The organism is Streptomyces sp. NPDC001903, assembly GCF_042891345.1.
Taxonomy (GTDB): domain Bacteria; phylum Actinomycetota; class Actinomycetes; order Streptomycetales; family Streptomycetaceae; genus Streptomyces.
Window position 1 is genome coordinate 230,018 of record NZ_JBIASZ010000007.1, and the last position, 115,343, is coordinate 345,360.

The 115,343-nt window shown below is 73.0% G+C and carries 87 protein-coding genes and 1 riboswitch (2 of these 88 running past the window's edge); of the genes, 32 read left to right on the top strand and 55 right to left on the bottom strand.

Translation table 11 applies throughout. The features are described from left to right. The 4 genes from ACFYZS_RS18415 to ACFYZS_RS18430 form a co-directional block, all read right to left on the bottom strand. Positions 1 to 841: the 5' portion of a hypothetical protein gene (locus tag ACFYZS_RS18415; protein WP_389013164.1), read on the bottom strand. The gene continues 80 nt to the left of window position 1, outside the view; the window shows 841 of its 921 coding nt (coding positions 1-841); the start codon lies at positions 839 to 841; its stop codon lies beyond the left edge, outside the window. Positions 842 to 853: 12 nt separating this feature from the next. After that, positions 854 to 1,150: a DUF4193 domain-containing protein gene (locus tag ACFYZS_RS18420; RefSeq protein WP_030154344.1), complete on the bottom strand. Its 297-nt coding sequence runs from the start codon at positions 1,148 to 1,150 to the stop codon at positions 854 to 856. A 383-nt stretch (positions 1,151 to 1,533) separates the two neighbouring features. Beyond that, a complete protein-coding gene (locus ACFYZS_RS18425) occupies positions 1,534 to 2,778 on the bottom strand; it encodes a sensor histidine kinase (protein WP_389013167.1) in 1,245 nt (414 codons plus the stop codon). A gap of 5 nt (positions 2,779 to 2,783) precedes the next feature. Then, complete coding sequence (locus tag ACFYZS_RS18430) at positions 2,784 to 3,437, bottom strand: response regulator transcription factor (protein WP_030154340.1); 654 nt, start codon at positions 3,435 to 3,437, stop codon at positions 2,784 to 2,786. A 244-nt stretch (positions 3,438 to 3,681) separates the two neighbouring features. Between ACFYZS_RS18430 and ACFYZS_RS18435 the strand changes: the two genes are divergently transcribed. Beyond that, positions 3,682 to 3,855: a hypothetical protein gene (locus tag ACFYZS_RS18435; protein ID WP_389013171.1), complete on the top strand. Its 174-nt coding sequence runs from the start codon at positions 3,682 to 3,684 to the stop codon at positions 3,853 to 3,855. A 91-nt stretch (positions 3,856 to 3,946) separates the two neighbouring features. Here the strand turns inward: ACFYZS_RS18435 and ACFYZS_RS18440 are convergent, their stop codons facing one another. Continuing rightward, positions 3,947 to 4,747: an inositol monophosphatase family protein gene (locus ACFYZS_RS18440; RefSeq protein ID WP_389013465.1), complete on the bottom strand. Its 801-nt coding sequence runs from the start codon at positions 4,745 to 4,747 to the stop codon at positions 3,947 to 3,949. After that, the gene (locus tag ACFYZS_RS18445; protein ID WP_389013173.1) at positions 4,747 to 5,931 is read right to left on the bottom strand and encodes a ferrochelatase; all 1,185 of its coding nucleotides are present in this window, start codon (positions 5,929 to 5,931) and stop codon (positions 4,747 to 4,749) included. The genes ACFYZS_RS18440 and ACFYZS_RS18445 overlap by 1 nt, the downstream gene beginning before the upstream one ends. Positions 5,932 to 6,115: 184 nt before the next feature. Here ACFYZS_RS18445 and ACFYZS_RS18450 point away from each other — a divergent pair, with 184 nt between their 5' ends. Together ACFYZS_RS18450 and ACFYZS_RS18455 are read left to right on the top strand one after the other, a co-directional pair. Further along, positions 6,116 to 7,372 carry an MFS transporter gene (locus ACFYZS_RS18450; RefSeq protein ID WP_389013176.1) on the top strand — a complete coding sequence of 419 codons (1,257 nt, stop codon included), beginning with the start codon at positions 6,116 to 6,118 and terminating at the stop codon, positions 7,370 to 7,372. Then, entirely contained in the window at positions 7,323 to 8,651 is a 1,329-nt protein-coding gene (locus ACFYZS_RS18455) for a D-arabinono-1,4-lactone oxidase (protein WP_389013178.1), read from the top strand. The genes ACFYZS_RS18450 and ACFYZS_RS18455 overlap by 50 nt, the downstream gene beginning before the upstream one ends. A gap of 6 nt (positions 8,652 to 8,657) precedes the next feature. On the opposite strand, the gene ACFYZS_RS18460 is transcribed toward ACFYZS_RS18455, so the two are convergent. Then, entirely contained in the window at positions 8,658 to 9,536 is an 879-nt protein-coding gene (locus tag ACFYZS_RS18460) for a hypothetical protein (protein ID WP_389013181.1), read from the bottom strand. Between the two features lie 537 nt (positions 9,537 to 10,073). Between ACFYZS_RS18460 and sepH the strand changes: the two genes are divergently transcribed. Continuing rightward, entirely contained in the window at positions 10,074 to 11,093 is a 1,020-nt protein-coding gene (gene sepH, locus ACFYZS_RS18465) for a septation protein SepH (protein ID WP_389013184.1), read from the top strand. Between the two features lie 72 nt (positions 11,094 to 11,165). On the opposite strand, the gene ACFYZS_RS18470 is transcribed toward sepH, so the two are convergent. Beyond that, a complete protein-coding gene (locus ACFYZS_RS18470) occupies positions 11,166 to 12,020 on the bottom strand; it encodes a sulfurtransferase (RefSeq protein WP_389013187.1) in 855 nt (284 codons plus the stop codon). A 175-nt stretch (positions 12,021 to 12,195) separates the two neighbouring features. Here ACFYZS_RS18470 and ACFYZS_RS18475 point away from each other — a divergent pair, with 175 nt between their 5' ends. Then, complete coding sequence (locus tag ACFYZS_RS18475) at positions 12,196 to 12,993, top strand: VOC family protein (protein ID WP_389013190.1); 798 nt, start codon at positions 12,196 to 12,198, stop codon at positions 12,991 to 12,993. 12 nt (positions 12,994 to 13,005) lie between these two features. Here ACFYZS_RS18475 and ACFYZS_RS18480 read toward each other — a convergent pair whose 3' ends face one another. The 4 genes from ACFYZS_RS18480 to ACFYZS_RS18495 all read right to left on the bottom strand — a co-directional run bounded on the left by ACFYZS_RS18480 (position 13,006) and on the right by ACFYZS_RS18495 (position 18,382). Next, positions 13,006 to 13,656: a thymidine kinase gene (locus ACFYZS_RS18480; RefSeq protein WP_389013193.1), complete on the bottom strand. Its 651-nt coding sequence runs from the start codon at positions 13,654 to 13,656 to the stop codon at positions 13,006 to 13,008. Positions 13,657 to 13,741: 85 nt separating this feature from the next. Beyond that, entirely contained in the window at positions 13,742 to 14,944 is a 1,203-nt protein-coding gene (locus ACFYZS_RS18485) for an alkaline phosphatase family protein (protein WP_389013196.1), read from the bottom strand. Beyond that, the gene (locus tag ACFYZS_RS18490; RefSeq protein WP_229336106.1) at positions 14,944 to 15,549 is read right to left on the bottom strand and encodes a DUF5998 family protein; all 606 of its coding nucleotides are present in this window, start codon (positions 15,547 to 15,549) and stop codon (positions 14,944 to 14,946) included. The genes ACFYZS_RS18485 and ACFYZS_RS18490 overlap by 1 nt, the downstream gene beginning before the upstream one ends. A 55-nt stretch (positions 15,550 to 15,604) precedes the next feature. Beyond that, positions 15,605 to 18,382: a GNAT family N-acetyltransferase gene (locus tag ACFYZS_RS18495; RefSeq protein ID WP_389013199.1), complete on the bottom strand. Its 2,778-nt coding sequence runs from the start codon at positions 18,380 to 18,382 to the stop codon at positions 15,605 to 15,607. 184 nt (positions 18,383 to 18,566) lie between these two features. Between ACFYZS_RS18495 and ACFYZS_RS18500 the strand changes: the two genes are divergently transcribed. Next, positions 18,567 to 18,848 carry an HPr family phosphocarrier protein gene (locus tag ACFYZS_RS18500; protein ID WP_053691473.1) on the top strand — a complete coding sequence of 94 codons (282 nt, stop codon included), beginning with the start codon at positions 18,567 to 18,569 and terminating at the stop codon, positions 18,846 to 18,848. A gap of 170 nt (positions 18,849 to 19,018) precedes the next feature. On the opposite strand, the gene ACFYZS_RS18505 is transcribed toward ACFYZS_RS18500, so the two are convergent. From ACFYZS_RS18505 to ACFYZS_RS18520, 4 genes are all read right to left on the bottom strand, one after another. Beyond that, positions 19,019 to 19,684: a GntR family transcriptional regulator gene (locus ACFYZS_RS18505; protein ID WP_389013203.1), complete on the bottom strand. Its 666-nt coding sequence runs from the start codon at positions 19,682 to 19,684 to the stop codon at positions 19,019 to 19,021. Between the two features lie 178 nt (positions 19,685 to 19,862). Then, on the bottom strand, positions 19,863 to 20,657 hold the full coding sequence (locus tag ACFYZS_RS18510) for a M23 family metallopeptidase (RefSeq protein ID WP_389013206.1): 795 nt from the start codon (positions 20,655 to 20,657) through the stop codon (positions 19,863 to 19,865). 12 nt (positions 20,658 to 20,669) lie between these two features. Beyond that, a riboswitch (cyclic di-AMP (ydaO/yuaA leader) is annotated at positions 20,670 to 20,829 on the bottom strand. A 184-nt stretch (positions 20,830 to 21,013) separates the two neighbouring features. Next, positions 21,014 to 22,381, bottom strand: a complete 1,368-nt coding sequence (locus ACFYZS_RS18515; protein ID WP_389013468.1) for a M16 family metallopeptidase — start codon at positions 22,379 to 22,381, stop codon at positions 21,014 to 21,016. 20 nt (positions 22,382 to 22,401) lie between these two features. After that, positions 22,402 to 23,751, bottom strand: a complete 1,350-nt coding sequence (locus tag ACFYZS_RS18520) for a M16 family metallopeptidase (RefSeq protein ID WP_389013209.1) — start codon at positions 23,749 to 23,751, stop codon at positions 22,402 to 22,404. A gap of 250 nt (positions 23,752 to 24,001) precedes the next feature. On the opposite strand from ACFYZS_RS18520, the gene ACFYZS_RS18525 reads away from it, so the two are divergent. Then, positions 24,002 to 26,458: a DNA topoisomerase (ATP-hydrolyzing) subunit A gene (locus tag ACFYZS_RS18525; protein ID WP_389013212.1), complete on the top strand. Its 2,457-nt coding sequence runs from the start codon at positions 24,002 to 24,004 to the stop codon at positions 26,456 to 26,458. Between the two features lie 100 nt (positions 26,459 to 26,558). Next, positions 26,559 to 28,649 carry a restriction endonuclease gene (locus tag ACFYZS_RS18530; protein ID WP_389013215.1) on the top strand — a complete coding sequence of 697 codons (2,091 nt, stop codon included), beginning with the start codon at positions 26,559 to 26,561 and terminating at the stop codon, positions 28,647 to 28,649. On the opposite strand, the gene ACFYZS_RS18535 is transcribed toward ACFYZS_RS18530, so the two are convergent. Together ACFYZS_RS18535 and ACFYZS_RS18540 are read right to left on the bottom strand one after the other, a co-directional pair. After that, entirely contained in the window at positions 28,650 to 29,858 is a 1,209-nt protein-coding gene (locus ACFYZS_RS18535) for a CobW family GTP-binding protein (protein WP_389013218.1), read from the bottom strand. Between the two features lie 14 nt (positions 29,859 to 29,872). Continuing rightward, positions 29,873 to 31,039 (bottom strand): citrate synthase/methylcitrate synthase, encoded by a 1,167-nt coding sequence (locus ACFYZS_RS18540; protein WP_389013471.1) that lies wholly within the window; start codon positions 31,037 to 31,039, stop codon positions 29,873 to 29,875. Between the two features lie 55 nt (positions 31,040 to 31,094). On the opposite strand from ACFYZS_RS18540, the gene ACFYZS_RS18545 reads away from it, so the two are divergent. Next, positions 31,095 to 32,336, top strand: coding sequence for a citrate/2-methylcitrate synthase (locus ACFYZS_RS18545; protein ID WP_389013221.1), 1,242 nt, complete (start codon positions 31,095 to 31,097; stop codon positions 32,334 to 32,336). Between the two features lie 40 nt (positions 32,337 to 32,376). Here the strand turns inward: ACFYZS_RS18545 and ACFYZS_RS18550 are convergent, their stop codons facing one another. The 6 genes from ACFYZS_RS18550 to ACFYZS_RS18575 all read right to left on the bottom strand — a co-directional run bounded on the left by ACFYZS_RS18550 (position 32,377) and on the right by ACFYZS_RS18575 (position 42,901). Further along, positions 32,377 to 33,993 carry a glycoside hydrolase family 13 protein gene (locus ACFYZS_RS18550; RefSeq protein ID WP_389013223.1) on the bottom strand — a complete coding sequence of 539 codons (1,617 nt, stop codon included), beginning with the start codon at positions 33,991 to 33,993 and terminating at the stop codon, positions 32,377 to 32,379. Positions 33,994 to 34,059: 66 nt separating this feature from the next. Beyond that, on the bottom strand, positions 34,060 to 34,935 hold the full coding sequence (locus tag ACFYZS_RS18555; RefSeq protein WP_389013226.1) for a carbohydrate ABC transporter permease: 876 nt from the start codon (positions 34,933 to 34,935) through the stop codon (positions 34,060 to 34,062). 14 nt (positions 34,936 to 34,949) lie between these two features. Beyond that, a complete protein-coding gene (locus tag ACFYZS_RS18560; protein ID WP_389013229.1) occupies positions 34,950 to 35,879 on the bottom strand; it encodes a carbohydrate ABC transporter permease in 930 nt (309 codons plus the stop codon). A gap of 12 nt (positions 35,880 to 35,891) precedes the next feature. Continuing rightward, positions 35,892 to 37,295 carry an ABC transporter substrate-binding protein gene (locus tag ACFYZS_RS18565; protein ID WP_389013233.1) on the bottom strand — a complete coding sequence of 468 codons (1,404 nt, stop codon included), beginning with the start codon at positions 37,293 to 37,295 and terminating at the stop codon, positions 35,892 to 35,894. 202 nt (positions 37,296 to 37,497) lie between these two features. Continuing rightward, the gene (locus tag ACFYZS_RS18570; RefSeq protein ID WP_389013236.1) at positions 37,498 to 38,508 is read right to left on the bottom strand and encodes a LacI family DNA-binding transcriptional regulator; all 1,011 of its coding nucleotides are present in this window, start codon (positions 38,506 to 38,508) and stop codon (positions 37,498 to 37,500) included. Positions 38,509 to 38,608: 100 nt separating this feature from the next. Then, positions 38,609 to 42,901 (bottom strand): discoidin domain-containing protein, encoded by a 4,293-nt coding sequence (locus tag ACFYZS_RS18575; protein WP_389013239.1) that lies wholly within the window; start codon positions 42,899 to 42,901, stop codon positions 38,609 to 38,611. A 230-nt stretch (positions 42,902 to 43,131) separates the two neighbouring features. Between ACFYZS_RS18575 and ACFYZS_RS18580 the strand changes: the two genes are divergently transcribed. Continuing rightward, positions 43,132 to 44,733: an ATP-binding protein gene (locus tag ACFYZS_RS18580; RefSeq protein ID WP_389013242.1), complete on the top strand. Its 1,602-nt coding sequence runs from the start codon at positions 43,132 to 43,134 to the stop codon at positions 44,731 to 44,733. Then, entirely contained in the window at positions 44,730 to 45,437 is a 708-nt protein-coding gene (locus ACFYZS_RS18585; protein ID WP_389013244.1) for a response regulator, read from the top strand. The genes ACFYZS_RS18580 and ACFYZS_RS18585 overlap by 4 nt, the downstream gene beginning before the upstream one ends. Positions 45,438 to 45,464: 27 nt before the next feature. Here the strand turns inward: ACFYZS_RS18585 and ACFYZS_RS18590 are convergent, their stop codons facing one another. The 3 genes from ACFYZS_RS18590 to ACFYZS_RS18600 form a co-directional block, all read right to left on the bottom strand. Continuing rightward, on the bottom strand, positions 45,465 to 47,057 hold the full coding sequence (locus ACFYZS_RS18590; protein ID WP_389013246.1) for a cation acetate symporter: 1,593 nt from the start codon (positions 47,055 to 47,057) through the stop codon (positions 45,465 to 45,467). Further along, positions 47,054 to 47,551 carry a DUF485 domain-containing protein gene (locus tag ACFYZS_RS18595; RefSeq protein WP_389013248.1) on the bottom strand — a complete coding sequence of 166 codons (498 nt, stop codon included), beginning with the start codon at positions 47,549 to 47,551 and terminating at the stop codon, positions 47,054 to 47,056. The genes ACFYZS_RS18590 and ACFYZS_RS18595 overlap by 4 nt, the downstream gene beginning before the upstream one ends. Before the next feature lie 150 nt (positions 47,552 to 47,701). Further along, a complete protein-coding gene (locus ACFYZS_RS18600; RefSeq protein WP_389013250.1) occupies positions 47,702 to 49,822 on the bottom strand; it encodes a type IIA DNA topoisomerase subunit B in 2,121 nt (706 codons plus the stop codon). 444 nt (positions 49,823 to 50,266) lie between these two features. On the opposite strand from ACFYZS_RS18600, the gene ACFYZS_RS18605 reads away from it, so the two are divergent. After that, complete coding sequence (locus ACFYZS_RS18605) at positions 50,267 to 50,500, top strand: hypothetical protein (RefSeq protein WP_030154305.1); 234 nt, start codon at positions 50,267 to 50,269, stop codon at positions 50,498 to 50,500. Positions 50,501 to 50,609: 109 nt separating this feature from the next. Here the strand turns inward: ACFYZS_RS18605 and ACFYZS_RS18610 are convergent, their stop codons facing one another. The 8 genes from ACFYZS_RS18610 to ACFYZS_RS18645 all read right to left on the bottom strand — a co-directional run bounded on the left by ACFYZS_RS18610 (position 50,610) and on the right by ACFYZS_RS18645 (position 63,860). Continuing rightward, the gene (locus ACFYZS_RS18610) at positions 50,610 to 51,590 is read right to left on the bottom strand and encodes a serine protease (RefSeq protein ID WP_389013252.1); all 981 of its coding nucleotides are present in this window, start codon (positions 51,588 to 51,590) and stop codon (positions 50,610 to 50,612) included. 127 nt (positions 51,591 to 51,717) lie between these two features. Further along, positions 51,718 to 53,298 (bottom strand): RNA polymerase sigma factor, encoded by a 1,581-nt coding sequence (locus tag ACFYZS_RS18615; RefSeq protein ID WP_389013255.1) that lies wholly within the window; start codon positions 53,296 to 53,298, stop codon positions 51,718 to 51,720. 267 nt (positions 53,299 to 53,565) lie between these two features. Further along, complete coding sequence (locus ACFYZS_RS18620) at positions 53,566 to 54,507, bottom strand: FadR/GntR family transcriptional regulator (RefSeq protein WP_389013258.1); 942 nt, start codon at positions 54,505 to 54,507, stop codon at positions 53,566 to 53,568. A gap of 151 nt (positions 54,508 to 54,658) precedes the next feature. Further along, the gene (locus ACFYZS_RS18625) at positions 54,659 to 56,431 is read right to left on the bottom strand and encodes an ATP-binding cassette domain-containing protein (protein WP_389013261.1); all 1,773 of its coding nucleotides are present in this window, start codon (positions 56,429 to 56,431) and stop codon (positions 54,659 to 54,661) included. 116 nt (positions 56,432 to 56,547) lie between these two features. Then, positions 56,548 to 57,294: an NUDIX domain-containing protein gene (locus ACFYZS_RS18630; protein ID WP_389013264.1), complete on the bottom strand. Its 747-nt coding sequence runs from the start codon at positions 57,292 to 57,294 to the stop codon at positions 56,548 to 56,550. Between the two features lie 69 nt (positions 57,295 to 57,363). Next, a complete protein-coding gene (locus tag ACFYZS_RS18635; RefSeq protein WP_389013267.1) occupies positions 57,364 to 59,331 on the bottom strand; it encodes a glycogen debranching N-terminal domain-containing protein in 1,968 nt (655 codons plus the stop codon). Positions 59,332 to 59,564: 233 nt separating this feature from the next. Further along, a complete protein-coding gene (locus ACFYZS_RS18640) occupies positions 59,565 to 60,821 on the bottom strand; it encodes a DUF4192 domain-containing protein (protein ID WP_389013270.1) in 1,257 nt (418 codons plus the stop codon). A gap of 162 nt (positions 60,822 to 60,983) precedes the next feature. Continuing rightward, positions 60,984 to 63,860: an AAA family ATPase gene (locus ACFYZS_RS18645; protein ID WP_389013273.1), complete on the bottom strand. Its 2,877-nt coding sequence runs from the start codon at positions 63,858 to 63,860 to the stop codon at positions 60,984 to 60,986. Positions 63,861 to 64,222: 362 nt separating this feature from the next. Here ACFYZS_RS18645 and ACFYZS_RS18650 point away from each other — a divergent pair, with 362 nt between their 5' ends. The 3 genes from ACFYZS_RS18650 to ACFYZS_RS18660 all read left to right on the top strand — a co-directional run bounded on the left by ACFYZS_RS18650 (position 64,223) and on the right by ACFYZS_RS18660 (position 67,719). Further along, the gene (locus ACFYZS_RS18650) at positions 64,223 to 64,837 is read left to right on the top strand and encodes a response regulator transcription factor (protein WP_389013474.1); all 615 of its coding nucleotides are present in this window, start codon (positions 64,223 to 64,225) and stop codon (positions 64,835 to 64,837) included. A gap of 171 nt (positions 64,838 to 65,008) precedes the next feature. Further along, positions 65,009 to 65,683 carry a DUF4255 domain-containing protein gene (locus ACFYZS_RS18655; RefSeq protein ID WP_389013275.1) on the top strand — a complete coding sequence of 225 codons (675 nt, stop codon included), beginning with the start codon at positions 65,009 to 65,011 and terminating at the stop codon, positions 65,681 to 65,683. Beyond that, on the top strand, positions 65,680 to 67,719 hold the full coding sequence (locus ACFYZS_RS18660; RefSeq protein WP_389013278.1) for an AAA family ATPase: 2,040 nt from the start codon (positions 65,680 to 65,682) through the stop codon (positions 67,717 to 67,719). The genes ACFYZS_RS18655 and ACFYZS_RS18660 overlap by 4 nt, the downstream gene beginning before the upstream one ends. A gap of 105 nt (positions 67,720 to 67,824) precedes the next feature. On the opposite strand, the gene ACFYZS_RS18665 is transcribed toward ACFYZS_RS18660, so the two are convergent. Continuing rightward, a complete protein-coding gene (locus ACFYZS_RS18665; RefSeq protein ID WP_389013282.1) occupies positions 67,825 to 69,279 on the bottom strand; it encodes an RICIN domain-containing protein in 1,455 nt (484 codons plus the stop codon). Between the two features lie 169 nt (positions 69,280 to 69,448). Between ACFYZS_RS18665 and ACFYZS_RS18670 the strand changes: the two genes are divergently transcribed. The 4 genes from ACFYZS_RS18670 to ACFYZS_RS18685 all read left to right on the top strand — a co-directional run bounded on the left by ACFYZS_RS18670 (position 69,449) and on the right by ACFYZS_RS18685 (position 72,234). Next, on the top strand, positions 69,449 to 71,035 hold the full coding sequence (locus ACFYZS_RS18670) for a phage tail sheath subtilisin-like domain-containing protein (RefSeq protein WP_389013285.1): 1,587 nt from the start codon (positions 69,449 to 69,451) through the stop codon (positions 71,033 to 71,035). Between the two features lie 73 nt (positions 71,036 to 71,108). Continuing rightward, positions 71,109 to 71,552 (top strand): phage tail protein, encoded by a 444-nt coding sequence (locus ACFYZS_RS18675; protein WP_376011565.1) that lies wholly within the window; start codon positions 71,109 to 71,111, stop codon positions 71,550 to 71,552. Beyond that, the gene (locus ACFYZS_RS18680) at positions 71,552 to 72,079 is read left to right on the top strand and encodes a hypothetical protein (protein ID WP_389013288.1); all 528 of its coding nucleotides are present in this window, start codon (positions 71,552 to 71,554) and stop codon (positions 72,077 to 72,079) included. The genes ACFYZS_RS18675 and ACFYZS_RS18680 overlap by 1 nt, the downstream gene beginning before the upstream one ends. After that, entirely contained in the window at positions 72,076 to 72,234 is a 159-nt protein-coding gene (locus ACFYZS_RS18685; RefSeq protein WP_376011571.1) for a DUF6760 family protein, read from the top strand. The genes ACFYZS_RS18680 and ACFYZS_RS18685 overlap by 4 nt, the downstream gene beginning before the upstream one ends. A gap of 55 nt (positions 72,235 to 72,289) precedes the next feature. Here ACFYZS_RS18685 and ACFYZS_RS18690 read toward each other — a convergent pair whose 3' ends face one another. Continuing rightward, positions 72,290 to 72,832 (bottom strand): hypothetical protein, encoded by a 543-nt coding sequence (locus ACFYZS_RS18690; protein WP_389013291.1) that lies wholly within the window; start codon positions 72,830 to 72,832, stop codon positions 72,290 to 72,292. A gap of 597 nt (positions 72,833 to 73,429) precedes the next feature. Further along, the gene (locus ACFYZS_RS18695) at positions 73,430 to 73,597 is read right to left on the bottom strand and encodes a hypothetical protein (RefSeq protein ID WP_389013294.1); all 168 of its coding nucleotides are present in this window, start codon (positions 73,595 to 73,597) and stop codon (positions 73,430 to 73,432) included. A 982-nt stretch (positions 73,598 to 74,579) separates the two neighbouring features. On the opposite strand from ACFYZS_RS18695, the gene ACFYZS_RS18700 reads away from it, so the two are divergent. The 9 genes from ACFYZS_RS18700 to ACFYZS_RS18740 all read left to right on the top strand — a co-directional run bounded on the left by ACFYZS_RS18700 (position 74,580) and on the right by ACFYZS_RS18740 (position 87,949). Further along, positions 74,580 to 75,407 (top strand): hypothetical protein, encoded by an 828-nt coding sequence (locus ACFYZS_RS18700; RefSeq protein ID WP_389013297.1) that lies wholly within the window; start codon positions 74,580 to 74,582, stop codon positions 75,405 to 75,407. A gap of 59 nt (positions 75,408 to 75,466) precedes the next feature. After that, positions 75,467 to 75,892 carry a phage tail protein gene (locus ACFYZS_RS18705; RefSeq protein WP_389013299.1) on the top strand — a complete coding sequence of 142 codons (426 nt, stop codon included), beginning with the start codon at positions 75,467 to 75,469 and terminating at the stop codon, positions 75,890 to 75,892. A gap of 16 nt (positions 75,893 to 75,908) precedes the next feature. Beyond that, the gene (locus ACFYZS_RS18710) at positions 75,909 to 76,640 is read left to right on the top strand and encodes a LysM peptidoglycan-binding domain-containing protein (protein WP_389013302.1); all 732 of its coding nucleotides are present in this window, start codon (positions 75,909 to 75,911) and stop codon (positions 76,638 to 76,640) included. After that, the gene (locus ACFYZS_RS18715; protein ID WP_389013304.1) at positions 76,640 to 78,544 is read left to right on the top strand and encodes a VgrG-related protein; all 1,905 of its coding nucleotides are present in this window, start codon (positions 76,640 to 76,642) and stop codon (positions 78,542 to 78,544) included. Before ACFYZS_RS18710 ends, ACFYZS_RS18715 begins: the two co-directional genes overlap by 1 nt. A 91-nt stretch (positions 78,545 to 78,635) precedes the next feature. Continuing rightward, positions 78,636 to 79,112: a GPW/gp25 family protein gene (locus ACFYZS_RS18720; RefSeq protein WP_389013307.1), complete on the top strand. Its 477-nt coding sequence runs from the start codon at positions 78,636 to 78,638 to the stop codon at positions 79,110 to 79,112. Next, entirely contained in the window at positions 79,112 to 81,070 is a 1,959-nt protein-coding gene (locus tag ACFYZS_RS18725) for a putative baseplate assembly protein (RefSeq protein WP_389013310.1), read from the top strand. The genes ACFYZS_RS18720 and ACFYZS_RS18725 overlap by 1 nt, the downstream gene beginning before the upstream one ends. Continuing rightward, positions 81,067 to 81,630, top strand: coding sequence for a phage tail protein (locus tag ACFYZS_RS18730; RefSeq protein WP_389013313.1), 564 nt, complete (start codon positions 81,067 to 81,069; stop codon positions 81,628 to 81,630). The genes ACFYZS_RS18725 and ACFYZS_RS18730 overlap by 4 nt, the downstream gene beginning before the upstream one ends. Next, positions 81,627 to 82,904 carry an NADase-type glycan-binding domain-containing protein gene (locus tag ACFYZS_RS18735; protein ID WP_389013316.1) on the top strand — a complete coding sequence of 426 codons (1,278 nt, stop codon included), beginning with the start codon at positions 81,627 to 81,629 and terminating at the stop codon, positions 82,902 to 82,904. The genes ACFYZS_RS18730 and ACFYZS_RS18735 overlap by 4 nt, the downstream gene beginning before the upstream one ends. 14 nt (positions 82,905 to 82,918) lie before the next feature. Then, positions 82,919 to 87,949 carry a hypothetical protein gene (locus tag ACFYZS_RS18740; protein WP_389013319.1) on the top strand — a complete coding sequence of 1,677 codons (5,031 nt, stop codon included), beginning with the start codon at positions 82,919 to 82,921 and terminating at the stop codon, positions 87,947 to 87,949. 4 nt (positions 87,950 to 87,953) lie between these two features. Here ACFYZS_RS18740 and ACFYZS_RS18745 read toward each other — a convergent pair whose 3' ends face one another. Further along, the gene (locus ACFYZS_RS18745) at positions 87,954 to 90,113 is read right to left on the bottom strand and encodes a RecQ family ATP-dependent DNA helicase (protein ID WP_389013322.1); all 2,160 of its coding nucleotides are present in this window, start codon (positions 90,111 to 90,113) and stop codon (positions 87,954 to 87,956) included. 368 nt (positions 90,114 to 90,481) lie between these two features. On the opposite strand from ACFYZS_RS18745, the gene ACFYZS_RS18750 reads away from it, so the two are divergent. Next, positions 90,482 to 91,114 carry a hypothetical protein gene (locus tag ACFYZS_RS18750; RefSeq protein WP_389013324.1) on the top strand — a complete coding sequence of 211 codons (633 nt, stop codon included), beginning with the start codon at positions 90,482 to 90,484 and terminating at the stop codon, positions 91,112 to 91,114. Between the two features lie 174 nt (positions 91,115 to 91,288). Here the strand turns inward: ACFYZS_RS18750 and ACFYZS_RS18755 are convergent, their stop codons facing one another. The 3 genes from ACFYZS_RS18755 to ACFYZS_RS18765 form a co-directional block, all read right to left on the bottom strand. Beyond that, a complete protein-coding gene (locus ACFYZS_RS18755; RefSeq protein WP_389013327.1) occupies positions 91,289 to 91,942 on the bottom strand; it encodes a hypothetical protein in 654 nt (217 codons plus the stop codon). 59 nt (positions 91,943 to 92,001) lie between these two features. Beyond that, positions 92,002 to 92,712 carry a ribonuclease HII gene (locus ACFYZS_RS18760; protein ID WP_389013329.1) on the bottom strand — a complete coding sequence of 237 codons (711 nt, stop codon included), beginning with the start codon at positions 92,710 to 92,712 and terminating at the stop codon, positions 92,002 to 92,004. A gap of 69 nt (positions 92,713 to 92,781) precedes the next feature. Continuing rightward, positions 92,782 to 93,384, bottom strand: a complete 603-nt coding sequence (locus ACFYZS_RS18765) for a TetR/AcrR family transcriptional regulator (RefSeq protein WP_389013332.1) — start codon at positions 93,382 to 93,384, stop codon at positions 92,782 to 92,784. Between the two features lie 141 nt (positions 93,385 to 93,525). On the opposite strand from ACFYZS_RS18765, the gene ACFYZS_RS18770 reads away from it, so the two are divergent. Then, a complete protein-coding gene (locus ACFYZS_RS18770) occupies positions 93,526 to 95,079 on the top strand; it encodes an MFS transporter (protein ID WP_389013335.1) in 1,554 nt (517 codons plus the stop codon). A gap of 107 nt (positions 95,080 to 95,186) precedes the next feature. Here the strand turns inward: ACFYZS_RS18770 and ACFYZS_RS18775 are convergent, their stop codons facing one another. The 8 genes from ACFYZS_RS18775 to nrdR all read right to left on the bottom strand — a co-directional run bounded on the left by ACFYZS_RS18775 (position 95,187) and on the right by nrdR (position 105,241). Then, positions 95,187 to 96,806, bottom strand: coding sequence for a DUF4173 domain-containing protein (locus ACFYZS_RS18775; RefSeq protein ID WP_389013338.1), 1,620 nt, complete (start codon positions 96,804 to 96,806; stop codon positions 95,187 to 95,189). Between the two features lie 216 nt (positions 96,807 to 97,022). Then, complete coding sequence (locus ACFYZS_RS18780) at positions 97,023 to 97,940, bottom strand: ADP-ribosylglycohydrolase family protein (protein ID WP_389013341.1); 918 nt, start codon at positions 97,938 to 97,940, stop codon at positions 97,023 to 97,025. A gap of 11 nt (positions 97,941 to 97,951) precedes the next feature. Next, positions 97,952 to 98,611: a histidine phosphatase family protein gene (locus tag ACFYZS_RS18785; RefSeq protein WP_389013344.1), complete on the bottom strand. Its 660-nt coding sequence runs from the start codon at positions 98,609 to 98,611 to the stop codon at positions 97,952 to 97,954. Positions 98,612 to 98,683: 72 nt separating this feature from the next. Beyond that, positions 98,684 to 99,289 carry a YdbC family protein gene (locus tag ACFYZS_RS18790; RefSeq protein WP_383337320.1) on the bottom strand — a complete coding sequence of 202 codons (606 nt, stop codon included), beginning with the start codon at positions 99,287 to 99,289 and terminating at the stop codon, positions 98,684 to 98,686. Between the two features lie 32 nt (positions 99,290 to 99,321). Further along, positions 99,322 to 100,173, bottom strand: a complete 852-nt coding sequence (locus tag ACFYZS_RS18795; protein ID WP_389013347.1) for an arylamine N-acetyltransferase — start codon at positions 100,171 to 100,173, stop codon at positions 99,322 to 99,324. A gap of 80 nt (positions 100,174 to 100,253) precedes the next feature. Continuing rightward, the gene (locus ACFYZS_RS18800) at positions 100,254 to 101,429 is read right to left on the bottom strand and encodes a hypothetical protein (RefSeq protein WP_389013350.1); all 1,176 of its coding nucleotides are present in this window, start codon (positions 101,427 to 101,429) and stop codon (positions 100,254 to 100,256) included. Positions 101,430 to 101,707: 278 nt separating this feature from the next. Then, positions 101,708 to 104,596, bottom strand: coding sequence for a vitamin B12-dependent ribonucleotide reductase (locus ACFYZS_RS18805; RefSeq protein ID WP_389013352.1), 2,889 nt, complete (start codon positions 104,594 to 104,596; stop codon positions 101,708 to 101,710). A gap of 132 nt (positions 104,597 to 104,728) precedes the next feature. Further along, the gene (gene nrdR, locus ACFYZS_RS18810; protein ID WP_389013355.1) at positions 104,729 to 105,241 is read right to left on the bottom strand and encodes a transcriptional regulator NrdR; all 513 of its coding nucleotides are present in this window, start codon (positions 105,239 to 105,241) and stop codon (positions 104,729 to 104,731) included. Positions 105,242 to 105,713: 472 nt separating this feature from the next. Between nrdR and lexA the strand changes: the two genes are divergently transcribed. Next, on the top strand, positions 105,714 to 106,505 hold the full coding sequence (lexA, locus tag ACFYZS_RS18815; RefSeq protein WP_030154280.1) for a transcriptional repressor LexA: 792 nt from the start codon (positions 105,714 to 105,716) through the stop codon (positions 106,503 to 106,505). A gap of 98 nt (positions 106,506 to 106,603) precedes the next feature. Here the strand turns inward: lexA and ACFYZS_RS18820 are convergent, their stop codons facing one another. The 5 genes from ACFYZS_RS18820 to ACFYZS_RS18840 form a co-directional block, all read right to left on the bottom strand. Beyond that, positions 106,604 to 108,574: an ATP-dependent DNA helicase gene (locus ACFYZS_RS18820; protein ID WP_389013358.1), complete on the bottom strand. Its 1,971-nt coding sequence runs from the start codon at positions 108,572 to 108,574 to the stop codon at positions 106,604 to 106,606. A gap of 52 nt (positions 108,575 to 108,626) precedes the next feature. Beyond that, positions 108,627 to 110,507 (bottom strand): IucA/IucC family protein, encoded by a 1,881-nt coding sequence (locus ACFYZS_RS18825; RefSeq protein ID WP_389013360.1) that lies wholly within the window; start codon positions 110,505 to 110,507, stop codon positions 108,627 to 108,629. A gap of 80 nt (positions 110,508 to 110,587) precedes the next feature. Then, positions 110,588 to 111,307: a GNAT family N-acetyltransferase gene (locus tag ACFYZS_RS18830; protein ID WP_389013363.1), complete on the bottom strand. Its 720-nt coding sequence runs from the start codon at positions 111,305 to 111,307 to the stop codon at positions 110,588 to 110,590. A 6-nt stretch (positions 111,308 to 111,313) separates the two neighbouring features. Continuing rightward, on the bottom strand, positions 111,314 to 113,329 hold the full coding sequence (locus tag ACFYZS_RS18835; RefSeq protein ID WP_389013366.1) for an IucA/IucC family protein: 2,016 nt from the start codon (positions 113,327 to 113,329) through the stop codon (positions 111,314 to 111,316). A 17-nt stretch (positions 113,330 to 113,346) separates the two neighbouring features. Beyond that, positions 113,347 to 114,711, bottom strand: a complete 1,365-nt coding sequence (locus ACFYZS_RS18840; protein WP_389013369.1) for a diaminobutyrate--2-oxoglutarate transaminase family protein — start codon at positions 114,709 to 114,711, stop codon at positions 113,347 to 113,349. A 321-nt stretch (positions 114,712 to 115,032) separates the two neighbouring features. Here ACFYZS_RS18840 and ACFYZS_RS18845 point away from each other — a divergent pair, with 321 nt between their 5' ends. Further along, positions 115,033 to 115,343, top strand: partial view of a trypsin-like serine peptidase gene (locus ACFYZS_RS18845; protein ID WP_389013372.1) — the 5' portion only. It continues 865 nt past the right edge of the window; only the first 311 of its 1,176 coding nucleotides appear in the window; it begins with the start codon at positions 115,033 to 115,035; the stop codon falls past the right edge of the window.

Sequence of the window (115,343 nt, forward strand, 5' to 3'; positions counted from 1 at the left end):
GGGGCGGGAGCTGCGGCAGGGAGTCCCACGCCACGGCACGGCTCCGCAGGTCGGCACGGACCTTCTCGGCGAGTTTGCGGGTGTCGCGGTGGTTCATGACCGCGCCGACGGTGGCGCCGACCATGAACGGCAGCAGGTTGGGCAGGTTGCGGAAGGTCCGCTTCATGATCTGTTGGCGCAGTTCGCGCTTCATCTGACCGCCGAGCGCGATGTTCAGCGTCGTCGGCTTGGTCAGGTCCACCCCGCGCTCCTCCGTCCACGCGGTCAGGTAGGCGAGGCTGCGTTCCTTGAGGTTCCCGGCCGGGCGCTGGCCGTACACCTCGTGGAGCTCCGCGACGAGCTTCAGCTCGATGGCGGCGACCCCGGTGATCTCCGCGGCCAGTTCGGCGGGCATCGCGGGCGGGACCGGCAGCATGGCCGCGGCTCCGATGCCCGCGCCGACCGTGGAGGTGCCGTACGCGGCGCCCGCGATCAGCTTGTCGGCAAGCTGATCGGGACCGAGGCCCGGGAACTGCGCGCGCAGGGTCGCGAGGTCCCGAACCGGAACGCGCGGTGCGTTCTCGATGATGCGGTCAGTGATGTGCTGGACGGCGGCCCTGACATGTTCGCCGCCCTTGCGCACACCGCTTTTGACGGCTTGCAGCCGACGAGCCCCGGACCTGCGCCGGGCTCCCTCGCCGGACTCTGCGGCCGACGGCACCGCCTCGGCGGTGCCGGACGACACGGCGGGTACGCCGGAGGCTGCGGGGCCCGTTTCCGGGCCCGTGGCCGCCTCTTGCGCCTCCGCCGGATCACCAGCTTTTCGGAAGCGGCGCTTCCGAAACGGTGTCGAGCCGGTCACGGCCGACGCCTCTCAGTCGCAGTCGCGGCAGATCGGCTGACCGTTCTTCTCGCGCGCCAGCTGGCTGCGGTGGTGAACCAGGAAGCAGCTCATGCAGGTGAACTCATCGGCCTGCTTGGGCAGCACCCGGACGGCCAGTTCCTCGTTGGAGAGGTCCGCGCCGGGGAGCTCCATGCCCTCCGCCGCGTCGAAGTCGTCGACGTCGACGCTCGAAGACGACTTCTCGTTGCGCCGGGCCTTCAGCTCTTCAATGCTGTCGTTGTCGACGTCGTCGTCGGTCTTGCGTGGGGTGTCGTAGTCCGTTGCCATTTTTCGCTCTCCCCCTCTGGGATTTAGCGGTGTCTCAGCGCACGTAACGCGCGAGAGGCCGGACTTGTGCCCGACCTGAGGCGGAGATTTTGCCTCACATCAAGGTCTGTTACTCAATCGACACCCAGCCGCACACCTGAAGGAGCGATTGGCTGGGATGACGACCGGGACCGTACACGGTCCGGGGGCCGTCTTGCACAAACGCCACCCCGTGTATTTCCCGCCGTTCGAGGGGCGGGAAACCCGGACTTCCCGGGCTTTCCGGCCCCCTGTGGGGTCACTGAACGCACATGACCCGACACTCGACAATGTGATCGATCACACAGGCGCCACCTTCGCCACCTCCTCGTCATTCAGCCAAGAGCGAACAAGCGGGCGGGGACTCACAGGGGCAAAGTGACACGCATCACGAGGCCACCGCCCTCGCGCGGGGTCGCGGAGATCCGCCCGCCGTGTGCGCGGGCCACAGAGCGCGCGATGGACAGACCGAGCCCCACACCCTTGTCGCTGCCCGTGCGCTCCGTACGCAGCCGCCTGAAGGGCTCGAAGAGGTTGTCCACCTCGTACGCGGGAACCACGGGACCCGTGTTCGAGACGATGAGGATCGCCTGGCCGTGCTGGGACTCGGTGGTGACCTCCACCCAGCCGTCCTCCGGCACGTTGTACCGGACGGCGTTCTGCACCAGGTTGAGCGCGATCCGCTCCAGGAGGACGCCGTTGCCCTGGACCACGGCCAGTGCCCGCTCGCCGCGGATCTCCACGCCCTTCACCGCGGCCTCCCCGCGCGCCTGGTCGATGGCGCGCGAGGCGACCTCCGCCAGGTCCACGGGTTTGCGCTCGACTATCTGGTTGTCGCTGCGGGCCAGCAGCAGCAGGCCCTCGACCAGCTGCTCGCTGCGCTCGTTGGTCGCCAGCAGCGTCTTGCCCAGCTGCTGGAGCTCCACCGGCGCACCCGGGTCGGACAGGTGCACCTCCAGCAGCGTCCGGTTGATCGCCAGCGGCGTGCGCAGCTCGTGCGAGGCGTTCGCGACGAACCGCTGTTGGGCGGTGAAGGCCCGCTCCAGCCGGTCGAGCATCTCGTCGAAGGTATCGGCGAGCTCCTTGAGCTCGTCGTCCGGCCCGTCCAGCTCGATCCGCCGGGTCAGGTCGGAGCCGACCACCCGGCGGGCGGTCCGGGTGATCTTGCCGAGCGGCGAGAGCACCCGGCCGGCCATCGCGTAGCCGAAGGCGAAGGCGATGATGCTGAGGCCGAGCAGGGCCATCAGCGACCGGCTGAGCAGGTCGTCCAGCGCGTGCCGGCGCTGCTCCAGGATGCAGGTGTTGATCACCGAGTTGAACTGGTCGGGTGACTGGATCTTGCCGACCACGCCGGGGCAGGTGCTGGTGACCTGGATGTCCGTGCCGCCCAGGATCTTGTACGGCAGCCCGTTCCCCTCGCGCAGGGCCTGCGCCGCCAGCAGGTAGATGATCGACAGCAGCAGGATGCCGGCGATCAGGAACATCCCGCCGTAGAGCAGCGTGAGGCGTATGCGGATGGTGGGCCGCAGCCAAGGGAAGGGACCCTCGGGCTGGCCGGGGTCCCAGGTCGGTCTCGGCGGCACCGTTGGCGGTGCCGGGGTCGCCGCCACGCGCGTCAGATCCGGTAGCCGGAGCCAGGCACGGTCACGATGACCGGCGGCTCCCCCAGCTTGCGCCGCAGGGTCATGACCGTCACCCGCACCACGTTCGTGAAGGGATCGGTGTTCTCGTCCCATGCCTTCTCCAGCAGCTGCTCGGCGGAGACGACGGTCCCCTCGCTCCGCATGAGAACCTCCAGCACCGCGAACTCCTTGGGCGCCAGCTGCACCTCCCGGCCCTCACGGAACACCTCGCGCCGGTTCGGGTCCAGCTTGATGCCGGCCCGCTCCAGTACGGGGGGCAGGGCGACGGTGGTACGCCGCCCCAGGGCGCGCACGCGGGCGGTCAGCTCGCTGAACGCGAAGGGCTTGGGCAGGTAGTCGTCCGCGCCCAGCTCCAGGCCCTCCACCCGGTCGCTCACGTCCCCGGACGCCGTCAGCATCAGCACGCGGGTGGGCATGCCGAGCTCGACGATCTTCCGGCAGACGTCGTCACCGTGCACGAGCGGGAGGTCCCGGTCGAGCACGACCACGTCGTAGTCGTTCACCCCGACGCGCTCCAGGGCCGCGGCGCCGTCGTACACGACGTCCACGGCCATGGCCTCCCGGCGCAGCCCGGTGGCCACCGCATCGGCGAGCAGCTGCTCGTCCTCGACGACGAGTACGCGCACGTCGTTTCCTTCCATCGAGCCCTGAGGGCACACGTGTATTGCGTCGTCCATCCTGCCCGTTTCAGCCGTAAACCGGCTGTAAGGCGCCCCTCCGGGGCCCTCGGGGGCCGGAAGTGAGGATTCCCTCGCCTCCCGAGGTTTCTGGGCCCAGGGTGCCGGGGAGGACGACAGCACACCCCAACCACTCCCTGACGGCGGACTGCCACGTGCCGCCGCCGACCCACGAAGAGGGGGCGAACCCACCATGGACGCATTCACCGCGGGTCTCCTGCAGCGCATCCGGGCCACGCAGTCGGACCTCAAGCAGGCCCGCGAGACGGGCGACGACTTCCTCGTGGAAGTGGAGCAGGCGGAACTGGAAGATCTCCAGCGCCTCGCAGCCGAACACGGCGTTCCCGTATCCGTATCCGCCTGCTGAAGACCTCCAGACCCAGCCGGAACCCCGGTGGCCGCACCACGGCCGCCGGGGTTCCCTCATGCCGGGGTTCCCTCATGCCGGGGCGCGGCGCTCAGTCGTGCCAGGCCCCGGCCTCCTCCAGCAGCGGCTGGAGCGAGGCGAACACCGCGGGCGTGGCGGCCAGCGCCAGCTCCCCCGAGGCCGGCCGTCCCGGCCGGCCGCCCGTGAGCGCCCCGGCCTCCCGGGCGATCAGCTCGCCCGCGGCCAGGTCCCAGGGGTTCAGCCCGCGCTCGTAGTACGCGTCCAGCCGTCCGGCGGCCACGTCGCTGAGGTCCAGCGCCGCCGACCCGCCCCGCCGGATGTCCCGCACCCGGGGGATCACCCGCCGGGCCACCTCCGCCTGCTGCTCCTTGCGCGCCTGCAGGTACGCGAAACCGGTCCCGACCAGCGCCTGGTCCAGCGGCGCCGGCGCCCGGCAGGCGAGACGCACCCCGTCCAGCCAGGCCCCGCCCCCGAGCACCGCCGTGTACGTCTCGCGCCGCATCGGAGCCGCCACGACCCCGATCACGGTCTCGCCCCGGTACTCGGCGGCGACCGACACGCTCCAGCTCGGCAGCCCGTACAGGTAGTTGACGGTGCCGTCCAGCGGGTCCACGACCCACCGCACCCCGCTGGTCCCGGGGACGTCCGCGCCCTCCTCGCCGAGCAGCCCGTCCTCGGGCCGCCGGCGCGCGAGGATCCCGGTGATCAGCTTCTCCGCCGCGATGTCCATCTCGGTCACCACGTCGATCGGGCTGCTCTTGGTCGCCGCCACCGCGAGATCGGCCGGCCGGCCGTCCCGCAGCAGCTCCCCGGCCTGCCGGGCGGCGTCCAGTCCCACGTCCAGCAGTTCGGCCTTCAGCTCTTCGGAGATCACGCTCGCCCTTCCCCGGCGTAGGGGCTGTCGGCGCCCGCGGCCGCCGGCCGGGGCCCGCGCGCCGGGCAGCAGCCCACCGCGCACAGATCGTGGCTGGGCCCGAGCAGCCCCAGCGCGCACCGCTCCACCGGCTCGCCCCGCTCCGCGGCGGCGCGCTCCAGCACCAGCTCCCGGACCGCGGCCGCGAACCGCGGATCGGCCCCGACGGTCGCCGACCGGGCGACCGGCAGCCCGAGTTCGGCCGCCTTCGCCGTCGCCTCCGTGTCGAGGTCGTACAGGACCTCCATGTGGTCCGAGACGAAGCCGATCGGCACCATCACCACCGCCGGCGCCCCGGCCCCGTGGAGGGCCTCCAGGTGGTCGCAGATGTCCGGCTCCAGCCACGGGATGTGCGGGGCGCCGCTGCGCGACTGGTAGACGAGCTCCCAGGGCGGCTCCGTGCCCGTCTCGGCCCGTACCGCGTCCGCGATCACCTGCGCGACGTCCAGGTGCTGCTTGACGTACGCCCCGCCCTCGCCGCCGGCGGTGTGCTCCTCGACCGGGCCGGAGGTGTCGGCGGCCGCGGTGGGGATCGAGTGGGTGGTGAAGGCGAGGTGCGCGCCGGAGCGCACCTCCTGCGGCAGCGACTCCAGGGCGGCGAGCACCCCGTCGATCATCGGCTGCACGAAGCCCGGGTGGTTGAAGTAGTGCCGCAGCTTGTCGACCGCCGGCAGTTCGGCGACGCCTTCCGCGGCCAGTGCCGCCAGCGCGTCCGCGAGGTTCTCGCGGTACTGCCGGCAGCCCGAGTACGAGGCGTAGGCGCTGGTCGCGAGCACCGCGATCCGGCGCCGCCCGTCGGCGGCCATCTCCCGCATCACGTCGGTGAGGTACGGGGCCCAGTTCCGGTTGCCCCAGTACACGGGCAGGTCCAGCCCGTGCTCGGCGAAGTCCTTGCGCAGGGCGTCCAGCAGTTCGCGGTTCTGTCCGTTGATCGGGCTGACCCCGCCGAAGCCGAAGTAGTGCTGCCCGACCTCCTTGAGCCGCTCGCGCGGGATGCCGCGCCCGCGCGTGACGTTCTCCAGGAACGGCACGACGTCGTCGGGCCCTTCGGGACCGCCGAAGGAGAGCAGCAGGAGGGCGTCGTACGGGGCGGCGAGGCCTTCGGCCGTGGGCGAGGCGGCGGCGCGGAGCTGGTCTGACATGGTTCGAATCCTGCCACCCGGGATCCGCGCCCGGGAACCGGCCCGGCGGCGCGCCCGCGCCCGCAGCCTGGGTAAGGTGACCCTAAGTTCCCCTTCCGGGCGCTGGTCCGGATTCTCCCCGTGCGGGTGCCTTGTCGGCGGTCGTAACCTGTATGGGCCAATGACGTCCCTTACGGAGGGCACCTTGCCCAGTCCCTACCGCGCGATATTCGCGGCCCCCGGCACCGTGGGGTTCAGCGCCGCAGGCCTCATAGGGCGCCTGCCCATATCCATGGTCGGCGTCGGCATCCTGACGATGATCTCCGAGATCACCGGCCGCTACGCCATGGCGAGCGCGCTCACCGGCACCCTCGCGCTGGCCGCCGCGTTCATCGGCCCCCAGGTGTCCCGCCTGGTGGACCAGTACGGGCAGCGGCGGGTGCTCCGTCCCGCCACCCTCATCTGCGTGGCCTCGGTCGCCGTCCTGCTGGTGGCCGCCGCCAACGGGTGGCCGGACTGGACGCTGTTCCTGTGCGCGGCCGTCGCCGGCTGCGTTCCGAGCGTCGGCTCGATGGTCCGCGCCCGGTGGACCGTGATCTACCGGGACTCCCCGCGCGAACTGCACACCGCGTACTCCTTCGAGTCCGTCGTGGACGAGGTCTGCTTCATCTTCGGCCCGATCATCGCCATCGGCCTGTCCACCACCTGGTTCCCCGAGGCCGGCCCGCTCATCGCCGCCCTCTGCCTGCTCGTCGGGGTCTGGCTGCTCACCGCGCAGCGCTCCACCGAGCCCGAGCCGCACCCCCGCGAGGAGCACGGGAACCGCACCTCGGCCCTGCGCTCCCCCGGACTCCAGGTCCTGACCGCGACGTTCGTGGCGACCGGCGCCATCTTCGGCTCCATCGACGTCTCCACGCTGGCCTTCGCCGAGGAGCAGGGCCACAAGTCCTCCGCCAGCTTCATCCTGGCCATCTGGGCGTTCGGATCCTGCCTGGCGGGGATCGTCTTCGGCCTGCTCCACCTCAAGGGCAAGAGCGAACGCCGTTGGGTACTGGGCGTATGTGCGATGGCCGTGAGTATGATCCCCCTCCTACTGGCCGGGAACCTTCCGTTTCTGGCCGTGGCGCTCTTCGTCTCGGGCCTCGCCATCGCTCCCACGATGATCACCACGATGGCCCTGATCGAGGCGCACGTACCACGCGCGAAGCTGACCGAGGGCATGACCTGGATCAGCACCGGCCTCGCGGTCGGCGTCGCGGTCGGCTCGTCGGTGACCGGACTGGTCATCGACGCCTCCGGGGCGCGCAGCGGGTACGTCGTCTCCATCTCGTCGGGAGTGGCCGCGGCGGCGGTTGCGTTCGCGGGATACCGCCGGCTGACGAAGCCGGCGCAAGGGGAGGAGCCAGCAACCGATGGGGACGGCGACAGCAGGGCACGAGAGCACGGCGACCGCGTGGCGTAACTGGGCGGGCAACGTCACGGCCACGCCCGCCCGGGTGGTGACCCCGGCCTCGGTCGGGGAGCTTCAGGAGGCGGTGCGCCGGGCCGCCGAGGACGGGCTGAAGGTGAAGGCGGTGGGCACCGGCCACTCCTTCACCGCGGCCGCCGCGACCGACGGGGTGCTCGTCCGTCCGCAGGCGCTGGCCGGGATCCGGGAGATCGACCGGGCCGCCGGCACCGTGACGGTGGCCGCGGGCACGGTGCTCAAGGACCTGAACGTGGCCCTGGCCCGGGAGGGCCTCTCGCTCACCAACATGGGCGACATCATGGAGCAGACGGTCTCCGGGGCCACCAGCACCGGAACCCACGGCACCGGCCGGGACTCGGCCTCCATCGCCGCCCAGATCCGCGGCCTGGAGCTGGTCACGGCGGACGGCCGGCTGCTGAGCTGCTCCGAGAAGGAGCATCCGGAGGTCTTCGCGGCCGCCCGGATCGGCATCGGCGCCCTCGGCATCGTCACCGCGATCACCTTCGCCGTCGAGCCCGTCTTCTTCCTGACCGCCCGTGAGGAACCCATGGGCTTCGACCGGGTGACCGCCGAGTTCGAGCAGCACTTCGCGGAGAACGAGCACTTCGAGTTCTACTGGTTCCCGCACACCGGCAACTGCAACACCAAGCGCAACAACCGCAGCCAGGGCCCCGCCGCACCGCCCGGGGCCGTGAGCGCCTGGGTCGAGGACGAGCTGCTGTCCAACGGCGTCTTCCAGGCCGTCAACTCCCTCGGCCGCGCGGTCCCGGCGACCATCCCCTCCATCGCCCGGATCGCCAGCCGCGCCCTGTCGGCGCGCACCTACACGGACATCCCGTACAAGGTGTTCACCAGCCCGCGCCGGGTGCGCTTCGTGGAAATGGAGTACGCACTCCCGCGCGAGCAGGTGGTCGAGGCGCTGCGGGAGCTCAAGTCGATGGTCGACCGCTCCGGGCTGCGCATCAGCTTCCCGGTGGAGGTGCGGACGGCTCCCGCCGACGACATCGCCCTGTCGACGGCCTCGGGGCGGGAGACCGCCTACATCGCGGTGCACATGTACAAGGGCACGCCGTACCAGGCCTACTTCACGGCCGCCGAGCGGATCTTCACCGCGCACGGCGGGCGGCCGCACTGGGGCAAGGTGCACACACGGGACGCGGAGTACTTCGCCGGCGTCTACCCGCGCTTCGGCGAGTTCACCGCGCTGCGCGACCGGCTGGACCCGGACCGGCTGTTCGGCAACGACTACCTGCGCCGGGTCCTGGGCGAGTAGTCCGGCTCAAGGAGCCTGCTGCCGCCCCTTGTCGCTCGGGGTGGGCGCGGGCGGCGGGGTCGGGGCGGGCGTGGGCTTGGTGCTCGGCGCCGGGGTGCTCGGGCTCGGACTCGGCACGGAGCCACCGGAGCCGTCCGAGCCGGACGGGTCCGGGGACGGGGGGTCGGGGCTGGGACTCGGGCCCGGGCCCGCTCCCGGGCCCCGGCCGCCGTGCGGGGCCGAGGGGCTCGGGGAGGTCCCGGACTCCGGGCTCTCCCCGCCCTTCCCGCCGGTGCCGGGCGCCTTGCCGGGCTCGGCCGGCCGCTCGTCGCCCACCTTGTGCGTGCCTCCGGACCAGATGGTTCCGCCGCCCTGGCTGATCGCGGTGCCGGAGAAGGCCTCGTACGCCCCGAGGCCGCCGAGCGCGATGGCGAAGGCCGCGCCCGAGGCCACCGCGGTCCGCTTCCAGCCCCGTACCCGGGTGCCGTGCACGGTGGCGGCGCCGAACTCCTGCGAGGGCGCCACCGCACGCGGCGGCAGGGTGCCGTCGGGCGCCTTCTCCCCGCCGGGCGGCGGGATCTGACGGGCCCTGGGCCGGGCGCCCTCGCGGAGCTGGTCGCCGGTGCGCTTGAAGAGGTGCTGGATGACGGGACCGCCGGCGGTCGCGACCACGCTGACCACGCCGGCGCCGAGGATGGTCCCGTAGACGCCGAGCTTCGAGGCGAGGAGGGCCGCGGCCACGGTGGCGAGGGAGGAGCCCGCGATCTGGGCCACGCTCAGATCGAGCTTGCTCTTCTCGGTGCCGCCCGCGCCGCCCGCGCCGTCCACGCCGTCGGAGCCGTCCGCTCCGTGCGCCCCGTCCGTCCAGGACACCGATCCGACCTCGGGCGTGGCCTTCTGACCCATCCTCATCCCCTGTGTGATCTGCCTCTCGCGACGTCTCGCGCTTCACCGCTCTCTGCAGTTACTGACCACTGAGCGAAACAGATAGTTCCGTTTCTGGTGATTCTGTGAAGCAGGACACGCGAAATCGGACGCGGGCGCAGGTCCCGCCCGATTCGGGGCAGCCCAACTCCCGCCGCCCACGACAAGTTCGGCGGCGCGGCGGTCCACCCAGGTGGCCCGAATGGAGTACTGTGGCGAGCCCTGGGGCCGTCCTTCCTTACGGATGTCCGGACTCGGGAGAGGGGGCCGACTGATGGAGAAACGGCACTCGAGACCGGTGATGCCGCGGCATTGCACGCATTCCTGATGCGCACAGTAATCGTTCGGTCACTGTGTGTGCCCAACAGGTAACCGTGCCATAACGGCGATCAAGGGCGCATGCCCGACACGCCGGTTGAACTCGGCAAGGTTGTGGCAGGCTGCACCCGGGCAGGCCACACTCGACTAGCGGAAGCAGCGACGCACGTGACGTCGGCAGGCACCACCCGGGAGGTCCCCATGCCCGAACTGCGTGTCGTGGCCGTCTCAAATGACGGCACACGACTGGTGCTCAAGGCTGCGGACAGCACGGAGTACACGCTTCCGATCGACGAGCGGCTGCGGGCTGCCGTGCGCAACGACCGCGCGCGCCTGAACCAGATCGAGATCGAGGTGGAGAGCCACCTCCGCCCCCGTGACATCCAGGCCCGCATACGGGCCGGTGCCTCCGCTGAGGAGGTCGCTTCACTCGCCGGCATCCCCGTCGACCGCGTGCGCCGCTTCGAGGGCCCGGTCCTGGCCGAGCGCGCGTTCATGGCGGAGCGGGCCCGCAAGACGCCCGTACGCCGCCCCGGCGAGAACACCGGACCCCAGCTCGGCGAGGCCGTGCAGGAGCGGCTCACGCTGCGCGGCGCCGAGAAGGAGTCCGTGCAGTGGGACTCCTGGCGCCGCGACGACGGCACGTGGGAGGTCCTGCTGGTCTACCGGGTCGCGGGCGAACCGCACTCGGCGAGCTGGACGTACGACCCGCCGCGCCGGCTGGTCGTGGCCGTGGACGACGAGGCCCGCTCGCTGATCGGCGAGGCAGACGACCTGCCGGCCACGCCGGAGCCGAGCTTCCCGTTCGTGCCGAGGATCGCGCGACTGCCGAGGGACCGGCCGCTGGACCGCGCCCTGGACCGGCAGTTGGAGCGGCCGGTCGCCCCGGCACCGGAGCCGGAGGAGGAACGGGACACCCTGACCAGCCTGTTGGAGGCCGTACCGAGCTTCCGCGGCGACCTGGTGGTCCCGGAACGCCCCGAGCCCCCGGCGGAGGAAGAGCCCGAGGCGGAGGAGCCCCCGGCGGCCTCGGCGAGCGCCGGCGCCGGCTCGGCGTACGCGGACGTCCTGATGCCGCGCACGGTCGCGGGCCACCGCGACCGGCTGACGGGCACCACCGACCGGCAGGCGGAGGCCGACGGCGTCCGTCCGGGCCGCCGCGCGGCCGTCCCGAGCTGGGACGAGATCGTCTTCGGCACCCGTCGCAAGAAACAGGAGTAGCCGCCCCGCGAGCAGGAGTGGCCGCCCCGGTCCCGCCGCCGTTCCCGGCGCGGGTTCCCGGGGCGGAGCCCTCTACTGCGGGTCCGGGCCCGTGGCCACGGGCCGGGCCGGGTCGGCGGACCACTCCGACCAGCTGCCCGCGTACAGGGCCGCCGGAACGCCCGCCACCGCGAGCGCGAGCACCTCGTGCGCCCCCGAGACCCCGGATCCGCAGTACACCCCGACCGGCGCCTCACCCGAAGCGCCCAGTCCGGCGAACCTCGCCCGCAGTACGTCCGCCGCGAGGAAGGTCCCGTCCGCGTCCACGTTCTCCGTCGTCGGCGCCGACACCGCTCCCGGGATGTGCCCGCCGACCGGGTCGATCGGCTCGACCTCGCCCCGGTACCGCTCCCCCGCCCGCGCGTCCAACAGGACCCCGCTGCGCGCGAGCGAGGCCGCCGCGTCCGCGTCCAGCAGCCCCACCGCCCCCGGGTTTGGCTTGAAATCGCCCTCCGTAACGGTGACGGCATCGGGCGTCACCGGACCGCCCGCCGCCGTCCACGCGGCCAGCCCCCCGTCCAGCACCCGCACGTCCGTGTGACCCGTCCAGCGCAGCAGCCACCACGCCCGTGCGGCGGCCCAGCCCAGACCCCCGTCGTACACGACCACCGGCGCGTCGGCCGAGACCCCGGCGCGGCGCATCACCGCCCCGAACTCCTCCGGCTGCGGCAGCGGGTGGCGCCCGCCGGCTCCCGGCGGACCTGCCAGTTCCCGGTCGAGGTCCACGTACGCGGCCCCCGGAAGGTGGCCCGCCTCGTAGGCGGAGCGCAGGTTCGGACCGCCCAGCTGCCAGCGGACGTCGAGCAGTACCGGCGGCCGGGACCCGGCCAGCTCGTCCATCAGTTCGGCGGCGGAAACGATCACGGGGGGCGCAGAGTTCGCAGTCATGCGGCCCATCTTCCTCCCCCCTCCGCGGCCGTCGTAACAAGCCCGACATCGACAGGCCGCACCGATTCGGTCATCTCTCCCCGCGTCGGTGAAACCCGGCCGGTCGAGGCGCGCCGGACCCGCCGTAGTGGAAGCATCTGGTCCGGGATGAGCGACGACGGAGGAGACGGCTGACATGACCGAGGAACCGGAAGAAACGCGGCGCCCGCCCGGCACCCCGTGCTGGTCGAGCCTCATGGTGCACGGCCTCGGGACCACCGAGGCCTTCTACACCGACCTGTTCCGCTGGGAGTACGAGCCCGGCCCCCAGCCCTTCGGGCCGTACGTCCGCGCCCTCCTCGACGGCCAGGAGGTGGCCGGAATCGGCGAGATGCCGCCGGACCGGCATCTTCCGGTGGCCTGGACCACCTACTTCGCCACCGACGACGCCGACTCGACGGCAGAGACGATCCGCTCCTGCGGCGGCACGGTCGCGGTGGGCCCGCTGGACGCGGGCGGCGAGGGGCGCGTGGCGATCTGCTCGGACCCGCTGGGGGCGATCTTCGGGATCTGGCAGGCCGAGGAGCACATCGGGACCCGGCTGTCCGGCGTCCCCGGCACCCCGGTCTGGGCCGAGCTGGTCACGCAGGACACCTCGACCGTCGGCAAGTTCTACGAGCACGTCTTCGGCCACGAGGCCGAGACGCACGCCACCGCGACCTCCGACTTCGACTACGTGACGCTGCTGCTGGACGGGCGCCCGGTCGCCGCCGTGCACGGGGTCGGGCGCTCGCTCCCGCACGACCGGGGCCCGCACTGGATGACGTACTTCGAGGTCGAGGACGTCGACACGGCCGCGGCCCGGGTCCAGCGGCTGGGCGGGCGCGTCGTCCAGCCGCCCCGCGAGGGGCTGACCGGCAGGGTCTCGACGGTCACCGACCCGGAGGGCGCGGTGTTCACGCTCGTCGAGTCGCGCCCCGCGAACGGCCGCTGACCGCCGGCGCGCTCAGGCGTGGTTGACCGGGAGGACGTCCGGGGAGAGCGCGGCGGCGTGGGCCGCGGCGCTCGTCATGCGGCGGCGGTGGTGGCGGCGGCAGAGGACCTCGTAGCCGATCTCCTCCGCCGGGCGGTTCACGTCGCCGACGACCACCTGCTCGCCCTCGACCACCATCTCCCCGCCCACCGTGCGGGCGTTGTGCGTCGCGCGCGCCCCGCACCAGCACATCGCCTCCACCTGGAGGGTCTCGATCCGGTCCGCCAGTTCGATGAGGCGCTGCGAGCCGGGGAAGAGCTTGGTGCGGAAGTCCGTGGTGATGCCGAAGGCGAAGACGTCCAGGTCGAGGTCGTCGACGACGCGCGCGAGCTGGTCGATCTGCTCGGGGGCGAGGAACTGCGCCTCGTCCACGATGACGTAGTCGACCTTGGCGCCCTTCGACATCTCGCCCACCAGGTACCCGTAGAGGTCCATGCCCGGGCGTGCCTCGACCGCCTCGGTCACCAGGCCCAGGCGCGAGGAGAGCTTGCCCTCGCCCGCGCGGTCGTCGCGCGTGAAGATCACGCCCTGCAGGCCCCGGGCCGAGCGGTTGTGGCCGATCTGGAGCGCCAACGTACTCTTCCCGCAGTCCATCGTGCCGGAGAAAAACACCAATTCGGGCATGGAAGGAACGGGACCTTTCGGGTCGTCGTGGTCGGCGGGAGGCTCGTACGGGGCGGGACGGGTCGGGGCAGGACGGATCGGGCGGTCAGGTGCGGATCTCGAGCAGCGGGACCAGCTGCTCGGCCGCGGTCATGGAGCCGTGCATCCCGGCGAGCGCCGACTCGTTGGGCTCGTTCACGGACGCGGTGATCGCGGCATCGGCGTACGCGGCGGCCACCACGTCCCCGATCCGGCCGAGCACGCGCTCGTCGCACTCCCCCGGCGGCCCGAACCATCCCAGTTCCAGGGCCTCTTCGCGGCTCGCGATCCAGAAGCGGTCGCCCAGCACCTCGCGCCACACGGTCAGCACGTCGGCCTCGGCACCCGGGACGGCGTACACGTGCCGGGCCCGGCCCTCGCCGCCGAGCAGGGCCACGCCCGCACCCAGCTCCCAGTCCTCGTCGTAGTCGATCCGGGAGTCCTCGTCGAAGGGGACGTCCACCATGCCGTGGTCGGCGGTCACGTACAGCGCGGTGCGCGGCGGGAGTTGTTCGGCGAGCCGCTGCACCAGCCGGTCGACGTACATCAACTGGCCGCGCCAGGCGTCGGAGTTCACACCGTGCCGGTGGCCGGCCCCGTCGAGCTCGCTGTAGTACGTGTAGACCAGCGAGCGGTCGCCGGCCGCGAGGCGCTCGGCCGCGAGGTCCATCCGCTCCTCGCCGGTCATCCGGCCGAGGAAGGTGCCGCCGCTCAGCGCGATCTTGGTGAGCGGGGTGGTCTGGAACGCGGGCGAGGACACCTGCGCCGTCGCCACCCCCGCCTTGTCGGCCTGCTGGAACACCGTCGGGTACGGCTGCCAGGGCTTGGGCGGGGTCCAGGGGTGCCAGCGGAGCTGGTTCATCAGCTCGCCCGTGGCCGGGTTGCGCACGGCGTAGCCGGGCAGGCCGTGCCGGGCGGGCGGCAGGCCGGTGCCGACGGAGGCCAGCGAGGTGGCGGTCGTCGCCGGGAAGCCCGCGGTGATCGGACGGCCGGTGCCGCCGCGCGAGGTGGCGAGCAGGGAGGTCAGGTACGGGGCCTCGTCCGGGTGGGCCTTGATCTGCTCCCAGCCCATGCCGTCGACCAGGAACACGCAGTTCCGGTCGGCCGGGGTGAGCTCGGGGATCGCGGCGGTGAACCCGGGGACGCCCTGGCCGGCCACGAGGGTCGGCAGCAGGTCGGCGAGCGAGCCGGTGCCGTACTCCGGGACGGGGGCGCCGGACAGGTCCAGCAGCTCCGGCTCGTCCCAGTTCGACGGTGCGGAGTAGGACATCAGCGGGCGGGGCCGGATGTCGCCGCGGTTGCTTCACTGAGCGCCTGAGCGAAGACGAGGGTCTGGCGGACCGCCTCCGGGCCGTCGCCGGCCTCGCTGACGCGCAGGCTGAGGTCGTCGGCGGTGGAGTTGCCGGTGTAGCCGTGGTCCGAGTCGCAGTTCGGGTCGCCGCAGGCGGCGGGCTCCAGGTCGATCCGGGAGACCGCGCCCCAGCCGATGGTCAGGACGACCTCGCGGGGCAGGGTGCCGGGGGTGTACGACTCGGGGTTGGCCACGACGCGGCTGAGCACCACGGAGGAGATCGCGCCGATCTTGACGGACTCGGTGGAGGTGGTCGCGTACGGGGACGGGGACCCGGCGTCGGCGGCCTGCTCGTCGGTGTGGCTCACGATGAAGCGGTTGCCGGTCAGGACCAGGACGGTGACGTGCCGGCGCACCTCGTTGGAGTCGAAGGTCGTCTCCTGGTGGACCAGGTACGACGAGATCGGCTCGCCGCCCACCGCGGCCTCCACGGCCTCGGCCACGAGGGCCGGGTAGTAGCCGCTGCGCTCGATCGCCGTGCGCAGCCCCTGGGTCGTCGTACCGGATTTCGCCATGGGGCCCATCCTAAGGCCCGTACGGGGCACCCAGGGCGCCCAAGGTGCTGGACTACGGACCCGGTCAGTAGCTCGGCAGTGTCCGGGGGCCGAGATCGGTGCGGGCGGGCGGGCGGGCCACGCGGACGGCGGCGCTGAGCACGGAGAGGCCCTCGGTCGCGACGACGACGGGTTCGAGCGTGACGCCCACCACTTCGGGGTGGTCGTCGACGAGCCGGGACAGCCGCAGCAGGAGCTCTTCGAGGGCGGCGGTGTCGACGGGATCACTGCCGCGCCAGCCGAAGAGGAGGGGCGCGGTCCGGATGGACCGGATCAGCCCGGCGGCGTCCCGGTCGGTGGCGGGGACGAGCCGGTGGGCGGTGTCGCCCAGCAGCTCGGAGGCGACGCCGGCGAGCCCGAAGGAGAGGACGGCTCCGGCGGCGGGGTCGATGACGGACCGCACGACGGTGTCGACCCCGCGGGGCACCATGGCCTGGACCACGGGGAGCAGCTCGTCGGGGGTCCCGAGGAGGTCGGTGAGCTCCTCGTACGAGCGGCGCAGGTCGGCCTCGCCCCCGAGGTCGAGGCGCACTCCGCCGAGGTCCGCGCGGTGGCGCAGGTGCGGGGCGGTGGTCTTGAGGGCGACGGGGTAGCCCAGACTCCGGGCGGCCCGGACCGCGGCGTCGGCGGTGGGCGCGGGCAGGGTGGGGAGCACCCGGATCCCGTAGTGGGCGAGCAGCGCGGCCGCGTCGGGTTCGGTGAGGGTGAGCACGCCGTCGCCCACGTCGGCCAGGAGCGCGGCGAGCCTGGCGGCGGCGCCGGCCTCGTCGATGTCCTCGTACTCGGGGACCTGGCCGGCTTCGGCGTTCGCCCGCCGCCACTGGCCGTACCGGACGGCCTCCGCGACGGCCCGTACGGCCCGCTCGGCGGCGGGATACGCCGGAATCCGCACGTCCGGTCGGGCGTACCCGGCCTCGTCCTCGTCCGTGGGGCGGGGGCGCCGGGGCGCCACCCCCGTCGGCGCCGCCGCGCCGTCCCCGGCCGGGGACAGGGCGTCGACGAGCTCGGCCAGTTCCACGTGGACCACCGCCACCGGCTTGCCGGGGTACGCGGCCACCGCGTCCCGCAGGGCGTCGGCCAGGTCGTCCTGCGGGTCCTGTTCGTTCACCCAGGGGATCACGGTGACGATCACGGCGTCGTTCTCGGCGGAGGCCAGGGCCGCGCGCAGCGCCGCCCGGAAGTCCTCCGGCGTCGCCGCCGTCGTCAGGTCCTGCGGGGCCCCGGGCCGCAGCCGCTGCGCGAGGCAGGCGTCGTACGTGAGGACGCCGAGCGACTCGGAGTTCCCGAGGATCGCCACGCGCGGTCCGGCGGGCAGCGGCTGCGAGGCCAGCAGCAGCCCGACGTCCACCAGCTCCGTCACCGTGTCGACCCGGATCACCCCGGCCTGGCGCAGCAGCGCGGAGACGGTGGCGTCCGGCAGCCTGGTCCCGGGGACCACGTGCCCCGCCGGGGTGTGGCGGCCGCCCCGCGCGACGACCACCGGCTTCACGGCCGCCGTCCGCCGCGCGAGCCGGGTGAACTTCCGGGGGTTGCCGAGGGTTTCGAGGTACATGAGCGCGACGTCGGTGGCCTCGTCCTCGTACCAGTACTGGAGGATGTCGTTGCCGGAGACGTCCGCCCGGTTGCCCGCCGAGACGAAGGACGAGAGCCCCTCGCCCCGCCGCAGCAGGGCGGAGAGCAGCGAGATGCCGATCGCCCCGGACTGGGTGAACAGCCCGATGCGGCCGCGGATCGGCGCGGGCGCCGGGGTCAGGGAGGCGTTGAGCCCGACCTCGGGGGCGGTGTTGATCACGCCGTAGGCGTTCGGCCCGATCAGCCGCATCCCGTACGAGCGCACCTGGCGCACCAGTTCGCGCTGCCGGTCGAGCCCCGCCGCGCCGCTCTCCCCGTACCCGGCGGACAGCACCACGAGCCCCTGCACCCCGTGTTCGCCGCAGGCGGCCACGGCCTCGGGGACGCGCTCGGCGGGGACCGCGATCACCGCGAGGTCGACGGGGGCGTCGATGGCGCCGAGTGCGCGGTAGGCCCGTACGCCGTCCAGCAGATCGGTGGCGGCGGCCTCGTTCACGGCGTAGAGGTGGCCGCGGAAGCCGCTGTCGCGCAGGTTGCGCAGGGCCGCCGCGCCGACGCCCCCGCCGGAGCGGCTGACCCCGATGACGGCCACGGAGCGGGGGGTCAGCAGCCGCTGCACGGAGCGGGCCTCGGCGCGCTGCTCGCGGGCGCGCTGGACGGCCAGGGACTCGGCGGTGGGTTCGAGGTCGAGGGTGAGGTGGACGGAGCCTTCCTCGAAGCTGCGCTTCTGCTCGTACCCGGCGTCCTTGAACACCTTGATCATCTTGTTGTTGGCGGGCAGCACCTCGGCCGCGAAGCGGCGGATGCCCCGCTCGCGGGCGACCGCGCCGATGTGTTCGAGGAGAGCGGAGGCGACCCCGCGGCCCTGGTGGGCGTCCTGGACGAGGAAGGCGACCTCGGCCTCGTCGGCGGGGGCGGAGGCGGGCCGACCGTCGGGGCCGATCCGGTCGTAGCGGACGGTGCCGATGAACTCCTCGCCGATGGTCGCCGCGAGGCCGACCCGGTCCACGTAGTCGTGGTGGGTGAAGCGGTGCACGTCGCGGGCGGAGAGCCGGGGGTAGGGCGCGAAGAAGCGGTAGTACTTCGACTCGTCGGAGACCTGCTCGTAGAAGCTGACCAGCCGGCCCGCGTCCTCCGTGGTGATCGGCCTGATCCGGGCGGTGCCGCCGTCGCGCAGGACGACGTCCGCTTCCCAGTGGGCCGGGTACGAGGGGTCCGACGCGGTGGTCATGCGGCGATCTTAAGGCCAGGACTGGCCGAATAGCTCCTGCGCGGCGCACGAGGCAGGCATGGGCAAACCAGTGCAAGCTGGGGTGGGTCGAACGGCGGTGGATCCGGGCCGAAGGTCGGTCGGAGCATGAGGGGCGCCGTGAGAGACTGGTCTAGACAACCGTAAGAACCTGAAGGGCATCACCATGGCAGAGCGCCGCGTCAACGTCGGCTGGGCCGAGGGCCTGCACGCTCGTCCCGCCTCGATCTTCGTCCGCGCGACGACCGCTTCCGGCGTCCCGGTGACCATCGCGAAGGCCGACGGGAACCCCGTCAACGCCGCGTCCATGCTCGCGGTGCTGGGCCTGGGCGCGCAGGGCGGCGAGGAGATCATCCTCGCGTCCGACGCCGAGGGCGCCGAGGCGGCGCTGGACCGCCTCGCGAAGCTGGTCGCCGAGGGCCTCGAGGAGCTCCCCGAGACCGTCTGACCCTTCGGGTTCACCCCGGGCACACGAAGAAGCCGCGGCCACCACCGGTATTCCGGTGGCCGCGGCTTCCTCGTTCCGCCGCTTTCGGGAATTCATCGCACGCGCGCAGGGCGAGAAGATATGCGCCGCGAATTCAACCGAAGCCCTCACTCCTTAATACGCGCCTTTTGTTAATGCGGGCCGCTCGCCATGTTTACGGCATGTTGCGAAGTCCTCACCCGCAGCCGGTGCGCCCCGGCCGCCCGGTCCGCGTGCAACGCCGTCAGCGCCCGGGCCCGCTCGGCGTCCCCGCGCGCGACCGCGTCCACGATCGCGCCGTGCTCCGCCCACGAGTCCACGGGCCGGGCCGGCGCCTCCACGGTGTACATCCAGGCGACCTTGTGCCGCATCTGCGTGAGCAGCGCGATCAGCCCGGGGCTGCCGGAGGCCTGGGCGAGGGTCTCGTGGAACCAGCCGCCCAGGGACCGCAGATCCTCCCCCTGGCCCCGCCTGGCCCGCTCCTGGCCCAGCCTGACCAGCCCGCGCAGCACCTTGAGGTGGCCCTCGGTGCGCCGCCGGGCCGCGCGGGCGGCCGCCAGCGGCTCCAGCAGCAGCCGCAACTCCAGGAGGTCGGCCGCCTCCTGCTCGGTGGGCTCGGCGACGCAGGCGCCCGCGTGCCGCCGGGTGGTGACGAAGCCCTCCGACTCCAGGGTCCGCAGCGCCTCGCGGACGGGGACGCGGGAGACCCCGTACCGGCGGGCCAGCAGTTCCTCGGTCAGCCGGGCGCCCGGCTCGAAGACCCCGGAGACGATGTCGTCGCGGATTGCCGTGCATACCGCGTGCGCAGGAATACGCAAGTCCGGACCTCCGCCTATTTCCGACTGCCGACGCCATTGCCGCGACCGTATCGCGATCGTACGGGGACTCTATTGCACTGCGCGTTAAATTCCGAGTGCGGGCGGGAATAGCAGATGTTTACAGCCAAGACGAAGGCCCCGGCTCGGGGAGCCGGGGCCTTCGGTGGAGTGCTGCGGGTCAGACGTTGACGCCGTGCTGGCGCAGGTACGCGACCGGGTCGATGTCCGAGCCGTACTGGGCGCCGGTGCGGGCCTCGAAGTGCAGGTGCGGGCCGCTGGAGTTGCCGGTGGAGCCCGACAGGCCGATCTGCTGGCCGGCGGTGACCTGGTCGCCGACGGAGACGCTCAGCGAGGACATGTGGCCGTACTGCGTGTACGTGCCGTCGGCGTGCTTGATGACGACGTTGTTGCCGTACGCGCCGCCCCAGCCGGCCTCGACCACGGTGCCGATGCCGACCGCGTGCACCGTGGTGCCGGAGGCCGCGTGGAAGTCGATGCCGGTGTGGCTGCCGGAGGACCACATGCCGCCGCCCGCGTGCCACTGGGTGCTGACGTAGGACTCGTCGACGGGGGCGACGAAGGTGTTGAGGCGCTTGCGCTCCTCCTCGCGGGCGGCGCGCTCGGCGGCCTCGCGCTCGGCCTTCGCCTTCTCCTCGGCCTTCTGCCGGGCCTCGGCGGCGCGCGCCTTGGCGTCGGCCTCTGCCTTCGCCTTGAGGGCCGCGGCCTCGGCCGCGTGCTCCTGGGCATCGGCCTGGGCCTCGATCTGCCCCGGGAGGTCCTCGGCCGTCACGACGGCGTTCAGGCCGGTGTCCTCCATGGAGGGGGCCTTGTCCGACGCGGCGAACGCCGGGCCTGCGAGGGAGCCGACGACACCGGTGGTGGCGAGGGCGGCTATGCCGGCGTAACCGGCGGTCTTGCGGCTCAGACGACTGGAACCACGGTGCTTACCGGCGGCACGACTGCCAAACGCCATGAAGGGGCTGATCCTTTCCTTCCTTCTCGCCTACCGGGTTAGCTGACGGGTTCGGAGCAGGAAGGTCTCCTACGGGCCCCCTCTGACGAGGCGGTCCGATTCACCCCAGGGACACATGTGGGTCCCCGGCTCCCCAGGCTCGCGCCTGACGGGGACTCGGCGATCGCTGCCCGGTGCCGCGGATGCGGCGCGTACAACTGACGGACAGCACGGCCGACGCTAGGCGGATCATCAGTCAATCGCCAAACAGACACGCGTTTTTGTTGCATACGCCACACCCCATACAAGCAACCTCTCCACGAAACGGACAAAAGGGGCCCCGACGGACAAGCCGCCGGAGCCCCTTGGAACGTCCGTCAGTTGGTGACGACGGTGACCTCACCGATCCCGAGCGCCCGAACCGGCTCCTCGATCTGCGCGGCGTCGCCCACCAGGACCGTGACCAGGCGGTCCACCGGGAAGGCGGCCAGGACGGCCGACGTCGCCTCCACCGTGCCCGTTTGGGCCAGCTGCGCGTACAACTGCGCCTGGTAGTCGTCCGGGAGCTCCTGCTCGACCTGGTCGGCGAGCGTCCCGGCGACGGCTGCGGCCGTCTCGAACTTCAGCGGGGCCACGCCCACCAAGTTCTGCACCGCCACGTCCCGTTCGGCGTCGGTCAGGCCGCCCTCCGCGAGGGTGCGCAGCACCTTCCAGAGGTCGTCGAGCGCCGGGCCGGTGTTGGGGGTGTCCACCGAGCCGCTGATGGCGAGCATCGAGGCGCCCTTGCCGTCAGCCGTGGAGCGCAGCACCTGGCCGAAGGCGCGCACGCCGTACGTGTAGCCCTTCTCCTCGCGCAGCACCTTGTCCAGGCGCGAGGTGAGCGTGCCGCCCAGGCAGTACGTGCCGAGCACCTGCGCCGCCCAGACCCGCTCGTGCCGGTCCGGCCCGATCCGGCCGATGAGCAGCTGCGTCTGGACCGCGCCGGGCCGGTCCACGATGACCACGCGGCCGGTGTCGTCGGCGGTGACCGGCGGGACCGGGAGCGGCTCGGCGAAGTCGCCGGTCCAGGCGCCCAGGGTGTCCGCGAGGACCGCGTCCAGGTCGATGCCGGTCAGGTCGCCGACGACCACCGCGGTGGCGGTGGCGGGGCGTACGTGGGCCTCGTAGAAGGCGCGTACGGCCGCGGAGTCGATCCGGGCGACCGTCTCCTCGGTGCCCTGGCGCGGCCGGGACATCCGCAGGGTCGGCGGGAAGAGCTGCCGGGAGAGCTCCTTGGCGGCCCGGCGCTGCGGGTTGGCCAGCTCGTGCGGGATCTCGTCGAGCCGGTTGCGCACCAGGCGGTCGACCTCGCTGTCGGCGAAGGCCGGCGCGCGCAGCGCCTCGGCGACCAGGCCGAGCGCCTTGTGCAGGCGGGAGGCCGGGACCTCCAGGGAGACCCGCAGGCCCGGGTGGTCCGCGTGCGCGTCGAGCGTGGCGCCGCAGCGCTCCAGCTCCGCCGCGAACTCCTCGGCGGAGTGCTTGTCGGTGCCCTCGGACAGCGCGCGGGCCATGATGGTCGCCACGCCGTCCAGCCCCTGGGGCTCGGCGTCCAGCGGGGCGGCGAGGTTGACCTCGACGGCGACGACCTGCTGCCCGGGCCGGTGGCAGCGCAGCACGGTCAGGCCGTTGGGCAGCGAGCCGCGCTCGGGGGCCGGGAAGGCCCACGGCCGGGCCTCGCCCGCCTGGGGCCGCGGGTGGAAGGTCATCGTGACGGCTGCGGTGTCGCTCACTGCTCCGCCCCTTCGTTCTCGTCGCTCTCACCGTTCTCGCCGGCTTCTGCCGGGAGCGGCTCGTACACCAGCACCGCGCGGTTGTCGGGGCGCAGTCGGGCCGCGGCCACGACCTGCACCTCCTCGGCGGTGATGTCGAGGACGCGCCCGACCGCGCTGAGCGCCAGCTGCGGGTCGCCGAACAGCACCGCGAAGCGGCACAGTTCGTCGGCGCGCCCGGCCACCGTGCTCAGCCGGTCCAGCCACTCGCGCTCCAGCTGCGCCTGGGCGCGCTCCATCTCCTCGGCGGTCGGGCCCTCGGCGGCGAACCGCGCGAGCTCCTCGTCGACCGCCGCCTCGATGGCGGGCACCTCGACCCCGCTGGAGGTCTTCACGTCCAGCCAGCCCAGCGAGGGCGCCCCGGCGAGTCGCAGCATGCCGAATCCGGCCGCGACGGCGCTCTGGTCGCGGCGTACCAGGCGGTTGTGGAGCCGGGAGGACTCGCCGCCGCCCAGGACGGTCAGCGCCACGTCGGCGGCGTCGCACTCGCGGGTGCCGTCGTGCGGGAGCCGGTAGGCGGCCATCAGCGCGCGGGCCGGGACCTCCTCGACGATCTCCTCGCGGAGCTCGCCGCCCATGATCTCGGGCAGCGTGCCGTCGCGCGGCGGCTGCTTGCCGTCGTGGCCGGGGATGGAGCCGAAGTACTTCTCGACCCAGGCGAGCGTCTGCTCGGGGTCGATGTCGCCGACGACCGACAGCACCGCGTTGTTGGGCGCGTAGTACGTACGGAAGAAGGCGCGGGCGTCCTCCAGGGAGGCCGCGTCCAGGTCGGCCATGGAGCCGATCGGGGTGTGGTGGTACGGGTGGCCCTCGGGGTAGGCGAGGGCGGTCAGCTTCTCGAAGGCCGTGCCGTACGGGACGTTGTCGTACCGCTGGCGGCGCTCGTTCTTGACGACGTCGCGCTGGTTCTCCATGGACTCGTCGTCCAGGGCGGCCAGCAGCGAGCCCATGCGGTCGGCTTCCAGCCAGAGCGCGAGCTCCAGCTGGTGGGCCGGCATCGTCTCGAAGTAGTTGGTGCGCTCGAAGCTGGTGGTGCCGTTGAGCGAACCGCCCGCCCCCTGGACCAGCTCGAAGTGCCCGTTGCCGGGTACGCTCGCCGAACCCTGGAACATCAGGTGCTCGAAGAGGTGAGCCAGGCCGGTCCGCCCCTTGACTTCGTGGCGCGAGCCCACGTCGTACCAGAGGCAGACCGCGGCGACCGGGGTCAGGTGATCCTCGGAGAGCACCACGCGCAGGCCGTTGGCCAGCCGGTGCTCGGTCGCTGTCAGGCCGCCGGAGCCGGCCTGGGCTGTGGCCGTGTGACCCATGGGCATGTGGTCCCTTCGATCGCGATGCAGATTTTTCCGTCAGACCTGCCACTGTATGCAAGCGCGTCGGGCACCGGAGAAGTTCCCGACCCACACTCGCCCACGCCTCCGTCCGGGGGTGACCCCAGGGTCGGAGTCGGCGTTGTCGGTGCCTCGGGCCACAATGGTCCGCGACAACCCCGTCAACGCCGATCAGACCACCCGCCAGACCCCAGCACACTTTCTTTCTTGGTTAAGGAGCCGCGCAGCGATGGCCCGCCGCAGCACGAAGACCCCGCCGCCGGAGGATTTCGAGGAGAAGATCCTCGACATCGACGTCGTCGACGAAATGCAGGGCTCCTTCCTCGAGTACGCGTACTCGGTGATCTACTCCCGCGCCCTGCCCGACGCCCGGGACGGCATGAAGCCGGTGCACCGGCGCATCGTCTACCAGATGAACGAGATGGGCCTGCGCCCCGACCGCGGCTACGTGAAGTGCGCCCGCGTCGTCGGCGAGGTCATGGGCAAGCTGCACCCGCACGGTGACGCGTCGATCTACGACGCCCTCGTGCGCATGGCCCAGCCCTTCTCGATGCGGCTGCCGCTGGTCGACGGCCACGGCAACTTCGGTTCGCTCGGCAACGACGACCCGCCGGCCGCGATGCGCTACACCGAGTGCAAGATGGCGGACGCCACGTCACTGATGACGGAGTCGATCGACGAGGACACCGTCGACTTCACCGCCAACTACGACGGCCAGGAGCAGGAACCGGTCGCGCTGCCCGCGGCCTACCCGAACCTGCTGGTCAACGGCGCCTCCGGGATCGCGGTCGGCATGGCCACCAACATGCCCCCGCACAACCTGGGCGAGGTCATCGCGGCCGCCCGCCACCTGATCCGCTACCCGCAGGCGGACCTGGAGGCGCTGATGCGCTTCGTGCCGGGTCCGGACCTGCCCACGGGCGGCCGGATCGTGGGCCTCTCGGGGATCAAGGACGCCTACGAGAACGGCCGCGGCACGTTCAAGATCCGCGCCACGGTGGCCGTGGAGAACGTGACGGCGCGCCGCAAGGGCCTGGTCGTCACGGAACTGCCCTTCACGGTCGGCCCCGAGAAGGTCATCGCGAAGATCAAGGACCTGGTCGGCTCCAAGAAGCTCCAGGGCATCGCGGACGTCAAGGACCTCACCGACCGCTCGCACGGCCTGCGCCTGGTCATCGAGATCAAGAACGGCTTCCACCCGGAGGCCGTCCTGGAGCAGCTGTACAAGCTGACGCCGATGGAGGAGTCCTTCGGCATCAACAACGTCGCGCTGGTCGACGGCCAGCCGTTGACCCTGGGCCTCAAGGAGCTCCTGGAGGTCTATCTCGACCACCGCTTCGAGGTCGTGCGCCGGCGCAGCGAGTTCCGCCGCACCAAGCGGCGCGACCGGCTGCACCTGGTCGAGGGCCTGCTGGTGGCCCTGGTCGACATCGACGAGGTCATCCGGATCATCCGGGACAGCGACAACTCGGCGCAGGCGATGGAGCGGCTGATCGAGCGCTTCTCGCTGAGCGAGACCCAGACCCGGTACATCCTGGACACCCCGCTGCGCCGTCTCACCCGCTTCGACCGGATCGAGCTGGAGTCCGAGCGCGACCGGCTGACGGGCGAGATCGACGAGCTGACCGGGATCCTGGAGTCCGACACGGAGCTGCGCAAGCTGGTCTCCGCGGAACTGGCCGCGGTCGCGAAGAAGTTCGGCACCGAGCGCCGTACGGTCCTGCTGGAGTCGGCGGGCACGACGGTCGCCGCGGTTCCGCTCGAGGTCGCGGACGACCCGTGCCGGGTCCTGCTGTCCTCGACGGGCCTGCTGGCGCGCACCGCGAACGGCGAGCCGTTGCCGCAGGAGGAGGGCGGCTCCCGCGCCAAGCACGACCTGATCGTCTCGCAGGTCGCCGCGACGGCCCGGGCCGATGTCGGCGTGGTCACCTCGTACGGGCGGCTGCTGCGGCTCGCGGTGATCGACCTGCCGCAGCTGCCGGACACCCACGCCGCGCCGAACCTGGCGGGAGGCGCCCCGGTCTCGGAGTTCCTCTCCGGGCTGGAGGCGGACGAGAAGGTGATCTGCCTGACCTCGCTCGACGAGTCCTCGCAGGGCCTGGCCCTGGGCACCGAGCAGGGCGTGGTCAAGCGGGTCGTGCCGGACTATCCGGCGAACAAGGAGGAGCTGGAGGTCATCACCCTCAAGGAGGGCGACCGGATCGTCGGCGCGGTCGAACTGCGCACGGGCGAGGAGGACCTGGTCTTCCTCACCGACGACGCCCAGCTGCTGCGCTACCCGGCGGGACAGGTGCGCCCGCAGGGCCGCCCGGCGGGCGGCATGGCGGGCATCAAGCTCTCCGAGAACGCCAAGGTGATCCACTTCTCGGCGGTGGACCCGGCGCGCGACGCCGTGGTGTTCACGGTGGCCGGCTCGCACGGGACGCTGGACGACTCGATGCTCTCCGGCAAGCTGACCCCGTTCGACCAGTACCCGCGCAAGGGCCGGGCCACCGGCGGCGTGCGCTGTCAGCGCTTCCTCAAGGGCGAGGACCTGCTGGTCCTGGCCTGGGCCGGCAACGCGCCGGTCCGCGCGGCCGCGGCGAACGGCAGCCCGGCCGAACTGCCGCCCGTGGACCCGCGCCGCGACGGATCGGGGGCCGCGCTGCCCGCGGTCGTCGCCGCTCTGGCGGGGGGCGCGCTGTAGGACGTACTGCGGCATTCGGGTGGTGCGACCGGGGGGACGTACCACCCGAATGCCGACTAGTGTTTTCCCTCCGGGTGTTGGTGGGGGGAGTACACAGCTGATGAGTCGTCGGCCGGGCGGTTTGATCGGGGACTGGGCCGAGGCCCAGCGCCGGCAGCAGCAGACGCAGGTGATCCAGCAGCGCGAGGCGGAGCGCCGGCTGCTGGCGTACGAACGGGACCGACAGCGGACCCACGAACGGGACGCCAACCGCAGCCACCGGCAGTACCGCGAGTCCGAGGCCCTGCGGCGGACCGCGCAGATCGACGCCGAGGTCGACGCCCTCAAGGGCCTGCTGGTCGCGGGCTGCCGCGCACCGGCCTTCCGGATTTCCGCCCTGGCCCGGCCCGAGCAGCTGGAACCCTTCGACCCCGGCGCCCTGGCACATCCGGTGCCGATGCCGCGCATCGACCAGTTCCAGCAGCAGAGCAGCGGCTGGACGATCGGATCCAGCCACCGGGCGCAGGCGGAGCGGGAGGCCCACGCCCGGTACACCGAGGCCTGGCAGGCCGCGAGCGCCGCGGAGGCGCAGCGGCAGCGGCAACTGGCCGCGTACCGGCAGCAGTACGACCGGTGGGCCGCCGAGCAGCTCGCCGGGGCGCGGGCGCACAACAGCGGGCTCGGCGAGCTGGCCGCCGCCCTGCGCACGGGCGACGCGGAGGCGGCGGTGGAGTACTTCTCGGCCGCCCTGTACGCCTCCACGGCCTGGCCCGAGGCGCTGCCGCGGCAGGTGGCGGCCGCGTACGACCCGGCGGCGCGCCAGCTGGTGCTGGACTGGGAGCTCCCCGGGTACGCGGTCGTCCCGGAGGCCAGTGCGGTGCAGTACCTGCCGAGTACGGACCAGGACAGGGTCAAGCCCCGCCGGGTGACGGAGCGTCGGGCCCTGTACCGGGACCTGCTGGCGCAGTGCATGCTGCTGGTGGTGCGCGAGCTGTTCGCGGCGGACGAGTTCGGCGTGCTGGACTCGGTCGTGGTCAACGGCTTCGTGGACTGCCACGACCCGGCGACGGGGCAGGAGGCGCGGTTCGTCCTCTCCACCGTGCCGGCGGCGCGTTCCGCCTTCGAGGGGCTGCGGCTGGAGCAGGTCAGCGCCGTGGACTGTCTGGTGTCGGGGCTGGGCGGGCAGTTGTCGGGGCGTCCCGACCAGCTGACGGCGGTGCGCCCCGGGCGGCGGCCGGACGAGGTCGGCGGAGGGGTCGTCAGCCACGGCGGGCAGGCGGGCGGAGCGGACGAGGACGAGCCGGACCTCTTCGTGATGGATCCGATCGCCTTCGAGAACCTGGTCGCCGAGCTGTTCCGGGCGATGGGCATGGAGGCGGTGACCACGCAGCGGTCGGGTGACGGCGGGGTGGACGTGGAGGCGCTGGACCCCGCGCCGATCCGGGGCGGGCGGATCGTGGTGCAGGTCAAGCGCTACCGGAACACGGTGCCGCCGACGGCCGTGCGCGATCTGTACGGCACGGTCCAGGACAAGGGGGCGAACAAGGGGGTGCTCGTCACCACCGCGTCCTTCGGGCCCGGTTCGTACGCCTTCGCCAACGGCAAGCCGCTGGAGCTGGTTCCCGGGGCGGATCTCGTGGAGCTCCTGCACCAGTACGGGCTGCGCGGGCGGCTCGGCGGCGGTCCGGCGCAGCGTGCGCCCGAGCCGGAGCCGACCGCCCCCTCGGCAGACCACAACGTGCTCGGCATGTCCTGGTCGGGGGCGGCCGCGCTGGACGTGTGCGCCCTCGTCTGCACGGGCAACCGGGTGCTGAGCGAGGAGCACTTCGTGTTCTTCAACAACCCGCGGACCCCGGACGGTTCGGTACGGGCCCGCGCGCACTCCGCGCCCGACAAGGCGGCGCTGGAGGTCTCCTTCGACGCCCTGCCCGAGCCCGCCGACCGGCTGGTCCTGGTGGCGGCGATCGACCCGGAGGCCGATCCGCACGCCGACCTGGCCGGGTTCACGGACGCCCACATCCGCCTGCTGTCCGCGGACGGCGAGGAGCTCGGCCGGCTGGACGTCTCCGACGGGCGTGCCGGGGAGACCGCTCTGGTCCTCGGCTCGTTCCGGCGGCGCTCCAACGGCGACTGGGACTTCGTGATCGGCGGCAAGGGCTACCGCGGCGGCCTGGAGGACCTGCTCGGCGAGTACGGCGTCGAGGTCGCCTGATCAGTCGGAGCCGGGATCGGCATCGGGATCGGCATCGCGGTACGGATCGGGTTCGCAGGGCTCCGGCTCCGGCTCCGGTTCGGGCTCCTGCCCGGCCTCCGGCCGCGGCGGGCGGTCGACGTAGCGCAGGACGCCCCACATGCTCTCCGGGGGTGCGTGCTGCGGGGCCGGCTCGCGGCAGGCCTCCAGCTCGCGGGAGAGGGCGGGGCCGTCCGTGCCCGCGCCGATCAGGACCAGCTGGCTCCGGCGCGGCTCGCCCCGGCCCCAGGGGCCCGGCACGAAGCGGAGGAAGCGGCCGACGGCGTGGACCTCGTAGCGCTCCTCGTGGCCGGGGACGCCGAAGTGGACGTAGCCCTTGATCCGGTACAGGCCGGCCGGGCGGCGGTCGAGGAAGTCGATGAACCGGCGCGGGTTCAGGGCCTGCTCGGACACGAACTCCGTGCTCTCGTAGAGCGTGTGGGCGTGGCCGGTGTGGTCCTCGTGACCGGCGTGACCGGCATGACCGCCTTGATCGTCGTCCCTGGCCTCTGAGATCAGGTCCTCGAACGACAGCTGGCCCCGGGTCTCGGTCCACGGCCGCCGGTCGAACAGCAGCTCCGGGTCGATCCGGCCGTGGTCGGCGGCCACCACCGGTGTCCCGGGGCAGAGCGCGCCGAGCTCTCCCTCGATCCGGGTGAGCCCGGCCGGCTCCACCCGGTCGGTCTTGTTCAGCACCACCAGGTCGGCGGCGGCCAGGTGGCGGTCGGTCTCCGGGTGCTTGGCCCGGGTCGCGTCGAACTCCGCCGCGTCCACGACCTGGACCAGTCCGCCGTACCGGATCGCGGGGTTCTCGCTGGCCACGAGCATCCGGATCATCTCCTGGGGCTCGGCCAGCCCGCTCGCCTCGATGACGATCACGTCGATCCGGTGGACGGGCGCGGAGAGCTTCTCCAGGTACGCGTCCAGCTCGCTGCCATCGACCGCGCAGCACAGGCAGCCGCCGCCGAGCGAGACCATCGAGTCGCCGACCTGGCCCGCCACGGCCATCGCGTCGATCTCGATCGAGCCGAAGTCGTTGACGACGACGCCGATCCGGGTGCCTCCCCGGTTCCCGAGGAGGTGGTTGAGCAGAGTCGTCTTGCCGGATCCGAGGAATCCGGACAGCACGACGACGGGAATCGGCTGGACGGGCGGCCGAGCGGACTGCTGGGCGGGCTGACTGCTGTTCACGCCGTCGATCGTAGTCAGCCGAGCGCCGGAACCGGCTCGGGCGGGTTCGGTCCCACGTACCGGGCCGCCGGACGGATGATCTTCGAATCGGCGGCCTGTTCGAGGATGTTCGCGCTCCAGCCGACCACGCGGGCGGCGCAGAAGGTCGGGGTGAACATCTCGCGCGGCAGCCCGCACAGCTCCATGACCACCCCCGCGTAGAACTCCACGTTGGTGTGCAGCTCCCGCCCCGGCTTGAGCTCGGCGAGGATCTCCTCGACGCGCCGCTCCACCTCCACGGCGAAGTCCACGAGCGGGCCGCCGAACCCGAGGGCGATGTCGCGCAGCATGCGCGAACGCGGGTCCTCGGTCCGGTACACGGGGTGGCCGAAGCCCATGATCCGGTCCCCCGCGAGCACCCGCTCGCGGATCCACGGCTCGATGCGGTCCGCCGTGCCGATGGCGTCCAGGGTGTCCAGGGCCCGGCTGGGCGCGCCACCGTGCAGCGGTCCGGAGAGCGCGCCGATCGCTCCGGTGAGGGCGGCGGCGACGTCCGCGCCGGTGGAGGCGATCACGCGGGCGGTGAAGGTCGAGGCGTTGAAGCCGTGGTCGACGGTGGAGATCAGGTACTGCTCGACGGCCCGCGCCTTGACGGGGTCGGGTTCCTGACCGGTGAGCATGTACAGGTAGTTGGCGGCGTACGGGAGGTCCGCGCGCGGCTCGACCGGCTCCAGGCCCTGCCCCAGCCGGTGCAGCGCCGTGAGCAGGGTCGGTACGGCGGCGCAGGCGGCCAGCGCGTCGGCGGCCCGCCGCCCGGGGTCGATGTCGTAGACGGGGCGGAATCCGGCGGAGGCGCCGAGCAGGGAGAGCGCGGTGCGCAGCCCGGCGAGCGGACCGGAGAGCGCGGTGGCCCGGGCGAGGGCCGGCAGGGCGTCCCGCACCGCGTCGGGCAGTCGGCGCAGCGGGGCGATCTCGGCCGCGAACGCGGCCCGCTCGGCGGTGTCTGCCGGGAGGGCGCCGCGGAACATCAGGTGCCACACGTCCTCGAAACTGCGGCTCGCGGCGAGCTCGACGGCCGAGTACTGGCGGTAGTGGTAGAAGCCCTCGCGGCCTCGGACGTCACCGAGTTCGGTCTCGGTGACCACGACTCCCGCGAGACCGCGGGGCACATCGACGGTGGTGTTCATGGATCGACCATCCATCATGGATTGAATCCTTGTCAATGTTGATTGAATCAATATATGTAAGGTGGGCGTCATGAACGACCAGGCGGACGGAGAGCGCCGGCTCAGCACCCGGCAGGCGGCGGAACTGCTGGGGGTGAAGCCCGCGACCGTGTACGCGTACGTCAGCCGCGGCCAGCTCACCAGCCGCCGCGATCCGGTCGGCCGCGGCAGCAGCTTCGACGCGCGCGAGGTGGAAGCCCTGGCCCTGCGCAGCCGGCGCGAGGCGGCGGCGCCCCCGGGAGCCGAACTCTCCGTACGCACCTCGCTCACGCTCATCGAGCCCGACCGGTACTACTTCCGGGGCGTGGACGCCGTCGAGCTGGCTTCGCGGTACCGCTACGAGGAGGTCGCCGAGTGGCTCTGGACCGGGGTGCTGCCGCGCGGCACACGGTTCACGGCCCCGCCCGAGGCGCTGGCCGCCGCCCGGCGCGCGGTGGCCGCGCTGCCCGAGCACAGCGGTCCGATCGACCGGCTGCGGGTGGCGACGGCGGCCGCCGCGGTCACGGATCCGCTGCGCTTCGACCTGTCGGCCGAGGCCGTACTGGGCTCCGCGCGCTGCCTGATCCCGACCCTGGTCGGCGCGCTGCCCGAGCTGGGGTCGCCCGGCTGGCGCGGGGACGGCCGGCTGGCCCGGCAGCTGTGGACCCGGTTGACGCCGCGTGAGCCGGACCCGGACGCGCTGGCCACCCTGGACCTGGCCCTCACCCTGCTCATCGACCACGATCTGGCCGCCTCCACGCTGGCCGTACGGGTGGCCGCGTCGGCGCGGGCCCATCCGTACGCGGCCGTATCGGCCGGTCTCGGCGTGCTCGAAGGGCCGCTGCACGGAGCGGCCGGGCGGCTCGCGCACCGGATGCTGGTGGAGGCGCTGGAGCGGGGCGGGGCCGCACCGGTGGTCGCGGACCACCTGCGGGCGGGACGGCGGGTTCCGGGGCTCGGGCACCGGCTGTACGAGGGCGAGGACCCGCGCGCCACGGCGCTGTTCGCCCGGCTGGAGGGCGTGCCGCAGGCGGGACCCGCGCTGGCCGCCGCCCGGGAGGTCGTCGCGACGGCGGCGGCCCGGCGGGGTGGGCTGCACGCCAATGTGGACCTGGCGCTGGCGGTGCTGACGGTGTCCTGCGGGATGCCCGCCGAGGCCGGGGAGACGGTGTTCGCCGTGTCCCGGACCGCGGGCTGGATGGCGCACGCGCTGGAGGAGTACCAGGAGCGGCCGCTGCGGATGCGGCCGAGCGGCCAGTACCAGGGGCCCCGCCCGCCGCAGCCGATGCCGTGACACCTCCCCCGCGGCGGAGGGCGGCGGTCCGGCCGCGGGGTCAGGACCGCAGCCAGACCGCCGTGTCCTGCGGAAGCAGCCCCGCCGCGTCCAGGGCGGAACTGCTCAGCAGGAGGCTCGTGTGCGCCGGCAGCGGGACCGGCGCGCCGGACAGGTTGACCACGCAGAGCAGCCCGTCGGGGCGGACGAAGGCCAGCACCCCCGGCGGCGCGGTCAGCCAGGTGAGCGAGCCGCCGCCGAAACCGCCGGCCGCGCGGCGCAGCCCGAGGGCCGTCCGGTAGAGGGTGAGCATCGAGTCGGGGTCGTCGGCCTGGCGGTCGGCGGCGTACGCGCCCCAGCCCTCGGGCTGCGGCAGCCAGGGGTCGTGCCACGGCTCGGCGGTCCACGGCAGCGGGACCCGGCAGCCGTCGCGCCCCGGGTCGGTACCACCGGAGCGGAAGTGCATGGGGTCCTGGATCCGGCCGATCGGTATGTCGGCTTCCGGCAGGCCCAGTTCCTCCCCCTGGTAGACGTACACGGAGCCGGGCAGGGCGAGCGTCAGCAGGGCCGCGGCGCGCGCCCGCCGGGTGCCGAGGGCGAGGTCGGTGGGGGTGCCGAAGGCCTTGGCGGCGAAGTCGAAGCCGGTGTCCGCGCGTCCGTAGCGGGTGACGGTACGGGTCACGTCGTGGTTGCACAGCACCCAGGTGGCCGGGGCGCCGACCGGGGCGTGCTCGGCGAGGGTCTCCTCGATGGAGGTGCGCAGCCGCCCCGCGTCCCACGGGCAGCTGAGGAAGGAGAAGTTGAAGGCGGTGTGCAGCTCGTCGGGGCGCAGGTAGCGGGCGAAGCGCTCGGAGTCGGGCAGCCAGACCTCGCCGACGAAGACGGCTCCGTAGGCATCGGCGATCGCGCGCCACGAGCGGTAGACGGTGTGCAGGTCGTCGCGGTCGATGTACGGGTGGGACTCGCCGGTCCCGGGCGGCCAGGGCTCGGGCGGGCGGCCGGCCAGGTCGGGCAGGGCCGGGTCCTTGGTGAGCAGGGCGGCGGAGTCGATCCGTACGCCGGACACGCCGCGCTCGAACCAGAACCGCAACACGTCCTCGTGTTCCCGGCGCACGGCGGGGTGGTCCCAGTTGAGGTCGGGCTGCTGCGGGGTGAACAGGTGCAGGTACCACTCCCCGTCGGGCACGCGCGTCCAGGTGGCGGCGCCGTTGAACTGCGAGGGCCAGTCCCCCGGCGGCAGTTCTCCCCCCTCGCCGCGGCCGGGCCGGAAGTGGAAGAGCTCCCGCTCGGGGCTGCCGGGCCCGGCGGCGAGCGCGGCCCGGAACCAGGCGTGCCGGTCGGAGACGTGGTTGGGGACGATGTCCACGATGGTCCGCAGGCCCAGGGCGCGGGCCTCGGCGATGAGCTTCTCGGCCTCGGCGAGGGTTCCGAAGGCGGGGTCGATGCTGCGGTAGTCGGCGACGTCGTAGCCGCCGTCGGCGAGCGGGGAGAGGTACCAGGGGGTGAACCAGAGGGCGTCCACGCCCAGTTCGGCGAGGTACGGGAGGCGGGCCCGGACGCCCGCGAGATCGCCGGTGCCGTCCCCGTCGCCGTCGGCGAAGCTGCGGACGTACACCTGGTAGATGGCGGCCGTGCGCCACCAGTCGGCGGCGTCTGCGGGCAGGGGGAGGTCAGCCACGGGGGGTCCTTTCACAGGGGGCGGCCGGGCGTGGCGGTACGGGGCGCTGGGGTCGGCCCTGGGTGGTCAGCCCTTGAGGGAGCCCGCCGTCAGACCGCTCATGATGTTGCGCTGGAAGACCAGGAAGACGAGGAGCGTGGGCGCCGAGGCCATCGCGAGGGCGGCGACGAGGTGGTTCTCGGGCACACCGGTGGACAGCGAGTAGATGCCGACGTTGAGGGTCTGCAGCGCCGGGTCGGGGAGGGTGAGCATCGGCCAGAGGAAGTCCTTCCAGACGCCGACGACCGCGAAGATCGACACGACGCCCAGGACGGGCCGGGACATCGGCAGGACCACGGAGCGCAGGATGCGCAGGGCGCTCGCCCCGTCGATGGAGGCGGCGTCGAGGATCTCCTGCGGGATGGAGTCGAAGAACCGCTTCAGCAGGAAGATGTTGAAGGCGTTGGTGACGGACGGCAGCCAGATGACCCAGGGCGAGTTGAGCAGGTTCCGCTCGATGAGCGGCATGTCGAGGACCGTGAGGTACTGCGGTACGACGAGGACGGTGGCCGGGATCATCAGGGTCGCCAGCATCATGCCGAGGATCGCCTTGCCGAGGACCGGGCGCAGTCTGGACAGCGAGTAGGCGGCGCCGACGTCGAGGACGAGCTGGAAGGCGAGGGCTCCGAAGGCGTAGTAGAGGGTGTTGAAGAGCAGCTTGGCGAGGTCCATGACCTTCCAGGCGGCCGTGTAGTTGGCGGTGTGCACGGAGTGCGGCACCAGGGTGGGCGGGACGCCGGCGAACTCCTCGGTGCTCTTCAGGCCGCCCGCCACCATCCAGTAGAGGGGGCCGAGGAAGACGACGGTGAAGCCGATGACCACCACGGCGAGGACGGTCCAGTAGAGGACCTTCCCCCGGGTGCGGCCGAGCCGGGCGGGGGATATCAGCGTGCGCTCTGCCATCGCGGGGGCTCCTGTCAGCTCTCGTTGTCGCGGCTGAGGCGGACGTACAGGGCGGAGAAGCCGGCGAGCAGGACGAGCAGGCACAGGCCCAGGGCCGCGGCGCCGCCGTACTGGTTGAAGCTGAAGGCGTACTGGTAGATGAGGACCACGACCGTGGTGGTCGAACCTTCGGGGCCGGCTCCGCCAGTCAGCAGGAACGGTTCGGTGAACACCTGCATCGTCGCGATGATCTGCATCAGCAGCATGAGCGAGAGGATGAGCCTGGTCTGCGGGACGGTGACGTGCCAGATCTTGCGCAGCAGTCCGGCGCCGTCCAGCTCGGCGGCCTCGTAGAGCTCGCCGGGGACGCCCTGGAGGGCGGCGAGGTAGATCAGGGTCGCCCCGCCCATGTTCATCCAGGTCGACGCGATGACGACGGACAGCATGGCGGTGTCGCTGGATTGCAGCCAGTCTTGCGCCGGCAGGTGCAGAAATTCCAGGGCCCTGTTGAAGAGGCCGTATCCGGGGTCGTAGAAGTACTTGAACAACAGGACCGAGGCCACCGGCGGCATCATCACGGGTAGGTAGACCAGCAGGCGCAGGTAGCCCTGCGCGTGCCGGAACTCGTTGAGGACGACGGCGACCAGGAAGGGCAGGACGAAGCCGAGAGCCAGGGCGAGTCCGCTGAAGAGCAGGGTGTTGCGCCAGGCCTGCCAGAAACCGGGGTCCTGGAAGACGTGGCGGAAGTTGTCCCAGCCGGCCCATCGGGTGGCGCCGTCCTCCGTCTTCTGGAAGGCCAGCAGGAACTCCCGGACCATCGGGTACCAGGAGAAGAAGGAGAAGCACAGGACGGCGCCGATCAGGAAGCCGTGGGCCGTGAGGTTCCGCTTGAACGCCCGGCGGAACTCCTCCTTCGAGGCCGCGCGCGCGGCGCGGCCCGCGGGCAGGGTGGTGGGAGCCGACATCGCCGCTCGCTCCTACTGGTTCGCCAGCAGCTGGTTGACCGCTTTCTCCGCCTCGGCGAGGAGCTGTGCGGCGTCGGCGTCCTTGTTGGTGAGGACCCCGGACATCACCTTGTCGAGCACCTTGTAGACCTCCTGCGCCTTCATCGGCTCCGCCTTGCCGGGTACCGGGTTGTCCAGGAAGGCCTTGAAGTTGGCGACGGGCATGGTGGCGCTGGCGGCCTTCAGTCCGTCGTCCTTCGCCTTGCTCGCGCCGGTGAAGAAGGCGGGCTGGGGAAGGCCGACCGGCAGGCCGTCGGCCTTGGAGCGGTCGTACCGGAACTGGCCCTTGCCGACCGCGAGGGTCTTGAAGTTCAGCCAGGCGACGGCGGCCTTGACCTTGTCGGGCGAGCTGCCCTTCTTGATCATGTAGCCGTTGCCGCCGGCCAGGGTGGCCGCGCCGCCGGGGAGCGGGCCCATGCCGAAGTTCTCGTACTTCGCCCCGAGCTGCTGGACCATGTACGTGATGTCGTCGGGCGCGGCGAGGAACATGCCGAGCTTGTCCGAGGCCATCTGCTTCTGCAGGTCGCCCCACTTGAGCAGCTGGGTCTTGCCCATGCTGTCGTCCTCCCAGCGCATGGCGTGGAGGTTGTCGGCGATCTGCCTGCCGGTGGGGGTGTTGAAGGCGGCCTTGCCGTCGGCGCCCACGATGTCGCCGCCGAGGCCGTACATGGCGGCGGTGTAGTGCCAGCCTCCGGTGTTCTCGACGCTGTACTCGCCGTAGCCGGCGGTGCCGTTGCCGAGCGCCGCGATCTTCTTGGCCGCCGCCCGGACCTCGTCCCAGGTGCGCGGCGGGGTGTCGGGGTTCAGCCCCGCCTGCTGGAAGAGCTTGCGGTTGACCAGGAGGCCCATCGTGTAGTTGCTGGTGGGGAGGCCGTAGAGCTTGCCGTCCCGCTTGAGGACGCCCAGGACGTTCTTGTCGATGTCGTCGAGCACGGGCACCGACTGCGGGGTGACGTAGGCGGAGATGTCCTCGGCGCCGTCGTTGTCGAGGACCTGCTGGAGGTCGGTGAAGTAGGCGTAGAACACGTCCGGCTGCGACTTGGCCTTGAGCATCGCCGTGAAGCGCGGGGGCTCCAGGCACTGGCCGGGGGTGGAGCGGCCCTCGATCGTGACGTTCGGGTACGTCTTGTTGAACTCCGCCACGTCCTCCTTCCACTCCTTGAGCTCGGCCGCCTTGGCCGCGGGCGGCATGCAGTCGATGGAGAGGGTGACCTTCGTCTTCGGGTCGAGCGGGGCGGCGGGATCGGCGGAACCGCCGCCCGGCTGCGCCGATTTGTCGTCGCCGCTGCTGCTGCTCGTGCCGCAGGCCGCGAGGGCCGTGACGGCGAGGGCGCAGACAAGGGAGGCCGCGGTGCTGCGGCGGAGGCTGGTTCTCATCGGTGGTCCCCTTCGAGCATCGGGCAGGAGGCGTGGGGGCGAGCGCGGCACACTCAACCACCACCCACAGATGGGCGCAATATCTCGCGCAGATTTCGTAAGAGATTGACATTGCCCTGCCGGGCGCTGGACACAAAAAGGGCTCCGGAGCGTCCAGGGGACGCTCCGGAGCCCTTCGCTGCTTGCGCGGAGCCGGTACGGGCTACCTGCGCGGGGCCTGCGCCGTGGAGCCGCGGACCACCAGTTCGGGCTCGAAGAGCAGCTCGCCGGGCTGCACGGCGGCGCCCTGGATCTGCGCGGTGAGCAGCTCGACGGCGGCCCGGCCCATGGCCTCGATGGGCTGGCGGACGGTGGTCAGCGGGGGCTCGGTGCAGTTCATGAACGCCGAGTCGTCGTAGCCGACCACGGAGACCTCCCGGGGCACGTCGAGCCCCCGGCGGCGGGCCGCCCGTACGGCGCCCAGCGCGAGCGGATCGCTGGCGCAGATGATGCCCGTGACCCCGCGGTCGAGCAGCCGGGAGGCGGCCGCGTGGCCCCCCTCCAGCGAGAACAGGGCCCGCTCCACGTGGGCGGGGGGCAGCTCGGCGCCGGCCGCGGCGGCGACCGCCTGGGCGGCCGTCAGCTTGCGCAGCGAGGGGATGTGGTCGGGCGGGCCCAGCACCAGGCCGATGCGCTCGTGCCCCAGCGAGGCCAGGTGGCGCCAGGCCTGCTCGACGGCGACGGCGTCGTCGCAGGCCACGCAGGGGAAGCCGAGGTCCTCTATGGAGGCGTTGATGAGCACCACCGGGACCTTGCGGTCGGACAGCAGCCGGTAGTGCCCGTGCGGGGCGTCGGCCTGGGCGAAGAGCCCGCCGGCGAAGACCACGCCGGACACCTGCTGCTGGAGGAGGAGTTCGACGTAGTCGGCCTCGGAGACCCCGCCGGTGGTCTGCGTGCACAGCACCGGGGTCAGCCCCTGCTGGGCCAGCGCGCCGCCGATGACCTCGGCGAACGCGGGGAAGATCGGGTTCTGCAGCTCCGGCAGCACGAGGCCGACCAGCCGGGCGCGCTCGCCGCGCAGCTGCGTGGGCCGCTCGTAGCCGAGGACGTCGAGGGCGGTGAGCACGGACTGGCGGGTGGCCTCCGAGACGCCCGGCTTGCCGTTGAGCACCCGGCTGACCGTTGCCTCGCTGACTCCCACCTTCTTCGCCACTTGAGCAAGTCGTCGCGTCATGCGCGCAAGAGTAGCGCAAGAAATGCAAGTCGCTTGCGGGGCGGTGGACGGCCCGGGGAGTGCCCCGGAGCCGCCCACCGCCCTTCTTCGGGCTGCCTGGCTACGGCAGTCGGTTGATCCTGAACGTCGAGGTCGTGTTCCGTACGTCCACGGCGTTGTCGCTGGTCTTCAGGTTGTGGATGGTGACCTCACCGACCGCCGGGCCCTGCCCGTCCTCGGGCATCTCGTTCGCCCAGAGTCCGAAGCCGGACTTGGCGTCGAAGGCGTCCCCGCTCTTCTTCGCCCCGGTGATGGTGATGTCCTTCAGGACGGTGTCCTTGATCGGGTTGACCGGCTGGCCGCCGATGTACTGCGTCTGGAACATGATGCCGCTGTACGTCGGGTCGACGATGTCGACGTTGTTGATCCTGATGCCCTGGAACACCTTCGAGGCGGAGAACAGCCAGATCCCGGGGAAGGTCTGCGCGCCCCAGAAGTGGCCGCCGGAGCGGACGATCGAGACGTTCTCGAAGGTCGTCGGATCGGTGCCGAATCCGTTCATCGGGTACCCGAAGTCCAGCGAGCTGACGGTGACGCCCGAGTAGACGAGGGTGTCGGCGATGTGGATGTTGCGGAAGGTGTTGTTGTAGCCGCCGTAGACGGCCACACCGGCCGCACGCCAGGTCAGGATCGTGGTCAGGTTCTCGTACAGGTTGTTCTTCATGTCCGCGCCGCCCGCGTCGATCGCGGAGAACAGCGCGAAGCTGTCGTCGCCCGTCGACCGCGCCTCGTTGTTCGACACGAGGTTGTCGGTGCTCCCGTTGGTCATGTTGATGCCGTCGGCGAACGTGTCGCGGATCCGGGCGTTCTTGATGGTGATGCGGTCGGTGTTGGCGCCCCAGTAGAGGCACACGGTGTGTTCGTTCCAGATGTTGTCGATGGTGATGTCGGTGACGTTGGAGAAGTCGAACACCTTGCCGGGGCCGTCGATGCGCGAGGTGTAGTTGCCGAAGGAGGCGAATCCCGCGAAGGAGGAGCCCTTCGCGCTGGCTTCCGCCCGCCAGCCGTTGTCGGTGTTGTCCTGGCCGGCCGGGGCGTGGAAGCGGGTGAACCAGGGTCCCGCGCCGAGCACCTGGACGGCCTTGCCGTACACCTGGAACTTGCCGGCCGTCTCGTACTCGCCGGGCGGCAGGTAGACGCCGACGAGCTTGCCGGTGGTGTCCATGCGGACCTTGTCCAGGGCGTTCTGCACGTCCTGGTGGGTGAATCCGGCGGGCACGGTGTACGTCGCCGGGTCCGGGTTGGGCGTGGCGACGGCCTGTTCCAGGCTGACGAAGTCGATCGCGTAGCTGGTGGTGTTGGCCGCGTCCTTCTGGAGGCGGATCCTGCTGCCCGCCGGGACGGTCTCGCCCAGCAGCAGGTTGGCCTCGTCGTAGATGTGCCGCGGGGCGCCGGAGCCCGGCGAGTTGCCCGGGGAGGCCTCGGCTCCGTACAGCCAGGCGTACTTCGAGGTCAGCGGCAGGGCCTTCTTGAAGGTGCCGTTGACGTACACGTCGATGGTGGAGTCGATGCCGCCGCCGCCCGGGGCGTCCGGGATGGAGAAGCGGGTGACCAGGGTGTTGGTGGCGGCGCGGGTGGTGAACTCGACGTACTCGCCCGTCGCGTCGAGGTTGACGGCCCTGCGGCCGGAGGCCTCTCCCGCGATGTCACCGATGGTGCGGTTGGGGCCGACGACGGTGGCTCCGCCGCCGACCGCGGCGTCCTCCGCCTCGTACATGTCGAAGGGCATGTTCGCCCCGCGACCGACGAAGAAGGACTTGGTGGAGGTGTTGTTCGCGCGCTTGACCGGGAGCTCGTTGGCGTCGTCGGCGAGGACCGCCTTGACCGTGTACTTGCCGTTCACGGCCGGCCAGCTGCCGAGCGCGATCGGGGCGGTCGAGGCGCCGGCGGCCAGGGCGCCGCTGAAGGAGCCGGTGAGCGTACGGACGGTGGCGCCGGCCGCGTCCTGGAGGGTGAGGGTGACGCCGTGCGCGCCGGAGGCGGCCGCGACGGTGCCCTGGTTGCGGACGGTGACGGTGAACTCGACCGGCTGCCCTGCGGAGGGGGCGCTCGGGGACCAGCTCACGGCGGAGGCGACCAGGTCGGAGCTGTCGACCGGGCGGACCACCAGCGGGGAGCCGGTGAAGGTGTTGTTGGTGTCGTTCTGCTCGATGACCGCGTTCGCCTCGTCGACGACCGCGCTCAGCGGGTAGGTGCCGGCGTCCCGCGCGCCGATGCCGGCGGTGACGGTGGCCGTGGCGCCCGCGGCCAGGGCGGGCACGTTCGCCGTGCCCACCGGGCTGTCACCGAGCTTGAAGGTGACGGCGGTGGCGGCCGCCGGGGCCGGGCCGCTGTTGCGGACGGTGGCGGAGAGCGTGACCGGGTCCGATTCGACGGGGGCCGCCGGGGTCGCGCTCAGGCCGGTGACCTCCAGATCGGGGTTGGGCGCGGGGACGCCGATGACCTGGAACTCGGCGATCTGGCCGTTGGACGCACCGGTGTTGGAGGTGAAGCGGAGCTGCACGTCCGCGACGCGGGCGTGCACCGGGATGGTGACGGTGTTGGCTCCGGACGCCGGGTTGAAGACGTAGTCCTTGGCGGCGACCAGACCGGTGGCGCCCGATGCGCTCTGCTCCCGGCCCAGGACCTGGATGTTCTGGGTGCGCGTGCCCCAGCTGCCGTCCGGGTTGAGCTTGAGGACCAGGCGGTCGACGTCGGCGTTGGCGCCGAGCCGGACCGTGAGGGTGCTCGGGTAGGCCCCGGCCGCGCCCTCCCAGTAGGTGGAGGTGCTGTTGTCGTTGGCGTTCTCCGCGACGAAGGTGTGGATGACGGAGGAGCCGGTGATCGGCTTGCCGACGGCCAGGTTGGAGCCGCCGCCTCCGCTGCCGTTGCGCGTCACGGTGTTGCTGTCGCCGGAGCGGTTGCCCGCCGCGTCCTTGGCGCGCACGAAGTAGCTGACGGTGGCGTCGGCCGGCTGGGTGTCGGTGTAGGTGGTGGCGCTGCCGGCCACCGTCGTACGGAGCTGGTTGTTCGCGAACACCTCGTAGCCGGTGACCCCGACGTTGTCGGTGGAGGCCTGCCAGGCCAGCCGGACCTGGCCGGCGGCCGGCTCGGTGAAGGCCAGGGCGCCGGGGGCGGTGGGCGCCTGGGTGTCCTTGGTGTCCGCGGCGCGGGTCACGCTGTTGCTGTCGGGCGACTGGTTGCCCGCCGCGTCCCTGGCTCGGACACGGTAGGTGACGCTGGTACCGGTGGGCTGGGTGTCGGTGTAGGTGGTGACGTCGCCGGCCACGCTGGTGCGCAGCTGGTTGTTCGCGTACACGTCGTAGCCGGTGACGGCCGTGTTGTCGGTGGCGGCCTTCCAGGTCAGCTTGATCTGGCCGGTGGCGGGCTCGGTGTAGGCGAGTTCGGCGGGGGCGGTCGGGGGCTGGGTGTCCCCGGTCAGCGGGCCGTAGACCTCCAGCTCGGATATCTGTCCGCCCGGCTGCACGGAGTTGGCCGAGATCAGGACCCGCAGGTGGCGGGTGGTGGCGGCGTCGAAGGTGATGGTCACCGCGTTGGCGCCGGCCGCCGGGTCGAACGCGTACGTCTTGGACGCGGTCAGGTCGGTGAAGTCGGTGCCGTTGGCGCTGCCCTGGAGCTTCAGCGTCTGGGTGCGGGCGCCCCAGCCCTCGGGCAGGCGCAGCACGACGCGGTCCACGCGGACCGAGGCTCCGAGGTCGGCCTGGAGCCACTGGGGCAGGGCGTTGTTGGCGCTCTCCCAGTAGCTGGCCGTATTGGAGTCGTTGGCGTTGGGCGGCAGGTAGGTCTGGGTGCTGCTGCTGGCGGTCAGGGTCTTCCCGAGGGCCAGGTTGGCCGAGGATTCGCCGGCGGCGCGTACCTCCAGCTCGGCGAGCTGGGCCGCCGGCCAGCCGGTGTTCGCGGTGATGTCGATGCGGACGTAGCGGGTCTGGGCGGCCGGGAAGGTGATCGTGACGGTGTTCCCGCTGCCCTGGCCGAAGGTGTAGGTCGCCGAGCCGACCAGGGTGGCGAAGGAGGTGCCGTCGGCGCTGCCCTGCACGGACAGGGTCTGGTTGCGGCTCTCCCAGGCCGCGGGGAGCTTGAGCACGACCTGGTCGACACGGGCGGTGGCGCCGAGGTCGGTCTGCACCCACTGCGGGAGCGCGCCGCCGCCGCTCTCCCAGTACGTGGACTGGTTGCCGTCGGTGGCGTTGGCGGCGGTGTAGGCGCCGTTGCTGCTGCTCGCCGCGGCGGGGCGGCCCGCCGCGATGCTCGGGCCGCCCGCGGCCTCGGCGGTCAGGGCGGGCCATCCCAGCATCAGCAGGGCCGTGGCGGTCAGGGCGGCCAGCGCCCGTCCTCTCCAGTGGAGCCTTCTCATATGTCCTCGTCCCTCGACATGAGTTTTCTGAACCAGGTGAGACAGGAATTTGCGCCGTGCCGTGCGAGAGTTGCAGAGCTTTGCCGAGTCGTCTACTGCTCTGACCGCACTTTCATGCCGTCATCGCTTGCGCAAGCTGGACGCAAATAACGCAAGCCATTTGCGTGCACATCGGAAATTCCGCTTCGGCGGAAGGCGACCTACCGTTGCTGGTCATGCGGTTCCTCCACATGAGCGCTCGGCGCCTCGGGCTGCCCAGACGGGCCGTCTCGCAGATCCTGCTGACCCAGCTGGCCATCGCCGCCGGGGTCGTCGTGCTGGCCACCGGGCTCTTCCTGGCCCCGCTCGGCGCGCAGCTCGACGACCAGGCGATGCGGCGAGCCCTGGCCATCGCCCAGAGCGCGGCGGCGGACCCGTCTCTGGCCGCGGACCTCCTGGACTCCGGGCCGACGGCCGACAGCCCGGTACAGGCCTCGGCCGAGCGGATCCGCCGTGCCACGGGCGCCGAGTACGTGGTGGTCATGGACCTGGACGGCATCCGCCGTTCACACCCCGGCGCCGACCGGATCGGACTGCCGGTCTCCACCGACCCGAGCGAGGCCCTGGCGGGCCGCGAGGTCATGGAGATCGACGAGGGCACGCTCGGCCGCTCCGCCCGCGGCAAGGTCCCGCTCGTCGCGGCCGACGGGGAGATCGTCGGTGCGGTCTCCGTCGGCATCGCCTACGACAGCGTCCACGACCGGCTCCTCGGCGCGATCCCGGGCCTGCTCGCCTACGCGGGCGGGGCCCTCGCCGCGGGGGCGCTCGCCGCCTACCTGCTGTCCCGCCGGATCCAGCGGCAGACCCGCGACCTGGCCTTCTCCGATATCGCCGGACTGCTCGCCGAACGCGAGGCGATGCTGCACTCCATCCGCGAGGGCGTGATCGCCCTCGACCGCGACGGCCGGGTCCGCCTGGTCAACGACGAGGCCGCCCGGCTGCTGGGCCTCGCCCCCGACACGGCCGCCACCGTCGCCGGGCGCCCGCTGGACGAGGTACTGGGCGCCGGCCGCACCACCGACGTCCTCACCGGCCGCGTCACCGGCCGCGACCTGCTCACCGTCCAGGGCCCCCGGGTGCTGGTCGCCAACCGGATGCCCACCGAGGACGGCGGCGCCGTCGCCACCCTGCGCGACCGCACCGAGCTGGAGCACCTCGGCCGCGAGCTCGACTCCACCAAGGGCCTGATCGACGCCCTGCGCGCGCAGGACCACGAACACGCCAACCGCCTCCACACCCTCCTCGGCCTGCTGGAGCTCGGCCTGCACGAGGAGGCGGTGGAATTCGTCACCGAGGTCGTCGGAGTGCACCGCAGCACCGCCGAACAGGTCACCGAGAAGGTCCACGACCCGCTGCTGGCGGCCCTCCTGGTCGGCAAGGCGACCGTCGCGGCCGAACGCGGCGTCCCACTCCGGCTCGCCGACGCCACCTTCCTGCCCGACGGCCTCGTCGACCCCGGCGGGCTCGTCACCATCACGGGCAACCTGGTGGACAACGCCCTCGACGCCGCGGCGGGCTCCGCCGCGCCCCTGGTCGAGGTCGAGCTGCGCGCCGAAGGCCGTACGGCGATCCTGCGGATACGGGACAGCGGCCCCGGCGTCCCGGCCGCCCGCCGCGAGGAGATCTTCACCGAGGGCTGGTCGACCAAGCAGCCCAAGGCCCACCGCGAGCGCGGGCTGGGCCTCGCGCTCGTACGCCGCCTCGCGGAGCGGCAGGGCGGCACGGCCCGGGCCGGCGAGGCCGCGGACGGAGGGGCGGAATTCTCCGTCGTACTCCCGGAGGCCCTGCGATGAACGAGACCCCGGTCCACGACATCCACGTACTGGTCGTCGACGACGACATGCGGGTGGCCCGGATCAACGCGGCCTACGTGGCGAAGGTTCCCGGCTTCCGCGTCGTCGCCCAGGCCCACTCGGCGGCCGAGGCGCTGGCCTGCCTCGCCGCCCGTCCCGTGGACCTGATCCTGCTCGACCACTACCTTCCGGACGAGAACGGGCTGGACCTGGTCCGCCGGCTGCGCCAGCTCGGCCACCGCACCGACGTGATCATGGTCACGGCCGCCCGCGACCTGGCCACCGTCCAGTCCGCCATGCGCCTCGGCGCCCTCCAGTACCTGGTCAAGCCCTTCACCTTCGCCGGCCTGCGCAGCCGGCTGGAGGCGTACGGCTCCCTGCGCCGCACCCTGGAGACCGGCGGCGAGGCCGAACAGGCCGAAGTGGACCGGATCTTCGGCGCCCTCGCCGCGGCCGGCTCCCCGAACGAGCTGCCCAAGGGCCACTCCGCCACCACCGCCGAACTGGTCCGCCAGGTCCTGCGCTCCGCCGAAGGCCCGCTCTCCACCCAGCTGATCGCCGACCGCGCCGGCATCAGCCGCCAGACCGCCCAGCGCTACCTGAAGCTCCTGGAGCGCACCGGCCGGGTCACCCTGGCCCTGCGCTACGGCGAGACAGGCCGCCCGGAACACCGCTACTCCTGGCTCCCGTCCGAGGGCGCGTGACCCGGCGGACCGGGGCGCCGGCCGCGCTCAGACGGCCCCGGCCCCGGTCAGCGAACGGACCTCCGTCTCCGCGTACTTCGCCTCGTCCGGCTCCTCGGCCGAGGTGACCGTTCCCATCCAGCCCGCCAGGAAGCCCAGCGGGATCGAGACCAGGCCGGGGTTCTGCAAGGGGAAGAACTGGAAGCTCACGCCCGGGAAGAGGGAGTCCGGGCTGCCCGAGACCACCGGCGACAGGACGACCAGCACCACCGCCGGGATCAGGCCCCCGTACACCGACCACACGGCGCCGCGCGTGGTGAAGGCCCGCCAGAACAGCGAGTACAGCAGCACCGGCAGATTGGCCGAGGCCGCCACCGCGAAGGCCAGCCCCACCAGGAACGCCACGTTCAGGTCCTGGGCGAGCAGCCCCAGGGCAATGGCCACCGCCCCGATCCCGACGGCCGCGACCCGGGCCACCGCGACCTCGCTGCGCTGGCGCGCGTGCCGGCGCCTCAGCGAGGCGTACAGGTCGTGCGCCACCGAGGCCGAGGAGGCGAGCGTGATCCCCGCGACCACGGCCAGGATCGTGGCGAAGGCGATCGCCGCCACGATGGCGAACAGCACCGCTCCCCCGGTCGACTCCGCCCCGCCGCCCAGGAAGGCCGCGAGCAGCGGGACCGCGGTGTTGCCCGAGGCGTTGGAGGCCCGCACCTCGTCCGGGCCCACCAGCGCGGCGGCCCCGAACCCGAGCACGATCGTCATCAGGTAGAAGCCGCCGATGAGCGCGATCGCCCACACCACCGAGCGGCGGGCCGCCCGCGCCGTGGGGACCGTGTAGAAGCGCGACAGGATGTGCGGCAGCCCGGCGGTCCCGAGCACCAGCGCGAGGCCGAGGCTCATGAAGTCGAAGCGGGAGGTCCAGTCGGCGCCGTACTTGAGCCCCGGGCTCAGGAACCGCCGCCCGTGCCCGCTGCGCTCGGCGGCGCTCATGAGCAGCTGGCCGAAGTCCCCGTGGAAGCGCAGGAGTACGAGCACGGTGAGGGTGACGGCCCCGCCCATGAGCAGGACGGCCTTCACGATCTGGATCCAGGTGGTGGCCCGCATGCCGCCGAAGGACACGTAGACCACCATCAGCGCGCCGACCCCGATCACGGTCAGCGTCCGGGCGGCGGTGCCCGAATCGCCGAGCAGCAGACCCACCAGGCTGCCCGCGCCGACCATCTGGGCGACGAGGTAGAGCACCGAGACGGTGACGGAGGAGGCCCCGGCCGCGATCCGTACGGGCCGCTCGCTCATCCGGGCCGCGACCACGTCCGCGAGGGTGAAGCGCCCGCAGTTGCGGACCAGTTCGGCGACGAGGAAGAGCACGACGAGCCAGGCGACGAGGAAGCCCACCGAGTACAGCAGGCCGTCGTAGCCGAAGAGGGCGATGAGGCCGGAGATGCCGAGGAAGGAGGCGGCGGACATGTAGTCGCCGGCGATGGCGAAACCGTTCTCCATCGGGGAGAACAGCCGCCCGCCGACGTAGAACTCCTCGGCGGAACCGTGCCGGTTGCGGCTGACCCAGGTGGTGATGCCCAGGGTGACCGCGATGAAGAGGCTGAACAGGATCAGGGCGAGCGTCTGGTGTTCGGTGGTCACAGGCCGGACCCCCGGCTCTGCTTCCGGTTCCGCTCCTGGCCGCGCTCCTGCTCGAAGACCGTCCAGCGCAGGTCGAGCGCGGCCCGGTCCCGGCGCAGCCGCGCGTGCCGGGCGTACGCCCAGGTCAGCAGGAAGGTGCTGAGGAACTGGCCGAGGCCCGCCAGCAGGGCCACGTTGACGGCTCCGACCACGGGCCGGGCCATGACGCCGGGTGCCATGGTCGCCGCGACCACGTAGGCGACGTACCAGAGCAGGAATCCGGCGGTCGCGGGGACGACGAACCCGCGGTAGCGGCTGCGGACCTCCTGGAAGGCGGCGCTGCGCTGCACTTCCAGGTAGATGTCGGACGCCCCGGGCGCGGCCCGGCCTCCGGTCGCAGGGCGCGGGGGCGGCGGATCCCCGCCCTCGCCCTCCCCCCAGCCGACGGCGAGCGCGTCGTACCAGGGGTCGTCGAGCCGGATCGTTCCGGCATCGGGACCTTCGTGCTTGTCCACCGAACTCTCCTTGTCCGCTGCCGCATTGGCCGCGTGCCCACAAGGATGTGCGGTATGAACGTTTTCCGGACTGGTGTCCCGGTGCTCTTCACTCCAACAGGTGATGGAGCGAAGAGCACCGGTGTGCCGTGATGCCGGTGTGTGCCTCGGTCAGGCGTCGATGCGCGAGCGGTCCAGGGTCGCCGCGGAGCTCGTGATGAACTCCTTGCGCGGCGCCACCTCGTTGCCCATCAGCAGGTCGAAGACCTGCTCGGCGGAGTCCAGGTCGCCGATGTTGATCCGGCGCAGCGTGCGGAAGCGCGGGTCCATGGTGGTCTCCGCCAGCTGGTCCGCGTCCATCTCGCCGAGGCCCTTGTAGCGCTGGATCGAATCCTTGTACCGGACGTTCTTGCGCTGGAATTCCAGCAGGGTCTGGCGCAGCTCGTTGTCCGAATACGTGTAGACGTACTTGTCCTGGCCCTTCTTGGGCTGGACGAGCTCGATCCGGTGCAGCGGCGGCACCGCGGCGAACACCCGGCCCGCCTCGACCATCGGACGCATGTACCGCTGGAAGAGCGTGAGCAGCAGGCAGCGGATGTGCGCGCCGTCGACATCGGCGTCGACGAGCAGGACGATCTTGCCGTACCGCGCCGCGTCGATGTCGAAGGTCCGGCCCGAGCCGGCCCCTATGACCTGGATGATCGCCCCGCACTCGGCGTTCTTGAGCATGTCCGAGACCGAGGACTTCTGGACGTTCAGGATCTTGCCGCGGATGGGCAGGAGTGCCTGGAATTCCGAGTTCCGCGCGAGCTTGGCGGTGCCGAGCGCGGAGTCGCCCTCGACGATGAAGAGCTCGCTGCGCTCCACGTCGTCACTGCGGCAGTCGGCCAGCTTCGCGGGCAGCGAGGAGGTCTCCAGCGCGGTCTTGCGGCGCTGCGCCTCCTTGTGCTGACGGGCGGCGATCCGGGTCCGGGCCGCCGCGACGATCTTCTCCATCACGGCGCGGGCCTGCTGCTTGTCATCGCGCTTGGTGCTGGTCAGGAAGGCCTTGAGCTCCTTGGCGACCACGGCCGCGACGATCCGGGCGGCCGCCGAGGTGCCGAGCACCTCCTTGGTCTGGCCCTCGAACTGCGGCTCGGCCAGCCGGACGGTGACGACCGCCGTCAGGCCCTCCATCGCGTCGTCCTTGACCACGTCGTCCTCGGCGACCCGCAGCAGCTTGGCCGAGCGGAGCACCTCGTTCACGGTCTTGGCGACCGAGCGCTCGAAGCCGGTGATGTGGGTGCCGCCCTTGGGCGTGGCGATGATGTTGACGAAGGACTTGACCTGGGTCTCGTACCCGGTGCCCCAGCGCAGGGCGATGTCGACGCCGAGCTCGCGGGTGACCTCGGTGGGGGTCATGTGGCCGCGCTCGTCGAGGACGGGGACGGTCTCCTTGAAGGTGCCCTGGCCGGTCAGGCGCAGCACGTCGCAGACGGCCTTGTCCTGCGCGAGGTACTCGCAGAACTCGCTGATGCCCCCGTCGAAGCGGAAGGTCTCCTCCGTCTTGCCGGCCCCGTCGATGGCGCGCTCGTCGCGGACGACGATGGTCAGGCCCGGGACGAGGAAGGCGGTCTGGCGGGCGCGCTGGTAGAGCGTGTCCAGGGTGAGCCGGGCGTCCTTGAGGAAGATCTGCCGGTCGGCCCAGTAGCGGATCCGGGTGCCGGTCTTGCCCTTGGTGATCCGCTTGATCTTGCGCAGGCCGTTGGCGGGGTCGAACGGGCTGTCGGGGCCCTGCTCGGTGAACATGCCCGGGACGCCGCGCCGGAAGCTGATCCCGTGGGTGGAGCTGCCCCGGTCCACCTCGACGTCCAGCCGGGCGGAGAGGGCGTTGACCACGGAGGCGCCGACGCCGTGCAGGCCGCCGGAGGCCGCGTAGGACCCGCCGCCGAACTTGCCGCCGGCGTGCAGCTTGGTCATGACGACCTCGACGCCGGAGAGCCCGGTCTTGGGCTCGACGTCGACGGGGATGCCGCGGCCGTTGTCCCGGACCTCGACCGAGGCGTCCTCGTGGAGGATCACCTCGATGTGGTCGCAGTAGCCCCCCAGGGCCTCGTCCACGGCGTTGTCGATGATCTCCCAGAGGCAGTGCATGAGGCCTCGGGAGTCGGTGGACCCGATATACATGCCGGGGCGCTTGCGGACGGCCTCGAGGCCTTCGAGGACGAGCAGGTGCCGCGCGGTGTAGTTGGAGCCGTCCCGGTCTGCTCCGGACAGCAGTGCGCTGGAAGGCACGGACGTGTCGGCGGTCACGCAGTTCGCTCCTCGCTGAATTTCTTTTTCTGGCCCGTCGGGCGCAGGGTGGCTCGGTTGCCCGTCGAAGGGTACCGAGGCCTGGTAGAGCCGATGCAACGCCACCCTCGTGCCTTCATCAGCCTAGTGCAGGACCGCACGGGTGTTCGATCCCCCGGTCGAGTGAAGCAAACATCACGTTCCCTTCCAGGCATGAACCATTTAGGGTTCGGGCACGTCCTCATGAACAACCGGCACTCAGCCGGGGAGGACGGAACTGCAACAAGCGAACGACTGACAACGCGAAACCGTAAAGCAACGCAATACGGCTCCTTCGCCGCCAACCGGCAGCAGCCGGCCAGCTTCGGAAGGAAGTTTCGAGGAAAAGCCGCGAGCGGGAACGTTTTCGGCCTGGTTGGATGTTGACCCTGGTACGACAGCTCGTCGAGCTAGAGAAGAGGCGACGTGACTACTGTTCTGACACCCGCGACCCCGCTGACGGCCGCTGACCGATGCGACCGTTGCGGCGCCCAGGCATATCTGCGCGTCGTCCTGCTGAGCGGCGGTGAACTGCTGTTCTGCGCCCACCACGGGCGTAAGTTCGAGCCGGAACTCAAGAAGATCGCCGCGGATATACAGGATGAGACCGAGCGGCTCACGTCCGCTCCGACGGCCAATGCCGACACCGAGGACCGCTGACACAGGCCTATACCTCGCATCCGACGAGCCAGGACCGGCCAGGCCGGTCGACGGGCGGCACCCCTGAGACCCAGGGGTGCCGCCCGTCCTCACGTCCGGAGCGGTGCGGCTAGCCGGCTCCGGGCCGGTGTCCGCCCCCGGGCGCTCCCGCGGAGCCCTGCGGCTCTGCCGGCACATGCCCCCGTACGGGCCGTGCGGCCGGTCCGGAGCCCCGTTCGGCACCCCACGCGATGTCGTGGCCGTCGCTTCGCCGCGGGGCCGCCTCCGGGGCCGTCACGAAGCCGGTGAGCGGCGCGATCTTCGTGTAGACCCCCGGACTGTCGGGGCGCCCGCAGCCGCGTCCCCAGGACACCAGGCCGATGAGCCTGCCCTGGGCGACGAGCGGTCCGCCGCTGTCCCCCTGGCAGGCGTCCCGGCCGCCGTCGCGGTGGCCCGCGCACACCATGGAGTCGGGCCGGTACTGCCCGTCGGCGTCTCCCGGGTAGGCGCGCCGGCAGACCTCGTCCGCCAGCACGGTCACGCGCGCCGCACGCAGCCCGTACGCGTAGTCGCCGAACCCGCTCGTGTCGCCCCAGCCGTACACGGCCGCCTCGCCGCCCGCCGCGTAGCCGGGATGCCCCGCCCCCGCCATGGGGAGCACGTAGTGGGCGGGCACCGCCTCGGCGAGCTCCAGCACGGCCAGGTCCCCGGCATTGCTGCGGGCGTCGTACGCCGGGTTCACCCGGGCCGAGCGGATCGGGATCTCGCGGCCCTCGGCGGCCCGCAGCTCCGTACGCCCGGTGATCACCCGGAAATCGGGGACGGACTCGATCGGGCCGCCCAGCACCTGGCGGCCGAGGCAGTGCGCCGCTGTCAGCACCTTGGTCGGGCCCACGATGACGCCACCGCAGAACTGGCCGCCCCGCGTACCCCCGAACCGGTCACGGCTGGCGAGGGCCACCACCCACGGGCTGTCGGCCGCCTTCACCGGCTTCCCGCCGATCACCACACTGTCCGCGGCTGCCTGCGGCGCCTGGGCCAGCGGCGCCGCTGCCGCTCCCGCCACCAGGGTCAGCGCGCCCGCCAGAGCACGGGAAAAGGGACGACGCATGAGGCCTCCTGACTCTGAGTGTGCATGACTCCACCCAGAGTGGGACGCCAAGTGGCCGTGCGCACCCGCGCACGGCCACCTCCGTACGGCCCGCGCCCGATCGCCCGGGGCCCGGCCGGTCCGGGTATCAGTCCAGGTAGTCGCGCAGGACCTGGGAGCGCGACGGGTGGCGCAGCTTCGACATCGTCTTGGACTCGATCTGACGGATCCGCTCGCGCGTGACGCCGTAGACCTTGCCGATCTCGTCGAGGGTCTTCGGCTGGCCGTCGGTGAGGCCGAAGCGCATCGAGACCACGCCGGCCTCGCGCTCGCTGAGCGTGTCGAGCACCGAGTGCAGCTGCTCCTGCAGGAGCGTGAAGCTGACGGCGTCGGCCGGGACGACCGCCTCGGAGTCCTCGATGAGGTCGCCGAACTCGCTGTCGCCGTCCTCGCCGAGCGGCGTGTGCAGGGAGATCGGCTCGCGGCCGTACTTCTGGACCTCGATGACCTTCTCGGGGGTCATGTCGAGTTCCTTGGCCAGCTCCTCCGGGGTGGGCTCGCGGCCCAGGTCCTGGAGCATCTGGCGCTGTACGCGGGCGAGCTTGTTGATGACCTCGACCATGTGCACCGGGATGCGGATGGTGCGGGCCTGGTCGGCCATGGCTCGCGTGATCGCCTGGCGGATCCACCAGGTCGCGTACGTGGAGAACTTGTAGCCCTTGGTGTAGTCGAACTTCTCGACCGCGCGGATGAGGCCCAGGTTGCCCTCCTGGATCAGGTCCAGGAAGAGCATGCCGCGGCCGGTGTAGCGCTTGGCCAGGGAGACCACGAGGCGGAGGTTGGCCTCCAGCAGGTGGTTCTTGGCGCGGCGGCCGTCCTCGGCGATGATCTCCAGCTCGCGCTTGAGCTTGGGGGCAAGCTTGTCGGAGTTGGCCAGCTTGTCCTCGGCGAACAGGCCCGCCTCGATGCGCTTGGCGAGCTCGACCTCCTGCTCGGCGTTGAGGAGGGGGACCTTGCCGATCTGCTTGAGGTAGTCCTTGACGGGGTCGGCGGTGGCGCCGGCCACGGCGACCTGCTGGGCCGGGGCGTCGTCCTCGTCGTCCGAGATGACGAAGCCCTTGCTCTCGCCGCCGTCCTCTTCCTCCTCGGCCTCCGCCTTGACCGCGCCGGGGCCCTCCTCGGGGGACTCCTCGTCGCCGGCCTCGTCGGCGTCCTTCTTGGCCGCGGTCTTCTTCGCCGCCGTCTTCTTCGCGGCGGTCTTCTTGGCGGGAGCCGCCTTCTTGGCCGCCGTCTTCTTCGCCGCGGTCTTCTTCGCGGCGGGCTCGGTTCCGGACTCCTCCGCGGGAGCGTCCACGGGCTCCGGGTCGGCCGCCTCGGCCGCGGGTGCCGCGGCGGCGACGGTCCGCGCAGCCGTCGTCTTCGCCGCGACGGTCTTCGTGGCCGTGCGCTTGGCCGGGGTCTTCGCTGCGACGCTCTTGCGGGTGGTGCGCTTGGGCGACTCCGCGGCACTGACCATCAGCGTCACACCCTCTTCCTCGAGGATCTGGTTGAGGCTGCGCAGAACATTCTTCCACTGGGTCGCAGGAATCTGGTCAGCCTCGAAGGCCCGACGCACGTCATCGCCGGCGATCTGCCCCTCGGCCTTGCCCCGCTCGATGAGCGCCATCACAGACTCGGAATCGGCGATCTCCGGCGGGAGCGTACGGGATGTGCTGGCCGACACGAACAACCTCTCGGAACGATGGAAACGGCTTCCGACCCCGGCCGGATGGTGCTGGACCGGAGCCGACGACCACCGACTGGGGATGGGCCGGGGGCGCGGGCAGGGGCCGGGGAGCTGCACAGCACCCGCAAGGGCTGCTGTCTTCCCTCCGTCGGCCATCACCTCTCTAGGTCATCGCTCGACCTCGCGGAGTGTTACGCCCAATCTTCGTGGCCCGAGTCACACCCCGACCGCCCGACCGCCCCGCCGCCCGCGCTGCCGCCCGTCCGTACGTCAGTGCTCGCGCGGGGCGGGGACCACGCGCTCGACCTCCGGGTGCACCGTCAGGAGCTGGCGCATCGCGTTCTCGGCACCCACGGCGTCGCCGGCCGCGAGGGCCTCGACGATGCGCGCGTGGTGCGCGACGCAGGTCTCGCTCGGGCGGTCGCAGGCGGTGATGGGGCTGCCGGAGACCTGGAGGGCGGCGGAGACGATGCCGGAGAGGTGCTCCAGCATGCGGTTGCCCGCGACCTGGATGAGGAGCGCGTGGAACTCGTTGTCGGCGCGCGTGAAGGTGATCGCGTCACCCTGCCCGAGGGCGTGGCCCATGATCTCGACCATGTCGGCGAGGCGCTGCTGGATGTCCGGGCGCCCGTGGCCGGCGGCGAGGCGGGCGGCGAGCGGCTCGATGGTCCAGCGGAGCTCGCCCAGCTCGCGGCGCTGGTCGTCGCGCTGCGGGCCGAAGGCGCGCCACTCGATGATGTCGGGGTCGAGCAGGTTCCAGTCGGCGACCGGCCGGACGCGGGTGCCGACGTTGGGGCGGGCGCTGACGAGGCCCTTGGCCTCCAGCACGCGCAGCGATTCGCGGACCACCGTGCGGGAGACCTCGAAGCGCTGGCCGATCTCCTCGGGGACCAGGGGGCGGTCTGCGCCGAGGTCGCCGGAGACGATCATCTGGCCGAGCTGCTGGACGAGTTGGCCGTGCAGTCCGCGGCCGCGGCTGCCGGCCGCGCGGCGGCCGACCCGGCTCAACTCGACGTCGGCGCCGTCCCAGTGGGGCGCTGCGACGCGGTCGGTCCCGGAGGCCTCCGCGTAGGGGTAGCGGTCGAGTTCGCCCGGGCCGGCGAGGCCGGAGTCGGCATGGCGGGCGGCGGTCATCATGGTGTGCGCAAGGGTACTCACGAATCCTTTGTCGGTCGTGCCCGGATGACCCTTGAGGTCTTTGGTGAAAAGCACACGAAAGGGTGATCGGTGCCACCTGCGCAATTGACGACTTATCGTAAAGAACCGGGCTCTTTGCGGGGAGTTGTGGTCCGGTTCACGTGATGTGGACGGGATCGGTCCCCTTCCGTCCCCGTCCGGCACCACATCGATCACCAACGGTCCTTTACCAACGGACGCGGCTGCGCAGTCCTGTGAACCCATAGGCGCACAACAGGACCATCAGCGACAACAGCAGCGCCGTGCCGACGGGTTGGGCCATCACCCGCAGGGCGCCCAGGACCAGGCGGTCCGCCTCCGGGGGCCACTGCGCCCAGGCCAGCCCGCGCAGCCGGGCCGCCACCCCGCTCGCCGCGTACGCCGACGGCCCGTCCAGTGCCTTGCGTACGAGGGGGACGACCATGACCGGTACGGCGAGCACGGCGGCCAGGCCCGCGACGGCAGACCGGAAGACACCGGAGGCCAGGACCCCGGCCCAGGCGCAGCCGACGAGCAGCCCGGCCCAACTCACGGCCGGGGAGAGCCATTCCCCGGGGGCGTGCAGCGGGCCGCGGTCGAAGACGAGCTTCAGGGCGGCGGCGTCGGCGGTGACCGCGAGGGCGCCGAAGGCCAGGGCGAGGGCGGCGCAGACGGTGAGCTTGGCGGCGAGCAGGCCCATGCGGCGGGGCACGGTGCCGCGGTCGGCGGCGAGCGCGGGGTAGCGGTACTCCTCGCCGAAGGCCAAGGCGCCGAGCAGTCCGGCGCCGAGGGCGGCGGGGGGCAGGGGCAGCAGCTCGGGCCAGGCGGCGAGCAGCCGGTTCTGCGGGGTGCCGCCGGCCCGGGCCAGCGCGAGGGCGGTGACGGCCGAGACGGCGACGACCACGGCCGCGGTCAGCAGCGGCGTGGCGGTGCCGAAGACCCGGCACAGCTCGTAGCGCAGCGGCCGCAGCGGGCCGCCCACCCGGCGCACCGCGGAGGCCGGCCGCGTACCGCCGGAGGCGGTGGCGGCGGGGCTCGCGGGTGCCGGGTCCGCGCCGCCCGCCTCGGTGCGGGCCTGCGGCACCGGCGGTACGGGCGGGCACGGCGCACCGGCGTCCCCGGTCTCGTCGGCGAGCTGGTGGACCAGCACGCCGTGCCGGAACGCCGCCTCGCCCACCTCCGCGCAGCTGCTGCCGTACACCGACAGGCGGCTGCCGCTCTCCTCGACGATCTCCACCGCGCGCTGGGCGGCCCGGGCCTCCCGGCCGAGCACGTCGGCCAGCCGGGCGGCGTACGGGCTGCGCACGGCCACGCGGGGCCGCAACCGGGTCCGGGCGAACTCGGCCGCGTCCTGGTCGGCGACGAGCCGGCCCGCCGCGATGCTGACGACCCGGTCCGCGCTGCGGGCGGCCTCCTTGGCGTCGGCGGTGGTGAAGAGCACCGCGCCGCCGAGGGAGGCGTGTTCGCGCAGCAGCCCGTGGAGCCAGCCGCGTTCGCGCGGCGGGAGGCCGGCGGCGGGCTCGTCGAGGACCAGCGTGCACGGGTCGGCGAGCAGGGCCGCGGCCAGCGCCACCCGGCGCTCCATGCCGAGCGAGAGCGACCCGAGGCGCTGGTCGCGCAGGCCGGCGATGCCGACGACCTCCAGCATGGTGTCGGCCCGGGAGGCCGGCACCCCGGCGGCGGCGCAGAGCATCCGCAACTGGTTCAGGACGGTCCGCGACGGGTTGCCGGGCACGTCTCCGAGCAGCACCCCGACCTCACGGCCCGGATACGGGATCCGGTGCAGCGGGCGGCCGCGGAAGTAGGTGACGCCGCGGCCCGGTTCGAGTTCGAGCATGAGCCGCAGCGCGGTGGTCTTGCCCGATCCCGGTTCGCCGAGGAGGGCGGTCACGGTTCCCGGGCGGGCCTCGAGGGTGAGGTCGTCCACCAGGGGCGGGAGGTCTCGACGGGGTGTGCTGGTGAGTCCGATGGCCTGGAGCATCGCTTCTCTCGCGGGGGGTGAGACCGCTCTGCGGCAATGTGAGTACCGCAAACAAGATAACGCGATATGTCCGATTTTCAGGGTAGCCGGGGCGCGTTCGCGTCCGTGTCGACGCGTCAGACTTCCGGCCGCAGCATCGGCGGGTTGAGCAAGGTCGCCCCGCCGGCCCGGAACAGCTGGGCCGGACGGCCGCCCTGACGGGTCGTCGTCCCCCCGGCCGGTACCAGGAACCCGGGGGTCCCGGTGACCTTGCGGTGGAAGTTGCGCGGGTCGAGGGCCACGCCCCACACGGCCTCGTAGACCCGGCGCAGCTCGCCGACGGTGAACGCGGGCGGGCAGAACGCCGTGGCCAGCGAGGAGTATTCGATCTTGGACCGGGCCCGCTCCACGCCGTCGGCGAGGATCCGGGCGTGATCGAAGGCGAGCCCCGCGGCCGCCTGGTCCGGGGCCGCCAGGAGCTCGTCGACGGGGGCCCAGCGCGCGCTGTTGGCGTCTCCGCCGGCCCGGGGTGCGGGCAGGTCCGGAGCCAGGACCAGATGCGCGACGCTGACGACGCGCATGCGCGGATCGCGCTTCGGATCCCCGTACGTGGCCAGCTGTTCGAGGTGCGCCCCGTTGCCCGCGCCCGGCTCGGCCGGGTCGTGCGCGCACAGGCCGGTTTCCTCGGAGAGCTCGCGGGCCGCGGCCGCGGCCAGGTCCTCGTCCCCGCGGACAAAGCCGCCGGGCAGGGCCCAGCGTCCCTGGAACGGCTGCTCCCCCCGCCGGACGACGAGCGCGCAGAGCGCGTGACGCCGCACGGTGAGCACGACCAGGTCGACGGTGACAGCGAAGGGCGGATAGGCCGACGGGTCGTAGGGCGACATGCCGCGATCATAGTCGTCTGCCTGACGATAAACAGAGCTTTGGTGATCCCGGGGGCAGCGGTCCCGAGGCTACCCGCCCAGTTGGAGCGCATCGGCCGCCTCCTCCACCATGCCGAGGCCCAGCCGGCTGATCCGGACGGCGAACGGTTGCCCCGAGACCCGCAGGTCGCAGAAGCGCAGGGCACCGAGGGGAGCGCCGGGCAAGGGGACCAGGGCGACACTGCCCGCCGGGGCGTCGGGGCGGATCCCGGCCAGGGCGGTCAGCGCGTGCACCCCGGCTGCCGCGGCCACCGCGGCGGGGCGGCAGGCCGCCGGATGCGGGAGCGGTGCGCTGCCCGCGGTGCGCTGCTCGGCGGCGAACATCTCCGGCAGCCGGTATCCGAAGCTCTCCGCGGCGTCCAGCAGACCCCGCAGCAGGCCGGCGGCCTCCTTCTCGAAGCCGGCCTGCGCCAGCCCGGCGACCGCCACGGCGCTCTCGTACGCCCGCACCGCTCCGGAGCGGTGGCCGAAGGGGTTGTGGCCCGGCTCCCGGGTCGCCATGCTCCGCAGGCCCCAGCCGCAGTCCATGGCGGGGGCGCCCAGCAGGCGGGCGAGCTGTTCGGTGCGGACGCGGTCCAGCAGCCCGGGGGCGAGCCGGCCGCCGCCCAGCAGGCCGGTGTCGAGCAGGTGGGCCGCGCTTCCCGTCAACCGGGGCAGCGGCCTCCCGTCGGGGTGCAGGGCCGCCGCGGGCCGCCCGCCGTCCGGGCCGTCGATCCAGAACCCGTCCAGGAAGCGCTTGCGCAGTGCGGCCGCCCACTCCTGCCACTCCTCGGCGCCGGGCCGCCCGCAGCCGGCGAGCAGGTCGGCCCCGAGCAGCGCGGCCCGGTGGGCGTGGGCCTGGGTCTCGCAGCGCCGCGGCCCGGGATCGGGATCGGCCAGGAAGCCGTCCGGCCCCAGGGCTGCGCGCAGCCAGTCCAGGCACCGCTCGGCCGCCGGGAGGAGCCGGGCCACCTCCTCCTCGGGCATCCCCCAGCGCCGGGCCTCGGCGAGCACCGCCGGGAAGGCGAGGGTCGCCTCCGTGCCGGTGCACCCGGGCGGCAGCTGCGGTCCCGCCCCGCGCAGCGGCCCCGGGATCTTCCCGGCGCCGGGGCCCCGGCCGCCGGTCTGGGTCCTGGCCAGGGTGCGCAGGGTGGCCGCGGCGAGCCCGGTGCCGAGCGGCAGGGCCATCCTGGCGGCCCAGAGGGACTCCGCCGGAGCCAGCCCGAGCCGCCACGGCACCCCGGCGGCGACGAAGGCGTCGGCCGGCTCCTCGCGGTCCCGCATCAGCAGCGCGCCGAGATCCTCGACGCTGCGGCGGAACCAGGGCTCGACCCGCGGGTCGTCCCCCTCGGCCCGGGCGTCGGCCAGCGGATTGGCCACCTGCCCGGCCGGGGCCCGGGAAACGCGGTCCTGCGTGGTCCGCAGCTCGATGGTGCGGGACTCGCCGGGTCCCAGCTCGAGCTGCCAGCGCAGCAGTCCCGCCGAGGCCAGCGCGTCGTCCGGGGCCGGCTCGGCCGCGGTGACGGCCTGGGCGTCCCCGCTGCTCCAGCGCAGCCCGGCGGCGTGCACCCCGGCCGGCAGTTCGGGCCCGGCCCGGCCGGCGGCCACCGCGGCCAGCTCGGCCAGGTCGGTACCGAGCAGCAGCTCCACGGGCAGCCGCAGCGGCCGGGCCGTGAAACTCCGCACGGTGATCCGCTCGGTGCCGTCCGCGTGCCGGACCCGCTCCACCCCGATGTCGGGATCGGGGCCCGCTTCGGCCCCGGTACGGACGGTCGCGGTGAAGGAGGCCCGGTCGGAAGAGAGGCTGCGCCCCTGGACGGCGACCGGGTCCCGGCCGCCGACCCGGAGCACGCAGCGGGAGAGCAGCCTGCGCCCGGAGCGGTAGATCCCGTCGATCCCCCGCCCGGTCAATTGGCCGTGCTCCGGCGAGATGACCAGGCAGGGCGCGGCGACGCAGATGACGGCGCCGTGCACGGGCGGCAACTCGGTCCTGCGGGCGGGCGGTACGGAGGGGGCCATCTGTCGCCTTGTCTGGGCTGTCTGCGCTCCGGCCTGCTTCGCTGGGCGGCGGCGCGGCCGGGCCCCCGCCACCCTCCTGCTGAACGGCCCCGCCCCCGCCCGGGTCACGGGCCCCGGTGGTGGCTGCGCCCGTACTGGGCCGTGCCGGTGACGGAGAGCGCGCCGCAGGGCGGCCGCGGCGGCGCCCCGGATCCGCCGGGCGGAACTCCCCTCGCCCCGGCCCCGGGCCCGGCTCACTGGTCGCTCCCCGCGGTGCGGCGGGACTCACGGCGGGGCCGCGCTTCCCCGCGGCCCGGCGGGCGGGTGGTGGCCGCGGCGCGCCGCCGGCGCGGTTCCCGGCGCTGGCGCTCCTCCCGCAGGCAGGCCCGCAGCCCCTCCGGGTCGATGCCCTCGTTGCAGGCGTGGTGCAGCAGTTGGGCGAAGCGGTACTCGGCGTCGGCCCGCAGGGCCAGCCCGAGGGCGATCCGGGCCGTCGGCTCGTCCCCGGTGGACCACGAGACCCAGCCGGCGAGGGTGAGCGGGGCCGCCGCGTGCTCTGTGTAGGCCCCGACGCAGCGGCGGGCCAGCGCCCGCCACAGCCGCAGGGCGGGGGCCGCCTCCTCGCCCTCCATCCACTCGGCGGCGACGTCGCGGATCTCGCGGTCCTGGAGGCCGAGGATCACGCCGGCCGCCTCGTCGTGGCCGAGCAGCGCGTCGTCCCACTCGTCGGCTCCCGGTCCCCCGTCGACGGGTGGGGCGAGCGTCATCCGCCGCATCAGGGTGCGGGCCAGCGTGACCGTCTCCGCGCCGACCTCCTGTCGGGTGGCGCCGTCGAGGATCTTCGGCACGAGGGCGGCGGCCGCCCGGTCCAGGGCCTGCTCCATCTCCGCCGCCGCGCCGCCGCGCAGCGGTGCCAGCCTGCCCTCGATCTCCCGCAGGGAACCCCGCACCCGGAGTCCGGCGAAGGTGGCCGTCGCCGCCATCACCGAGGTGCCGGTCGCGGCCAGCGGGCTGCCCTCGGCGGGGCAGCACCGCTCGTCGGGGCAGCAGTAGGACCAGTACCGGCCGTCGGAGATGCACAGCGCCTCCATCACGGGCACGTCGAGCGCGCCGCAGGCCAGCCGGATGCGCTGGGCCAGCGGCCGCAGCCGGGTCATGACCCGCTGGCCGCTCTCGCCGTCCGCCGGGTCCTGGCACAGGAAGACGACGATGCCGTCGGGCTTCGCGCCGCGCCGCTCGCTCCCCCGGACCAGGCAGTCGGAGACCTGGCGGGCGGTGTCCTCCCACTCGGCCGGGGCCGTCGGGATGCCGACGCGGAGCCGGCCGCCGAACCGCCCGCCCTCGCCGTGCACGGTGACCATGACGAGGGAGTCGGTCGGGTGGAAGCCGAGCATGTAGGGCAGGGCATCGGCCAGTTCGGCCGGGCTGCGCAGGGTGATCCGGGGGCCGGGTCCGGACGGGCCGATGGCGGGCCGGTCGGACGGGGTGCGTGATTCGCGGTCGTTCGTCATGCCCCGACGGTCCCGCGGACGATCAGATCCCGAAAGCCCTGTGGATAACCATTGATCGTTCAACATCCACAGGTTCGGCGGGGCCTTGACGGGGTGTCGGAGCGGTCGGGTTCCATGGGGTCATGAACACGCACCAGTCCCGTCCGTCCCGTCCACCACGCCCTACGTCCCGCCGGCCGGCAGCCGGTCCAGAGCCGCCGGGAGCTCCGCGCGCCGGCGGATGCCCAGCTTGCGGTAGGCATGGGTCAGGTGGGTCTCCACGGTGCGCCGGGCGAGGTGCAGGAGCTCGCCGATCTCGGAGTTCGTCCGCCCGCCCGCGGCGAGTTCCGCGATGCGCCGCTCGCTGTCGGTCAGCGCAGCCGGCCCGGTGTACGGGGTCGCGGCGCGGCGGGCACCGCCCTCGCGCAGCACGTGTTCCGCCACGGCGCGCAGCCGGACCGCACCGATGCGCTCGGCCCGCTCGGCCGCCTCCCGCAGCGGATCGCGGGCCCGCGTCCGGTCTCCGGCGGCGACGAGCTGCCGTCCCTGGGCGATCAGCGCCGCGATTAGTTCCGTCTCGGCCGGCGTGTCCCGCAGCAGCCGTACGGCTTCCTCGGCCAGCCCCAGTCCTCTCACACCGCCTGTCGCCGCGCCCAGGACGCGCAGGCAACGCCCCACCGTGCGGGGCGTGTTCCAGACTATGGCCAGCCTCAGCTCTTCGTGGGCCAGGGCCAGGGCCTCCTCGGGCCGGCCCAGCGCCAGCCGGCATTCGGCCGCGGCGGTCCGCCACGGCGTGACGACCGGGCTGACCACCTCCCGTTCCGCCTGGCGCCGCCCGCACTCCAGGAAGTCGTCGAGCGCACCGGCCGGATCGCCCGACGCCGCGCGCAGACGACCGCGCGCGTACAGAAATCGGGGCAACTCCCAGGAGCCCGCCGCGTCGCGCGCCTCGCTGCGGTCCGCGAGCGCCGCCGCCTGCTCCGGACGGCCGGTCTCCACCAGCGCCAAGACGGCCGCGGCAGCCGCGTCCATCCGCGGACGCGCGTCGCCGGCGCCCTCGAGGGCATGCCGCGTTCCGGGGTCGGCGAGCAGTGCGGCGTAACCGCCGCGTGCGCAGGCCAGGTCCGCCCGTACGGTCAGGAGCGCCGCCTGAAGCGGATGCAGCAGCGAGGCGCGCTGCCCGGCAAGGGCCCGGCCGGACAGGCGCTCGGCCTCGTCCAGTTCGTCGGCCCACAGGGCCACGGCCGCGGACGCACCAAGAAGAATCGATTCCGCAAGCGGGTCGGCGGGGACCTCCAGCAGGGCTCGGACGCGTCCCATCGCCGCCTGGGCCGAGACCAGGCCGGCCGTCGCCTCGTACCGCACCAGGAGCGCCTGCCCCGCCGTGCCGACCAGGCCCGGTGCGAGCGCGGCCGTCTCACGCAGCCGGCCGTACACCTCGCGCCGTACGGCCGGATCCCGGTCCGAGAGCAGCGCCGAAGCGGACCACAGCGTGCGCGCGAGACCCTGGTGATCCGTCAGCCGCTGTTCCAGGGAGCGCAGTACGCCCACGGCCGCCCGTACCTCGCCCCGTCCGGCCAGTGCCGTGCCGTGCGCCATCGCCGAACGCACCCGGTCCCCCGGCGTGTCCGCCACCTGCACGGCCTCGGCGAGCCGGGGCAGGCCGGCCGCCGACCGGCCGCCGGCGAATTCCAGGGAGCCCAGTTCGGTGAGGACCGCGGCCCGGCGGGCGGACGGCATCTCCTCGTCCAGCACGCGCCGCAGAAAACCTGCGGCGTCCTCGCCGCGGCCCGCCCCGACCGCGCGGGCCGCGGCGTCCAGCAGGACGTCGGCGGCCCAGCTCCCGAAGGGCGCGGGAGCCCGCAGCAGCTGTCCGGCCACGGCCTCGGCGCCCGCGCCGCGGCGCAGCATCACCTCGGCCGCCCTGCCGTGGGCCGCCTTCCGCCGGTCACCGGACCAGCCGCCGACCACTGCGTCCCGCAGCAGCGGATGGGCGTAGCGGGGGCGGCCGTCCGGGCCGGGGCGCAGCAGCCCCAGGCGGGTCATGGCGGTGAGCCAGCCGTGCGTCCGGGCCGGGTCGGCCCCTGTCATGTCGGCGAGCAGCCCGGCGTCGCCCTCCTCGTACACGCCCGGGTGGCCGGCGCCGTCGCGAGCGCCCTCGCAACCCCGGTCCCCGTCCCGGTCCCCGCCTCGGCCGTCACTCACCACGGCGAGCGCGCGGGCCACGTCGACGGTCGCGGACCCCGCGCTGTCCAGCCACCACGAGACGGCGGCCGGGTAGGCGCCCGGGTAGAGCGCGGCGCAGGTGTCCGGCACCGCCGGGGCGCCGTCGCGGCCGGGGGGTTGCGCCGCGAGGTCGTCCAGCAGGGCGTGCAGGAGCAACGGACTGCCCGCACCGGCCCGCACGACGTCGTCGACCCACGCCGGGGAGGGCAGCGCGCCGGCGACCGACCGCACCAGCTCCGCCGCCCCGTCCGGGCTCAGCGGGGTCAGGGTGTGGGTGCGGACGAGGTGGGGCGGGAGCGCGTGGGCGAGGCCCGGCGCCGGCGGTTCCACGTCGTACTGGCTGCGCTCGGTCGCCACGAGCAGCACAGGCAGCCGCTCCACCAGCCGCGCGGCTTCGGTCAGCCAGCCGCGCGACAGCGGATCGGCGAGCTGGACGTCGTCCACGGCCAGGAACAGCGGCGCTTCTTCGGTCCATTCGAGCAGTGCACGCCACAGCCACGCGGCCCGTTCGCGGTGGAGCGCGGCGCCGGAATCGGCGTCACCCGGCGGTTCCATCGTGGGACACGCCAATTCCGGGCCGTCCTCGAACAGTTGCCTGACCGCGGCGAACGGGGCGACGGGCCCGGGTGCGCAGCGGGCCCGCAGCACCCACATGCCGTGCGCAGCCGCCTGCTCGGCGACGGCCTCCAGGAGCGCGGTGCGGCCGCTGCCCGTGGTCCCCCTCAGCAGCACCAGGCCGCCGGAGCCGGACCGGGCGCGCTCGGCCTCGGCGGCGACCATCGCCATGGCCTCCCGGCGCTCGGAGAGCGCTCTCGGTACCGGCCTGGCTGACATGGCTGACTCCCGATGTCGTGGATGTCTAGTGGTCGGCCCCGTGGTGCGGCTCGTGGTTCTCCACGATTGTCCGACGGTCCGCCGGTACGCGAGCGTGATGCCCGTCCTCCTGTCACGCATCTCACAACGCGGACGGGGGCCACGCCGACCTAGGGGACCAGTTGACCACCTCATTCCTGACCGCGAAGACCGGACCGGCCGGGGTCGCCGAGGCAGCCCGGACGCCGACCGGGCCGAGGAACAGGCCGACCACGCCGAGCACGCCGACCGGGACGAACAGGCCGGCCGGGCCGGCCGGGCCATCCGCGTCGGCCGCCACGACCAGGACGGTCGCCGGCGCCGCGGCGGATCCGGGACACCGGATACGCGTCGTGGTCCACGCGCCGGATCCGATCTCCCGGGCGGGGGCGGTCAGCCAGCTGCGGCAGCACCCCGTGATCGACCTGCGCGACGAGGCCGAGACGGGGCCCGGGACCGTCGCGGTGCTGATCGAGGAGACGCCGGACGAGAAGACCTTCGCGCGCCTGCGCAGACTCGTGCGGGGCGAAGGCGCCCGCGCCGTCCTGGTGGTCAACGCCGTCCGGGAGGCCGAACTCCTCGATGTCATCGAGTGCGGTGTCGGGGCCGTCGTCTGGCGCCACGAGGCCACCACGCACCGCCTGCTCCAAGCCGTGCTCGCGGCCTCGCGGGGCGACGGCGACCTCCCCACCGACCTGCTGGGCCGGCTGCTCGGCCAGGTGCGCATGCTCCAGCGGTCCGCAGCCGGACGGACCGGCGCGCCCGTGACGGGGCTGACGGCACGCGAGGCCGACGTCCTGCGGCTGATCGCGGAGGGGCTCGACACCGCAGAGATCGCCGGCAAGCTCGCGTACTCCGAACGCACCGTCAAGAACGTGATGCACGGGCTGACCACCCGCCTGCACCTGCGCAACCGCGCGCACGCCGTGGCCTACGCCCTCAAGGAGGGCTACATCTGAGCACCGCTCCGGGCTGCCGCTCCGGCTCCGAGGGCAACGGCACAGGGCCGCCCGGACACCCGGGTCCGCCCCCGAGTGCTTGCGGGCCGCAGCCGGCCGGAAGAAGAATTCGACGGCGCCGTCCCGTGATCACCACAGGGGCGGCACCTCAGGCAACGCGGGAGCACGACGATGATCCACGAGGTGGACGAAGTCCTCGAACGGCTGTTGACCGGCGGCGCGCTGGCCGGTTCCGGCATCGACGTCTCCTTCGATGCCCCGACCCGTGACTGGTCCGCCAGGCGCAACGCCACCGCCGTCAACGCCTACCTGTACGACATCCGCGAGGACGTGAACCGGCGCCACCGCGGCACGGTCCCCGTCAGTGACGACAGCGGAGCCGTCCTCAAGCGCCGCCAGCCTCCCCGCTGGTTCCGGCTGTCCTATCTCGTCACCGCCTGGACCAAACAGCCGAAGGACGAACACCGGCTGCTCTCCGCCGTACTGGCCACCCTGCTCCCGCGCGAGATCCTGCCCGCCGAGGAACTCGGCGGATCCCTGCGCGCGCTGGGACTGTCGGTACCCATCACCGTCGCCGGCGTCCAGAGCGAATCGCGCTCCCTGGCCGAGATCTGGTCCGCCCTCGGCGGTGAACTCAAGCCGTCCCTGGACGTGGTGGTGACCGCTCCGTTCCCCGCGTACCCGGAGTACGACGTCGGCCCGCCGGTCACGGAGGGCGCGGTGCGGGTACGAGCGCTCGACGGCACCCTGGAGGACTCGCCGGAGCGGCGGCACCGGCCGCGGCACGCGGCGGCCGCCGCGGCGGCGACCGCCCGCGCCGCTGCGGCGGCGGGTGAGCCCCGATGACCGACCCGGCGCCCGCACTCCTCGCGCGCCTGGACCGGGTCCGCGAGCGGGTCGCCCTGCTGGTCGAGCAGCGCGGCGCCACCGACCCCACGGCCGCCGATCCGCTGCGCGGGCTGTACCTCTCCGTCGACGCCGTACGGCACCTGCTGGACTCCGCGGCGCCGGATCCGTACGCCCGGCCCCATGAGCCCGAGTCCGAGTCCGAGTCCGAGCCGGGGGCCGGGGCCGCCCCCCGGCCCGCCGACCACGCGATGCGCGAGGCCACGGCACCGGAGGGCGGCGACCGGCTGGCGCGGCTCGCGCACCGGCACGGACTCACCGAGCTGGACGCCTGCCTGCTCCTCATCGCCCTCGCACCCGACATCGACCGCACTTTCGAGCCGCTGTACGGCTATCTGAACGACGACGTCAGCCGGCGCCGCGCCACCACCGGCCTCGCCCTCGACCTGTGCGGACTCCCCGTGCACCTGGCGCCGGCACGGGCCAGGTTCCATCCGTCGTCTCCCCTGTGCGAGCTCGGTCTCATCGAGGTCGAGGAGCCCGAACGCCCCTTCCTCAGCCGTGCGCTGCGCGTCCCGGACCGGCTGATCGCCCATCTGCTCGGCGACGACGCCCCGGACGCCGCGCTCGCGCGGCACGTACGCCCGCTCGCCGCGCCTTCCCAGCCGTACGACGAGGACTTCACCCGCCGGCTCGCGAACCGGCTGGCTGTCGCCGGCCCGCTCACCGTCTACCTGCGCGAACTGCGCGAGGGAGACGGTCTGGCCGTCGCCTCGGCGGCCCTGCGCGCAGCCGGTCTCGACGCCCTGCACGTCACCTCCCCGAGCGGTGACGTGCCGTACCCGGAGCTCCTGCGGGAGGCCCGGCTGCGCGGCTGCGCACTGGTCGTGTCACAGGTGCCCGACGAGGCGGGCCCGCTGGTCCGGGCGCTGGCGGCGAGGGACGTCCCCGTGGTGTTCATCGGCGAGCGGCCCTACGACCCCCACTGGTGCGACCGGGATCCGCTGGTCCTGGAGGCGCCCCGACTGCCGGCGGGAGCGGAGGCGGCCTGGTCGGCCGCGCTCGGCGAGGCGCCGGAGTTCGACCTGGCCGCGACCGTGGCCCCGTACCACCTCGGCGCCGACCGGATCGTGCGGGCCGCGCGCGCCGCGCGGGAACTCGCCGCGTTCGACGGCGTCCCGACGAGCGCCGCGCACCTGCGGCTGGCCGCGCGTCAGCAGTCCGCGTCCGGTCTGGAGCGGCACGCCCGCCGGATCCGGCCCGGCGTCGACTGGGAGGACCTGGTCCTGCCGGACAAGCCGCTGGCCCAGCTGCACGAACTCGCGCTGCGCGCCCGCCACCGCGACCGGGTCCTCGGAGACTGGCGGCTCAGCGCCGGCGGCGGCCGGGGCCGTGGCGTCCTCGGGCTCTTCGCGGGTGAGTCCGGTACGGGAAAGACGCTGTCGGCCGAGGTCGTCGCCGCCGAACTGGGCCTCGACCTCTACGTAGTCCAGCTCTCCTCGGTCGTCGACAAGTACGTGGGCGAGACCGAGAAGAACCTGGAGCGGATCTTCACCGAGGCCGGCCGGACCGATGCCGTGCTCCTGTTCGACGAGGCGGACGCCGTCTTCGGCAAGCGCTCCGAGGTCAAGGACTCGCACGACCGCTACGCCAACATGGAGAGCGCCTACCTGCTCCAGCGCCTGGAGTCCTTCGACGGCATCGCGCTGCTCACAACCAATCTGCGGGCCAACATCGACGAGGCGTTCACCCGGCGGCTGGACCTCGTGATCGACTTTCCGTTCCCCGACACGCAGCAGCGCCTCGCGCTGTGGAGGCACGCCCTCGCCCGCGTGCCGTGCGCGGACGACACCGATCCCGAGTCCTGCGCCGACGAGTTCGAGCTGGCCGGCGGGTCGATCCGCAGCGCCGTGGTCACCGCCGCGTACGCCGCGGCCGGCCGGGGCGCCGTGGTCACCACCGCCGATCTGCTGGAGGGGGCCCGCCGCGAGTACCGCAAGGCGGGCCGCCTGGTTCCGGGCGAGGGCGGCTGGTAGCCGCGGGCGGCAGTCGTCGTACGCGCGAAAGACCGGTGCCCCGACCGTCATCGACGGCCGGGGCACCGGTATTCACCGTAGGGGGGGTTCACCCCTTCCACCCGTTCAGGGGTGGACGAGCTGCCAGTTCGGCTCGGTGGGATTGACGAGCTGCCACTTCTGGGTCTCGCCCTTGACGCAGTCGTGGACCACGAGCCGCATCGGTGCGGCGCCCCTGCCCGCCTTGTCCAGGCAGGTGTTGTTGCTGGACGCGTTGCGGATCCAGTAGGTGTCGCTGTCCTGCTTCTCCAGCCACCACAGCTGGTTGTCGGTCCTGCTGTTGCAGCCGTACGTGGAAATCGGGGTGTGGGTGGGCTTGGCGCCCAGCCCCGGCAGGTCCATGCAGAGTCCGCCCTTGACCGCGCGGATCAGGAAGAGGGCCGTGCCCCCGGGGCCCGCCTTCGGGTCGACCAGCTCCAGGTTCCAGCGCTGGTTGTCGGCGGGTTTCGGATTGCAGGTGCCCGCGCTGACGGGGGCGCCCCGGACGGCCGGGTCGGCGCCCGGGACGTCGGCGCACGCCTTGGCCTCCCTGAGCCTGAGCAGGATGTTGTTCACCGAGTGCGGATCGGCTTTCTTCGCGGGGGGCTGCGGGGCCCCGGCTCCGCCGCCTCCCCCTCCCCCTCCCCCTCCCCCGCCGCCGCCCGGAGCCTCGGACGGCATCGGTTCTCCGCCCGGGGCCGCGGAGGGCGCGGCGGGCTGCACGGGCGGCGGGGCCAGGCTCGGCTCCGGCGACGGGAGCGTGGTCGCGCCGGCTTCCTGGAGCTTCTCCACCGCCGCGCTGCGGACTTGGGGCCTGTAGGCGATCCAGAGCATCACGAACGTGACGGCCAGGGCCAGGAGCACGCCGAGGAAGGTGGCGAGCCAGCCGGGCAGGAACCCGCGCTGGACGTACCTGCCGTCGACGTCCACCGGAGCCGTCCCCGAGCGGTGCACGGCCAGCGTGTACGGCCGCTGCTGCTTCGACCCGAACCAGATGATCTCGCGCGGCTTGAGTTTCGCCTTCACGAACGCGGCGCGGCCCGGAGCGATCTGGACGTTGCTCGGGGTGATCTCGTACGACAGCTGATCACCGTTGTCGCTGCCGCTGATGGAGGCGGTGAGCGTGGTGTTGCCGATGTTGTCGATGGCGAGCCTGGGGCGGCCGCGGATGCGGCCCTTGACGGTGGGCGGCACCAGCTCGGTGCGCATCTCGCTGAACGGCGTGATGGTGAGGTTGCCCTCCGGGACGGTCACCGCCTCGGGGTGCTCGGTGGGCGTGATGCGCACGGCGTACGGGTTCGGCCCGGCGGTCGCGTCGGGCGTGCGCGGAGGCGAGAACGTCAGCTCCACCGTGCCCGTGGTCCCCGGGTAGAGCCGGAGCGCGGCCGGTTCGACGACGGTCCACGGGGCGATGGCACCGACCGGCTCGAAGCGGTACTCGTCGACGACGTCACCGGTGTTGCGCAGCCGCAGCCGAACGGTGGTACTGCTGCCGGGATCCACGGTCGCGGAGGCAGGCTCCAAAGAAGTCCAAAGGCTCACGCCACGACGCTACGACGGACCCCGACGGCCGGTCAGAAGCCGCGAGGCAGCCTCCGCTGCCCCCGCGGGCAACAGCACTGCCCTCGAACGGGCACCCGAGGCCGTTACGCCGGACCGGCGCGCGGCCGAGGGTAGGGGCAACTGTCTCGTACCCCGAGGAGAGCAGAGCATGCCGTCCTACCTGTCGCCGGGCGTCTACGTCGAGGAGGTCGCCAGCGGCTCCCGCCCCATAGAGGGGGTGGGCACCTCCGTGGCCGCCTTCGTGGGTCTTGCGCCGACCGGCCCGCTGAACGAGCCGACTCTGGTCACCAACTGGACCCAGTACGTCGCATCCTTCGGTGACTTCACCGACGGGTACTACCTGGCGCACAGCGTCTACGGCTTCTTCAACAACGGCGGTTCGGCCGCCTACGTCGTCCGGGTCGGCGGCGCCGCCGCGGGCGCGTCCGCCGACCCGGCCTCCCCCACCGCCGCGGTCGGGGGTGCGGCGGCCCCCGCCGCGCTGCCGCCCGGCGAGCCGAAGCGGCTCGGCACCTTCACGGTGGCGGCCGCCGCACCCGGCTCCCTGCGCGTCGAGGTCGCCGATCCGGAGGGCGACGGTCCGCCCGAGCGGTTCAAGCTGATCGTCAAGGACGGCGAGAAGGTCGCCGAGACCTTCGACGTGACCGCCAAGAAGGGCGGGCGCAACTACGTCGTGACGCAGGTGAAGGAGCACTCCAAGCTCATCACCCTGCAGGAGGCGGCCCCCGCCGCGCAGCTGGCGCGCCCCGAGAACCAGACGGTGGCGCTGGCGGCCCCGGCCCAGGCCCCCGTGCCGGCCGTCCCGTCCGGAGCCGACGCCTCCCACCCCGGCCCCGCCCAGTACCTCGGCGACTCCGCCGACCGCACCGGCTTCGGCGGCCTGGAGGCCGTCGACGAGATCTCGATGGTCGCGGTTCCCGACCTGATGGCCGCCTACCAGCGCGGCGCGATCGACCTGGAGGCCGTCAAGGCGGTCCAGCTCGGGCTGATCGCGCACTGCGAGCTGATGGGGGACCGCGTCGCCGTCATCGACCCGCCGCCCGGCATGAACGCGCGCGAGATCCGTGTGTGGCGCCAGGAGACCGCGGGCTACGACTCCAAGTACGCGGCCCTGTACTACCCCTGGATCAAGGCCTTCGACCCGGCGACCGGCCAGTCCCGGCTGATCCCGCCGAGCGGCCACATCGCCGGCATCTGGGCCCGCAACGACTCCGAGCGCGGCGTGCACAAGGCGCCCGCCAACGAGGTCGTACGCGGCGCGGTGGACCTGGAGCTCCAGATCACCCGCGGCGAGCAGGACCTGCTCAACCCGATCGGCGTCAACTGCATCCGTGCCTTCCCGGGCCGCGGCATCCGCGTCTGGGGTGCCCGCACGATGTCCTCCGACCCGGCCTGGCGCTACCTGAACGTGCGGCGCTACTTCAACTACCTGGAGGAGTCGATCCTGATCGGCACCCAGTGGGTGGTGTTCGAGCCGAACGACCACCACCTGTGGGCGCGGATCCGGCGCAACGTCTCGGCCTTCCTGGTCAACGAGTGGCGCAACGGGGCCCTGTTCGGTGCCCGGCCCGAAGAGGCGTACTACGTCAAGTGCAACGAGGAGACCAACCCGCCGGAGTCGGTGGACCTCGGACGCGTCATCTGCGAGATCGGCATCGCTCCGGTCAAACCCGCCGAGTTCGTCATCTTCCGGCTGGCCCAGTTCTCCAGCGGCAGCGGCGAGCTGGAGGAGTAGCCCTCCCCCCCCCCACTCCCCCGCCTTCCGTTTCCCCGAACCAGTCAAGACCCCTCAGAAGGACAGAACACACATGAGTCTTCAGCCGGGTGACGCCCTCACCTCACATAATTTCGGCCTCCAGATCGACGGCGTGATGGTCGAATACCTCGCGGAGGTCAGCGGCCTCAGCCTCGAACAGGACGTCATCGAGTACCAGCAGGTCTCCTCGCAGGGCAAGGCCGTGGTGAAGAAGCTGCCGGGCGTGAAGAAGGCGGGCACCTGCACCGTCGTCCGCGGCATGACGCAGTCGGCCGCCTTCAACCAGTGGATCAACGAATCGGTCGCGGGGAACATGGGCAGCGCCCGCAAGAACGCCACGATCATGGTGATGGACTACCAGGACAACCCGATCAAGCGCTACAACATGCGCAACGCGTGGTGCAGCAAGGTCGACACCAGCACGGTGAAGGCCGGCGAGGCCGCCGCGCTCACCGAGACCGTGACGATCACGTTCGAAGAACTGGTCATCGAATAATGCGCCGTACGGCTCTCAGGGCCGGCGCGGCGACGGCGGCCGCAGGCGCGGGCGCGGGCGCGGGCGCGGGCGACGCGAACGGCCGTGCCGCGGCGGAGGCCGTGGCGGCGCCGGGGCCGTCGGCCGGGGTTCCGGCCGCGGCCCCGGCGGCCCGGCCGCTGCGCACGGAGTTCTCCTTCGAACTGCCGCGCGGCTACGTCGACGATGCCGGAGCCGTGCACCGGGACGGGACCATGCGGCTCGCGACCGCCCGGGACGAGCTGATCCCGCTGCGGGACATGCGGGTGCAGGAGAACCCGGCCTATCTGTCGGTGGTGCTGCTCGGCCGGGTCATCACCCGGCTGGGCAGCCTGCCGCTGGTGCACGACGGGGTGGTGGAGAACATGTTCGCCTCCGACCTGGCGTTCCTGCAGGACTTCTACCGGCAGATCAACGCCGAGGGGCACACCCGGGCCGGCGTGACCTGTCCCCACTGCGAGCAGCCGTTCGAGGTCGAACTCGGCGGGAGCCGCCTGGGGGAATCGTGACGTACGCGAACGACCGTCTGCACGAGGAGATCGCGTACATCGCCTACCACTTCCACTGGAGCCAGGAGGAGATCCTGGACCTCGAACACCGTGACCGCCGCCGGTACACCGAGCAGATCGCCGGGTTCGTGGCCCGTGCCGCGGCGGAGGGGTGAGGACGGGCATGGGACTTCTCGGCAGGCTGATGGGTGGTCTGACGGGCGGCCGCGGTCAGGCGGACGCGGCGACGGAGCCTGATGCGGGGGCGGTTCGTCCCGCCTCCGGGTCCGCGTCCGGGTCCGCGGGTGGCTGGTCCGCCGCCGGCTGGTCCGCGCTGCCCCCGATCCAGCGCGTGACCGCCGGCGCGGCCGGGCCCGTGGCGGACGCGGGGTTCGGCCGTCGCCTGAGCACGTGGCAGAACCCCTGCTTCGGCGGGACCATGTCCCACGCCGTGCTCGCCGGTGCGCCGGGCGGGCTGGTCAAGGGGATGCTGAGCCCCGCGGCGCGCCCCGGCTCCGGACTCGAACTGCCCTCGCTCACCCTGCCCGTCGTGTCGTACGGGAACCAGGGCGACGGGGCTTCGGAGGGTCTGCCGGCGCAGCGGGCGGCCCTGCCGGCGCCGGCCCCGCGCCGTGCGGGCGTCGGGGTGACCCCGGTGAGGCAGGCCCCCGGGGCGTCGACCTCGCTGACCCGGTCCCCGCGCACCCCTGCGGTGCAGCGGCGGGCCCTTCCGGTGGCACCCCGGGTGCCCTCGCCGGACGCGGCGGCCGCCACCGCCGAGTCCGCACCTCCGGGTAGGGCCCCGGCTGACGTCCGGGAGGCTTCGGCCGGCCCGCGTCCGACTCCGACTCCGGCTCCGGCTCCGGCTCCGGCTCCGGCTCCGGCTCCGGCCGGCACGGTGGCCCGGCTCCCCGGCACGCCATCGGCCGCCCCAGCGCCCCCCGTACAGCGAAGCGCCGCTTCCGCAGCACGGCGAACGGGACCGGCTGCCGCTGCGTCCCCGCCGCCCGCGGCTTCGCCGACCCCGGTTCGGCGGAGCACCGCCGGCACCCCGACGCGGCCCGCGGCCTCGGATGCGGGCCGAGCGGCCGCCGCCGAGCCGAGCCGGCCGGCCGCTCCGGCGACCCCCGTCCAGCGGCAGACCCCCGCGCCGTTCACGCCCGGCCCGGAGCGGGCCGGCGGCGCCCGTCCGTCTCCGAGTGCGCCGTCGGCCGGTCAAGCGGCGCCGGTTCAGCGGAGCGCCGCCGGCAAGACGCAGCGCACCGCGGCGGGGCACACGGCCTCGGGCCGGGGTGCGGACCGGGTGCCCTCCACCGGCCCGGGGCCGGTACGGGCTGCCGACACGCCATCGGCTTCTCAGGCGGCGCCGGTTCAGCGCAGCGGTGCCGACGAACGCTCGGAGCCGGGACCGGGACCGGGCATGACCGCGGCCACGAGCTCGCGACCGGCACCGGCCCACTCCGCCGACGAGTTCGGCACCCCGAGCACCTCGATCCAGCGGCCGTCGGTGCGCGCGGCCCCTGCCGCCGTTGCGGGCACGACACCGACTGCCGGGGCCTCCCCGTCACCGACTGCGCCAACGGCCGCTCGGGCGACCCCCGTGCAGCGGAGCGCTGCCGCCGGCGGGCCGCAGACGGGATCCCGCATGCCCGTTTCCCCCACCGCGGCTCCGGTCCGGCGGAGCGTCGCCGACGGCCCGTCCACCCCCCGGAACGCGCCGAGGCAGGGGGCGGGAGCGGCTGCGCCCGCAGCCGGTGGCCTCGGTCCGGCGACGCCCGAGCGGCGGCACACGGCACCGGTTCAGCGGAAGGCGGCGGACACGCCGCGGCAGCCGGGACCGGGCGCGCCCGTGTCCGCCTACTCCGCCCCCGTCCGGCGGATGACCCCCGACACGACGCGGCGCACCGGACTCGGCACCCCGATATCCGCCGGCCCGGTCCCGGCCGGGCCCGTGGCTCCCGTATCGCCCCTGGCCGGCGAGGCGGCCCCCCTCCAGCGGCGCACCCTCGATGCGGCTCGGAAGCCGGCCCCGGCTCAGGTGCGGCCGGGCGGCCCGACCCCGACCGGAGGAGCGCTCACGTACGGAAATCAGACGGCCCCCGTCCAGCGGGCAGCGACCGACCGGGCGCGCCGTACGGGGCTCGGCGCACCGGTCTCCGCCGCCCCGGCCACGCCCACGGCTGCTCCGTCGTCCCTTCTACGGCCCGCTGAATCCACCGCGTCTCGGCATGCCCCGTCGGCCGACAAGCCGACCCCGGTTCAGCGGAGTGCCACGAACAGATCTCCGCACCCGGCTCCGTCCCTGCCCGCGTCCGCCGGCCCGGCTCCGACTCCGGCTCCGACTGCGGACGGGGCCTGGACTCCGGCTCCCGCCGCGTCCCCGGTCCCGGTCCCGGTCCCGGCTCCCGCCGCGTCGCTGGTCCCGATTCCCGCCAAGTCGCTGGTCCCGGTCTCGGGCCCGGTCCCAGGGCCGGCCTCAGGCCCGGTCTCGGGCCCGGTCCCGATCTCGATGCCGGTGCCCGTGCCGGTGCCGGTGCCCGCGTCGATGCCGGTGCGGGTCCAGCGGAGCCCCTCGTCCGGCCCGACGTCCGGCCCGACGTCCGGGCGGGCGCCGGCGGGCGCGTTCCCGTCGGCGAAGCGCGCGGCCGCCGAGCACCCGACCGGCACCGTGCAGCGGGCCGTCGCCCGGCGCACTCCAGCCCGGCCCGAGGACCTTCCCGTACGGGCGCTTGCTCCCGCGCGGGCGCTGACGTCCTCCCTGCCGTCCGCGGCTCGGCCGGTTCGCTCCCCTCTGCCGCAGGCGAAGCCGGCCGTACGGCTCGTCCCTGCCGTCCCTCCCGCCGTCCCCGTACGGCCGCTCGCCGTACAGCGCCTCGCCGACCCGAAGCCCCGGACGGTTCCGGGCGCCGGGGGAACGGCGGCTCACCACCCGTCCGTGCGGCGCCGCCCCCTGCCCGTCGCCGCGCCGAACGCGCCCGAGGCGCAGCCCGCCGTGGCCGTCATGCCGGTGCAGCGGTTCTCGGCGACTCCTCACCTGCCACCCGTGCCTCACACGCCACCACCACCGCCCCCGGCTCCCCGGACCGTCCAGCGCGCAGCCGAACCCGCACCCCTGCGGACCACCACGACGCACCCCGGGCAGACCACGCAGACAGCACGGACCGTGCAGACCGCGCAGCCGCGCGGTGACGCCCCCACCCCCGACCCCGCCTTCAACCCCCGTTCCCTGACCGAGTTCCAACTCGACGAGCTCACCCACCGGCTCATCAGCCGGATCACCCGGCAGCTCCGCACCGAGTTCCGGCTCGACCGGGAGCGCATCGGGAAGCTCCGCGACCCACGCCGGTGATCCCCCGCCACCCGACCCCACGGACCCCGACTCCGGCAGCACCCAGAAAGGCCCACTCGATGCCCCGCGATCTCGACCCGGGCTCCACGATCTTCTTCACCCTCACCATCGACGGCGAAAGCCTCGGCTACTTCAACGGGTGCGAGGGACTCTCCTCCACGGTGGAGATCGAACAGCGTCACGAGGGCGGCAACAACGGGTTCGTCTGGCAGCTCCCGTCCCGGGTGACCTTCTCCAACATCCGGCTGACCCGCCCCCTGACCCCCGACACGGCCAAGGTGGCGGCCTGGATCTCCTCGATCACCACCGGCGTCACCCGCCCCACCGCCCAGATCGCCGCACTGCGTGCCGACGGCTCCGAGGTGGCCCGCTGGGGGCTGATCGACGTACTGCCCGTCAGCTGGCAGGGCCCGTCCCTCGACCCGAACAGCCCGGCCGTGGCCACGGAGGTCCTGGAGATCACCCACCACGGGTTCACGGACTGAGAGGGGACGACACCACATGGCTGCCAAGGGAGGAAAGGGCGGCGCGGGCAAGAGCCTCGTGCGCGCCTCGCTCGCGATCCACGAGCCGCCGATCGGCCAGAGCACCACGCCGGGCGCGCTGATCAAGAACTTCACCTTCTCGTTCAACCCGTCCCGGCTCTCGCTCGGCCGGCGGGCGCAGTGGAAGGCCACCCCGACCGCCGCGGTGCGCGACGGCGCCGTCCCGGAGTTCATGGGGCCCGAGCCCCGGGAGATGACGGTGGAGATCTTCCTGGACTCCTCCGGCCGCCCGGGCTCCAACTCCGTGCTGAAGAAGGTGGAGGCCCTCTTCTCCTGCTGCGAGGTGACCGCGAAGAGCATCGCCGCGAAGCAGCCCTCCACCCCCTGGGTGGTCTTCCAGTGGGGGTCGTTCTCGACGGCCCGCTTCACGGCGTACGTCTCCTCCGTGGACGCCGCCTACTCCCTCTTCAGCACGACGGGCGTGCCGGTCCGGGCCACCTGCCAGGTACGGCTGCACGAGATCCCCGGCAAGACCAAGGGGCAGAACCCGACCTCCGGCGCGCTCACCGCACAGCGCGTGCACCGCGTCGTCGCGGGCGACACCCTGCAGTCGCTGGCCTGGCGGGAGTACGGGGACGCGAACGTCTGGCGGGCGATCGCCGAGGCCAATGGCATCGACGACCCGTCGCAGCTGCGGACCGGTACGGAAGTGGTGCTTCCGGCGGCCGAGGAAGTGGGTGGTCCCTGATGGTCCAGGCGTCCTTCTCCAACGTCGTCCACGTCTCGATCGGTGGCGCGAAGCTCCCCGACCACGTCGCCGACGACCTCGTCGGCGCATGGGTCGACCTCGGGGCCGGGGTGCCCGGCGCGTTCCGGCTCACCTTCCGCGATCCGCACGGGCTGCTGCTCGGCGAGCTGAAGGTCAAGTTCGGCGCGAAGGTGGCCATCGCGCCCGTCGCGGCCGGCAAGGGCGCGGGGTCACCGCTGCTCACCGGCGAGGTGACCGGCATGGAGACCGACTACGACGGCACCGGCACGTTCACCGTGATCCGCGGCTACGACCCGGGCCACCGGCTGATGCGCCGGCGCCGGGTCGCCGCCTACCGCAACCAGACGGCCGCCGACATCGCCCGCAAGCTGGCCGGGCTGAGCGGCATCCCGATGGGCAGGGTCCAGGCCACCAAGACGGTCTACGAGTTCATCAGCCAGTCGAACGTCACCGACTGGGACTTCCTCTCCCGGCTCGCCGACGAGAACGGCATGGTGATGTCGCTGGACTCCAAGGGCATGTTCCAGTTCGTCCGGCCGACCCCGGCCGCCGGCGCGCCACCGACGAGCACCGAGGGCGAGAAGAGCCCGTTCGTGCTGCACGCCGGCCAGGACGTGCTGCGCTGCCGGGCGGCGGTCACCGCCGCGGACCAGGTCGGAAGGGTCGAGTCGCGCGGCTGGGACGTCACCACGAAACGGCCGCTGATCGCGCCGGCGCCCACGACCCGCACCTCGGCCGTCTCCATCGGCACCACCCCGGGACAGGCGGCCTCGGCGTTCGGGCCCGGGAAGCTGGTGGAGACGGAGACCCCGTACGACCGCCAGTCGGAGGTCAAGTTCGCCGCCGACTCGCTCGCCGAGGACATCGCCTCCTCCTTCGCCGAGCTGGAGGTCACGGTGCGCGGCAATCCGAAGCTGCGCCCCGGAGTGCCGGTCACCCTCAGGGACGTCGGCACCCCGTTCGAGGGCAAGTACACGGTGACGTCCGTACGGCACGTCTTCGGCGACGACAGCCACTACCAGACCTGGATCACCGTCAGCGGCCGGCAGTGGCGCTCGCTGTACGGGCTCGCCTCCGGCGGGGGCGCGACGGCCGCACCGAGGCTGCCGAGCGTGGCCAACGCCCTGGTCACGGACGTGCAGGACCCGCTGAAGCAGGGCCGGGTGAAGCTGCGTTTCCCCTGGCTGGACGACACGTACGTCAGCGACTGGACCCGCACCGTGCAGCTGGGCGGCAAGGCCGGGGGCGGGATCTTCCCGCTGGACGTCGGTGACGAGGTGCTGGTGGCCTTCGACCGCGGGGCCCTGGACCATCCGTTCGTCATCGGGGGCCTCTACAACGGCCGGGACGTGCCGACCCCGGTCAAGGACGTGCCGCTGCACGACGGGCTGCGGAAGAAGGCGATCCGGCACACGCTGTCCGACCGCGACGGCAACCGGGTGGACCTGCTCAGCCAGACGACCGGGGCCCGCAAACAGGGCGTGCGGATCGCCTCGGGCAACGACCGGCTCACCATCAACCTCGACCGTACGAGGACCGAGATCACGGTGGACAGCAAGGGCTCCGTCACCATCTCGGGCGGCACGTCGGTGTCGGTGGAGGCGGGTACGGACCTCACGCTGAGCGCGCGCCGGGCGCTGACCATCAAGAGCGGGGGGCCGCTCAACATCCAGGGCCGGGGGCTGGTGAGCCTCAGGTCGCTCGCGGGCGCGGTCAACGTCAACGCGATGGGCGCCCTCAGCCTCGGTGCGACGGGCGCGGCGACGCTCAGCGCGGGCGGGAGCGTCCAGGTCAACGCCGTCGCGAACGTGGGCATCCGGGCCGCCACGCTCATGCTGCAGGGCGCGGTGCTGGTCAACAGCAAGCCGTACCCCATCCCGTGACGGCCGCAGAGCCCGCGCGGCCCGCGAAGTCCGTGAAGTCCGTGAAGTCCGTGACGTCCGTGTCGAGAAGGAGAAGGCAGGTGGTCTGCTGATGGCCGAGCAGTTCGTCGGGTCCGGCTGGGCGTTCCCCCTGCGCATCGGGCCGACCGGGGGCATCGCCCTGGTCAGCGGGGAGCGGGAGATCGAGGAGGCCATCCGGCTGGTGCTGGCCACCGCGCCGGGCGAGCGGCCGATGCGGCCCGAATTCGGCTGCGCCATCCACGACCTGGTGTTCGCGCCGGTCAACGAGGCGACCGCGGGCCGCATCCAGCACGAGGTGTACGTCAGCCTCGACCGCTGGGAGCCCCGGATCGAGGTGACCGACGTCGACGTGAGCGCGGGCTCGGACCAGGGCGTGCTCTTCATCGACGTCCGCTACGCCATCCGCGGCACCAACAATCCGCGCAGCCTCGTCTTCCCGTTCTACGTCATCCCCTCCCACGACGAGCCCGGCGAGGGCGACCCGGCCGCCGCGGGCGCCTCTCATGCCGCGAGCACCTCAGGCACCTCTCTGGAAAGCGAAAGCTGATGGCACTGCCTTCCCCGAACCTCGACGACCGCCGCTTCCAGCAGTTCGTCGACGACGCCAAGCGCTACATCCAGCAGCGCGCCCCGGAGTGGACGGACCACAACGTCTCCGACCCGGGCGTCACCCTCGTGGAGACGGTCGCGCACATGGCGGACCAGATCGTCTACCGGCTGAACCGGGTGCCGGACAAGAACCACTTGGCCTTCCTCGACCTGGTCGGCATCCGGCTGTTCCCGCCGTCGGCCGCCCGTACGGACGTCACCTTCTGGCTCTCCGCGCCCCAGGAGGAGCCGGTGCTGCTGCCTGCCGGCACCGAGGTCGCCACCCAGCGCACGGAGAGCGAGGAGGCGGTCGTCTTCGCCACCGAGCGGGAACTGAGCGTCGTGCCGAGCGAGTTGCTCCATCTCATGGTGCAGCGCCGGGGCGAGGCCGTCACCGACATGACCGCCGACCTCACGGAGGCCAAGGACGTGATGTGCTTCGCCGAGGCCCCGCGGCCCGGCGACTGCATGCTGCTCGGGCTGAGCTCCGCCGTACCACATTGCGCGGTGGCGCTGGTCCTGGACAGCCGGGTCGACGGTGTCGGTGTGGACCCACGGCAGCCGCCGCTGGTGTGGGAGGCGTGGACCGAGGACGGCTGGGCCGCCTGCGAGGTGGACCGGGACGGCACCGGCGGCCTCAACCGGCCGGGCGAGGCCGTGCTGCACGTCCCGGGCGGCCACGCGCTGTCCCGCACCGGCGGGCGGGAGGCCGGCTGGCTGCGCTGCCGCGTCACCGAGCCGCTGGCCGGGCAGCCCTTCTACACCACCTCGCCGACCGTTCGGTCCGCCGAGGCCTTCACCATCGGCGGCACCACCGGCGCCGTGCACGCCGAGACCGTGTACGACGAGGCCCTCGGCGACGCCTCCGGCCTGCCCGGCCAGCGGCTGCGACTGGCGAACGCGCCCGTGGTCGGCGACGACCCCCCGGTGCTGTTGCAGAGCGCCGAGGACGACGGCTGGCGCGACTGGCAGGTCGTCCCCCACTTCGCCGCATCCGGCCCGCACGACCGCCACGTCACGCTCGACGCCGCGACCGGGGAGATCGCCTTCGGCCCGGCGGTACGGGAGCCGGACGGCTCCCTGCGGCAGTACGGGGCGGTGCCCCCGCAGGGCGCGGTCCTGCGGGCCCGCCGCTACCGCGTCGGCGGCGGCAGGGCCGGGAACGTGGCGCGCGGCGCCGTCCAGGTGCTGCGCAACTCCGTCCCGTACGTCTCCGAGGTCGTCAACCGGGAGGCCGCGCGCGGCGGGGTCGACGGCGAGACGGTGGCGGAGGCGAAGACGCGGGCGCCGATCACGCTCCGGGCCCAGGAGCGGGCGGTGACCCTGCGCGACTACGAGGAACTCGCGCGCCGCGCCGCCCCCGAGACCGCCCGGATCGCCTGCCTGGAGGGCGAGGAGAGCGAGCACGGGGCGTACGCGGTACGGGTGCTGGTGGTCCCGCAGGCGGTGCCGGATCCGGGAGGGCGGCTGCGCTTCGAGCAACTGGTACCCGGAGACGCCCTGTTGCGGCGCATCACCCGCCACCTCGACGATCGCAGGCTGATCGGGACGCGGCTGGCGGTCGGACCGCCCTTCTACCAGGGAGTCACCGTCGTCGCGACCGTGCACGCCTTCCGCGGTGTGGACACCGACCGGGTGCGGCGCCGGGCCCACGACGCCGTCCACCGCCACCTCGACCCGCTGACCGGCGGCGCCGAGGGCACGGGCTGGCCGTTCGGCCGCCGGGTCCAGGCGGGCGAGATCCACGCGGTGCTGCAGCGCGTGGCCGGCGTGGAGCTGGTCGACGAGGTCCTGCTGCACCCGGCGGACCCGCTGACCGGCAAGCGCGGCGAGGCCACGGACCGGATCGACCTCGAACCGGCGGCGCTGGTCTTCTCCTTCGACCACCGGGTGCGCGTGATCGGGGACGACGCGTGAGCGCCAGGGGATCCGTCGACGGGCTGAGGTCCTCCGCGCCGCTCGGCGCGATGCTGCCCGCGGTCTTCGCCGAGGACGAGCTGGCGCAGCACTTCGTCGCCGGACTCGACGAGGTCCTCGCCCCGATCCTCAATGTCCTGGACTGCCTGGACTCGTACTTCACCCCGTCGCTGGCCCCGGTGGACTTCACCCGCTGGCTGGGCGGTTGGGTCGGCGCCGAGACCGACGGGAGCGAACCGGAGGACCGGCTGCGCGCCGCCGTGTCGGCCGCCGCGCACCTGCACCGCGTACGGGGCACCCGGCGCGGGCTGGCCGAGGCGGTCCGGCTGGCCTTCGGGGCGGAGCCGGAGATCAGCGAGAGCGGGGCCGCCGACTGGAGCGCCCGGCCGCTCGGCCCGTTCCCCGGGGAACGGCGGCCGCGCCTGCACGTCACGCTGCGGCTGCCCGATCCGACCTCCGCGGACGAGCAGCGGCTCGACGACCTCGTGGCGGCGGCCCGCCCCGCCCACATGCCCTACACGGTCAAGGTGACCGCCGCGGAAAGGACTCCCGAGATATGACCAGCCAGACCCCCGTTCCCGGCGCGCGGAGAGACGGGGCCGACGCGCACTGCGCCGAGTGCGGCACCCGGGCCGAACCAGACCAGTCGTTCTGCGACTCCTGCGGCGCGGTGCTGGGCTGGGCCGACCGCGCGGGCGCGATGGGCTCGGCGGCCGGCGGGGCGGGCACATCCGGATCCGGGCCCGCCGCCCCCACCCCTCCCGCTTCCACCCCTCCCGCCTCCACACCCGCCGCCTCCGCACCCGCCGGTTCCACCCCCGCCGAGCCGGCCGGGACCGAGCCCGCCGCGGCCGAGGTGGCGGTGGCCGAGGTGGCGGCGGCCACCGCCACCACGTCCATGCTCACCGCGGCCGTGGCCCCCGCCTCCGACGACGCGGCAGCCCGGGCCAGGTCCCTGCTGGTGCCGGTCGCCGATGCGGAGCCCCGGGAGGCGGCAATGCCGTCCGTGGCACCCGTACTGCCCGGCCGCCCGGTCGCGGACCGGCCCCAGGTCCGCACCCCCGGCCGGGAGACCGGGGCCGAGGGCGGTCCGCCCTGCCCCTGGTGCGCCACGCCGAACCGGCCCGACCGGCACTTCTGCGGCGTGTGCGCCATGCCGCTGGCCGCCGGCCCCGCCGTGGCCGGACGCCGTCCCTGGTGGCGCCGCGTGCTCGGCTTCCGCAACCGGGAGACTCCTTGGGCCGGCGACCGCCCGCGCCTGCGCCGCGGCTTCGGGTACCTCATGACCTGGGTGCTCTGGACGCTGGTGCTGACCCTGCTGATCACCGCGATCGTCAACGCGGACACTGCCGTCAACGCCGTCCGCGACCACTTCGCCAAGCGCACACCGGTCGGACCGGACGCCGTCGAGGCCTCGCACTCCTACCCGGGGAACGACCCCCAGCTCGCCTTCGACAAGCTGAACAACACCTGGTGGGGCCCGGGAATCAGCCAGTCCGGCGCCGGGGAATGGGTCGAGGCCCGCTTCGACCAGCCCACCCGGCTGCTCGACGTCATCATCACCCCCGGCGTCTCCGCCCGCGCCGACAAACTCTCCCAGTCCGCCCTCCCGCGCCGCGTCGAGGCCGTGATCACCACCTCCGACGGCAAGACGGCCACCCGCGTCCTCACCCTCGATCAGGCCGCGGGCGGCCAGCGCCGCGCCTTCCGGGCCGCCGACGTGACCTCCGTGCGGTTCGTCCTCCGCTCGGCCTACGCCGCCGCCCCCGACAAGCAGGTCGCGATAGCCGAGGTGGAGTTCTTCGGCCCGTCGAACAGCAGCCGATCCCAGTAGCGAGGGTTCCTCCCGTGCAGACTCCGCGCCAGACCGGACAGCGCAGAACCGGCGACGAACGGCAGCCGGCGCCCGGACCGGCCCGCCCGGCCCGGCGCCCCGTACCCGATGCGGACACCCTGGCCCGCTTCCGGCAGCAGGCCGGGAACGCGGCCTTCACACAGGCGATGCACCAGGCGCGGTACGGGGGCGCCGCTCCCGCGACGGGGCAGCAGCCCCCCGACGGGGCGGCGGCCGAGCCGGAGTTCGAGCTGCCCCCGTACCTGATGGCACTGGAGGCGGGCGGGCTCTCCACCTCGTACGGGCTGACGGACCACGTATTCGTACGGAACACGATCGCCTCGGGGGTCGGGCACGGCGACGGCGCGGTGGCCGACATCCACGCCGAGCTGATCGGACGGCCGGAGAGCTTCTTCGGGGCGGGCCGCGCGTTCGCCGTCCAGGGCAGGGCGGGCGACGAGTGGTACGACGTCACCGTTCGCATCGGCCGGGCCGCCGGCGACGACCCGCCCACCTTCCAGCGCAACCCCGCGGCCGCGGCCCCCTTACCGGCCGACGGTGGGCGGCCCCGGGCCGAACTGGAGCATCCCGAGGGCAAGGACACCAAGGTCGACGTCCAGCACAACACCGCCGCCACCGCGAGCGGCACGGGCGGCGGGAATGCGAGCAAGGGCCTGGGAGGAGTGGCCTTCGGGCTCGGGCCGGTCGCACCGGGGGTGTGGTTCGGCGGCGCCGCCACCGCCAACGTGCAGCCCTGGCAGTCGTCCCGCGAGTCCCGCCGCCAGAGGAACGTGGCCGAACCCCGCGTGCTGCGCAGCGACAAGGGCTCCGTCGAAGTGCCGCGCGCGGTGCAGTACGAGGTACGGGTCAAGAAACAGGGCGACGCCCGGGCCGGACGGACCGACAAGCGGCTCGGCACGCTCACCCAGCGGGTGCCGACCGAGCACCTCGTGCCGGTGGGCACCGGCCGGGCGCCCCTCCCGCTCACGCCCCTGAATCCGACCACCGTGCGCCGGGTCCACCACTCGGACTCCCTGGCCGCCGTCGCCGTCAGCGACAATGCCGCCCCGCACGAGGGCGGCGGCGGACTCTTCGACGCGGTCGCCTCCGTCCTGCACCCCTCGGTCACCGCGCCCGGCGCGCCCGGCCGTGTCCGGCTGTTCGAGGCGACGTCCACGGCCACCGTCCTGGAGGACCTGCCGCGGCTGCTGCGCGACGGCGTGGTCAGTGAGGACCTGTACGCCAAGGACGGCAAGACGGCCTCCGCCTACCGCCTGCGCGCCATGATCACTGACCTCGCGCCCGCCTGGGGGACCGGCAAGACCCAGCTGCGCACCCACCAGCAGGCCCAGACCTCCGTCACCGAGGGCGCGGGCAAGGGCCGGGCCGTCCAGGGCGGACTGGGCCCGGCGATCGGGTTCGGGGCGACACCCGGCGCCGCCGTCGTCCGAGGCACCGCCATGCCGGTCGCGGCCGCCCGCAAGGCGCGCTTCACCGTGAACGAACAGACCGTCTCCAGCCGGCAGGGCGCGGAGGTCCGCGGCGAGAAGGCGCTCTACTTCGGGCGGGTGTCCTTCATCGCGGTGGGTACGGGCCCGCTCTGGCCCGAGGCGGCCCGGCGGCCGCAAGCCCGCGAAGCCGGGCACTCCATGAACGTGTGGATCAGTCTGCGGGCGGACGAGGCCAAGGAGTTCGGGCTGCCGCTGCCGCCGGGCATGACGGCCGGGGACTTCGTCAAGAAGCCGACACGGACCGGGGCGGACGGCAACGAGGTGGACGTCGAGCGGCACCTCCCGTTCGGCGGCAAGGGAGCCAACGTCGCGCTCAGCCGGCTCGACACCAAGCCCATGCTGCGGGCCGTGCTCGACCTGTTCACCACCGACCCGGGCCTGGCCGGCTACCTGCCCGCCTTCGGCACCACCGCGCCCGCGCAGGACACCACCCGTGAGGAGTCCGAGGCCCAGCGGCGCAACTACCGCGAGTTGATGACCACGCTCTCGGAGACCAACCTGCGCATCAACAAGGACCAGTTGCTGTCCACCGGCATCCGCGTGCGGCTGCGCCGCAAGACGAGCCTGCACGCGCACGACGTGCAGCTGCGGGTGAAGGGCGCGCTGAGCGATGCCGCCTTTGCCGGCGACATCAAGGACTGGTCGGTGCGCAGCCATTCCGGAGTCTCCGGCAGCTCGCAGAGCGGCCGCAGCAGTTCGCGGTCGATCGGCGGACTGGTCCTCGGCCAGGCCCGGCTCGTCCCCGGGGTGCTGTCCGCCTCGGCTCGCTACGAGCGGCACGCCATCGGCGGCCGCCGCAACCAGGCGGGACCCACCGGCCGCACGGACGTCGTCTCCAACGGCTCCGACACGGCGAGCGCCTTCGAGGCGGCCCTGAAGCTGAGCGTGGACGTCACCAGGACCTCCCGGCCCCGCAAACTGGCCCGGAGCATCACGCCCGACAAGCCCGGCCGGACGGTTGCCCACCCCGAGCCGGTGGCCTCGCTGGATCTCAGGGAGCAGGGTGTGCGGCTGCTCACCCCGTCCGAGTTCACGGTGGACGGGGCGGGGAAGGACCGGATCGACTCGACCGCCTCGGTCCGCAAGGCCCAGCCCGGCGTCGCGGAGCGCTCCGTCGAGGCCGAGGGAATCGGCGACCTGGCCGCGCTCGTCCTGCGGCCGTCCGTCGGCGAGCCGCTGCGGGACTGGCAGCTGGTCGAGACCGTCGACGGGGAGCCGATCCGGGCCCTCGCCTTGCGGCTGCTGTCCCGGGCGGCCGCCGGCAACAAGGGCATGCGCGAGGACCGGGCACTGGCCACGGAGGGGCTCGCGCCGAGGCTGGCGATCGAGGAGCGGTTCGGCGAGCGGGCGATCCAGGGCGCGCTGCGGCAGGCCGCGTCCTCCGGCTGGGTCGTGAAGAACCTCCGCTACCCGCGGCGCCTCGCCGGCCTGAACGGTGCGGTCGGCACCCGGCTCGCACTGGCCAACCCGCGGCTGCTGCACAAGGGCGCCGGCCCCGGCACCGAGACGTTCGTGCTCGGCGGCCACCAGTCCGGCGGGCAGCGGGGCAAGGCCGCCACCCACACGGCGCAGTTCGGCGTCACCGGCTCGGAGTCCGGCCCCGAGTGGCGCGCCGGCCAGGGCCTGGCGGTGTCCGGCACCACGAGCGAGTCGGACGCCGAGGCCTTCACCGTGTCCGGCACGATCGAGCGCAACGCCCACACCCCGAAGAAGGCCCCGCTGTACCTGGTCCAGTGCGACGTGCTGGTCGGCATGGTCGCGGAGGTGGGCGTCACGGCCCGCGGCTCGTGCACCGCGACGGCCGCCACGACGCTGCCGGCCGCGGCGGGGGTCTGGCTGACGGAGGCGCAGCTGCCGCCGCGGATACGGGAACAGGTGCGCAAGCGGAAGCCGGTTCCGGCCGCCACCACCACCGCCACCACCATCTCCGCCCCGGCCCCGGCAGCCGCCCCCGCGAGCGCGCCGCCCCCCGCGCTCCACCGGGACCGCGCCCTCGGGTTCGGCATGATCGAGGAACTGCCGGACTTCGTCCCGTTGCTCGGGAAGCTGCGTACGAGCCTCGCCGGGAGCACCCACCCGGACCTCGCCCACCGCCTGCTGCCCCGGCGCCAGTTCAAGGACCGCAACGACAACGTGCAGCGGCTGCTGCGCGTCCTGGACCGGGACGGCTCCGCCGGGCTCCTGTCCGGTGCCATGGACGGAGGCGTCACCGTCGAGCTCCTCGACGGCCGCAACACCCCGTACTGGGCGGTGTTCACGGTCGAGCGCACGGGCGACGGCACGTACGCCGAGGACGCGGACGACGGCCGCGACATGGAGTACATCACCTCGGCCGTCTCCCAGCAGGCCACCTCCCACGACACGGCCTCCGTCGCCGGTGTCGAGGCCGTCGTCGGCGCCTCGGCCCGGCCGGACGGCGGCTCCGGCCGATTGAAGAGCCTGGGAGGTGCGGGCGGTCTCGGATACGCGACCGGCAACTCGCGGCGCAGCGGCGCCGTGGGCCGCGGCCAGCTCGGCATGAAGTCCGTCGCGGACAGCTCCGCCGCATCGGCGAAGATGAACCTGCCGATCCGGGCCAAGCTCGAACTGTTCAAGGGCGACACCCGGTTGGCGCTCTCGCGCATGGACGGCCTGACGCTGACCCACCGCGTCCTGCGCAGGGACCTGGAGGCGCTCTCCCGCGTGCGGCCGGTCCCGGCGGCGCCCCTCGTCGCGCCCCCGGGCGGCAGCGGTGGCGGCGCGGTCCGGCTCGACGCCTGGCGGGACGCCGGTGTGAAGCTCCCGATGGAGGCGCAGGTGAACGGCTTCGCCGGAGCCCGCGACGTCAGGAGGCTGGTGAACACGGCCGTCAAGGAGGCGGGCGGCGGCCACCGGTTCCGCACACCGGGGCAGTCCGCCGCGTACGCACTGGACGAGGCGGTGTCCACCGAATGGATGATCGCCGCACTGCCGCTGCTCACCGCCTCCGGCGCCGATCTCCCGCCGGTCCACGCCTCCGGCCCGGAGGGCCAGGACCTGCGGGCCTCCGTGCACACGCGGCTGCGCGAGGGGCGGGTGCTCGGCCTCGGCGACAAGATGACCTTCGAGACGGTGGGCCAGAGCCATCCGCAGGCGCCCCGCCCCGGCCAACGGGAAGGCCAGAGCTCCTCCGACGACAGCAGGGCCGCCCGCCCGCTGCTCGGCGCGGGGCTGCTCAACGCCAACGAGTTCCGGCTCAACCAGCTGCTCGCCAACGGGGGCGGATCGGGCGGAGCGACCGATGCCGCGGCGAACTCCTCCGGCTCGCTGCCGCTGCACAAGCCGAAGACGAAGGCGGTGCTCGTCCAGTTCACGGTGGACGTCCGGGTGGTGGCGACGGTGACCGGCCGGCCCCTGGGCCGTACGGCCACGGCGGTACGGGAGACGACCCTGCCCCAGCCCGTGGTGATCCGCATGCCGGAACCCGCGGTCCGCCGGATGCTGGCCGAGCAGGGCGGCCGCCTGCAGGACCCCGGGAACCACCTGGCCGCGGCCGCTCCCCCGCCCGCCCCCTGAAGGGTCAGCCCGCCGTCGCGAGGATCAGCGGGAGCACCGGACCGCCGCCCGCCCGGCGGATCAGGCGGGCGGCCACCGCCAGGGTCCAGCCGGAGTCGGAGTAGTCGTCCACGAGCAGTACGGGACCGGGCGACTGCGCCAAGGCCGCGGCCAGTTCGTCCGAGACGGCGAACGTGCCGGACAGGGCCCTCAGCCGCTGGGCGGAGTTGCTGCGCCGCGCCGCGTGCGCCCCGTCCGGGCCGGTGTACGTCAGCGTGCCCAGGTACGGGAGGCGGCCGATGCGCGCGATCCCCTCCGCGAGGGAGCCCACGAGCTGCGGTCGGGCCAGGGAGGGCACGGCGACGACGCCCACGGGCCGGTCGGAGGCGTCCGGGACACCGGGGGCCCAGCCGCCCGCGGAGCGCGCCCAGTCGGCGAGCACGGCCACCGCGGCGTGCAGGACGTCGTCGGGGACCGGCCCGTCGGGGGCGTTCTCGGCGAGCAGCGGGCGCAGCCGGTTGCCCCAGCCGATGTCCGAGAGCCGGCCCAGGGCCCGGCCCGTGGAACACTGCTCCCCGGCCGGAATGCGGCCCTTGACGTTGATGCCGAGGGCGGCCATGCCGGTCGGCCACATCCGGCGCGGCTCCACCTCCACCCCCGGGCGCTCCAGTTCCTTGGCCGCGCCGGACAGGGTCTCCGCCGACACGGTGGAATCGGCCCAGGCGCCCGCGCAGTTGTCGCACCGGCCGCACGGGGCCGCCCCCTCGTCGTCCAGCTGCCGGCGCAGGAACTCCATCCGGCACCCGGAGGTGCCCACGTAGTCGCGCATCGCCTGCTGCTCCGCGGCCCGCTGGCGGGCGACCCAGGCGTACCGCTCGGAGTCGTACGTCCACTCCCGGCCGGTGGAGCTCCAGCCGCCCTTGACCCGCTTCACGGCTCCGTCGACGTCGAGCACCTTGAGCATCGTCTCCAGCCGGGTGCGCCGGAGCTCCACCGCAGCCTCCAGCGCCGGTACGGACAGCGGCCGCCCGGCGTCGGCGAGGGCCGACAGGGTCTGCCGTACCTGGGCCTCGGGCGGGAAGGCGGTATCGGCGAAGTAGCGCCAGATGGCCTCGTCCTCCTTGCCCGGCAGCAGCAGGACCTCGGCGTGCTCCACCCCGCGGCCGGCGCGGCCGACCTGCTGGTAGTAGGCGATCGGCGAGGACGGGGAGCCGAGGTGGATGACGAAGCCCAGGTCGGGCTTGTCGAAGCCCATGCCCAGCGCCGAGGTCGCGACCAGCGCCTTGACCCGGTTCGCCTGGAGGTCGTCCTCGGCCTGCAGGCGGTCGGCGTTCTCCGTCTTGCCGGTGTACGAGGCCACCGGGAAGCCGCGCTGGCGCAGGAAGGCCGCGGCCTCCTCGGCCGCGGCCACCGTCAGCGTGTAGATGATCCCCGAGCCGGGCAGCTCGTCCAGGTGCTCGGCGAGCCAGGCCAGCCGGTGCGCGGCGTCGGGCAGCTCGACCACGCCCAGACGCAGGCTCTCCCGGTCCAGCGGGCCGCGCAGCACCAGGGCCTCGCCGGCCCCCGTGCCCAGCTGCTCCGCCACGTCCGCGGTGACGCGGGCGTTGGCGGTCGCCGTGGTGGCCAGGACCGGCACACCGGGGGCGAGCTCGGCGAGCATGGCCCGCAGCCGGCGGTAGTCGGGGCGGAAGTCGTGGCCCCAGTCGGAGATGCAGTGCGCCTCGTCGACCACGAGCAGACCGGTGGTGGCCGCGAGCTTGGGCAGCACCTGCTCGCGGAAGTCCACGGAGTTGAGGCGTTCGGGGCTGACGAGGAGCACGTCGGTCTCGCCGCGCTCGACCTCCCCGTAGATGGCGTCCCACTCCTCCGGGTTGGCCGAGTTGATGGTGCGCGCCTGGATGCCGGCCCGGGCCGCCGCCTCGACCTGGTTGCGCATCAGCGCCAGCAGCGGCGAGATGATCACGGTGGGGCCGGAGCCGCGGCGGCGCAGCAGTGCGGTGGCGACGAAGTACACCGCCGACTTGCCCCATCCGGTGCGCTGCACCACCAGGGCCCGTCGGCGCTCCTCCACCAGGGCGGCGACGGCCTGCCACTGGTCCTCCCGCAGGCGCGCCCCGCTCCCCGGGGCGCCGACGAGCTCAGCGAGGATGGCATCGGCTTCGGTGCGGAGCTCCAGGTTGTCCATGCCCCCATGCAACCGGATGGCACGGACAATCGGCCAATTCACCCAGCGTGAGAAGATCGTCGCGGACGGTCCACCTGTCGGATGCACGCTCCAGCCGGGCTCCACCCTGTCCTCAAAGGGGTGTTTCCGCTGGTACTGGGGCTTCAGCCGTAGTCGAATGAGTCATCTACGGCATGACGGGGCAAGGATATGAACGGCATACCGGCGAATTCCGGTCGGCGGCGCCAATTGCTCGTTGCCGCAGGCTCACGGGCCACGCGAGAATTGGCATGCTCCCGCTCGGCCGGACGGCGCTCTCCCAGGCCGCGCCGCGGCGCGCCCGCACGACAGCTGTGCCCGTCCGCGGGCGTATACCCGAAGGGAGGACCGTGGCCTTCGGATTCGCCCCGCCCTCGACGTCGTCACTGACAGCGGCGGCCGGCGGTACCAGCCGGCACGGCAGACTGCTGGAACCCGCCGAGTGGACGGCGGCGGGCATCCCCCTGCTGCGCAACCCGCGCGAGGTCGTCCACGGACTGCACTCCCGGCACGGACCGACGGCCTCGACCGCGGTCATCGCCGTGCTCGGCCCCGAGGAGCGGCTCGTCGCGAGCGCCTCCTTCGCCCGCCGCTCGGCCTCGGCCGACGGCTGGGAGTACCGCAACGCCCTGCTCGCCGCGCTGCGCCGGGTCATCCCGCACGACCTGCGGCGCCGGACCCCGGTGCGGACCGCGGTCCTGCTGTACTGCCGCGAGGGCGACGAGCGGTGGACCGAGGAGGACGGCGCCTGGATGTGGGGGCTGCGGGACGCCTGCACCCTGCACGGGCTGCGCTGCGGGGCGTACATCACGCTGACCCGCGGCGGCTGGCAGGTGCTGGGCGAGGGCCGGGGCGGCCGGCATCCCAGCTCCGACTCGCGGCCCGAGCACCTCGGCGACACCGTGGCCGATTTCCCCGCGGTGGCCCTGCGCACCGGCGGCGGCGCGACCGAGGTCCTGCGGCGCCGTACCGCCGCGCGCTGAGGCCCGACGCGCGCTGGGGCAGCCCGGCACCGGAGCCCGCCCGCGCGCCGTTCCCGTACGCGGGCAGCCCTCACGGCCGTACACCCCGGATCGGGCGTACGGCTGGTCAGGCCTCGGGCTTCAGCGGGGCCGGTCCGGCCGGCCCCGCCCCTTGCCCGCGCCGGGTACGGGGCGTCAGACGCCCGTGCCCAGCACGGAGTTGATCTGCTGCGGGTCGCCGCACACGATCAGCAGCGCGCCGGCCCGCGCGAGCGCGGTCGGCAGGGCGGCGGCGCTCGCCCCGGCCGGTCCGCCGTTGGCCGCGAAGACCACGACGGGACGGCCCGCGGCGCGCTGGACCTGCGCCGCGTCCGCGTAGAAGACGTCGTCCCCGGCGTCGTGCAGGGCCCAGTACGCGGCCTCGCCGAAGGACAGCTCGTGCGCGGCCCACGGGTGCGGGTCGCCGGTGGTGAGCACCAGGATGTCGCCGGGCGCGCGCCCGGTGTCGAGCAGCAGGTCGACGGCCTCTTCGGCCGCGTCCAGCGCACCCTCGGCGGAGGCCGGGATCAGCTGGATCTGGGGCACCGCCGCGGAGACGGACGGTGCGGTGGGGGATACGGGTCCGGGGGTGGCCTGCGGCGCACGCTGCGCGGGCGGTGCGGGCCTGGGAGCCCCGCCCGTACGGCTCGCCGCCGCGGGGGAGGGACCGGGGCGTCCGGGCCGCGGGACGGCGGCGGGACGCGGACCAGGTACGGGGCGGGGGGTCTGCGCGGTGCGGCTCGCGGCCGGCGTGACGCGGGGACCCTGGGCACTCTCGTGAATCTGAGGCTCCTCGGGGGTGAGAGGCATGAGTTGATGTCTATCAAACACCGGTACGAAACGTACCGGCGGGTGGCACGTGGGTGCGATCAGAAATCGAAGCCGAGTTGGCCTCCGTTTTCCAGCTCCGTCGCTTCCTCGCTGCGCCGCACCTTCTTGAGGTGCCGCCATTGGGGCAGCCCGTCGAGGTACGACCACGAGAGCCGGTGGTACGGGGTGGGCCCCAGCTCCTCGAGCGCGGCCCGGTGTACCGGCGAGGGGTATCCGGCGTTGTCGCCGAAGGCGAACTCCGCGCAGCCGCCGCCGAGTCGGCCGAGCTCGGCCATCATCCGGTCGCGCCTGACCTTGGCGATCACCGAGGCGGCGGCGACGGCGACGCAGGACTGGTCGCCCTTGATCACCGTACGGACCCGCCAGGGCGCGCCGAGGTAGTCGTGCTTGCCGTCGAGGATCACCGCGTCGGGCCGTACGGGCAGCGCCTCCAGGGCGCGCTCCGCGGCGAGCCGCAGGGCGGCCGTCATCCCGAGCGCGTCGATCTCCTCCGGGGAGGCGTGTCCCAGCGCGTACGCGGTGACCCAGTCCTCCAGGACGTCGAGGAGCGCGTCGCGTCGTTTCTGGGTGAGCAGTTTGGAGTCGGTGAGACCTGCGGGCGGGCGGCGCAGCCCGGTGATCGCCGCGCACACGGTGACGGGACCGGCCCAGGCCCCTCGTCCGACTTCGTCGACCCCGGCGATGACCTTGGCGCCGGTGGTTGCACGGAGGGAGCGTTCGACGGTGTGGGTGGGTGCTTCGTACGGCATGGCGCCAGCAAGGGTACGCCGCCCCGCGCCGCCTGCACACCCCGCCCCGGGTGGAGTCCGTACGGCGTCTCACGCCCTGAGCAGCGGCACCATCACCTGATCGATCATTTCCGTGATGTCCACATCCGCCCATTCGCTCCCGCACACCTTCGCGCGGTACATCATCATGGCCGGAATGACATCGAGGACGAACGGACTCGCCGCGTCCGGCCGCACGTCGCCCCGCTCGATCCCGCGCTGCACAAGCTCTCTGATCAAGCGGTGGGCGGGCTCGTGCAGCCCGGCCCGGACCACGTCGTGGAACCGGCCCGCATGGGTGTGGTCGCATTCGTGAAGGACCGCGCGCAGCGCCTGACCGGCGCGCGACTGCATCACGTCACGCATCCGCACACACAACCGGAGGAAGTCCCCCCGGACCGACCCGCCGTCGGCGATCTCACCGATGGGCGGCAGCCCGGCCCGCAGCACCTCGGCCACCAGATCGGCCTTCGAGGGCCACCTCCGGTACACCGCCGCCTTGCCGGTGTGCGCGCGGGCCGCGACACCCTCCATCGTGAGCGCGTTCCAGCCGACCGTGCTCAGCTGCTCCAACGCCGCGTCGAGAATCGCCCGTTCGAGCTCCGGACCGCGCCTGCGGCCCGGTGACGCCACTGACCAGCGCGAACCCACCATCACCTCAACCTCCGACCGACCCACGCGCCCCTCGCACGCGTTTTCAGCCTTAGTGAACGGTTGCGTTCACTAACCGGGGGCTCCTACCGTGGTGCCGCAGTGAACGGCTGCGTTCACTATTTCACTATGGGGGGATCCTCGGTGAAAAGCTCTCCACTCGCCACGCCCCGGATACCGGGCGCGGCCCGCCGGGAAGGGCGGCCCGGCGTCGCACTCGCGGTCATCGCCGCCTGTCAGCTGATGGTCGTCCTCGACGCGACGATCGTGAACATCGCGCTCCCGCACATCCAGACCGCCCTCTCCTTCTCCACGACCGACCTGTCCTGGGTGATCAGCGCCTACACCCTCGCCTTCGGCGGCCTCCTGCTGCTCGGCGGCCGGGCCGGCGACATCCTGGGCCGGCGCCGCGTGTTCCTGACCGGCATCCTGCTCTTCACCCTGGCCTCCCTCCTCGGCGGCTTCGCCGAGGAGCCCTGGCAACTGCTGGCCGCCCGCGCCCTCCAGGGGGTCGGCGGCGCGATCGCCTCGCCGACCTCGCTGGCCCTGATCACCACGACGTTCGCCGAAGGCCCCGAGCGCAACCGCGCGTTCGGCGTGTTCGCCGCCGTCTCCGCGGGCGGCGGCGCGATCGGACTGCTGGCCGGCGGCATGCTGACCGAATGGCTCGACTGGCGCTGGGTGCTCTTCGTCAACGTGCCGATCGGCCTGCTGATCGCCGTGCTCACCCCGCTCTACATCACCGAGTCCGAGCGCCACCCGGGCCGCTTCGACATCGCGGGCGCGCTCACCTCCACCGGCGGCATGGCCTCGCTCGTCTACGGATTCATCCGCGCCGCCGCGGACGGCTGGCGCGACGGGGGCACCCTCGCCTCCTTCGCCGCGGCCGTCGTCCTGCTCGGGCTCTTCGTGGCCGTCGAGTCGCGGGCGCACGACCCGATCATCCCGCTGCGGATGTTCGCCGACCGCAACCGCGCCGGCACCTACCTGATCATGCTGGGCCTCGCCGCCGCGATGTTCGGGATGTTCTTCTTCATCGTCCAGTTCGTCCAGAACGTGCTGGGCTTCTCCCCCATCCGGTCCGGGCTCGGCTTCCTGCCCGTGACCGTCGCGATCGTCACCGCCGCCGGACTCTCGCAGCGCTTCCTGCCGCGCGTGGGCCCCAAGCCGTTCATGGTCACCGGATCCGCCCTCACCGGCATCGGCCTCGCCTGGCTGACCCTCATCCGCACCGACAGCTCCTACGTCTCGGGGGTGCTCGGGCCCATGCTGCTCTTCGGCTTCGGCATGGGCCTGAACTTCGTGACCCTCACCCTCACCGCCGTCTCCGGGGTCGCCCAGCGGGAGGCGGGCGCGGCTTCCGGGCTGCTCAACGCCAGCCAGCAGGTGGGCGGCTCGCTCGGCCTGTCGATCCTGGTGACCGTCTTCGGCACGGCCAGCCGGAACGAGGGCGCGAAGCAGGTCCCGGACTTCATGGCCCACGCGGACCCCGATCAATTGGCCGCGTTCCAGGAGACCGGGCGCCTGCCCGACCCCTGGGGGGACCTCGTCCTCACCCAGGGCATCTCCACCGCCTTCATCGCGGCCGTCGCCATGGCCGGGCTCGCGCTGGCCACCGCGCTGCTGGTGATCCGGGTGCGCAAGAGCGACCTGGAGGCCCTGAGCGGCGTCGCCGCGGAGGCCGGTCCGGCGGCCTGAGGGGTACGTCGACCTGGCCGTACTGCGCGGCGTACAGAGGCCCCGGCCACCAGATCACCTCCCGTGGCCGGGGCCGCCGGGGCCGCCTGGGCCCCGGCCGCGGGCAGCTACTCGATGCGGCTGTGGAAGGTGCCCAGGTCCCGGCACACCTCGTACGAGGCCGTCACCGGGCGCTCGCGGAGGATCCGGCGGGCCCGGTACTCGCCGAGGCTCATCGCGTACCAGGGCACCCGGCCGCGGTCCGCCAGGTCGTTGTTGATCCCGCGCAGGGCGCAGGAGCGGCGGGGTTCGGGGAGCCGGTCCAGCGCGGGCACGGCGTCCGCCGACAGGGACTGGAAGTAGGCGAGGTCGAGCTTGCCGGTCCGCTCGAAGCGGGCCGCGTTCTTCTCGGCGACCATCCCGTCCGGGGACAGCAGTCCGAAGGCCAGGACGGCGGCGGCCGCGCCGGCCGCGAACGCGCGCGGCAGCCAACGCGCCCCGAACACCCCGGCGGCCATGATCAGTACGATGACCAGCCCGAGCCAGAGCTCCATCGCCGCCACCGACACGCGCAGCCGGGTCAGCCCGTACGCGTCCACGTACAGGTCCATCCGGCGCAGGGCGGAGGCGACCACGACCAGGGTCAGGGCGCACAGCGTGCCGAGGACGACCCGGACGAACCGGCGGTCGCCGGCTCCGGCGCGCGGGGCCCAGCGCAGGGCGAGCGCGATCACGGCGAGGGTGAGCAGGGTGGCCCAGAGCAGCTGCCAGAAGCCCTGGCGGGCGTACTCGGCGTAGGAGAGCCCGGTGCTCTCCAGGACCTTGTCGTAGCCGCCGAACAGGACGGCCAGCTGGACGGCGTTGAAGCCGGCGAAGAGCAGGTCGAGAACGATCAGCGGCAGGGCCCATTCGACGCGGGAGCGGGGCTTTCCGGGCGCGATCCGGATCCGGTCCCAGCGCGAGGGCGCGGCGGCGGCGCGGGCCGCGGCGAGCGCGAGGACGGCTCCGAGCAGGAAGAGCACGAAGCGCACGGGTCCGTCGCCGAGGGAGATTTCCGGGGTGAGCCCGTCCAGCAGGTCGGCGAAGGCGGCGTCGGCGGAGGCGAACAGGGTGCCGAAGAGCACCAGGAGGACCAGGGCCACGGCGGCGGCCTTGGCCACGGGCAGCCAGCGGGCGCGGTCGACCCCGCTGCCGCGCGAGCGCAGCCCGCTCCAGGCCCAGCGGATCCCGAGCACGGTGGAGTCGACGAAGCCGAAGGGGCTGAGCAGGACGCCGGGCCAGGTGCGGCTGCCGTGCAGGGCCAGCGCGCCGAGCAGGACGGCGGCGAGCACCGCCAGGGTGGACGGCCAGTCGGCGTCGCGCAGGGCGGGTACGGCGAGGAGGGCGACGCAGCCGGCCGCCCAGGCCACGCTCCAGGGCCGCGCGCGGCGCCGGGCCGCCCGGGCGGCGAGGTACGCACCCACCGCGGCGGGCACGACGGCGAGCAGCAGCCCGAGGCCGAGCCCGTCACCGAGGAACAGGCCCGAGGCGAGCCCGGCCGCCGCGGCGGCGAGCAGGACGGCGGTGGGTACGGGCCCGGCCGGAGCCGGTCGCGCGGCTTCGGCCCAGGCCTGCGGGACGATGGACCAGGCCCCGGACTCGGCCCGCTGTCGGCGGACTTGGTAGGCCTGCCACGCCTTGGGGTCCCACCCGGGCGGCGCCCCCGCCCCGGTCGCGTGGTCGGCCTCGCCCTGGGTGTTCTCCGGCATCGGGTTCCCCTCCCCTGTCGGCCGCCCCGTCGTCACGACGGAGGCGGCAAGCGCGGACAGGTTAGGTCCGTGACGTGCGGTTTCAGCCCGCCGGGAAGATGCCTGTGGCAGGACCGTGACAATCGGAACGGCCCGTATCGCCGGCACCGGCGCCCCGCGGGCCGCCCGACTCCGGGCACCGGCCCCGCCGGCCCCGCCGCGGGGCCCCCTCACCGGCTAGTGCGCCGCCGTCTCCGGCAGCCAGGCCGGCAGGGCCTCCGTACGGTCCAGCCACGCGGCCGGCAGCACCGCGTCGCCGCGCGCCCCCAGCACCCCGCCGACGATGGCGCAGGTCGTGTCCACGTCCCCGCCGACCTGAGCGGTGGTCCAGAACGCCCGCTCGTAGTCGTCCAGCGAGCGCGCCGCCGACCACAGCGCGAAGGGCACGGTGTCGTGCGCGCTCGTCCGTCGCCCGCAGCCCAGCACCGCCGCGACCGTCGTGGCGTCGCCGTAGTCCAGCATGTCCCGGGCCCGCCGCAGCCCGGCTCCCACGGCACTGCGCGGCACCAGCGCGATGACCCCGTCCAGCAGGTCGCCGGCCTTGGGCGGACCGGCCGGATCCGCCGCCAGCGCGGCGGCCGCCGCCACGGCCATCGCCCCGCACACCGCTTCGCGGTGCTGGTGCGTGGTGTAGGCGGAGATCTCCGCCTGGTGCGTGGCCTGCTCCGGATCGTCGGCGTACCACGCGCCCAGCGGTGCGATCCGCATGGCCGCGCCGTTGCCCCACGAGCCCTGCCCGTTGAACAGCTCGGCGGCCAGCGTGCGCCAGTCCTCGCCCTCCCGGACGAGGCGGAGCATCCGGTTGACGGCGGGCCCGTAGCCGCGGTCGAAGTCGTGGTGGTGGGCGAAAGAGCTCGCCAGGGCGTCCTGGTCGATGCGGCCGTGCGCGGCGAGGACGGCGACCACCGAGCAGGCCATCTCGGTGTCGTCGGTCCACTGCCAGGTGCCGCCGCCGACGGGGAGCTCGCGGCGCTTGAGGAGGGGGTAGTTCACGGGGACGAAGTACTGGGAGCCCAGGGCGTCACCCAGAGCCAGCCCGCGGAGGCTGGCCATGGCGCGTGCGTAGCGCCTTTCGGAAACGGAGTCAGCGGTCATCCCGCGTCAGTTTAGCCGTCCAGGTCATAAGGCTCCGGTGTGGTCCACCTCTCAAACGGGCGGTCCATGCGGTAGCGGCCGTCCTCACCCAGCAGCAGCACCCGGAATTCACCGTTCCCCGGGTTGGAGAGGGCCTCGAACTCGGACACCGACCAGTGGAACCAGCGCATGCAGAAGAGCCGCATGGTCAGCCCGTGCGTCACCAGCAGCACGTTCGGCGGGTGGTCGGGGGCCTCGAAGCTGCGGTAGAGGCTCTCCAGGAAGGACCCGACCCGGTCGTAGACGTCCGCGCCGGACTCCCCCTGCGCGAAGCGGTAGAAGAAGTGCCCGTACGCGTCGCGGTACGCCTTCTGCAGCCGTACGTCGTCCCGGTCCTGCCAGTTCCCCCAGTCCTGCTCGCGCAGCCTCGGCTCCTCGCGCATCCGGACCCGCGCCGGGTCCAGCCGCAGCTCACGGAAGGTCTGGAGGGTCCGGCGGTAGGGGGAGACGTACGCGCTGATGGCCTCGTCCCCGAACAGCTCGCGCAGCCGTTCGCCCGCTTCCGCGGCCTGCTCGCGGCCCTGGCGGGTCAGCCGCAGGGCGTGGTCGGGTTCCCGTTCGTACACCGTGTCATCGGCATTCCCCTCCGATTCCCCGTGCCGGACAAGGACGATGCGCCGTGGTCGTGCCATCCCCCGACCCTATGCGGCGGCCGGCGGGCCGAGCACCCGGGCTCGCCGGTCGGCCCGCCGATGGTCGTACGGTCATACCGTCCAGGCCGGTTCGAGGTCGACGACGTCACCGGTGAGGGCTTCCACGTCGGCCTCGGTCTGGGCGCGCAGCGAGAGCCGCTCGACCCGCTCCTGCCGGTACTTGCCGTGCTCGGCGGCGGCGTGCCACATCGAGAGCACCAGGAACTCCCGGCCCGGGGCCTCCCCGAACAGGCCCCGGATCATTCCCGGCGAGCCGGCCATCGCGGGGTTCCACACCTTCTCCTGCATGAGGGCGAAGTGGTCCACGCGGCCCTCCCGCACCCGGGTGTGGGCGACCCGCACCACGTCCGCGTCGGTGAAGCGCGGCTCGAAGCCCGTCTTCACGTCGAAGCGGTGGTCGAAGAGCGTGACCCGCGCGTTCGTGTAGGTCCCGGTCTGCGACGCGGCCAGCCGGTCGTGCGACCGGGCCATGAAGGAGTCGTAGAAGGAACGGCTCTCCCAGAACGCGAAAACATGCGCGACCCCCTGCCGCCCCCGGCTCCAACCGCCGCCCTGTCCCCGGAATCCCGGCTCGCCAGGCAGCCCCGCCCATTTGCGCTGCCCGCGCTCGAACCCGCGTCGGTCCGTCACCGTGCAGCGAATCCACTTGACCAGCACCGCGCCATCGTACGGGCCCGGCGCGGCCCCGGTCAGTCCCCAGCGCGGTTGATCCGCACCAGTTCCTCCGCATCCCGCCCGGACAGCCGAAGCCCGAACTCCCGGTCGAGCAGCGCGAGCAGCTCTTCGGGGTCCACGGAACCGCGCTCGACCCGCCCGTCGGCGTGCAGCCGGGTCAACTCCCGGCCCACGAGCGCCCGGCGGTCGGGGCGGTGGACGCCGTCGCCCGGGTGCTGGACGATCACCCGCCCGACGAAGACCGATCGGGGGTGGGTGGAGCTGTAGTGGTTGAGCAGGACGTAGTCGACGGGGTGGTAGCGCTGCGGGGAGAAGGCGTACAGGTCACGCCAGATGCCCTCGCGCAGGATGGACAGCGCGAGGATCCCCTCGTCCTCCTCGCGGACGGCGTACGTCCACTGTCCTTGCACGACTTCGGCTCCGGGCCGCGCGAGCGGGACGGGCTCGCGCGGCCCCTGGTGGCCGAACCCGGCGTCGCAGAGCCAGGGTTGGCCCTCGACGGTGACGACGAGGACGGCGTGCGTCACCGCGAGAAGGGTGTCGCCCCGGGTGCGGTTGCGGGCACCGCGCCCGGAGACCTCGAAGCCGATCCGCTCCAGGGCGGCGGCCAGCAGCGAGTTCTGCTCGTAGCAGTAGCCGCCGCGGCGGCCGTGCACGAGCTTGTCCTCCAGCGCCTTGACGCCCAGCTCGACGGGGCGACCGAGCAGCACGTCCAGGTTCTCGAAGGCGATGGCACCGGTGTGGGCCCGGTGCACTGCGTACAACGTCTCGAGGTCCGCGCGGAGTTCCCCGTCCTCCCCGACCGGCCCGTCGTACCCGATCCGCGCCAGATAGGCGTCCAGACCCAGCTGCTCACCACTCCACATGTCTCCCCCGCTCCCGTCCGAGAACCCGTCGACGAAGGGGACCGCCCTGAGGCCGGTCCCCTTCGTGTACTGCCGTTCAGCTACGTCCGCAGACTACGCCCGGTGTACCGGCGGAGATCACTCATTCCTGGCGTGCGCCATTCCTCGGCATCCGGCTCCCGATCGGGGAACGCACGCAGCCTGAGCTGTGGCGCCCTGTGGCCGGCGAGCCACCGCATCCGGTTGTCATCCGCCGCGAATCCGGCGCGCGCGGTCCGGGTCCACTCCTCTCGGTCGAGGACGTCGAGGTACGTCGCCCGCAGCGCTTCCTGCTGAGCCTTGGTGCACCCCGCAGCCTCGGGAGGCTGCGTAGTCAGGTGCTGACTGAGCACCGCGATCGTGAAGTAGCGCTCGATGGTCGGACCGAGCGAACCCACATGGCGGGCATGAGCTTCCAGGACCACTCCCGAATGGGGGTAGTGAGCGAGGGTGAGGCCCATCCCCCCGCAGTTGCTCATCAGATGGAGTAGCCGACCGATGTGGTCGACCATCTCGCTGTCGGTGTCGAGGTCTGCAAGCGCCTCATGGAGTCTGGCGACTGTGGCGATCTTGCCCGCGAAGTATCCGTTGAGGAAGTCGCCGTCGCAGGCCCTGCGAAGCAGCCATCGTCGGGCAGCCGGGTCGTCGAGTCTGCAGAGAGCCTCAACGACGTAGACGCGTCCCCAGCCGGTGACTCGCTCGGCGAGCCAGAGCAGGGCTTCCACTCCTGCGGGCCGGCTCTCGAAAGCGTGCGCCGCCAGTGGACCGAAGTGGTTGGACAGCAGCCCGATCGTTTGAATCAACGGGATGTCGTCAGCCGTTCCCACGGCAGCGACCAAGGCCAGCCCAACGGTGACCGAGCATCGGTCGGTGCCGTACCGGACCAGCCAGCGGCCCGTCCGGCGAACGCGTTCCCTGTCCGCACTCCCAGCCGCGGCAGCGATGTGCGCGTTGGGGTGAATCGGAACGTGGACGTCGTGGAAAGCGTCGGCCAATTCGCTGGGATGGGCAGAGGCGCTCGCGAAGTGCGCGTCCAGGATGAGCGCCGCGTCCTTGCCGGCCGAGTGCCGGTCCTCAGGTGCCCGCGGGCCCTTCCGATGACGGTGCGAGCCATCGTCGGGGTACGGCTCCCCGTCGCGGTGAAGCGGCTCCCCGGGAGCCAACCGATGCAGCCGGAGGGCATGGTCGAACAGTGGTGTCGGTGATCCGGGCAGTCCTGTCCCGGTCGTCTCGCTCATCGGCGGACGGAGGACTCGATTCTCTTGATCATGGCTCGGAGCATGTCATGCCAGGGCCACTGCAACAAGACGCTATCGGCACCCGCCACGGGGGCGGCCGTCCGAGGAGTCGCCCTCTTCTCGCGCCTTCGGCGCGATACGCGGCTCAGAACGCAGTCGTGGTGCACCCACCGCAGAAGGGAGGGGCGCCGGCCCTGGGCCGGCGCCCCTCCCTCACGGAGATCACGCTTCGGGTTCAGCTACGTCGAATGTTGCACCCGACGCAATTCCGCCCGGTGTCAGCTGCAGCCGCTGGTCGAGCCGCAGCCCTCGCAGATGTAGCAGGAGCCGGCGCGCTGCATCTTCGTACCGCAGGAGAAGCAGAGCGGGGCGTCGGCGGAGACGCCGAGCTGCATCTCGACCAGTTCGGCGTTGGAGTGCGCCGTCTTCGGGGCCTGGACCTCGACGACCGCGACCGGCTTCGGGGCCGCCGGGACGGCCGCCAGCGGGGCCGACTGGGCCAGGGACTCCGTGTCGAGGTCGTCCTCGAGCGGCTCGTACGAGCCGGTGTCCAGGTGGCGCTGACGCTCCTCGGCGGTGTGGATGCCGAGCGCCGAGCGGGTCTCGAAGGGCAGGAAGTCCAGCGCCAGGCGGCGGAAGATGTAGTCGACGATCGACTGCGCCATCCGCACGTCCGGGTCGTCCGTCATGCCGGCCGGCTCGAAGCGCATGTTCGTGAACTTCGAGACGTACGTCTCCAGCGGGACGCCGTACTGCAGGCCGACCGAGACGGCGATCGAGAAGGCGTCCATCATGCCCGCGAGGGTCGAACCCTGCTTGGACATCTTCAGGAAGACCTCGCCCAGACCGTCGTCCGGGTAGGAGTTCGCGGTCATGTAGCCCTCGGCGCCACCGACCGTGAAGGAGGTGGTGATGCCCGGGCGGCCCTTGGGGAGGCGCTTGCGGACGGGGCGGTACTCGATGACCTTCTCGACCGCCGCGCGGATGGTCTCCTCGGCCTTCTCGGTGACCTCGGCCTTCTCCTCTTCCTTCTTCTTCGCGGAGAGGGGCTGGCCGACCTTGCAGTTGTCGCGGTAGATCGCGAGCGCCTTGACGCCCATCTTCCACGCCTCGAAGTAGATCTCCTCGATCTCCTCGACGGTCGCCGTCTCCGGCATGTTGACCGTCTTCGAGATCGCGCCGGAGATCCAGGGCTGGATCGCGGCCATCATGCGGACGTGGCCCATCGCGGAGATGGAGCGCTCGCCCATCGCGCAGTCGAAGACCTCGTAGTGCTCGGTCTTCAGGCCCGGGGCGTCGACGACCACGCCGTGCTCGGCGATGTGGGCGACGATCGCCTCGATCTGCTCCTCCTGGTAGCCCATGCGACGCAGGGCCTGCGGGACGGTGCCGTTGACGATCTGCATCGAGCCGCCGCCGACGAGCTTCTTGAACTTGACCAGGGCCAGGTCCGGCTCGACACCGGTGGTGTCGCAGGACATCGCGAGACCGATGGTGCCGGTCGGCGCGAGGACGGAGGCCTGGGAGTTGCGGAAGCCGTTCTTCTCGCCGAGGCGCAGGACGTCCTGCCAGGCCTCGGTGGCAGCGGCCCAGATCGAGTTGTCCAGGTCGTCGGTGCGCGGCGCGACGGCGTTGGCGTCGGCGTGCTGCTTCATGACGCGCTTGTGCGCCTCGGCGTTGCGGGCGTAGCCGTCGTACGGGCCGACGATGGCGGCCAGCTCGGCGGAGCGCTTGTACGCGGTGCCGGTCATCAGCGAGGTGATCGACGCGGCCAGGGTGCGGCCGCCGTCCGAGTCGTACGCGTGGCCGGTCGCCATGAGCAGGGCGCCGAGGTTGGCGTAGCCGATGCCCAGCTGGCGGAAGGCGCGGGTGTTCTCGCCGATCTTCTGCGTCGGGAAGTCCGCGAAGCAGATGGAGATGTCCATCGCGGTGATGACGAGCTCGACGACCTTGGCGAAGCGCTCGGCGTCGAAGGACTGGTTGCCCTTGCCGTCGTCGTTCAGGAACTTCATCAGGTTCAGCGAGGCGAGGTTGCAGGACGTGTTGTCCAGGTGCATGTACTCGCTGCAGGGGTTCGACGCGGTGATGCGGCCGGACTCGGGGCAGGTGTGCCAGTGGTTGATCACACCGTCGTACTGGATGCCCGGGTCGGCGCAGGCCCACGCGGCCTCGGCGAGCTTGCGGAAGAGCGCCTTGGCGTCGACCTTCTCGATGACCTCGCCGGTCATGCGGGCGCGCAGGCCGAACTCGGTGCCGTTCTCGACGGCCGTCATGAACTCGTCGTTCACGCGGACGGAGTTGTTGGCGTTCTGGTACTGGACGGACGTGATGTCGTCGCCGCCCAGGTCCATGTCGAAGCCCGCGTCGCGCAGGGCGCGGATCTTCTCCTCTTCCTTCACCTTGGTGGCGATGAAGTCCTCGACGTCCGGGTGGTCGACGTCCAGGACGACCATCTTGGCCGCGCGGCGGGTGGCGCCGCCCGACTTGATCGTTCCGGCGGAGGCGTCGGCTCCGCGCATGAAGGACACCGGACCGGAGGCGTTGCCGCCGGAGGAGAGGAGCTCCTTGGAGGAGCGGATGCGGGAGAGGTTCAGGCCGGCGCCGGAGCCGCCCTTGAAGATCATGCCCTCTTCCTTGTACCAGTCGAGGATCGACTCCATGGAGTCGTCGACGGCGAGGATGAAGCAGGCGGAGACCTGCTGCGGCTGGGGCGTGCCGACGTTGAACCACACCGGGGAGTTGAAGCTGAAGATCTGGTGCAGGAGGGCGTAGGTCAGCTCGTGCTCGAAGATCTCCGCGTCGGCGGGCGACGAGAAGTAGTCGAAGTCCTCGCCGGCCTTCGTGTAGGTCTTCACGATCCGGTCGATCAGCTGCTTGAGACCGGTCTCGCGCTGCGGGGTGCCGACCGCTCCGCGGAAGTACTTGCTGGTGACGATGTTGACCGCGTTGACCGACCAGAAGTCGGGGAACTCGACGCCGCGCTGCTCGAAGTTCACCGACCCGTCACGCCAGTTGGTCATGACGACGTCACGGCGCTCCCAGCTCACCTCGTCGTACGGGTGCACGCCGGGCGTGGTGTGGATGCGCTCGATCCGAAGGCCGCTCTTGGCAGTCTTGGTCCCCTTGGCGCGGGAACCTCGTGCCGAGCCGCTCGCCGTCTCTGTCATGCCGCTTCCTCCCATATGCGGGCAAAAACGCCCTAAAGTGCCAGCGTTATTCCGCGGCACGGCCTGTCTTGTATCTACGTTTCTTCGCCTGGCTGTCCCGGGCCGCGGCCGCGCTGCGCTGCGGCCGCCCGGTCAGTCGGCGGCGGAGGCGGGCACGGGGACCGCAGCGGTCCCCTTGGGCTCGCACTCTTGGGGGTGAGGCCGCGGCACGCGGAGTTCCGCGATGGCGGTCTCGAAGTCTTCGAGCGTGTCGAACGCCTTGTAAACGGACGCGAACCGCAGGTACGCGACCAGGTCCAGCTCCTGCAACGGGCCGAGTATGGCCAGACCCACGTCGTGGGTGGTCAGCTCGGCGCTCCCGGTGGCGCGCACCGCCTCCTCGACCCGCTGGCCGAGCTTGGCGAGGGCGTCCTCGGTGACCGGCCGTCCCTGGCACGCCTTGCGCACGCCGGAGATGACCTTGGTACGGCTGAAGGGTTCGGTCACCCCGCTGCGCTTGATCACCATCAGCGAGGCCGTCTCCACCGTCGTGAAACGACGGGAGCAGTCGGGGCACTGACGGCGCCGGCGGATCGACGTGCCGTCGTCCGTGGTGCGGCTGTCGACGACGCGGCTGTCGGGGTGCCTGCAGAAGGGGCAGTGCATGGTTCCCTCACCCTCCCTCTTGGCACGACAGAATCACCTCGCGGGGCCCCTGAACGACCGAGACGGGTCTTGGTCGGGGGCTCGCGAAGCAGCCACCAGCATATGCGATGCCGAGGGCCTCGGCGGACCGGGGACCACAACTTCTGGGCGGCAGCGCTCATCCAACCACTAGATCTTGGGTTGTGGTGGATTTACTTCGCCCCGCGTGTCGTCGGGCGCGATGCCCGGACGGAGGCATTCCCGGTGCCACACTGGGCACAGGACCGGAAGGTGGCGATCCGAGCGGGAAGGGTACCGTAAACAGCGGACGCCGGACCGAACCCGCGTTCGGCGGACCGATCGTCCATACACCCCTTGAAGTGCTCAGGATGGACGATCCGCGATTTTTCACTCGAACGTGTGTTTGGCGCAACCTTTCGAAAGCAACTACCGTTGTCCAGCTAGGGAGAACATTTCGAGAGGGGCCGCCGACGTGACCACCACCGCAGACAGTGCCACCATCACTGCCCAGAACCGCTCCCAGAGCCGACTCGAGCCGGTGCATCCCATGAACGACGCAAGTCTGAACCCGGAGGCGGAGCCCGCGCGTCCCGCGCGCTCGCTGCCAGGCCGACCTCCAGGCATCCGCGCCGACAGCTCCGGGCTCACGGACCGGCAGCGCAGGGTCATCGAGGTCATCCGCGACTCGGTGCAGCGGCGCGGCTACCCGCCGTCGATGCGGGAGATCGGCCAGGCGGTCGGCCTGTCCAGCACGTCGTCGGTGGCCCACCAGCTGATGGCCCTGGAGCGCAAGGGCTTCCTGCGCCGCGACCCGCACCGCCCCCGGGCGTACGAGGTCCGCGGCTCCGACCAGCCCAGCTCGCAGCCCACCGACACCACCGGCAAGCCCGCCGCCTCGTACGTCCCCCTGGTCGGCCGGATCGCGGCCGGCGGCCCGATCCTCGCCGAGGAGTCGGTGGAGGACGTGTTCCCGCTCCCCCGCCAGCTCGTCGGCGACGGCGAGCTCTTCGTCCTCAAGGTCGTCGGCGACTCCATGATCGAGGCCGCCATCTGCGACGGGGACTGGGTCACGGTCCGCCGCCAGCCGGTCGCGGAGAACGGCGACATCGTGGCCGCGATGCTCGACGGCGAGGCCACGGTCAAGCGCTTCAAGCGCGAGGACGGGCACGTCTGGCTGCTCCCGCACAACGCCGCCTACCAGCCGATCCCCGGTGACGAGGCGACGATCCTCGGCAAGGTCGTCGCGGTACTGCGCCGCATCTGACCCTCGCCGCTTCCTAGCCAGCCCCCGGGACCCACTGCGCCGGTCCCGGGGGTTGTTTCGTTCCTGCGGCGGAACGCCGCCGCTCGCGCTCCCCGGAGCTACTTTCCGTCGGCGTGCGCGGCAGCGTCGATCGCGGCCAGCGAGCGGCGGACCTGGTTGCGGTCCGTGGTGTACCAGAAGTCCGGCAGCGTGGCCCGCAGGAAGCTCCCGTACCGGGCCGTGGCCAGCCGGGGGTCCAGGACCGCGACGACGCCCCGGTCGCCGGAGGCCCGTACGAGCCGGCCCGCGCCCTGGGCCATCAGCAGCGCCGCGTGCGTGGCCGCCACGGCCATGAAGCCGTTGCCGCCGTGCTCCTCGACCGACTTCTGGCGGGCGCTCATCAGCGGATCGTCCGGGCGCGGGAACGGGATGCGGTCCATCACCACGAGCTGGCAGCTGGGACCGGGCACGTCCACGCCCTGCCAGAGCGACAGCGTCCCGAACAGGCAGGTCTTCGGGTCCGCCGCGAACGCCTTGATCAGCTCGCCCAGCGTCTCCTCGCCCTGGAGCAGGATCGGGTTGTCGAGCCGGCCGCGCAGCTCCTCGGCGGCGGCCTTGGCTCCCCGCATGGAGGAGAACAGACCGAGCGTGCGCCCGCCGGCCGCCTCGATCAGCTCGGCGAGCTCGTCCATCATGTCGCCGCGGGTGCCCTCCCGGCCGGGCGTGGCCAGGTGCTTCGCGACGTAGAGGATGCCCTGCTTGGGATAGTCGAACGGCGAGCCGACGTCCAGGCCCTTCCAGACCGGGGCGTCCTCCCCCTCGACGCCTTCCGGGGACAGGCCCAGCGAGGCCGCGACCCCGTTGAAATCGCCGCCCAGCTTGAGGGTCGCCGAGGTCAGGACCACCGAGCGGTCCTCGAACAGCTTCTCGCGCAGCAGCCCGGACACCGACAGCGGGGCGACCCGCAGGGTGGCACCGAAGCGGTCGTGCCGCTCGTACCAGACGACGTCGTACTCGGAGCCGAGCAGGATCCGCTCGGCCACCGCGTGCACGCTCTCCACCGCGGCCAGGGCCTGCTTGCGGACCGCGTCCTCGTCCTGGACGGACTTGTCGCGGGTCGCACCGATCGCCGAGATGACGTTGCGCGCGGCGTCCCGAAGGGCCGCCAGCGCGTATCCGAGGTCCTCCGGGACCTCTTCCAGCCGTCCCGGAAGGGCCAGCTCCATGACGCGCTCGAACGACTCCGAAGCGGTCTGGAGCGAGTCCGCCGTCTTCTCGTCGACCAGCTTGGCCGCGCGCTTCACGGCGCGGTTGACCTGGCCCGGGGTGAGCTCGCCGGTGGCGACCCCGGTCACCCGGGAGACCAGCTCGTGCGCCTCGTCCACGATCAGCACCTCGTGCTGCGGGAGCACCGGGGCGCCCTCGATGGCGTCGATGGCCAGCAGCGCGTGGTTGGTGACGACCACGTCGGCCAGCTTGGCCCGCTCGCGGGCGGCTTCCGCGAAGCACTCGGCGCCGTACGCGCACTTCGTCGCGCCCAGGCACTCGCGGGAGGAGACGGAGATCTGCGACCAGGCCTTGTCCGAGACGCCCGGGGTGAGGTCGTCGCGGTCGCCGGTCTCGGTCTCGTCCGCCCAGTCCCGCAGCCGCAGCAGGTCCTGGCCGAGCTTGCTGGTCGGGGCGGCGGCCTCGAACTGGTCGAAGAGGCCCTCCTCCTCGTCCTGCGGCGCGCCCTCGTGCAACCGGTGCAGGCACAGGTAGTTGGACCGGCCCTTGAGCATGGCGAACTGCGGGCGGCGGCGCAGCTGCGGATGCAGCGCGTCCACCGTCCGGGGCAGGTCGCGCTCGACGAGCTGCCGCTGGAGGGCGAGGGTGGCGGTGGCCACGACCACGCGCTCGCCGTGCGCGAGGGCCGGCACCAGGTAGCCGAGGGACTTTCCGGTGCCGGTGCCGGCCTGGATCAGCCGGTGCGTGTTGTCGTCGATCGCTTCGGCGACGGCTTCGGCCATGGCCACCTGGCCGGGCCGCTCCGTGCCGCCGACGGCGGAGACGGCGGCGTGCAGGAGGTCGGGGAGGGAGGGCTTCGTCATAGCAATGACAACCCTACGGGGCGCCACCGACAGTGACCGCCACGACGGTGATTCATGGCCGGTACAAGGGATTGGGCACGGTGCCGTACTCCACCGCGCGCGGGCGGTCGGGACGGTCGCGGTAGCCGTCCGCGTACAGCCGGTTCCGGTTCAGGCAGAGCCGCCCGATCCGCTCGCCGAGCAGGTCGAAGAGCTCGTGGCGCTCCTTGAGCTCGGGGAAGCGGGCCTGGTGGCGCAGGATCTCCGCCCGTACGAGCGACCAGAACTCCTCCTCGGGGACGCCGAGGCGGTCCTCGCACAGGGCGGAGAGGTAGCGGAAGACGCCGACGAAGAGACCGGAGTGGATGTACTGGGGCAGGAAGTCCGCGGGCTTGTCGCGCAGTGCGGCGCGGACCTCGGAGGGCACGTCGGCGAGCTCGGGCAGCGGCTCGCGGCAGATGTTGACCTCGTCCACGAAGTCCTTGAGGGCGATCCGGACCGGGACCTCGTGTTCGTCGAAGATCACGGCGGCGTTCTCGCCGTGCGGGGAGAAGACGGTGCCGTAGCGGTAGAGGAAGTGGAGCAGCGGCGGCAGCACGGCGGCGAAGAGCCGCTGGAGCCAGCGGGCCGGGGCGAGCCCGGAGCGGGCGACGAGCTCGGCGGTGAAGGACCGGCCTCGCGGGTCGACGTGGAGGAGGGAGGCGAGCGTACGGGCCCGCTCGCCGGGGTCGAGCCGGCTGGTCAGGGGCTCGCGCCAGATCGCCCCGAGGAGCTCCTTGTACTGGTACGGGGCCTCGGGGAGCTCGTCGTAGACGGGGTGGCGGACCGTGACCGAGGCGACCTCTCCGAGGAGGACCACGCGGCATTCCTCGCGGAGGAACGGGTCGGCGTCGTGGAGGGAGCGGATCCAGGCGGTGACGGCGGGGGCGGCGGCGCAGCGGTCGGAGGGCAGGCCGCGCCAGACGAGGGTGTTGAAGACGGAGAGCGGCAGTTTGACGCTGTGCCGGTCGGGGCGGGTGAGGTTGAGGAAGGTCCGGATGGACTGCTGCGGGATGCGTATGTCGGGGTCGGCGGGGAGCGGGACCAGGGCGCCCGAGGCCAGGGCCGGGGCGAAGAGGGGGAGCACGATCTCGTCCCACTGCCAGGGGTGGACCGGGAGGTAGAGGTAGCCGAGCGGGTCGAGGCCGCGGGCGCGCAGGATCTGGTCGAAGCCGGCGCGGGTGACGGGGTCGAGTTCCCGGGCGTAGAGGCGGGCGGGGTCCTCCAGGCCGGCCGTGCCGCGGTAGGCCGCGAGGGAGGTGTGGGCGGCGAGCCAGGGCAGCTGCTGACGGGCGCGCGCCTCGGGGGCCCAGGCCGCGGTGTCCGCGGCGGACAGTCCCATGCGGCCCTTGTTGAGGACGAGCCAGGGGTGGCCGGTCTGGTGGCCTTCGAGCTCGGCGTGGTCGAGATCGGCGAGGACGTCGGCGGTGAGCGCGGTGTGGTCGATGCGGGCGTCGGCGGCGAGGGTGGCGCTGAGCTCGCGGACGAGGTGGCCGAGGGTGGATCCGTCGAGGCCGAGGAGGGCGCGGGTGCGCAGGAGGAAGGCGTACGGGTCCCCGAAGGCGGTCGGGGGCTCCGTGGACGGGGGCGGCGGCGTGAGCGTGATGGTGTCGGGGGCGACGTGCCAGCTGCCGTACGCGCGGCGGCGGGCCCGGAAGCCGAGGCCGCTGCCGTCGTCGAGGGTCAGCTGCCAGGCGTCGCCCGCGGCGGTGGCCGGGGCGGGGGCCCGGAGGGGGCTGATGATCTCCTCGTAGGCGAACTCGGCCAGCATCTTGGCGAGCAGCCTGCGGGCGGCGGACTCCCAGGTGGCGGTGGTGAGTTCGGGGGGTGTGCAGGGGTGTTGGGGGGACGGCGGAACGGAGGCTTCCGAGAACTGGGGGCCGGCGGAGTCGGGGGTGGCGGGGAAATTCGGCACGGGACTCCTCGGGATCGGGAACTTTGCTGCGTGACGCAGAGTTTTCGAAGGGTGAGGCGTGAACGGGAGGCTCGGACGGGTCAGATGAGATTGCGCAGGGCCCGCTCGCGGATCATCAGGGCGGCCCGCTTCCCGGGGAGGTCGATCTCCGCGGAACAGCGGAATCCGGAGTTGAGGAAGGCTGAAACGGAGGGGGTGTTGCGGATGTCCGGTTCGGCGATGACGCGGGTGCAGCGCGGGCGGTTGTCGAGCACCAGGTTGGCGACGGCGCGCAGCAGGGCCGTGCCCAGACCGCGGCCGCGGTTCGTGCCGTCCCCGATGAGCAGGTGGATACCCGTGTCGTGGGGGCGCGCCGGGTAGTGGCGGGAGAGCGGGTCGAGGTCGGCCCGGTAGATCTCCCAGTAGCTCATCGGCGTGCCGTCGAGGAGGCCGAGGCAGGGGACGCTGTGGCCGTTCCCGTCGAGCTGGGACCGTACGTGCGCGCCGGTGACGGCGGCGGGGCCGGCGAGCTCCCAGTACGCGGCCACCTCGGGGTCGTTCATCCAGCCGGTCAGCAGCTCCAGGTCGCGGCCGAGCCGTACGGGTTCGAGGCGGAAGGACCCGGCCGGGGTGGCGGCGGCGCCCCAGCCGGCCGGGGAGTCGAGCAGTTCGGCTTCGGCCAGCAGGGGCAGCAGGCGGGCGGTGAGCCGCCGGCCGGGGATGCGGGCGCCGGTGCTGGTGGCGGTGGCGGCCGACGCGTGGGCGGAGGCGGAGGTGTAGGTGGCGGTGGCCGCGTAGGCGGGCGTGTCGGTGGAGGGCATCGGCGCTCAATCGTGGAGGGGGTTGGCGATGGTGACGTAGACGGACTGGGAGTCCACGGGGCCGACGAGCTCGTCGAGGCCGCCCAGGCGGGTGAGGAGGTTCGCCTTGCACCGCAGGGTGGGTGAGTCGAGCAGCCGCGCGGGGAGCGGTCCGAGTCCGGAGGCCTTGCCGAGGAAGCGGCGGAAGGCGGCGAGCAGGACGCGCTCGTCGGCGAGTTGCTGGGATCCGAAGGCACCGATGAGGCCGAGCACGTTGTTGATGCCGAGGTAGTAGGTGAACCGTTCGTCGGTGACGGCGTCGGAGACGAAGGTGTCGCTGGCGCTGCCGATTCCGGGGAGCCTGCGCTCCAGTTCCGCGCGGCGGGAGGCGCGGAAGTAGTAGCCCTGGTTGTCGCGGTAGCGGCCGCCGACCGGCCAGCCGGCCGGGTCGAGGAGGACCAGCGCGTTCTGCTGGTGCGCTTCGAGGGCGATCCCTGCGAGCGCGTCGAAGGCGAGGATCGGCAGGACGACGTGGTCGAGGTAGCGCAGGAACCACTCGGCGGCGACGGCGGCGGTCGGGCGCCCGGTGGCGGCGGCGAGCCGCGAGACGGTCTCGGCGAGCCGGGAACGCATGGTGGTCCGGCCCGGCCACGGGCGGGGCGCGGTGAGTGCGGCGATGCAGACGGCGTCGTCGTGGGAGCGGAAGGGGTTGTGCCGGAGCACGGCGTCGAGTCCGGGGACGGGGGTGCCGTCCGGGGCGTCGACGGCGATCCAGGCGGGGTCGCGCACGATGTCGAAGCAGGGGTGGGCCGCCTGCCACTGTTCAGCGAGGCCGGTGCGGAGCAGCCGGTGCACCTCGACGCCGCGGTGGAGTTCCTTGCGGAGGTTCTCGCGGCGGGAGTTGGTGATGCGCAGGCCCAGGGAGAGCTTGAGCATCGCGGGGGCGCCGGGGCGGTGGACGGTGCGGACGGAGGAGGTGGGGTGCCAGGGCTCGCCGAAGGGACCCAGGTCGTACAGGAGTCCCGCATCGCGGAGGGCCGCGACGGCGGGCCGCCGGAGCAGGTCGCGGGCCTGCCAGGGGTGCAGGGGAAGGGGGGTCGTGCCGTCGGGCAGCGGGAGTCCGGGGGTGAGCCGGCCCAGGAGCCGGGCGGCGGAGACGGGGCGGCCGCGTTCGGTCCAGGCCGAGTCGGTGGCGAGGGCCGAGGGGGCGACGGCGAGCCAGTGCAGGGGGAAGGAGCCGTGGAGTTCGGGCGAGTAGCGGCGGATCTCGGATTCGGAGAGTCCTTCGCGGCTCTTCGGGTCCGGCTGGAGGGGGTGGCCGAGCAGGAGGGACTGTTCGGCGGTGAGGAAGAGGTCACCGGCGACGGGCGCGGGCGGGGTGGGCCGTTCGCGCCGGTCGGCGATGAACTCGGCGGTGCGGCGCACCGAGTCGGCGACCCGGCCGACGAGGTCGGCGCCACCGCGGCCGTGGGGGTCGCCCTCGCGGGCGAGCAGCGAGGCGAGGGTGACGGCGTCCAGGGCGGGGGCGCCGGTGGGCGCGCCTTCGAGCCGGGCGGGGCCGAAGCGGTGCCAGCCGGTGGCGGACCAGTACCGGACGCTGACGAGCAGGGCGGTCCCGGATGCGGGGAGGGGGATGCGCAGCAGGCTCCCGACGGCCGTGCCCGGGCTCCCGATCCCGCTCTCCCGAACCCAGCACCTCAACAGGTTCTCCACGGCGGCGCCCTCGGCGGCGACGCCCGGATCGGGGTGGTCCAGCGGATCGGCCGTCCCGAGCGGGCCGCCGATGCCGGTCCGGTGCCTCAGCCCGCCGCCGTCCTGCCGCGGCACGCCGTGCCCGCGGACCCCGGACCCCGTCCCGACCCCTGCCCCGGCCCCGGCCCCGGCCCCGGCGGCAGCGGTCCGTGTCGGCGCGGCCTGGCGCGCGGGGACGGCGGGCCGGTCGGCCGCCTCGGGTCCGGCGGGGGCGGCGGTCCCACCCGGGCCGGCGGTCCCACCCGGGTCGGCGGGGGCGGTGGTCGGCGTGGACAACGGGGCTTCGGGCATGACGGAGGTCCTTGTGGTCAGTGGGGGTGGCGGGAGGCGGCTGCCGGGATGGCGTCCGAGAGGCGGTCCAGGACCGCCGCGGCCTGGTCGTCGGTCAGGGTCAGCGGGGGCAGCAGGCGCACCACGCTGGAGTTGCGGCCGCCGAGTTCGACGATCAGCCCGCGGTTCAGGCACTCCTGGCGGACCGCCGCGGCCAGGGCCTGCGCCGTGGCCCCGGTCTCCGGGTCGACGAGTTCGACGCCGATCATCAGGCCGCGGCCCCGTACGTCCCCGATGCAGGGGTGCTCGCGGGCCAGGTCGCGCAGGGCGGTCAGCATCCGCTCGCCCAGGGCCCCGGCGCGCTCGGCGAGACGGTTCTTCCGTACGTACGCCAAGGTGGCCGTCCCGGCCGCCATCGCCAGCTGGTTGCCGCGGAACGTTCCGGCATGGGCTCCCGGGGCCCAGACGTCCAGGTCCGACCGGTACACGATCACCGCCAGCGGGAGGCTGCCGCCGATCGCCTTGGACAGGACCATCACGTCCGGCACCACCCCGGCGTGGTCGACGCCCCAGAAGGCGCCGGTGCGGCCCACGCCCGTCTGCACCTCGTCCGCGATCAGCGGGATCCCCCGGGCCGCGGTGATCTCGCGCATCCGGCGCAGCCATGCGTCGGGGGCCGGGAAGACCCCGCCCTCCCCCTGCACCGGCTCGACGATCATCGCCGCGGGCGCCGGCACCCCGCCCTTGGGGTCGTCCAGCAGGCTCTCGGTCCAACGGGCCCCGAGCCGCGCGCCCTCGGGACCGCCGACCCCGAACGGACAGCGGAAGTCCTGCGGGTACGGCAGCCGGGTCACCCGGACGTCCGGCGCTCCGCCCGAGGCGCCGAGGGCTCCGGCGGTCATCCCGTGGTAGGCCCCCGTGAAGGCCAGCAGTCCCGAGCGCCCGGTGGCGGTGCGGACCAGCTTGAGCGCGGCCTCCACCGCGTCCGTGCCGGCGGGACCGCAGAACTGGATCCGGGCGTCGGCGGCCAGTTCCGGCGGGAGGCAGGCGAACAGCTCCGTGGTGAAGGCGTCCTTGACCGGGGTCGCGAGGTCCAGGACGTGCAGCGGGGCTCCGGAGTCCAGGACGCCCCGCACGGCTTCGAGCACCACGGGGTGGTTGTGGCCCAGGGCGAGGGTGCCCGCGCCGGAGAGGCAGTCCAGGTAGCGCCGCCCGTCGGCGCCCTCGATGGTCAGGCCCCGGGCGCGCACCGGGACGATGGGCAGCGAGCGCGCGTACGTCCGGGCGGCGGACTCGCGCATCGCCTGCCGCCGCAGGATGCCCTCCACCCCGCCGGGCCCCACGGCCCGGCTCCCCTGCGACGGCACCTGCGCGGCAGCCGCGCCCTGCTCGGTCAAAGCCACGACTCTCGGACCTCCCGCACGGAGTGCTCCATCGGATTGCGCCTCGAACATGAACGCCGCCCCCCATCCCCCGTACGTACCAACGACGGTGGCGTCGGCGGATCACGGGTGGCCGCAAGATCCTTGCCCCGTGGGGACTTCGCCCGGAATGCGCCGGAACTGCGCGGCGTCCGTCCGTCCCGGAACCGCGGCCCCGGGCTGTGCCGTCCCCAACGGCAGCGGCATAGTGGGGTGCTGCACTCGGCGGCACGCACCACGCGCGCCCCAAGCGCCTCAACTGCACCGCGTCTGACACCCGGAATCACCAGGGGGATTCACGACATGCGACCGAACCGACCGGTCACCGCGATCCTGTGCGCGGCGGCTCTCGCCCTGACCGCCGCGGCCTGCGGACCCGGAGACGGGGAGGCCGGCGGCGACGCCAAGCCGACCGTGGCGGCGAGCCTCCCGTCCGGAGCCGACGGGATCAAGATCCCGGACCAGCTCAAGGAGAGGCTCAAGCAGCACGGCATCGACCTGGAGAAGTGGAAGGGGGGTGCGTGGAAGAACTGGAAGCAGGAGGACTGGCTCCGCGAGGCGGGCGACTACATCAACCCGATCATCGAGGACCTCTGGGACCCGGACCGGATGCG

Bases quoted from the DNA above. Each gene is read 5' to 3' on its own strand.
- ACFYZS_RS18420 (WP_030154344.1), bottom strand. From the start codon at position 1,150: ATGGCAACGGACTACGACACCCCACGCAAGACCGACGACGACGTCGAC.
- ACFYZS_RS18435 (WP_389013171.1), top strand. From the start codon at position 3,682: ATGGACGCATTCACCGCGGGTCTCCTGCAGCGCATCCGGGCCACGCAG.
- ACFYZS_RS18445 (WP_389013173.1), bottom strand. From the start codon at position 5,931: ATGTCAGACCAGCTCCGCGCCGCCGCCTCGCCCACGGCCGAAGGCCTC.
- ACFYZS_RS18455 (WP_389013178.1), top strand. From the start codon at position 7,323: ATGGGGACGGCGACAGCAGGGCACGAGAGCACGGCGACCGCGTGGCGT.
- ACFYZS_RS18460 (WP_389013181.1), bottom strand. From the start codon at position 9,536: ATGGGTCAGAAGGCCACGCCCGAGGTCGGATCGGTGTCCTGGACGGAC.
- sepH (WP_389013184.1), top strand. From the start codon at position 10,074: ATGCCCGAACTGCGTGTCGTGGCCGTCTCAAATGACGGCACACGACTG.
- ACFYZS_RS18470 (WP_389013187.1), bottom strand. From the start codon at position 12,020: ATGACTGCGAACTCTGCGCCCCCCGTGATCGTTTCCGCCGCCGAACTG.
- ACFYZS_RS18475 (WP_389013190.1), top strand. From the start codon at position 12,196: ATGACCGAGGAACCGGAAGAAACGCGGCGCCCGCCCGGCACCCCGTGC.
- ACFYZS_RS18480 (WP_389013193.1), bottom strand. From the start codon at position 13,656: ATGCCCGAATTGGTGTTTTTCTCCGGCACGATGGACTGCGGGAAGAGT.
- ACFYZS_RS18485 (WP_389013196.1), bottom strand. From the start codon at position 14,944: ATGTCCTACTCCGCACCGTCGAACTGGGACGAGCCGGAGCTGCTGGAC.
- ACFYZS_RS18490 (WP_229336106.1), bottom strand. From the start codon at position 15,549: ATGGGCCCCATGGCGAAATCCGGTACGACGACCCAGGGGCTGCGCACG.
- ACFYZS_RS18495 (WP_389013199.1), bottom strand. From the start codon at position 18,382: ATGACCACCGCGTCGGACCCCTCGTACCCGGCCCACTGGGAAGCGGAC.
- ACFYZS_RS18500 (WP_053691473.1), top strand. From the start codon at position 18,567: ATGGCAGAGCGCCGCGTCAACGTCGGCTGGGCCGAGGGCCTGCACGCT.
- ACFYZS_RS18510 (WP_389013206.1), bottom strand. From the start codon at position 20,657: ATGGCGTTTGGCAGTCGTGCCGCCGGTAAGCACCGTGGTTCCAGTCGT.
- ACFYZS_RS18515 (WP_389013468.1), bottom strand. From the start codon at position 22,381: ATGACCTTCCACCCGCGGCCCCAGGCGGGCGAGGCCCGGCCGTGGGCC.
- ACFYZS_RS18520 (WP_389013209.1), bottom strand. From the start codon at position 23,751: ATGGGTCACACGGCCACAGCCCAGGCCGGCTCCGGCGGCCTGACAGCG.
- ACFYZS_RS18525 (WP_389013212.1), top strand. From the start codon at position 24,002: ATGGCCCGCCGCAGCACGAAGACCCCGCCGCCGGAGGATTTCGAGGAG.
- ACFYZS_RS18530 (WP_389013215.1), top strand. From the start codon at position 26,559: ATGAGTCGTCGGCCGGGCGGTTTGATCGGGGACTGGGCCGAGGCCCAG.
- ACFYZS_RS18540 (WP_389013471.1), bottom strand. From the start codon at position 31,039: ATGGATGGTCGATCCATGAACACCACCGTCGATGTGCCCCGCGGTCTC.
- ACFYZS_RS18545 (WP_389013221.1), top strand. From the start codon at position 31,095: ATGAACGACCAGGCGGACGGAGAGCGCCGGCTCAGCACCCGGCAGGCG.
- ACFYZS_RS18555 (WP_389013226.1), bottom strand. From the start codon at position 34,935: ATGGCAGAGCGCACGCTGATATCCCCCGCCCGGCTCGGCCGCACCCGG.
- ACFYZS_RS18560 (WP_389013229.1), bottom strand. From the start codon at position 35,879: ATGTCGGCTCCCACCACCCTGCCCGCGGGCCGCGCCGCGCGCGCGGCC.
- ACFYZS_RS18565 (WP_389013233.1), bottom strand. From the start codon at position 37,295: ATGAGAACCAGCCTCCGCCGCAGCACCGCGGCCTCCCTTGTCTGCGCC.
- ACFYZS_RS18570 (WP_389013236.1), bottom strand. From the start codon at position 38,508: ATGACGCGACGACTTGCTCAAGTGGCGAAGAAGGTGGGAGTCAGCGAG.
- ACFYZS_RS18575 (WP_389013239.1), bottom strand. From the start codon at position 42,901: ATGAGAAGGCTCCACTGGAGAGGACGGGCGCTGGCCGCCCTGACCGCC.
- ACFYZS_RS18580 (WP_389013242.1), top strand. From the start codon at position 43,132: ATGAGCGCTCGGCGCCTCGGGCTGCCCAGACGGGCCGTCTCGCAGATC.
- ACFYZS_RS18585 (WP_389013244.1), top strand. From the start codon at position 44,730: ATGAACGAGACCCCGGTCCACGACATCCACGTACTGGTCGTCGACGAC.
- ACFYZS_RS18610 (WP_389013252.1), bottom strand. From the start codon at position 51,590: ATGCGTCGTCCCTTTTCCCGTGCTCTGGCGGGCGCGCTGACCCTGGTG.
- ACFYZS_RS18625 (WP_389013261.1), bottom strand. From the start codon at position 56,431: ATGCTCCAGGCCATCGGACTCACCAGCACACCCCGTCGAGACCTCCCG.
- ACFYZS_RS18630 (WP_389013264.1), bottom strand. From the start codon at position 57,294: ATGTCGCCCTACGACCCGTCGGCCTATCCGCCCTTCGCTGTCACCGTC.
- ACFYZS_RS18635 (WP_389013267.1), bottom strand. From the start codon at position 59,331: ATGGCCCCCTCCGTACCGCCCGCCCGCAGGACCGAGTTGCCGCCCGTG.
- ACFYZS_RS18640 (WP_389013270.1), bottom strand. From the start codon at position 60,821: ATGACGAACGACCGCGAATCACGCACCCCGTCCGACCGGCCCGCCATC.
- ACFYZS_RS18645 (WP_389013273.1), bottom strand. From the start codon at position 63,860: ATGTCAGCCAGGCCGGTACCGAGAGCGCTCTCCGAGCGCCGGGAGGCC.
- ACFYZS_RS18655 (WP_389013275.1), top strand. From the start codon at position 65,009: ATGATCCACGAGGTGGACGAAGTCCTCGAACGGCTGTTGACCGGCGGC.
- ACFYZS_RS18660 (WP_389013278.1), top strand. From the start codon at position 65,680: ATGACCGACCCGGCGCCCGCACTCCTCGCGCGCCTGGACCGGGTCCGC.
- ACFYZS_RS18670 (WP_389013285.1), top strand. From the start codon at position 69,449: ATGCCGTCCTACCTGTCGCCGGGCGTCTACGTCGAGGAGGTCGCCAGC.
- ACFYZS_RS18675 (WP_376011565.1), top strand. From the start codon at position 71,109: ATGAGTCTTCAGCCGGGTGACGCCCTCACCTCACATAATTTCGGCCTC.
- ACFYZS_RS18680 (WP_389013288.1), top strand. From the start codon at position 71,552: ATGCGCCGTACGGCTCTCAGGGCCGGCGCGGCGACGGCGGCCGCAGGC.
- ACFYZS_RS18705 (WP_389013299.1), top strand. From the start codon at position 75,467: ATGCCCCGCGATCTCGACCCGGGCTCCACGATCTTCTTCACCCTCACC.
- ACFYZS_RS18710 (WP_389013302.1), top strand. From the start codon at position 75,909: ATGGCTGCCAAGGGAGGAAAGGGCGGCGCGGGCAAGAGCCTCGTGCGC.
- ACFYZS_RS18715 (WP_389013304.1), top strand. From the start codon at position 76,640: ATGGTCCAGGCGTCCTTCTCCAACGTCGTCCACGTCTCGATCGGTGGC.
- ACFYZS_RS18720 (WP_389013307.1), top strand. From the start codon at position 78,636: ATGGCCGAGCAGTTCGTCGGGTCCGGCTGGGCGTTCCCCCTGCGCATC.
- ACFYZS_RS18725 (WP_389013310.1), top strand. From the start codon at position 79,112: ATGGCACTGCCTTCCCCGAACCTCGACGACCGCCGCTTCCAGCAGTTC.
- ACFYZS_RS18735 (WP_389013316.1), top strand. From the start codon at position 81,627: ATGACCAGCCAGACCCCCGTTCCCGGCGCGCGGAGAGACGGGGCCGAC.
- ACFYZS_RS18745 (WP_389013322.1), bottom strand. From the start codon at position 90,113: ATGGACAACCTGGAGCTCCGCACCGAAGCCGATGCCATCCTCGCTGAG.
- ACFYZS_RS18755 (WP_389013327.1), bottom strand. From the start codon at position 91,942: ATGCCTCTCACCCCCGAGGAGCCTCAGATTCACGAGAGTGCCCAGGGT.
- ACFYZS_RS18760 (WP_389013329.1), bottom strand. From the start codon at position 92,712: ATGCCGTACGAAGCACCCACCCACACCGTCGAACGCTCCCTCCGTGCA.
- ACFYZS_RS18765 (WP_389013332.1), bottom strand. From the start codon at position 93,384: ATGGTGGGTTCGCGCTGGTCAGTGGCGTCACCGGGCCGCAGGCGCGGT.
- ACFYZS_RS18775 (WP_389013338.1), bottom strand. From the start codon at position 96,806: ATGCCGGAGAACACCCAGGGCGAGGCCGACCACGCGACCGGGGCGGGG.
- ACFYZS_RS18780 (WP_389013341.1), bottom strand. From the start codon at position 97,940: ATGACCGCTGACTCCGTTTCCGAAAGGCGCTACGCACGCGCCATGGCC.
- ACFYZS_RS18785 (WP_389013344.1), bottom strand. From the start codon at position 98,611: ATGGCACGACCACGGCGCATCGTCCTTGTCCGGCACGGGGAATCGGAG.
- ACFYZS_RS18795 (WP_389013347.1), bottom strand. From the start codon at position 100,173: ATGTGGAGTGGTGAGCAGCTGGGTCTGGACGCCTATCTGGCGCGGATC.
- ACFYZS_RS18800 (WP_389013350.1), bottom strand. From the start codon at position 101,429: ATGAGCGAGACGACCGGGACAGGACTGCCCGGATCACCGACACCACTG.
- ACFYZS_RS18805 (WP_389013352.1), bottom strand. From the start codon at position 104,596: ATGACAGAGACGGCGAGCGGCTCGGCACGAGGTTCCCGCGCCAAGGGG.
- nrdR (WP_389013355.1), bottom strand. From the start codon at position 105,241: ATGCACTGCCCCTTCTGCAGGCACCCCGACAGCCGCGTCGTCGACAGC.
- ACFYZS_RS18820 (WP_389013358.1), bottom strand. From the start codon at position 108,574: ATGACGAAGCCCTCCCTCCCCGACCTCCTGCACGCCGCCGTCTCCGCC.
- ACFYZS_RS18830 (WP_389013363.1), bottom strand. From the start codon at position 111,307: ATGCCCTCCACCGACACGCCCGCCTACGCGGCCACCGCCACCTACACC.
- ACFYZS_RS18835 (WP_389013366.1), bottom strand. From the start codon at position 113,329: ATGCCCGAAGCCCCGTTGTCCACGCCGACCACCGCCCCCGCCGACCCG.